This window comes from Pseudomonas sp. LB3P58 (assembly GCF_054897895.1).
In genome coordinates, this window is the sequence record NZ_JBUBVE010000001.1 from 3,065,483 (window position 1) to 3,179,076 (window position 113,594).

Consider the following 113,594-nt stretch of genomic DNA (forward strand, 5'->3'; position numbering starts at 1 on the left):
CGACAACAAAACCGCGTTCGCCATGCTCTCGGCCAAATACGGCGGCAACACCTTCTTTGTCGGCCTGCAAAAACTGACCGGCGACGATGTCTGGATGCGGGTCAACGGCACCAGCGGCGGCACCCTGGCCAACGACAGCTACAACTCCAGCTACGACAACGCCAAGGAAAGATCCTGGCAGCTGCGCCACGACTACAATTTTGTGGCGCTCGGCATTCCCGGCCTGACGATGATGAACCGCTACATCAGCGGCGATAACGTGCACACAGGCACCATCACCGACGGCAAGGAATGGGGCCGCGAATCAGAACTGGCTTACACCGTGCAGAGCGGCGCGCTGAAGAACCTCAACGTCAAATGGCGTAACGCGTCGATCCGCAAGGACTTCAGCACCAATGAATTCGACGAAAACCGCATTATCATCAACTACCCGATCTCGTTGCTGTAAGCCGGATCTTTGTAGCAGCTGGCGAAGCCTGCGTTCGGTTCGGGCCGCGTTCGGACGAAGCAGTCGTAAAATCAGCCGACGCGGTGCATCAGGAAAATTACGTGTGCAGGGTTTACGACTGCTTCGCCGCCGAACTCAGGCTTCGCCAGCTGCTACATCGATCGCGGGGCAACCAGACCCTTCGTCAATTTCAATTGATGTGTCGTTGACAACAACCAGACAGGCTAACGATACTTCGACCCAGTCGTACGACAACCTACAACAAATTCAATAACAATGACTGCTTGTTCAGGGACTTCCATGACCATCACAACTAACGCCCGCGCTCCTTTCAATCGTCTCCTCCTGACCGGTGCCGCCGGTGGCCTCGGCAAAGTCCTGCGCGAACGCTTACGGCCCTACGCCAATGTGATTCGCCTGTCGGACATCGCCGATATTGCCCCGGCCATCGATGACCGTGAAGAAGTGGTGCCCTGCGACCTGGCAGACAAGCAAGCAGTCCATCAGCTGGTTGAAGGCGTAGACGCGATCCTGCACTTTGGTGGCGTATCGACGGAGCACTCGTTCGAAGAGATCCTCGGCGCCAACATCTGCGGCGTGTTCCACATCTATGAAGCCGCTCGCCGCCATGGCGTGAAGCGGGTGATTTTCGCCAGTTCCAACCACGTGATCGGCTTCTATAAGCAGGATGAAGTCATCGACGCCCACTCCCCTCGCCGCCCGGACAGCTACTACGGCTTGTCCAAGTCCTACGGCGAAGACATCGCCAGTTTCTACTTCGATCGCTACGGCATCGAAACCGTCAGCGTGCGCATCGGCTCCTCGTTTGCGGAACCACTCAACCGTCGAATGATGAGCACCTGGTTGAGCTTCGGCGACCTGACTCAATTGCTCGAATGCGCGCTGTACGCCCCCAATGTCGGCCACACCGTGGTCTACGGCATGTCCGACAACAAGAACGTCTGGTGGGACAACCGTTTCGCCACCTGCCTGGGTTATGCACCTCAGGACAGCTCTGAAGTGTTCCGCGAAAAAGTCGAAGCCCAACCGATGCCGGCCGCTGATGACCCGGCACGGGTCTACCAGGGGGGTGCGTTTGTCGCGTCCGGCCCGTTCGGCGACTGAATCTCACTTGATCCCAACAACAAAAAACCGAGGGGCTGAGTTGTCATGCAAGCCGAATTGATTGTCGATGCCCGTAACGCGGTCGGTGAATGCCCGGTCTGGGTCCCCGAGGAAAACGCCCTGTATTGGGTAGATATTCCGGCCGGCGGACTTCAGCGCTGGAGCGCCGAAACCGGCCATGTCCACGCCTGGAAAGCGCCGGAGATGCTCGCTTGCATTGCACGTCACAGCGATGGCGGCTGGGTTGCCGGGATGGAAAGCGGGTTCTTTCATCTGCACCCGCATAACGATGGCAGCCTCGACAGCAACCTCCTGGCTCCGGTCGAACACGCCCGCACAGATATGCGCCTGAACGATGGTCGCTGCGATCGTCAGGGGCGCTTCTGGGCCGGCAGCATGGTGCTGAACATGGGCGCCAACGCTGCCGACGGCACGCTTTATCGCTACAGCGCCGGGCAACGCGGGCCACTCGAGGCGCAACTCAGCGGGTTTATCGTGCCCAACGGCCTGGGTTTCAGCCCGGACGGGCGAACGATGTACCTGTCTGACTCTCATCCTCTGGTCCAGCAAATCTGGGCCTTTGATTACGACATCGACAGCGGCACGCCGTCCAACCGGCGGCTGTTTGTCGACATGCATCAATTCCCTGGTCGTCCCGATGGCGCAGCGGTCGATGCCGAAGGCGGCTACTGGATTTGCGCCAATGACGCCGGGCTGATTCACCGTTTCACGCCCGACGGCCGGCTGGACCGTTCCCTCGCCGTGCCGGTGAAAAAACCGAGCATGTGCGCCTTCGGCGGCAGTCGCCTGGACACACTGTTCGTGACCTCGATCCGCCCCGGTGACGACCATGACGAACAGTCGCTGGCCGGCGGTGTGTTCGCCCTCAATCCCGGGGTGAAAGGTTTGCCGGAGCCGTTGTTCCAGGGATGAACCAGGTCCCCATGTAGCAGCTGCCGAAGGCTGCGTTCGGCTGCGCAGCAGTCGTCAATCCGGTGAATGCGGTTTCCTGATACACCGCGCAGTAAGGTTTTACGACTGCTTCGCAGCCGAACGCAGGCTTCGCCAGCTGCTACAAGGCTCAGCGGTGTTCTCACATCAGAGCTCAATTGAAATGACGCCAGCGTTGCTTAACCTCGAAGACGAATTCACCCATCTCACCCTCGCCCCGCAACTCGGTGGCAGCATCGTCAACTGGAGCGTGCGCGGCACGGGTCTGCCGCTGTTGCGCCACAGCGATGCTCACGCGCTGAACACCGGTCTGCCCGGCAAACTCGGCTATTTCCCCTTGGCGCCGTGGTCGAACCGAATTTCCGAAGGCGGCTTTGAATGCCCCGAGGGCTGGCTGGCACTGACACCCAACAGCCTCACCGATCCCATGCCGATTCACGGCAGCGCCTGGCAGCAACCGTGGCAGGTGGTTTCGCAGACGCGCGATGAAATCGTCCTGCAACTCGACAGCACCACGCCCTTCACCTATCGCGCCCGGCAACGATTCCATTTGAGCGACGGCAAGCTGAGCCTTGATCTCAAGGTCACCCATCTGGCCGAAAGCCCTGCCTGGCATGGGCTCGGTTTGCATCCTTACTTCCCGCGTACCACGGGCACCCAGTTGCAGGCGCAAGCCCGGCAGGTCTGGTTGTGTGACGAGACCAAACTGCCGACACACCTCAGCCCCTTGCCGGCCGAATGGGATTTCCAGTCGCTCAAGGCGCTGCCCGACACATTGGTCGACAACGGTTTCTGCGAATGGGACGGCCACTGCCTGATCCGCCAGCCAGCGTTGGGCTATGAGCTGGAATGCCGCGCCACGGGCAGCGATTACTTCCTGCTCTACTGCCCGGTGGGCCTGGATTTTTTCTGTATCGAACCGGTGAGCCACCCGGTCAACGCGCATCACCTGCCCGGTCGACCGGGGTTGCGATTGCTGGCGCAAGGCGAGTCAGCCGAGCTCGGTTTCAGCCTGCACTATCGCTACCCCAGCAACTGACTGAGCACCGCACGCAACTTGCCGGGTTTCACCGGTTTGTTCAGCAGCGGTGCGTCGAGTCTCTGCAATGAGCGCCGACATTGATCCGTGCGGTCTGCGGTGATGATGACCGCAGGAATCACCTGGTGGTAATGCTCACGCAAATGCCTGACCACATCACAGCCCACCACCCCGTGATCGAGGTGGTAGTCCGCCAGAATCAGTTCCGGCGGTCGCCCCTGCAAGGCTGCCAGTGCGGAGAATTCATCGGTGGCCGTGACCACCTCGCAACCCCATTGCCCGAGCAGCGCGCTCATGCTTTCGAGGATGCTCACTTCGTTGTCCAGCACCAGCAAACGCCGGCCTGGCAGTGGATTGCCGGTGCCGGGTTGTGGTGCCGCCAGGCTGATCGGCAGCGGAATCTCATGGGAAATCGGCACGTCGATGCTGAACATCGAACCGCGCCCCGGCAACGAATGAACCCCGACTTTATAGCCGAGGATCTTGGCGATGCGCTCAACGATGGCTAGCCCAAGGCCCACACCCTTGCGGTCGGCGGCGCGGCCGACGTCCAGTTGGTTGAACTCGAGGAAAATCGAATCCAGTCGGTCCGCCGCGATCCCGCGCCCAGTGTCCCAGACTTCCAGGCGCAGCATTTCACCCCGGCGTCTGGCCCCCAGCAGGATGCTGCCCTCGTCGGTGTAGCGGCAGGCGTTGCTGAGGAAGTTGCGCAGGATCCGCGTCATCAGGCGCAAGTCGGTGCTGATGGCGTAATCGCCCATGTGCACCCGCAGGTTCAACCCTTCAGCCTGGGCCACTGACTGGAACTCCGACACCAGCGGCGCGAGCAATTCATCGAGACGGTACAGCGCAATGTCCGGTTTGACCGCCGCCTGATCGAGCCGGGAAATATCCAGCAAATCGGTGAGCAAATCTTCCGCCCCTTCCAGCGCCTGGTGCGTACGCTCCACCAGCACTTGCTCGACGTCAGGCAGCTTGCGCTCGCGCAGGGTCGAGATCAGCAAACGCGCGGCGTTGAGCGGTTGCAACAGGTCATGACTGGCGGCGGCGAGGTATTTGTCCTTGCTGCGATTGGCGGCCTCAGCGGCGTCCCGGGCATCGCGCAAGGCTTGGGCGATCTGTTTACGCTGGGTGATCTGCTGTTGCAGGTTGCGGTTGGCTTCCAGCAACTCGTCGGTGCGCGCGGTGACGCGCTGTTCCAGTTCGTCGTTGAGTTGCTGCAGGCGCTGCTGGGCGAGTTTGCGTTCGGTGATGTCGGCGACAAACCCTTCCACCAGCCCTTCCTGATCGGGCTTGAGCAACAGGTTCATCAGCACATCAAGGCTGCTGCCATCCTTGCGCCGCAATTGGGTTTCGTAGCCATGCAGGCTGCCCTGGTGCCTGAGGATTTCGCCAATATTTTCCAGTTCCTGTGCACCACCGACAAACAGGTTGCTCGCCAGATCCGCCAGGGAAAACAGCACTTCCTGGGGATTGTCGTAGCCGAGCATCCGCGCCAGTCCCGGATTGGCGGCGCGCATGCCTTCCAGGAGGCTGGCCTGAAAGATGCCGTGGACCGCGTTCTCAAACAGCCATTTATAGCGATTGCGCTCGGTTTCCAGCTCGTCGAGGCGCGCGGCCAGTTCCGGGTAATGACTCTTGCGCGCCGAGTGGCTGCCTAATCCCAGTAACCCTGCCAGCGCCCGTTGCTGTTCGTCAGAGGGCTTCGCCATAGACGACCTCGACATCACGCTGACTGGACTCGCGCGGGTTGGTCAGGATGCACGGATCGTGCATGGCGTGTTGCGACAGGAACGGAATGTCCGCAGTGCTGACCCCGTGCAGTCCCAGGGTTTCGTGGAAGCCGATCGCATGTTTCAACGCGATCAAATGCTCGACCAGACGCCCGCAAATCTGCCGGTGATTGAGGCCCCGGCAATCGATGCCAAAGGTCTCGGCGATCACCTTGAAGCGCTCGGGTGCGGAGCTGTAGTTGAACGCCACCACGTGTTCCACCAGCACCGCGTTGCATAAACCGTGCGGCAGATCGAGAAAACCGCCCAGGCTGTGGGACATGGCATGCACCGCGCCGAGGATCGCGTTGGAGAACGCCAGCCCGGCCTGCATGCTGCCGAGCATGATTTTCTCGCGCAGGGCGATGTCGTTGGGGTTGGCGATCATCTGCACCAGGTTGCCGTTGATCAGGCGCATCGCCTCCAGTGCATGGGGATCGGTCAACGGCCCGTGACCGGTGGAAACAAACGCTTCGATGGCATGCACCAACGCATCGATGCCGGTACAGGCCGACAGGAACGGGTCCATGCTCAACGTGGTTTCCGGGTCGATCAACGACACGTCCGGCACCACCGCCTTACTGACGATGGAAAACTTCATGCGTTCTTGCTGGTTGGAGATGATCACGAATTGCGAGACATCGGCCGAGGTCCCGGCGGTGGTCGGAATCAGGATCAGCGGCGGGCTCGGGACACGGATGGTGTCCACGCCTTCGAATTCGAGGATGCTGCGACCATGGGCAACGACAATGCCGATGCCTTTGCCGCAATCCATCGGGCTGCCCCCACCGACGGCCACGATCACATCGCAATGATTTTCCCGGTACAGATCGGCACCGAGCATCACTTCTTCGACCCGCGGGTTGGGCGAGACCGCGCTGTACAGGACGTATTCGATGCCCTGGGCTTGCAGGCTGGCCTCGACGTCGGCCACCCAACCGGCGGCAATCACACCGGGATCACTGACCAGCAGGACCTTGCGGGCACCAAAGGTTTTGGCGCAATTGCCGACGTTGTGCCGACAGCCGGCACCAAAGATGATTTCAGGCGAAACGAATTTACGCAGTTGACTAAGACTCTGGCTCATTGGAAAGCCTGTTTTTATTGTTTTGGAAGGTAACGTCCACACTAAAGCATCCGGCTGTGAATGCAATCAGACCAATGGGTAGCAGTCAGACTCTGAATTCACCGGAATACCCCTGTGGGAGCGAGCCTGCTCGCGATGGCTATCTTCCAGTCACCATTGATGTTGCCTGACACTCCGTCATCGCGAGCAAGCTCGCTCCCACAGGGGATTTGCGTCGGACGCACATCTTGATTCATCCGCGGTAGATCAGTCGCGAAGCCTTCTCGTTACGCAACGTCAGGTGTTCCATGCCTAGCCCCGGTGCCTCGGCTTCCTCGCGGGCCTTGAGAATCACACCGTGGTGCGGTGACTTGCTGCACACCGGGTCCGCGTTGGCGGCGTCGCCGGTCAGCATGAATGCCTGGCAGCGGCAGCCACCCAGGTCCTTGTGCTTTTCATCGCAGGAGCGGCACGGCTCCTTCATCCAGTCATCGCCACGAAAGCGATTGAAACCGAAAGAATCAGTCCAGATGTGCTCGATACTGTGCTCGCGCACATTGGGAAACTGCACCGGCAACTGTCGGGCGCTATGGCAAGGTAACGCCGTGCCGTCGGGGGTGATGTCGAGAAACAGATTGGCCCAGCCGTTCATGCAGGTCTTGGGGCGTTCTTCGTAGTAATCCGGGGTGACGAAGATCAGCTTGCACGGGTGGCCTTGCGCTTCAAGACGCTCACGATATTCGTTGGTGATGCGCTCGGCACGCTGCAATTGCTCACGAGTGGGCAACAGGCCAACCCGGTTGAGTTCGGCCCAGCCGTAGAACTGACACGTCGCCAATTCGACGAAATCCGCTTCCAGTTCCAGGCACAAATCGATGATCTGCGCGATCTGGTCGATGTTGTGCCGATGGGTGACGAAGTTCAGCACCATCGGATAGCCCTGGGCCTTTACCGCCCGGGCCATCGCCAGTTTCTGCGCGAAGGCTTTGCGCGAGCCGGCGAGCATGTTGTTCACCGCTTCGTCCGCGGCCTGGAAGCTGATCTGGATATGGTCCAGCCCCGCGACCTTGAAATCGCGCACTTTCTGCTCGGTCAGGCCGATGCCCGAGGTGATCAGGTTGGTGTAGTAACCCATGTCCCGGGCGGCCTTGATCAATTCGGCCAGGTCTTGGCGAACTAACGGTTCACCGCCGGAAAAACCCAGTTGCGCGGCGCCCATCTCCCGGGCCTCGCGGAACACCCGGATCCATTCTTCGGTGCTCAACTCTTCGCCTGATTGGGCAAAGTCCAGCGGGTTGGAGCAATACGGGCATTGCAGCGGGCAACGGTAGGTCAGCTCCGCCAACAGCCACAGCGGCGGACCCGGACGCGAGTCACTCGATCCAGAATTGAGCATGGGCCACCTCCAGAAATGCCAGCACGTCTTCGTCGATCCCCGGTACGCCGGGGAAACTCTCAGACAGTCGATCAATGATCGCCGCAACACTGCGCTGGCCGTCCACCAGATCGAGGATCTGCCCGGCACTGGTGTTGAGTTTGATCATGCCTTCGGGGTACAGCAGCACGTGACAGTCCTGACGAGGTTCCCATTGCAGGCGAAAACCCTGGCGCAGCGACGGTGATTGCTCGCGGTTGATCAGGCTCACAGGGCAATCCCCCGATGCCAGACCTGCTCCGTGGTGACGCTGTGATACGGCGGGCGTTCCAGCTCGTAGGCCATGCTCATGGCGTCGAGCATGCTCCACAGCACGTCGAGCTTGAATTGGAGGATTTCCAGCATGCGTTGCTGGCCTTCGACCGTGACGTAGTGCGCCAGAGTGATGCGCAAACCATGCTCGACATCCCGTCGCGCCTGACTCAGGCGATTACGGAAATAGTCGTAACCGCCGACGTTGATCCACGGGTAATGGGTTGGCCAGGCATCGAGCCGGGATTGGTGGATCTGTGGCGCAAACAGTTCGGTCAGCGAACTGCTGGCGGCTTCCTGCCAACAGGCGCGACGGGCGAAATTAACGTAGGCGTCGACGGCGAAACGGACACCGGGCAGCACCAATTCCTGTGAAAGGATTTGCTCGCGATCCAGCCCCACCGCTTCGCCCAGCCGCAGCCAGGCTTCGATCCCGCCTTCGCTGCCGGGTGCACCGTCGTGATCGAGGATTCGTTGCAGCCATTCCCGGCGCACGTCGCGGTCCGGGCAGTTGGCGAGAATCGCTGCGTCCTTCAGGGGGATGTTCACCTGGTAGTAGAAGCGATTGGCGACCCAGCCTTGAATCTGCTCGCGGGTTGATCGGCCGGCGTACATGGCTTGGTGGAACGGATGGTGGATGTGGTAGTAGGCGCCTTTGGCGCGCAGGGCCGCTTCGAATTCGGCGGGGGACATTGGGGTGTCAGTCATTGCGGTTCTCCTGGAAGCTTTGCTGTGTCTGGTCTGGCCTCATCGCGAGCAAGCTCGCTCCCACAGGGGACTCAAGTTCGCAACAGATCCACTGTGGGAGCGAGCTTGCTCGCGATGAGGCCATCCGCTACAGCTCAATACTCATGCCGTCAAACGCCACTTCGATCCCGCGCCGCTCCAGCAACGCCCGCTCGGCCGAGTCTTCATCGAGGATCGGGTTGGTGTTGTTGATGTGGATCAGCACCTTGCGCTGGCGGAGGAAGCCTTCAAGGATGTCGATCATTCCGCCAGGGCCGCTTTGCGACAGGTGACCCATTTCACTGCCCAGGTTCTGGCCGACTTCGCAGACTCGCATCTCGTCGTCGCGCCACAAGGTGCCGTCCAGCAACAGGCAATCGGCGCGTTGCATCCAGCTCAGCACCTCGTCGTCGACTTGTCCCAGGCCCGGCGCGTAGAACAGCGAAGCACCGCTGCGCCGGTCTTCGATAAACAAGCCGATGGTGTCGCCCGGTTGCGGATTGCCGCGATTGGGCGAGTACGGCGGTGCGTTACTGACCAAGGGGATTGCGCGAAATCGCAGGTGCGCGCAAGCCGGAATGCTGAAGGGCTCGCGGTCCAGTCCGACCGGTTGCCACTGCAACCCGCCGTTCCAATGCTTGAGCATGGTGAACAAGGGGAAGCCGCTGCTCAGGTCTTCATGGACCCGTTCGGTGCACCAGACCGAATGCGGGCAGCCTTCGCGCAGACTCAACAGGCCGGTGCAGTGATCGATCTGGCTGTCCAGCAGGACGACGCCGGCAATCGCCGTGTCACGCACCCGGCGCGCCGGTTGCAGCGGCGCGAAACTCTCGAGTTGCGCGCGAATGTCCGGTGAAGCATTGCACAGCACCCAATCCACACCGTTGTCGCTCAGGGCAATCGAGGACTGGGTGCGCCGTTGGGCCCGCAGGCTGCCATTGCGCATCGCGGCGCACTGGCGGCAGTTGCAATTCCATTGCGGAAAACCACCGCCAGCGGCGGATCCGAGAACGCGAATGTGCATGGGCAATGCTCCAGAAGGCAGGCCCGGCCAACGCAACAGCTGGCCGGGTGAACAATCAGCGGTTGGCGAAATACATCGTCACTTCGAAGCCAATGCGCAGATCGGTAAACGCGGGTTTAGTCCACATGGGTCAATCCTCTTCTTATGCCGGACGATTCCGGTAAAGCCATTAATGCACGAGGGGCCAGGCACCCAAATGCTACTTTCGAACGAGGTGGCGGCGTGCATTGGTAGGGGGTGCGCGCGGTTTTCCGATACACACAAAACCAATGTGGGAGCGGGCTTGCTCGCGAAGGCGGCGTCACATCCAACACATTGGTTGACTGACAGACCGCTTTCGCGAGCAAGCCCGCTCCCACAGGGTTTGCGGTGTGCTTACGGAGTTAGAAGAACCCCATCGGATTGATGTCGTAGCTCACCAGCAGGTTTTTGGTCTGCTGATAGTGGTCGAGCATCATCTTGTGGTTTTCACGGCCGACACCGGATTTCTTGTAGCCACCAAACGCGGCGTGGGCCGGGTACAGGTGGTAGCAGTTGGTCCACACGCGCCCGGCCTTGATCGCCCGGCCCATGCGGTAGGCACGGTTGATGTCGCGGGTCCACAGACCGGCGCCGAGGCCGAACTCGCTGTCGTTGGCAATCGCCAGGGCTTCGGCTTCGTCCTTGAAGGTGGTGATACCCACCACCGGGCCGAAGATTTCTTCCTGGAACACGCGCATTTTGTTGTGGCCCTTGAGCAGGGTCGGTTGGATGTAATAACCCGTCGACAAGTCGCCCTCAAGACGCTCGGCCGCGCCGCCGGTGAGCAGCTCCGCGCCCTCTTCCTGGGCAATTTTCAGGTACGAGAGGATCTTGTCGTATTGCTGCTCGGACGCCTGGGCGCCGACCATGGTTTCGGTGTCCAGCGGGTTGCCGCGCTTGATCTTGACGATCTTCTGCATCACCACTTTCATGAAGTCGTCGTAGATCGACTCCTGCACCAGCGCTCGCGATGGACAGGTGCAGACTTCGCCCTGGTTGAAGAACGCCAGCACCAAACCTTCGGCGGCTTTCTCGATGAACTGCGGCTCGGCTTGCATGATGTCTTCGAAGAAGATGTTCGGCGACTTGCCGCCCAGTTCGACAGTGCTCGGAATGATGTTCTCGGCCGCGCATTTCATGATGTGCGCGCCAATCGGGGTGGAACCGGTGAAGGCGATCTTGGCGATGCGCTTGCTGGTGGCCAGCGCCTCACCGGCTTCGCGACCGAAGCCCTGAACGATGTTCAGCACGCCGGGTGGCAGCAAGTCGGCGATCAACTCAGCGAAGACCATGATCGACAGCGGCGTCTGCTCGGCGGGTTTGAGGACCACGCAGTTACCGGCTGCGAGGGCCGGGGCGAGTTTCCACGCGGCCATCAGCAGCGGGAAGTTCCACGGAATGATCTGTCCGACCACGCCCAGCGGCTCGTGGAAATGATAGGCGGTGGTCAGCTCATTGATCTCGGCGGCACCGCCCTCTTGAGCGCGGATGCACCCGGCGAAGTAACGGAAATGGTCGGCAGCCAGTGGCACGTCGGCGTTGAGGGTTTCGCGCACGGCTTTGCCGTTGTCCCAGGTTTCGGTGACGGCGAGGATTTCCAGATTTTGTTCGATGCGGTCGGCGATTTTCAGCAGCACCAGGGAGCGGTCCTGCGCCGATGTCTTGCCCCAGGCGTCCGCCGCGGCATGCGCTGCGTCGAGGGCTTTTTCGATGTCGGCGGCGCTGGAGCGAGGGAATTCGGCGATCACTTCACCGTTGACCGGCGAAGAGTTGGTGAAGTACTCACCATTGACCGGGGCGACGAACTCGCCGCCGATGAAATTGCCGTAGCGCGGTTTAAACGTAACGACGGCGCCAGGTGTACCAGGTTGTGCGTAGATCATGGTGGGCCTCTGTCTGGGTCGATGCCTGTCGGGCAAACAGGCGATGAACCGATAGTAGAGAGCCCTGCGCGTCAGACGAATGCGCCGTTGGCAGGAGGACTCTCGTTATTTGGTAGTAGATTTGCCCACATCCAATGTGGGAGCGGGCTTGCTCGCGAAGGCGTCCATTCAGTCAGAACAGCTGTGACTGACACACCGCTTTCGCGAGCAAGCCCGCTCCCACAGGGTTATGCGGCGTATTCAGGTTGATCAGTGCTTGGCGACCAGGTCTTTCGGCAGCTTGAAGGTCCAGAGCATGCCGCCCTGGTTGAAGTCCTTGATGCGCTTGGCCACTTCGCCGCCCCACAGCGGTACGGCGCCGCCCCAGCCGGAGAGAACCGAGACGTACTGTTCGCCGTCCATTTCCCAGGTCACAGGCGAGCCGAGTACGCCGGAGCCGGTCTGGAATTCCCAGACTTTCTCGCCGGTCTTGGCATTGAACGCTTGGAGGAAACCTTCCGGCGTACCGGTGAACACCAGATTGCCCTTGGTGGTCAGCACGCCACCCCACAGCGGCGCGTAGTTCTTGTGGCGCCAGACTTCCTTGCCGGTTTTCGGGTCGATGGCGCGCAGCACGCCGATGTAGTCTTCATTCAATGGCTTGATGGTGAAACCGGCACCGAGGAACGCCGCGCCTTTCTTGTAGGCGATGCCTTCGTTCCAGATGTCCATGCCCCATTCGTTGGACGGCACATAGAACAATCCGGTGTCCTTGTTGTAGGCCATCGGCATCCAGTTTTTCGCGCCGAGGAACGCCGGGGCTACGAATACCGAACTGCCTTTGGCTTCGGTGCCGGGCGCGCCTGGGCGGCTGGCTTCGTTGTAGATCGGCCGACCGTCTTTATCCAGGCCGGTAGCCCAAGTGATCTTGTCCACGAACGGGAAGCCGCGAATGAATTTGCCGTTGGTGCGGTCCAGCACGTAGAAGAAACCGTTACGGTCAGCGGTCGCGGCGGCTTTGATCTCTTTGCCGCCTTCGGTGTAGTTGAACGAGACCAGCTCGTTTACGCCGTCATAGTCCCAGCCGTCGTGAGGCGTGCTCTGGAAGTGCCACTTGATGGTGCCGTCATCCGGATTGAGCGCCAGACGCGACGACGAGTAGAGGTTGTCGCCAGGACGCAGGTGCGAGTTCCACGGCGCCGGGTTGCCGGTGCCGAACAGCAGCAGATTGGTTTCCGGGTCGTAGTAACCGCCTAGCCAAGGGGCGGCGCCGCCGGTTTTCCAGAGGTCACCGGGCCAGGTCTTGCCGGCTTCACCGCCGGAGATGCCGTTCTCTATCGCTTTGCCATCCTTGTAGGTGTAGCCCATGTGGCCTTCGACGGTTGGACGGGTCCACAACAGGTCGCCGTTTTTCGGGTCGTAAGCTTCGATCTTGCCAACCACCCCGAACTCGCCACCGGCGACGCCGGTAATCAGTTTGCCGTTGATCACCAATGGCGCGGCGCTGATCGAATAGCCTTCCTTGTGGTCGGCAACTTTCTTGCTCCAGACGACTTTGCCGGTGTCTTTGTTCAGGGCCACGAGCTTGGCGTCGAGGGTACCGAAAATCACCAGGTCGCCGTACAGCGCGACACCACGGTTGATCACGTCGCAGCAAGGGCGGATGTCATCGGGCAGGCGCGCATCGTATTGCCAGAGTTTCTTGCCGGTGCGCGCATCCACCGCAAACACCCGTGAGTAGGAACCGGTCATGTACATGACGCCGTCCTTGATCATCGGCTGTGCTTGCTGACCGCGTTGTTTTTCACCGCCGAAGGAGAACGCCCAGACCGGCCGCAAGTCCTTCACGTTGTTGACGTTGAGCGTATCCAGCGGACTGTAGCGTTGACCCTGGACGCCCAAACCGTTGGTGACGATCTGCCCCGGGTTCTTGGGGTCCTGGAGGATGTCTTGATCAGTGACGCCGGCCAATGCCGAGCCAGACAACAGCATGGCACTGAGCAGCACGCTCAAGACGAAGGGTTGGCGACGTGCGGGTTGGGTCATGACGGCTACCTCTGCAGTTTTTTGTTATACCCGGGAAATTTTCCCGGTCTGGTGCAGATTCTTGGGCGCCGCCGCCCTTGGAACAATTGCCCGCAGTGCTGAAATTGCTAGTTCCTTAGTACCGGGTCGGAGGAGATGACACATCAGATGTGTTGATCGGCATTGGACCCCTGTGGGAGCGAGCCTGCTCGCGATGAGGCCCTCACATTCAGCATTGATGTCGGCTGATACACCGCCATCGCGAGCAAGCTCGCTCCCACAGGGGTTTTGTGTTGGTCATTTGCTCGCGGCGGAATCGACACGGGGCATTTGTGCGCGCTCGTAACGCGGGTACAGATGGCTGACGCTACGGATCAACTCGTAACGGCTCAGAGTAATCCCCGCAAACCGTTCGGGAATGGGGCTGCGGATCATCTCGGCCATATCACTGCCATTGGCGGCGCCATCGCGCATCAACTGGTCGAGCCAGCTGAGGTAGTCGCGCATTTGCTCGAACGGCTGCTGATCGCTGGCCACCGGTCCATGGCCGGGGACGATCAGCGTCCACGGCAAGCCTTGCAAGGTGGCGATGTCCGCCAGCCACACCGCCAGCCCCGGACTGTTGGGCGTGGTCAGCGCCCGTTGGTAAAACACCAGGTCCCCGGCAAACAGCACGCCGGTTTTCTGGTCGAGAATAGCCAGATCCGCGCCCGTGTGCCCACCCAGGCCCAGCAGACGTAGATCGTGATTCCCAAAACTTTGCACGCCGGGCGTCAGCGTCCGGGTCGGCAACACCACTTCGGTGCCGCGCATCCAGTCGCCCACCAGGCGATACATGTTCTCGGCCATGGCGTCGCCCTGCTGCTGCAACAGCTCGGTGGTGCCGGCCAGCGCACCGATCGGCACGTCACTGAAAGCCTGGTTACCGAGCACATGATCAGGATGATGATGGGTCAGCAGCACCTCGATCACCGGTTTGTCGGTGGTTGCGGCAATCGCCTTGCGCATCGCTTCGCCGTAGCGTTTCGACGGTCCGGTGTCGATCACCACCACGCCGCGTTCGGTGACGATGAACGCGGTGTTGACGATGTTGCCTCCGTTGGCCTTGGCGAAATTATCGGTGCTGCCTTCCAGCAGCCAGGTGTCTTCTGCGATCTGCCGGGGCTTGAGTGTGTATTCAAGATCCGCCAAGGCCGGCAGGCTCAAACCGAGGAACAACAGCAGCATCCAGCGCATCACGCGCTCCTTTGGGTCAGGGTATGGCCGCATCGAATTGATTGCCGCTGTTGTCGCGCAGCATCAGGCGCGTCTGCCCTGCTCCTTCGATGTCGAAGGCCAGGTTGGGGTTTTCGCTGACGGCGGGAAACAACTCAAGACGGGCCAACAGCTGATCGTTCTGATCCCGCAGTTCGGCATGGTTGATGAAGAATTCCGGGATGCCGCTGACCATGCCGTTGTCCATCGGGTGCGCCACCTGCAAGCGCACGCGACTGAACTCGCCCCGGGGATAACGACCGCCCAGCACTTCGCCGATGTGCTCTTCCCAGCCCGGTTGAGTGCGCACCACACTCGGCGCCGTGCAACCACCGCCGGCTGCATCGATCAGCGTCGAGCCGACATGCCACAACCCATCACGGGTCAGCACTGCCGCACGCAACGGCGTGGCCTGTTCGATACGGATGCGAATCGACAGCCACGGCAGCACCCGGTCCAGCGGCTGAAAATCGACAATTTTCGGCAGAGGGTTGAGTTCAGCCCAGGCGAGGATTTTCACCACCTCGCCCTTGAACGCTCGCGCGTCGATTTCCAGCGGCACTTGCCGGGCGTCTTCGGCGAAGGGCGGCGCCAACAGCTTGACCCGATCGTCGAACACGAACGGCGCATCGCCGAGCATTTGCTTGTGATAGAAGGCCCACATCACCGACGGCACCGGGTCTTTTCCCGGGTCGATGTCCACGGCGTGCGCGGCGATGGGTAACCAACAGGCCAATAGACAACCCGCTCGCCAGTTCACTATTGATACATCTCGGGCACGTCATAGCGCAGGCCGTAATGCCCATAAATGGTTTTGACCGAGCCATCACGGATCAAGGCTTCCAGCGCCTCTTCCACGGCATAGGCCAGTTGACGGTTGCTTTCGTGCACCGCCATGCCGATCTCCCACAGCTGCTTGCCCATGTTCGGGTAGGCGTTTTCCGCCAGCGCCACTTGCGGGTCCGCCGCTTCATGCACTTGCCAGTCGATCTCGCCACGCATGGCCATGACCGCGTCGACTTCACCGGCCTTCATGGCAGCGAACGCTTGAGGCACACCGGGATAGTGATGGGTTTTGGCGGCGAGCATGCCGCTGAACACCGAGGTCAGGTAGAACGACGGCACGCTGTCGACTTCGACGCCGATCGGGTGGTGCTCGAACACGGCGACGCTGCCCACCGACTCCAGCCGGCGGCGGTCATAGGCAACCTGCCATTGTTCGTTCTGGTACGGCCCGAACATCACCACATGGCCGTTTTCCAGCTCACCCAGTTCATTGCGTTTCTGCGCGTAATCGCGGTCGTACGGCACGCGCATCATCAGGTCGGCCAGTTGCAGATCGTGCAACTGACTGGCACGCCAGATGTAATCGCGCAGGTCATCGTCGAGTTTCTCGCCGGCCGGCGCCCAAATCAAAGTGAGCCGCACGCCGAGGGCCTTGGCCAACGCTTCGGCGAGTTCGACATCAACGCCACGGGCCTGGCCGGCGTCTTCGAAACTGTAGGGGGCGAAGTCCTTGTAGACCGCCACTTTCAGTTCCCTGGCGGCGATCATTTCATCATAGGTACGGACCTGCGCCTGCACTGCCTGGCAGCACAGCAACACAGCACTGATCAACACAGCGAGCAGGCGCATGGGTTATTCCTCGACGTGAACGCTGTCCAGATAGGTGCGTACCGCCCACAAAGCTTCCTGGCTCAGGTAGTCGGCCATCTTCGGCATGTAGACCCGCCCGTCACGCACGGCGCCATGGCGCACGCGTTCGACGAACCACTCATCACCGGCATCAGCGACATCGAGCAGGCGCAAATCGGGGGCGATACCGCCGGATTTGGCTTCCAGGCCATGGCAGGCCGCACAGTTCTGGTTGTACGCCGAGGAGCCGATTTCCAGGGCCTTATCATGTTCCGGCGAAGTGCGGTAAGGGTTCACCGATGCCCAACCATCGGCATCGACCTTGACGCCTGCGTCCTTGATCGGGGTCAGGCCCGGGGTGGCGACAGCCTGGGGGACCACGTTGCCGTGGGCCCAGACCGAACCTGCACTGATAAAGCCGGCCAGCAGTCCGGCAACGAGTAAGGCGTTGCGTTTTGTTTTCATTGTTATGCCCTCTTGATTGCACGCAAAACCTCTGTGAAGAGGCTATGGCACCCATCTTAGGAAGGGCTTCGCACAAGCCCCATGCTGCTTTGGTGGTCGCCGTCTAGTTCCTTGGTAGTAGGGCTTGTGGCGCACACCTGAATCAGGTGCCTGCGGGAATTCTTCCCGGCCAAAAGAAGCAGACAGATCAAAAGATCGCAGCCTTCGGCAGCTCCTACAGTTGATCGGTGTACACCCACCACTCAACAGGCCGAGCGTTAGCTCGCCTGCAGCTTTTGATGTTGACGCACTGCCCCCTCGAGAGGCCGAGCGCAGGTTCTGCGCAGTGGGCAACCCGGCATGGATGCCGGGTTAGCCGCCCCCGGCCATGGATGGCCGATGGCGGCGAGCCCACGGAGCAGGACCGGAGCGAGGGCATGCCGAGCCACAGCGAGGCACCGAACGAAAGGGGCAAGAGCCCTTGGTTACTTGGGGCTCTTCCAAGTGACTCGCTGTAAGAGTGAAACCAATAGCGGCCGCAACCAAAAAAACGGATATACACACAAAACCCAGCAACACATCCCACCAAGTCAGCTGATTGACGACAGTCGTGCCACTGCAACAACCCAGAGCTTGATCCGCCACAGGGCCGACACGGCTAGCGCCCCGGTGTCATGGGCAAGACCAGCAACGGCGCGGGACGCGGGCCGTGGAGCTTGTCGACGCCGATCAAGGTCAGGATCAGTAGCAACGGCAGGAGCAGCGCTTTGAGAATACGCATGATCGATCTCCTCCCGTGTGATGGCCGTTATTGCCCATGCTAAAACCGCGCCATCGCGGACGAGTTACTACCTTGGTACTGGCTCACTGGTACTTTCTACATATTTCCTTCTGCCTCTCAGCGTTCCTATGCTGGCGCTACCTGTAATGGAGTGCCTTATGCGCCAGCTTGCCCCTTACGCCCTGATCTACCTGTTGGCGATTGCCTGCGCCGCCGGGCTGGCGACCCAGAGCCAGGCCGCCGACGCGCCGTTGCAGGTGCAGATCGGTTACCTGGGCTATCGCCCTGATCCGGGCCCGTTGCTGTCGAACGTCATTCCCGAACCGATCGATGCCGGGCTGCGTGGCGCCGAACTGGCGATTACTGACAGCAACAGCACCGGGCGTTTCCTCAACCAGAGTTACAGCCTGATCAGCGCCAACGTCGACACTCCCGATGCCCTGGTTGAAGCCGCCAAGGCTCAACATGAACAAGGTCTGCGCCTGTTTGTCGTCAACGCACCGGCCGCCAGCCTGCGCCGGCTCAGCGCCGTGCTGCCCGACAGCTTGTTGTTCAACGCCGGCAGCCCCGACGACAGCCTGCGCACCACCGACTGCCTGCCGAACGTGCTGCACAGCCTGCCGAGTCGGGCGATGCTCGCCGATGCGCTGGCGCAATTTCTGGTGGTGCGCAAATGGCAACGGGCGCTGCTGATCGTCGGCCCGACCCCCGACGATCAAGCCTATGCCGCCGCCCTGCGCCGCGCCGCCAAACGCTTCGGCCTGAAACTGGTCGCGGAAAAAGCCTGGAGTTTCGACAACGATCAGCGTCGCAGCGCCCAGGCCGACATGCCGCTGTTCACCCAAACCGCTGAATACGACGTGGTGCTGGTGGCGGATGAACGCGGTGATTTCGGCGAATACGTGCCCTACCAGACCTGGTACCCACGGCCGGTCGCCGGCACGCAGGGGCTGACCCCGGTGGGTTGGCACAAAACCGTGGAAACCTACGGCGCCGCCCAGTTGCAGAAACGCTTCGAAGCCCTGACCGGGCGCTGGATGAATGACCGCGATTTCGCCGCCTGGATCGCGGTGCGCAGCATCGCCAGTGCCGTGAGCAAACTGCGTCAGGTCGATGCGATGGCGATCCGTACGCTTGAAATCAGCGATCAATTACCGCTGGACGGTTTCAAGGGTCGCAAACTCAGCTATCGGCCGTGGAACGGCCAGTTGCGCCAACCCATTCCCATCGTGCAGCCCCGGGCGCTGGTCAGCACGTCGCCGCAAGACGGCTTCCTGCACCCCTTCAACGAGATGGACAGCCTCGGTTACGACAAGCCTGAGGTCAGCTGCAGCTTTCCCTGATCCTCCCTCCACAACAATTACAAAAAAGGAATCCGCCATGCACCGCACCCTGCTCTGCCGCTCCCTGCTTTTCTGGGCCCTGCTGCTCGCCGCCGGGCACGCCGCGGCCAGCACCGCCTGGGTCTCCAACGAAAAAGACAACAGCCTCAGCCTGATCGACCTGCAGACCCTGCAAGTCACCGACACCCTGCCCGTCGGCCAGCGCCCGCGCGGCCTGCTGCTGTCCCACGACAATAAGCTGCTGTACATCTGCGCCAGCGACTCGGACCGGGTCCAGGTGATGGACGTCGCCACCCGCAAGATCATCAAGGAATTGCCCTCAGGCAAGGATCCTGAACAATTTGCCCTGCACCCGAATAATCGCTGGCTGTACGTTTCCAACGAAGACGATGCGTTGGTGACAGTGATCGACACCGAAACCTCCAAGGTGCTGAGTCAGATCAACGTCGGCGTCGAACCCGAAGGCATGGCCGTCAGCCCCGACGGCAAGTGGGCGGTGAACACCAGCGAAACCACCAACATGCTGCACTGGATCGACACCAGCACCCAGACCCTGGCCGACAGCACCCTGGTGGATCAGCGGCCGCGCTTCGTCGAGTTCACGCCCGATGGCTCCAAGCTCTGGGCCTCCGCGGAAATTGGCGGCACGGTGACCATTCTCGACGTCGCCACCCGCAAGGTCCTCAAGACCCTGACCTTCCAGATCAAGGGCGTGCACCCGGACAAAGTCCAACCGGTGGGGATCAAGCTCAGCGCCGACGGCAAGTACGGTTTCGTCGCGCTAGGCCCGGCCAATCATGTGGCGGTGATCGACGCCAAAACGTTCGAGATTCTTGATTATCTGCTGGTCGGGCGGCGTGTCTGGCAGATGTCGTTTACCCCGGATCAAAAACAATTGCTGGCCACCAACGGCGTCAGCGGCGACGTGTCGGTGATCGATGTCGACAGCCTCAAAGTCACCCAGTCGATCAAGGTCGGGCGCTATCCGTGGGGCGTGGTGGTGACGCCATGAACGCACTCGAAGTCAGCGAGCTGAGTTTCGCTTATGGTGCGAAAGAGGCATTGCGTCAGGTGAGTTTCAGCCTGGCGCCCGGCCGTTTTGCTGCATTGCTCGGGCCAAACGGCGCAGGCAAATCGACGCTGATTGCCCTGCTCACTCGACTCTACGATGTGCAGCGCGGTGACATCCGCGTCGGTGGCTGTTCATTACGCAACGCGGCGCGTCCGGCGCTCAAGCAATTGGGTGTGGTGTTTCAGCAAAGCACGCTGGACCTGGACCTCAGCGTCGAGCAAAACCTGCGCTATCACGCTGCGCTGCATGGGATGTCCCGGCGTCAGACCGGTCTGCGGGTCGACGCCGAACTGGCCCGCCAAGCCTTGACCGAACGTCGTCACGAGCGGGTCCGCGAACTCAATGGCGGCCACCGTCGCCGGGTGGAAATCGCCCGCGCGTTGCTGCACGAGCCGCGCCTGCTGCTGCTCGATGAGGCCAGTGTCGGCCTCGATCCGGCCAGTCGGCTGGCGCTCAATCAACACATTCGCAGTTTGTGCCTCGAGCAGAACATCAGTGTGCTCTGGACCACCCATTTGCTGGATGAAGTGCAGCCCAGCGACGACTTGTTAATCCTGCATCAGGGTCGGCTGGTCGCCAGCGGACAGGCGGACGCCCTGAGCCTGGAACACGGCGGCGACCTCGGCTCGGCCTTCACTCGACTGACGACTTCAGGAGCCGCCCAATGAATGCCTACTGGCAATGTTTCAGCGGCATCGTGCTGCGCGAATGGCTGCGCTTTGTGTTGCAACGGACGCGGTTTCTCAGCGCTTTGGTTCGGCCATTGCTGTGGCTGCTGGTGTTCGCCGCCGGTTTTCGCGCGGCACTCGGGATCGCGATCATCGAGCCCTATGACACCTACATTCCGTATGAGGTGTACATCATCCCTGGCCTTGCCTGCATGATCTTGCTGTTCAACGGCATGCAAGGTTCGCTGTCGATGGTCTACGACCGGGAAATGGGCAGCATGCGTGTGCTGCTGACCAGCCCCCTGCCCCGGACTTTCCTGCTGTGCAGCAAACTGTTGGCCACCTCGTTGATCTCGTTGTTGCAGGTCTATGCCTTTCTGGCGATTGCCTGGGCGTACGGCGTGCAACCACCGGCCATGGGGCTGTTGATCGCGTTACCGGCGTTGCTGCTGGTGGCGTTGATGCTCAGCGCATTGGGCTTGTTGCTGTCGAACGCGATCCGTCAGCTGGAGAACTTTGCCGGGGTGATGAACTTTGTGATCTTCCCGCTGTTTTTCCTGTCGTCGGCGCTGTATCCGCTGTGGAAAATGCGCGAGTCCAGCGAGTGGCTGTACTGGTTGTGCGCATTGAACCCGTTCACCCATGCGGTGGAACTGGTGCGGTTTGCCTTGTATGAACGCTTCAATCCGTTGGCACTGGCGGTGTGCGTGGGGCTGACGCTGATATTCGCGCTGCTCGCCGTGTTCACCTTCAACCCGCAACACGCCGCCCTGCGCAAAACCAACTGACTCCCACAGGGGATCTCTGTTCAATTGGGTGAAAATTACTACTTTAGTACTGGTTTTCCTGTCTATCGTCGCATTCCAATCGCACCGAGACTGGCATGTAATAGGTTCATAACTATAAGGATTGAACCCCCATGCCGCGTGCCCGACGTCGTCTGCTACGCCCTTCTCTCGCCGCGCTATCGCTGAGCCTGTTGCTGGGCGTCGCGCAGGCCGAAACACCGCTGTTTTCCGCTGACGGCTATCGCATCGGTCTGTACCGCAGCCCGACTCCGAATCAAGTCCAGGGCGCCGGCATCATCGATACCGCCGCCCTGCAAACCCTGCTGACCCAGACACCGAGTCCGGTGCTGATCGACGTCTACCGCCGCCAGTGGTTGCAAGGACGCTTCATCGAGGATCAGCCCCACGAAAACCTTCCCGGCAGCCATTGGCTGGCCAATACCGGCGACGGTGACCTGACGCCCGACTGGCAGGACTATTTTGCGCGTAAGCTGAACACATTGACCGCAGGTGATCTCGCGCAACCGCTGGTCTTCTACTGCCGCTCCGATTGCTGGCTGAGCTGGAACGCCGTGAAGCGCGCCGCCGCCATGGGCTATAAGACTCTGTATTGGTATCGCGACGGCCTGGACGCCTGGCAGGCCGCCAACCTGCCCGTATCGCCGGCCCAGCCCGAGCCCTTCCCCTGACCTTTACGCGTGCGAGTTGTTGCCACACCCTAATCAAAATAATGAGGTGAAAGGCTATGTACAAAATTCTGATTGCCGACGATCACCCGCTGTTTCGCGAAGCCATTCATAACGTCATCAGCGATGGTTTTCCGGGTAGCGAGGTGATGGAAACCGCCGACCTGGACAGCGCTCTGGTGCTGACGCAGGAACACGACGACCTGGACCTGATCCTGCTCGACCTGAACATGCCCGGCATGCACGGCCTCAATGGCCTGATCAACCTGCGCAACGAGGCGCCGACCATTCCGGTGGTGATCGTCTCGGCCGAACAGGATAAACAGGTCGTGCTGCAAGCCATCACTTACGGCGCGGTGGGTTTCATCACCAAATCCTCGCCACGGGTGCAGATGACCGAGGCCATCCAGCAGATCCTCAACGGCAATGTCTACTTGCCGCCGGACATTATCCGCACGCAAAAATGCGGTACAAGGCGCATGAACGATGCCCCTAGCTTTCCACCTGAACTGCTCCAGGCCTTGACCCGCAAACAGTTGCTGGTGCTCGAACGCATGACCAAGGGCGAGTCGAACAAACAGATCGCTTACACCCTGGAAATCGCCGAGACCACGGTTAAGGCGCATGTCTCGGCAATCCTGCGCAAACTCAATGTGCACAACCGGGTGCAGGCGATTTTGAGTGCCGGCGACATAGATTTCGGATCGTATTTGCGGCGTTGAATTCGCAGGCAACCAGAAGACCGAGTCGCCCCTTTCGCGAGCAAGCCCGCTCCCACATTGGATCTGAGTGAACTCGGTCAATTGTGGGAGCGGGCTTGCTCGCGAAGAGGCCCTCACAAACACCACAAGCCTCAAGGCCTGCCGAGCAAGTGACTCATCGCGGTCTTGAGTTTCATCGGCCGCACCGGTTTGTGCATCAGGGTGTGGCCCAGTTCGCGGATCTGCTGTTTGAGTTCATTGCTGTAGTTGGCAGTAATCATCATCGCCGGAATCGCCGAGCCGCGACGGGCGTTGATCCGGGCCACGGCATCGACGCCGTTCTGATCGTCATTCAGGTGATAGTCGGCGATCAGCAAGTCTGCTTCTTCGTGATAGTTGTCCACTTGCCGCGCCAAATCCTCCTCGGACAGCGCCGTGACCACCAGACACCCCCACCCTTCGAGCAACGTGCGCATGCCGGCACAAATGGCCGCGTCGTTGTCCAGCACCCACACCCGCGCCCCACGCAGGCGTTCAAGCATCGGTTCACTCATCAGCAGACTCGGTAGCGCCTTGGGTGCCGTGGCGCTGAGCGGCACTTCGACCGAGAACATCGAACCCTTTCCCGGCCACGAACGCACGTGAATGCGGTGACCGAGAATCCCGGCGATCTTTTCCACGATCGCCAGCCCCAGGCCCAAACCGCGATCCTGATCCGGACGCTGCACATCACCGCGTTTGAATTCCTGAAAAATCTCTTCCAGACGGTTTTCGGCAATGCCCATGCCGCTGTCCCAGACCTCGATCGACAGGCGCTGGTGATGACGCCGGCAACCGAGCACCACACGACCGCTGTAGGTGTAGCGAATGGCGTTGCTCAACAGATTTCGAAGAATCCGCGCCAGCAACTGAATATCGCTGCGCACCAATGCGGAACAAGGAATGAAATGCAGTTCCAGGCCTTCACTGCGAGCCACCTGGGTGTACTCGGCCGCAAGGTTTTCCAGCAATTCGCTCAGGGCGAACGGCGCAATGTCGGCCTTGATCACCCCGGCATCCAGTTTGGAGATGTCGACCAGCGTACCCAGCAGGTTCTCCACATCCTCCAGCGAGTTGCTGACGTTGCGCACCAAAATCGCATTGGCCACCGGCTCCCGCCGTTCGAGCAACGCGCTGGTAAACAGCCGCGCGGCGTTGAGCGGTTGCAGCAGGTCGTGACTGACGGCGGCGAGAAACTTGGTCTTCGACAGGTTGGCCTGTTCGGCTTCGAGTTTGGCTTCACGCAGGCGAGATTCCGCCCGCCGACGCTCGTCGATCTCGCGCAGCAACTGGTCATTGAGCGTGGTCAGTTCCGCCGTGCGTTCGCGCACCCGCAACTCAAGATTCTGATAGGCCTGGTGCAGCGCTTCAGCGGTGCGGCGGCGTTCGGTGATGTCGCGGATCAACACGAAAATCCCCACCACTTCCCCGGTGGCCAGGCGATTGGGTACGTAGGAGCGCAGCATGTAGCGCTCCTGATTGTTGATGTTGGTTTCGGCGAACTCGAACGTCACACTCTCACCGGCCAGGGCCCGGGCCACGTAGGCTTCCAGGCGCTGATAATGCTGCTCGCTGTGGACTTCGCGCAGGCTCTGCCCAAGCATCACGCCCCGAGGCCAGCAATACCATTCTTCATACACCTTGTTGGTGAACTCGTAGACCAAGTCGGCGTTCAGGTAGGCAATCAGCGCCGGCACATGGTCGGTGATCAGGCGAATCCAGCGCTCGCTTTCGCTCAGCGCTTCGGCGTGTTGGTAGCGTTCGGTGATGTCGGTGAAGGTGTTGACGAAACCGCCGGTGGGCAACGGATGGGTGCGGATTTCCAGCACCCGGCCATCGTAGAGGCGCTGCTCGCATTCCTGCACGTGCCGCCCGTTTAGATCTCGACTGGCCGGGGTCAGCAGATTCAACTCGCTGTCGCCGATCACTTCGGCAAACGGACGATGGGCCGCCACCGGGGCCAGGCCGCTGAGTTCGAGGAAACGCCGGTTCCACAACTCCAGAATGCCCTCGGCGTTGACCATGGCGACGCCTTGGGACAGGTTGTCGACCGCCCGTTGCAACAAATGCGATTTCTGCGCCACCGCTTGCTCGCGGCGCACGGTTTCGCTGAGTTTGACGTCGGTAATGTCGGTGAACAGGATCACCCGCCCGCCTTCCTGGGTGGGTCGTTCGCTGACTTGCAACCAGCGACCGTCCTGCAAGCGATAGAGCAGGTTTTCGTCGGCATGCCCACGCGGTTCTTCAGTGAACAGCCCGGTGGCAGACATCAGCCGCTTGACCTCGGCCAGGCGCATGCCGGCGTTGATCCGCACCCGACTGTTGCCCCAGAACGCTTTGAAACGGCTATTGAACAAGACGATTCGCTGGTCCGCATCGAACAGCACAAACGCATCGGAAATGCTCTCGATGGCATCGATCAAATGCTGATGCGCGGTTTCCGCCCGCAGGCGTGCCTCGCTGAGCAAGTGATTGCCCGACTTGAGTTCGGCCATGGCCTGATTCAATGCGTCGGTGCGTTCACGCACCTGCTCGGCCAGCACCACCGAATGCTGGAACGCCGCGTAGGGGTCATTGCCGCGGGTAATGCCAGACTCGATCCGCTCGATCAGCGCGCCATTGATGCGCTGCAGTTTGTGGTTGTCGCGCTGCAGGCTGGCGATCTGCGCCTGGAGCTCAACGGTGTCCAGGGGACCGGCCTCGGGCAATGGCAACCCCGGTGAAGGTCTGGTTGATGTGCATGCCATTGAACTGTTCTCCGTAGGTGTTGAAACCCATCACCCGCTGGTCACGCAAAAACGTTCCGATCTGCTCCAGACTGCCGCCGTCTTCGAGTTCCAGACGCCTGAGAAAGCAGTCGCAGCCGATGGTCAGCAACAGGTCGCCGAGACGCTCCTGCAACCCTTCGAACAGGGTTTGCAGGTTCGGCAGCATCGGGCCTGGCGTCATGACCGTGAGAACGATGCCGTTTTCCACCGCACAGTAGAAACTCAGGCTCAGGTCCGGGTGAACCTGCTGGATCGCCCGCACGTAATACTGATCGTTGATCCGCACGGCCAAGGGGTGCGCGGCGAAGATCCGATGATCGAGCTCCGCCACTGGCACGCCAATGTGCCGGGCGTACTCCTCGGCGGCCGGCTCGGCATTCAGTTCAAAGACCCGGCGCGAGGCGCTGTCGGCCCCGGTGACCACCAGTTTTTCCGCCCTCGGCAAGATGTGGTGAGTGGTGAACACCTCGAAATCCAACCAGGTATTGACCAGCACCACCACCGCCGCGCCGCTGTGAAACTCGCCATTAAAATAGACGTGGGTGTGGGTCAGGTAATTGTCATCGCCGGCCGAACCGCCGAAATGTGGAATGTCGCCCAACGCCGCACTCAGGGCGGCGAGGACCATTTCTTCACGACTGGACAAGCCATCGAGCAAGGTCAACGCAAAGCTGTTGCCCTTGATCGGCGCGAGGGTGTTGCTGCGACAGCCACCGACCAGTCGCTCGACCATTTGCTGGGCGTCGATCAGGCTGAAGCGCTCCATCTCGGAGATCAGTTCGGCGTCGATGGAAAAATGGCGATGGTCGAAGCCCACCGCGGTCACGCAGTTGCGACCGTAGCCCAAGGGCGTGATTTCCCCGGCGCTGGTGCAACCCACCAGGCGAATGCCACCGAAGCTTTGTTGCAAGGCCTGGCCCAGCGCCTGCAAGTCGTACTCGGCGGAACAGAAAAACAGCACGAAGCCCAAGTGCGGGTGCAACAGTTGTCGTGCCAGCTCCTGGGCCACCTGTTGGGCATCGGTGGCCTGGGACATTGCACTGACCACACCTTCATCACTCTGGACCTGCTGCATCGTCGCCTCCCGCAGGTGCGCATGTATGAGGCTCGAGTGTACGAAGCCTGTGAGCTGCTACGTATGCTACTTGGGTAGCGGGTAGCCGCTTCGATGGGATGAGAACGGTGTCGACCCTCGCCGCGATGCGCGCAGCGAAGGTCGCCACCAAAGGCTTACCAGGTCAGCACCGCCCCCACCGCAAAGGTGTCGGTGTCTTCGTCTTGGGCATTGGTGTCGTGGCCGTTGATTGCGAACTGGTTGTACTCGGCCACCAGCTTGAGGTTGTCGTTGACGTCATGGAACAGCGCGATGCCGCGCGTTTCGTAGTCCGCGCCGCTGCCGACCACGCCATTGCCGTCGTCGTTGGTCTTGCCGTAAGACAAGGCCAACCGGTTCTTGCCCAGTTTGTAGGAGCCCTGCAACAGGTAACCGTCGCTGTCGACGTTACGCAGGGTCGGTTCGCCGGCGTTGTTGGTGAAGAACGGGTTGATACCCTTGGCCTGGAAGCCGGAACCGGTGAGGGACAAGCCGCCCATTTTTGCCTGCACGCCATAGCCGACGCCTTTGGAGGTGACGGACTGGACGGTGGAATCGGTGTTGTCCGACGTCTGGTAGCTGCCGTTGACCCAGCTGTAGATCTTCGCCCCAGCGAGGTCGAACTGATAGGTGATCTCGCTTTCGGTACGCGGGTTTTCTTGGTAAGCCTTGCCTGTCGGGCTACTGTCGTTGGTGTCCACCGGGTCCATGATCCCCACGGCCACCCGCAAACCCTCCATCACCGGCGTGCGGTAGGTAATCTGCGACGTCGGGAACGGGTACGGATAACCCGTGCCGATGTTGCCGAACGACACCCCGCCACCGTCTACCAGGCCCAGGGAATCGCTGACCTGGCCGTAACCGGCGAGCATTTCATCCAGCAGGATGTTGGAACGGGCAAACAGGCCGAAGTCCTTGCCGATCAGCACTTCGCCCCACTCCGGGTTGGCCACGGTGCCGTAGAACTGCCGCACATCGATAGCGGTGTCGGTGCCGTTGGTTTCGCTGTCGTTGATGGTCACCCAGAAGGAGGACCGGGCGCCAAGCTTGAGGTCGTCGATCTGCTTGCTCATGTTGAAGCCCAGATAGTTGGGCAGAAAACCCATCTTCACACGCGCCTGCCGCCGGTCGAACTGGTCGCCGGCACGGTCCACTTTGCTGTTCACATAGAAGGCGTTGATGTAGCCGTCGGTGGAAAACGTGGTCTGGTCCTTGTCGTACAGCACGATCTCGGCTTGGGCCATCGAGCTCAATCCGAGGGTCGACAGGCTGGCGATGAAGGCAGGCAAGAAACGATGCTTGATGTTCTTATTGTTGTGCATGACGCGCTCCGCAGCGGGGGACTGGATGTCGGAGGCGATTATCGAAAGCTGACCGGCGGCGTCATACGCTGCCTTGGAGGCGGTTATGAAGTGCTTTGGAGTGGCAGGTGATGCGCGGCAAGTTCGGTGTAAGACCGTCCGTCGACGAGGCCCGGAACTTAGGGTGTACGCCTGTGGAACGGACTGGCATCCACAGGAACCGGTACTTGCTAGACGCCCGCTCTAAACAGCATGTAAGCGGCGACCACGACACAGATGCTGGCGAAGCCGATCTGTAATCCCCGGGCCGGTATTCGCGCGCAAAGTCTTCGGCCAATGATCATGCCGACGATGCTCGCGACGATAAACGCCACGCCCAGACCGTCGATTCGCACCCCGGCCTGAAACGCGCCGATCACGCCGATGGCGGAAATCAGGCTGATCACCATCAAGGACGTGGCGACGATTCCGCGCATCTGCACATCGGTCAGCTGCTTGAACGCCGGAACAATCAGAAAGCCGCCGCCCACTCCGAGCAACCCGGAAACGACACCGGTCACCGCACCCAGTGCCGCGAGGGTCGCGGTGCACTTGGCGGTCCAGGAAAAGCGCCCGGTCTGCTGATCGAGCATGCAGTTCTTCTGGCCCCAGTTGGCGTGGCCGTGGTCGCTTGGACCTTCGTCCTGGCGCTCACGACGCAACATCCGCCAGGCCACCATGACCATCAGCAGGCTGAACAGGATCATCAGGATTTTTTCCGGCAACTGATGGGCGAAGTAGATGCCGACCGGCGAAAAAACCGCCCCCAACAGGGCGATCAGCAAGGCTGCGCGATAACGCACCAGACCATGGCGCAACCCGTCAATGGCGCCGACAGCCGCCGCACTGCCCACCGCAAAAAGTGCGACCGGTGCAGCCTGGGTCATGGTCAAACCCAGCCCCAGCACCAAGGCCGGCACCGCAAGAATGCCGCCACCGGCGCCGGTCAAACCCAGTACCAACCCCATCACCACGCCAAAGAAACTTGCCAGCAACATAAAACACTCGTGATCTGCAAAAAAAGCCGGGAGCGCCCGGTATCGATGACTGACAGGATAGAGCCCGCACAGTTTTTTTCATTAATTGAATTGATGCGGGCTGGTCAGCGCAGGGAAAATGAAACTACCCTCAAGGCTTAACCAGAAAGAAACGGCCACCATGTCCGCCTTGATTGAAGCTTTTTTAGACCCTGCCTCATCGACCTACAGCTACGTGATCTACGAGCACGATGGCGGGCACTGCGCCATCGTCGACCCGGTGCTCGACTACGACCCCGCCGCCGGGCGAACCGGCACCGCCCAGGCCGACAAGATCATCGCCTTCGTTCGCCAACATCAGCTGCAGGTGCAATGGCTGCTGGAAACCCACGCCCATGCCGATCACCTGTCCGCCGCACCGTATTTGCGTCGGGAACTGGGTGGCAAGATTGCTATCGGCGAATCCATCAGCAAGGTTCAGGGCGTGTTCAAGACCCTGTTCAATCTTGAACCGGAATTCTGTATCGATGGTTCGCAGTTCGATCATCTGTTCGCGCCGGATGAATCGTTCAGGATCGGCAACCTCAAGGCCACGGCCCTGCATGTTCCCGGCCACACGCCAGCGGACATGGCCTATCTGATCGACAGCGATGTGATTCTGGTGGGCGATACGCTGTTCATGCCGGACGTGGGCACCGCGCGCTGCGACTTTCCCGGCGGCAACGCCAACCAGATGTTTGCTTCGATTCGCAAACTGCTGGCTTTCCCTGCCGGCGTTCGACTTTATGTCTGTCACGATTACCCGCCTGCGGGCCGTGAACCTCAGTGCATGAGCACGGTGGGCGAGCAGCGCAAAAGCAATATTCATATCCATGACGGTATCGATGAAGCCGCGTTCGTCGCCATGCGTACCCGGCGCGATGCGGGGTTGGGTATGCCGACGCTGTTGCTGCCGGCGATTCAGGTGAATGTGCGGGCGGGGAATTTGCCGCCGGCCGAGGGCAATGGCGTGACCTATTTGAAGATCCCGATCAACCGCCTGTAAGACCGTTTCTACGTCATCCTCCCACTCGGCATTGTCCCAGTGGCTCTAAATCGCACCTTAGCCAAAACGCCATCACCGTGTAGTATCTGGAAATAGAATATTTCCAGTTCAGATCAGACGCCTTCAAGCGTCTTTTCTGGCCCGCCGCCACACGGTATTCGTCGAAGACAGACTTCGCCGTCAGGACTTTTAGCAAGGACACTATGAGTACAAAGCCTGCCCACCCTCAAACCAGTGATGGTTCCTCTCCTGCCCTGAATCACCATCTCTCCCTTCCCAAACGTACGCTCGCTTACCTGTTGTCCCGGTCACTCAAAGCATTGGGAGCGATTGATGTCGCTTCATTCTTAAAAGGAAAGGAAAAAGGCATCGAGCAGGGCACCGAAACCGGTATGACGGAAGGGAAACAGCTCGGATACGAGGACGGCTACGCGGCCGGCCACGCCATTCTTGAGTTCAACGATCAGCGAACAATCGCCCCGTTACCCGGGGAAGATCATTGCCTGTTCGATGATGAATTACTGCCCATCAGCGACCTGATCAAACAGACAATGCGTGCTCAAGTGCTGAAAAAGTTGCCGGCTCACGAACAACCCAGCCCGGAACAGTGGGCAATGATCTTCGCCGACACCACCAGCACGTCGGTCATTGCCGGCGCGGGCTCAGGAAAGTCCACCACTCTGGCTCTACGTGTGCTGCTCAAGCACGTCCACTTGGGCATTGAGCTCAGTCATCTCCAGGTCACCACGTTCACAACCGAATCCAAAAAGGATTTGATGAAAAAAATCATCAAAATCTTCAAGCTTTGGGATATCACGCTGAGCGAAGAAGAGATCAAGAACCTGGTTCGGACCTTCCACAGCAAAGTGTTCAGGTTCATGAAAGCCTTCACCGACGGGCCTATTGGTTATTTCGATTTTCTGGGACCGAATTCGAACGATGACGACGAAGAAGAAGTGGAAAACCCCTTTTCGTCCACCCTTAACACCGAACAACGTGTGGTGCTCTATAACGTTTTCAACACGCTTTATGAACAGAACGCAGACTTCAAAAAACATATTCTAGCGCTCTACAAGTCCGTGGCCTTCGCACCCGCAGAACCGATGACGGATACAATGCACAAGACGAGAAAAAACATCATCAAGGCTATCTCGGAAAAAGATGAGGCTGTTTGCGACGAAATCGAAAAGGCTTGGGCAGCCCTTGGTCTATGGCCCATTCCGGGCATCGGTGAACGACAGCTGATCACCATTGAAGGCCACCCATTCATCGCCAATGGGTATTTGAAAGAATTTGACGCGGCATTAATTCTGGGTTGGCCGGATGCCGGTGGCCGCAGTGTCGACGTGCCGACTCGCGAAGGCCAACGCTTCACCCTCAAACAGGAAAGCAGGAGCAGACAATCCGTCATTGGTGAGTGTTACTCCAAGAACTTTTTGCTACTCAACCATGTAACTGCCGCTCGAACCCTGCTGGACAACGCTGAGCACATGGTTGTACACGCCCCGAAGTTTGACTATCACCTGCCTGGCACGACCCTCAAAGAGACGGATTTAATCGAAGTTTTCTTCTCCGAAGGCAACTACATCGAGAACCTTGGGTTAGTGGTCGACACCGCGATAGGCGCCATGAAATTCGTTCCGGATGATCCACGAGAGCCGTTTTACCTGGCCCTGAAAAGTTTCTGGACAGGTTTTCATGCGTACCTGAAAACCATGTCGCCTAAGCCGTTGATTACGTTCAACCAGGCATTCGCGCTGTTTGGCGAGCAGAATCCTGAAAATATCAAACGTATCCCTACCGCCGAACTCGACGGCATGCGGCACCTGATGATCGATGAGTTCCAGGACGTCTCCGGTCTGAATATTTCCTGGATCCGCCAGTGCTGCAAGGAGATCCGTCGGCGCAACCAAGGTAAGCCCGGCATCGGCAACACCTTGATGGCAGTGGGTGACGATTGGCAAAGTATTTACGGCTGGCGCGGCAGTTCGCCGAAATACCTCATGGACTTTCACCAGCACTTTCTCGCTCACACCCACGACACGCTGTACATGCAGAACAACTATCGCTCCCATCAGGCGATTATTGATGCAGCGGAGCAAGTAGTGCGCCCGACCTCAACCGACAAGGCCAAGCACGGCGTTGCCGAGAACCCAAATGTGATTGACCGCATAGCACCGGTTTACCTGCACTACGTTGCACAAAACAGGAAGATCATTCAGCCCGACGAAACCATCCTCAACCTGGTCAGGCAGGCCTATGACGAAGAGCACACCATCCTCATGGTGTTTCGTGTCGGTGCCGTGGAGAAAGCGTATCGCAAGGAACTTCGTGGCCTCTTGAGCGATGCCAGGAAACATGAGCGGGACGTGAAATTGATGACGTTCCACAAATCCAAGGGCCTGCAAGCCCAGACGGTGTTCGTCATTGGTGATTGTTTCTATACCCCGACAAAGTCCAAACGTAACGAGTTGTACAACCTTGCCCAATTGGGTGATGGCAACCCCCTGCCATACGACAGGGCCCAATCCGATGAAGCGATGCGTCTGGCTTATGTTGGGATCACCCGCGCCGAACTCCGATGCCATTGGCTGGTGGATCGCGAAACCAGCGCGGCTGACAAAGACAGCGGCGCTACGGCATCGGGCTACGCGGACCTGAAATCCGGGTGCTACACAAAATGGAAGGTCAGTGAGTCCTCTGAAGTCTCGACACTGCCCTAGTGAAGCAACACCCCAAGGACTGGTTTTCACCCAACCGCCGTTGAAGGCTAAGCCCCAAGGGTCAATCCGTTAGCCGGCAACGGCAGCGCGGTTTTATAGCGCACCTGCTTGAGCGCAAAGCTCGAGCGGATGTTGGCGACTCCGGGGACTTTGGTGAGGAAATCCATCATAAAACGCTCCAGCGACTGAATGGTCGGCACCAGCACCCGGATCAAATAGTCCGGGTCGCCGGCCATCAAATAGCATTCCATCACTTCCGGGCGATCCGAGATCGCCTCCTCGAAATGCTGCAACGCCTCCTCCACCTGTTTTTCCAGGCTGACGTGAATGAACACGTTGACGTGTAGCCCCAGCAGCTCGGCATCCAGCAAGGTCACTTGCTCACGAATCAGGCCCAATTCTTCCATCGCCTTGACCCGGTTGAAGCACGGGGTTGGCGACAGGTTGACCGAGCGTGCAAGGTCGGCGTTGGTGATGCGCGCGTTCTCCTGAAGGCTGTTCAAAATGCCGATATCGGTACGGTCCAGTTTGCGCATGAGACAAAACCACCTGTTTTTTATGTTTATGCAGATTTTTTATCCTCAAATGATCGCCAACGCAACGAAACAGAGAGAAATATTCTTCTTGGCCCGGCCTATGATTGTTGTAGGACAAGATTTCTTTCATCGAAGAATGACGGTCAGCTCACTACAAGAAATTCACAAGATCGAGCGTAGAAGCCATGAACCAAGCGTACGAACCGCTGCAACTGCACGTTCCCGAACCATCGGGCCGTCCTGGCTGCAAAACCGACTTCTCCTACCTGCGTCTGACCGACGCCGGCACGGTGCGCAAACCCCCAATCGACGTTGAACCGGCCGACACCGCTGATCTGGCCAAGGGCCTGATTCGCGTGCTCGATGACGAGGGCAATGCCCTCGGTCCATGGGCTGAAGGCGTGCCGGCCGAGATCCTGCGTAAAGGCATGCGTGCCATGCTCAAGACGCGGATCTATGACAACCGCATGGTGGTCGCCCAGCGCCAGAAAAAAATGTCGTTCTACATGCAGAGCCTTGGCGAAGAAGCCATCGGCAGCGGCCAGGCCCTGGCGCTGAACGTCGATGACATGTGCTTCCCGACTTACCGCCAGCAAAGCATTCTGATGGCGCGAGACGTACCGCTGGTGGACCTGATCTGCCAACTGCTGTCCAACGAGCGTGATCCGCTCAAGGGACGTCAGCTGCCGATCATGTATTCGGTCAAAGACTTCGGTTTCTTCACTATTTCCGGCAACCTCGCCACTCAGTTCGTACAGGGTGTGGGCTGGGGCATGGCCTCGGCGATCAAGGGCGACACCAAAATCGCCTCGGCCTGGATCGGCGACGGCGCTACCGCTGAATCCGACTTCCACACCGCCCTCACCTTCGCCCACGTTTACCGTGCGCCAGTGATCCTCAACGTGGTCAACAACCAGTGGGCGATCTCCACCTTCCAGGCGATTGCCGGTGGTGAAGCCACTACGTTTGCCGGTCGTGGCGTCGGTTGCGGCATTGCCTCCCTGCGGGTCGATGGCAACGATTTCGTCGCGGTCTTCGCCGCCTCTGCCTGGGCTGCTGAACGCGCCCGCCGCAACCTCGGCCCGACCATGATCGAATGGGTCACCTACCGCGCCGGTCCGCACTCGACTTCCGATGATCCGTCCAAATACCGTCCTGCCGACGACTGGAGCTACTTCCCGCTGGGCGACCCGATTGCGCGCCTGAAGCAGCACCTGGTGAAAATCGGTCAGTGGTCCGAAGAGGAACACGTCGCCGTCAGCGCCGAACTCGAAGCCGAAGTGATCGCCGCGCAAAAAGAAGCCGAACAGTACGGCACCCTCGCCGGCGGCCAGATTCCAAGCGCCGCGACCATGTTCGAAGACGTTTATAAAGAGATGCCGGAGCACTTGAAGCGCCAGCGTCAAGAGTTGGGGATCTGACATGAACGATCACAACAACAAAATCGAGTTGGAAACCGCCATGACCACGACCACCATGACCATGATCCAGGCCCTGCGCTCGGCCATGGATGTGATGCTTGAGCGTGACGACAACGTCGTGGTGTTCGGCCAGGACGTCGGCTACTTCGGCGGCGTGTTCCGTTGCACCGAAGGCCTGCAGAACAAGTACGGCACCTCCCGCGTGTTCGACGCGCCGATCTCCGAAAGCGGCATCGTCGGCGTCGCCGTGGGCATGGGCGCTTATGGTCTGCGGCCGGTGGCCGAGATCCAGTTCGCCGATTACGTTTACCCGGCGTCGGACCAGATCATTTCCGAAGCCGCCCGCCTGCGTTATCGCTCGGCCGGCGAGTTCACCGCGCCGATGACCCTGCGCATGCCTTGCGGCGGCGGCATCTACGGCGGCCAGACGCACAGCCAAAGTATTGAGGCGATGTTCACCCAGGTCTGCGGTTTGCGCACGGTCATGCCGTCCAACCCTTACGACGCCAAAGGCTTGCTGATCGCCTCCATCGAAAACGATGACCCAGTGATCTTCCTCGAGCCAAAACGCCTGTACAACGGCCCGTTCGACGGTCACCACGAACGTCCGGTGACCCCGTGGTCGAAACACCCGGCCGCGCAAGTGCCGGACGGTTACTACACCGTGCCGCTGGACGTCGCCGCCATCACCCGTCCGGGCAAGGACGTGACCATCCTGACGTACGGCACCACCGTTTACGTGTCGCAAGTGGCGGCTGAAGAAACCGGCATCGACGCTGAAGTCATCGACCTGCGCAGCTTGTGGCCGCTGGACCTGGACACCATCGTCAAGTCGGTGAAGAAAACCGGCCGCTGCGTGATCGTTCACGAAGCGACCCGCACCTGCGGTTTCGGCGCCGAACTGGTCGCCCTGGTGCAAGAGCACTGCTTCCACTACCTGGAAGCGCCTATCGAGCGCGTCACCGGTTGGGACACTCCCTACCCGCACGCACAAGAGTGGGCGTATTTCCCTGGTCCGTCCCGAGTGGGCGCGGCTTTGCATCGGGTTATGGAGGTCTGAATGGGCACGCACGTTATTAAAATGCCGGACATTGGCGAAGGCATTGCAGAAGTTGAATTGTCGGTTTGGCACGTCAAAGTCGGCGACATGGTCGTCGAAGATCAGGTACTCGCCGATGTCATGACCGACAAGGCGATGGTCGACATCCCGTCGCCGGTGAACGGCAAAGTGATTGCGCTGGGCGGTGTGCCCGGCGAAGTCATGGCAGTTGGCAGCATCCTGATCAGCATCGAAGTCGAAGGCGCGGGCAACGTTAAAGAGTCGGCTCAGCCTGCACCTGTTAAAGAAGCGCCGGTTGCGGCACCAAAAGTTGCCGCCACTGTTGAAAGCAAACCGGTCGCTGCTGCAGCGCCGCGAGCTGCCGTATGCCAAGGCCCAATGGTTGCTCGCGAGGCTGATGAGCGTCCGCTGGCCTCCCCGGCTGTACGCAAACATGCGCTGGACCTCGGCATCCAGTTGCGTCTGGTGCGTGGCTCCGGCCCTGCCGGTCGGGTGCTGCACGAAGACCTCGACGCCTATCTGGCCCAGGGTCAACAGCCGCAATCGACCATTGCCGCCGCTTACGCACAGCGTAACGACGAAGAACAAATCCCGGTCATCGGCATGCGCCGCAAGATTGCCCAGCGTATGCAGGACGCCACTCAGCGCGCCGCTCACTTCAGTTACGTCGAAGAAATCGACGTCACCGCCGTGGAAGAACTGCGCGCTCATCTGAACGAAAAACACGGCGCGACCCGCGGCAAGCTGACCTTGCTGCCGTTCCTGGTCCGCGCTCTGGTTGTTGCCCTGCGCGACTTCCCGCAGATCAACGCCCGTTACGACGACGAAGCCCAGGTCATCACCCGCCTCGGCGCGGTGCATGTCGGCGTCGCCACGCAAGCCGATATCGGTTTGATGGTGCCGGTGGTCCGTCACGCCGAAACCCGCAGCCTGTGGGACAGTGCTCAGGAAATTTCTCGCCTCGCTACCGCTGCCCGTAATGGCAAAGCCAGCCGCGATGAACTGTCCGGCTCGACCATTACCCTGACCAGCCTCGGCGCCTTGGGCGGTATCGTCAGCACCCCGGTGCTGAACCTGCCGGAAGTGGCGATTGTCGGCGTCAACAAAATCGTCGAACGCCCGATGGTCGTCAAAGGCCAGATCGTGATCCGCAAGATGATGAACCTCTCCAGCTCCTTCGATCACCGCGTGGTCGACGGCATGGACGCGGCGCAATTCATCCAGGCCATTCGTGGCTTGCTCGAACAACCCGCTACCCTGTTTGTGGAGTAAGGCATGCAAACTTTAAACACCACGCTGCTGATCATCGGCGGCGGCCCTGGCGGCTATGTAACGGCGATTCGTGCCGGTCAGCTGGGCATCTCGACCATTCTGGTGGAAGGCGAATCCCTGGGCGGTACCTGCCTGAACATCGGCTGCATTCCGTCGAAGGCGTTGATCCACGTCGCCGAACAGTTTCACCAGACCCAACATCACAGCCAGCACTCGGCGCTGGGTATCAGCGTGTCGGCACCGACGCTCGATATCAGCAAAAGTGTCGAGTGGAAGGACGGCATCGTTGATCGTCTGACCACCGGCGTTTCGGCGCTGCTGAAAAAGAACAAAATCCAGGTTATTCAAGGTTTTGCGAAAGTTATCGATGGTAAAACCGTAGAAGTCGGCGACACGCGCATTCAGTGCGAGCACCTGGTGCTGGCCACCGGTTCGAAAAGCGTGAGCCTGCCGATGCTGCCGATTGGCGGGCCGATCATTTCCTCCACCGAAGCCCTGGCGCCGACGTCCGTGCCGAAACGGCTGATCGTGGTCGGTGGCGGTTACATCGGTCTGGAGTTGGGAATTGCCTATCGCAAGCTCGGCGCCGAGGTCAGCGTGGTCGAGGCCCAGGATCGTATCCTGCCGGCCTACGACGCCGAACTGACGCAGCCTGTGCATGACGAACTGAAAAAGCTCGGCATGAAGCTTTACTTGAAGCATAGCGTCCAAGGCTTTGATTCTGTTAGCAATACACTGCAAGTTCTTGACCCGGATGGCGATACCCTGAACCTGGAAACCGATCAGGTGCTGGTGGCCGTCGGCCGCAAACCGAACACTCAAGGCTGGAACCTCGAAGGTTTGAACCTCGACATGAACGGCTCGGCAATCAAGATCGACAACCGCTGCCAGACCAGCATGCGCAACGTGTATGCCATCGGCGACGTGAGCGGCGAACCGATGCTCGCGCACCGGGCCATGGCTCAGGGCGAGATGGTTGCCGAGCTGATCAGCGGTAAATCCCGTGAGTTCAACCCGACCGCCATTGCCGCCGTGTGCTTTACCGACCCGGAACTGGTGGTGGTCGGCAAGACCCCGGACGACGTCAAGGCGGCGGGTCTGGACTGCATCGTTTCCAGCTTCCCGTTTGCGGCCAATGGCCGGGCGATGACGTTGGAATCGAAAAGCGGCTTCGTGCGGGTCGTGGCACGGCGTGACAATCATGTGATTGTTGGCTGGCAGGCGGTCGGTGTGGGCGTGTCTGAATTGTCGACGGCGTTCGGTCAGAGCCTGGAAATGGGCGCCCGGCTGGAAGACATTGCCGGCACCATCCACGCGCATCCGACGTTGGGCGAGGCTGTGCAGGAAGCGGCGTTGCGTGCCCTTGGTCACGCGTTGCACCTGTAACCGCCTCACGCTGATCGTTCCCACGCTCCGCGTGGGAATGCAGCCCGGGACGCTCCGCGTCCCAAGTCGGACGCAGAGCGTCCATTGAGGCATTCCCACGCAGAGCGTGGGAACGATCAAAGGAACGCAATCTGGGCTGCGAATTGGGCCCGGAATGAAGTATTGTTGTCCCCATCCAGAAAAACGTCAGAAGCCTTGAACCGTTTCGGCGGTTGTTAAGTGATAGAGGGTGTCATGGGTAACGAAAGCATCAATTGGGACAAGTTGGGTTTTGACTACATCAAGACAGACAAGCGCTATCTGTCGCACTGGCGTAATGGCGAGTGGGACAAAGGCACCCTGACCGAAGACAATGTGCTGCACATCAGCGAAGGCTCTACTGCCCTTCACTATGGCCAGCAATGCTTCGAGGGCCTGAAGGCCTATCGTTGCAAGGACGGTTCGATCAACCTGTTCCGCCCGGACCAGAACGCCGCACGCATGCAACGCAGCTGCGCGCGCCTGCTGATGCCTCATGTGTCCACCGAGCAGTTCGTCGAAGCCTGCAAGGAAGTGGTCCGCGCCAACGAGCGTTTCATCCCGCCTTACGGCACCGGCGGCGCGCTGTACCTGCGTCCGTTCGTGATCGGCGTGGGTGACAACATCGGTGTGCGTACCGCCCCCGAGTTCATCTTCTCGATCTTCGCCATCCCGGTCGGTGCCTACTTCAAGGGCGGCCTGACCCCGCACAACTTCCTGATCTCCAGCTATGACCGCGCCGCCCCACAAGGCACCGGTGCAGCCAAGGTCGGTGGTAACTACGCGGCCAGCCTGATGCCAGGTTCCCAGGCCAAGAAAGCCCACTTCGCCGACTGCATCTACCTGGACCCGATGACCCACACGAAAATCGAAGAAGTCGGCTCGGCCAACTTCTTCGGGATCACCCACGACAACAAGTTCGTGACCCCGAACTCGCCGTCGGTCCTGCCGGGCATCACCCGTCTGTCGTTGATCGAGCTGGCAAAATCGCGTCTGGGTCTGGAAGTGGTCGAAGGCGACGTGTTCATCGACAAGCTGTCCGACTTCAAGGAAGCCGGCGCTTGCGGTACTGCTGCGGTGATCACCCCGATCGGCGGCATCAGCTACAACGACAAACTGCACGTGTTCCATAGCGAAACCGACGTCGGCCCGGTCACCCAGAAGCTCTACAAAGAGCTGACGGGCGTACAGACCGGCGACATCGAAGCGCCAGCGGGCTGGATCGTCAAGGTTTGATTTGACGCGGCCTGATCCCAAGCGGCACATAACCCACCCATCGCTTTGGCGATGGGTGGGTTTTTTATTGCACAAAGAATGGCTATTCGGGGTCCGTACCCATTCCATAGCTCACTTGTTAAACTAACCCATTTTTCAGAGCCGAAGGCTAGGGACTGCGCCGTGAATTTAGAAACTTTGACGATGCATTGGAAATCGGAAGTTTCAAACAAGAAGAAACCAGGAAGTCGCATCGGCCTGATCACCAATATTATTAAACGAACCAGAAAGAGCAACACGCTTAGGTACTTGTTTATATTTAGACTTGCGCAGTATTTAAATGCTCGAAAAGGTTTGTTCCGCGTTTATGCGAAACGACTGGAAAGAAAGAGCAATCTAAAGTACGGGGTTGACATAAATATTGATGCCCAAATAGGGCCCGGCTTTCGTATCGGCCATTTGCCTGGGATCGTCATCACTGGCCATGTTCAGATCGGCCGAAATTTCTTTATCCGTCAAAATACCACCATTGGCATAAAAACCATGGGGTTAGCTGAATATGACCTCAAGATCGGCGATAACGTAAGTATTGGGGCAAATAGTTGCATCATCGCGGACACTCTCTCAATTGGTGATGACGTTACTATCGGGGCCATGTCCTTCGTCAATAAAAACATTCCTGCAGGCGCTACTTTTTATAACGCCCGATAATCGTGAGGTCCCTGGAGGGTATCCCGGTCTATCACCACACTCCTCATCGAATCGGATCAAATCAGCGTCCTGTTCGATTCGTCACTAAACTTGCCGCGTGCAACAGCCTCAACAGGTGCCTCAAAACCATGAACAGACTCTGGCGAAAGTATCTGGCCTTGCTGGACACCGACTTCACCACGCAAGTGTTCGATAACATCAAAAACCTGCTGGTGTGTGCCCTGCTGTTCGCGGCGGGCACCAACGCGTTGCACAGCGATCAGTACTTGTTTATGGGGTTTCTCACCTCAAGCCTCGCCGGCTGGGGATTGATCCTGCTGTCAGCGGTGCTGATGCTGCTTAATGTCAGCGACGGCCTGCGTCGGCTGTCCAGGTTGCCGTATCACACGGCGTTTCAGATCATTCTGTTTCTGGTCTACCTGGTGCTGGCGGTGCGGGTGGTGGAGATTGTCTGGAATTTCAGGGCGTAGCAGTCACAGCACGAGGTGTTTGCCAATGCAGCTCATCCTCAGCAATGCGGGCAAACAGCCACTCCACAAACACCCGTGTCTGCACCGTCACGTCCGGCGCGACACCGTAGTAATAACGCGGCAATGGCATCCGCAACTCGGGCAACGGGCAAATCAGGCGACCGCTCGAAAGATGGGTGCCCAGCAAAGAGGTCGGGCACAAGGCAATGCCCTGTCCATCCACGGCGGCCTCAAGCACCAGGTGCATGTGGTCAAACTGCCGGGTGACCTGAGTGGCTGACTTGCCTTGACCAAAATGCAGGGCCCAGTTGTGCCAATCTTCGCGACGCGCCTTGGCGGTCAGTAACGTGTGTCGGCTCAGGGACGCGAGGTCTTCAAGGGCCTCGCGGTGGATCAGCGAGGGTGCCGCGACCAGCAACAGTTCGTCTTCGAAAAGTGCTCGCGCCTCAATCGCCGGGGCCCAATCGTCACGACCACGGCGAATGACGATGTCGAACCCGTCGCGCGCATGATCGGGAGCCTGGGTTTGGGTGATCACCTGCGGCTTGATGCCCGGGTGCTGCGCAATGAAATCCACCAGCCTGGGCGCTAGCCAAAGCATCGCAAAGGATGGACGGACATTGATCTTCACGGTCGGCAGCGAGGCGTGCTGCTTGAGTTCAGCCGCGGCGTTGGCGATCTGCGCCAGCCCGGCACTGACCTGCTCATAAAAGCGCTGACCGGCCGGTGTCAGCACCGATTGACGGATACGTCGCTCGAACAGCAGCACACCCAGGTGCTCCTCAAGCAATTTGATGTGCCGGCTGACGGCACTGTGACTGACATGCAGCTCTTCGGCCGCCAGGCTGAAACTCTGATGGCGAGCAGCAACGGCGAAGGCGCGAACAGCATTAAGCGGCGGTAGTGGATTTGTCATGCGTCTAATTTAGTCACATATGCGCCGCAATTAAAGCGTTTGTCACGCCCACGTCGCCACGCCAATCTGCCCGCACGCAGCCAGCGCCACCTGACGGAGCAAGACATGAACAGCTACGGACTTTTTCTACTGTTTGCCACCCTGACCATTTTGAGTCCAGGGCCTGGCGTGGTCCTGACCCTGTCCAACGCGGTGCGCCACGGCTGGACCGGGGCAGTGCCGGGCATTCTGGGGATCGCGTCGGGTGCGTTTATCGTCGCCGCCATCAGCGCCACCAGTGTCGGCCTGATCCTCAGCACCTCCGCGAACGCCTTTACCGCATTGAAATACGCAGGGGCCGCCTATTTGTTGTACCTGGGTTACAAAAGCTGGCGCTCGGCTGGTTTCAACACGCTGCTTGAAACGCGCCCATCAAGCCCGGGCTACCGTTTCCTTGAAGCGGCTTCGATCCAGTTTTTGAACCCCAAGGCAGTGTTTTTCTTTCTGGCGGTGTTCCCGCAATTCATCGACACCTCGGCGCACTTCTCCAGCCAGTTTTTCAAGCTGGTCGCCTCCTACGGCGTACTGGTGATCCTGGTGCATGGCAGCTATGCCTTGCTCGCCAATGCCGCCAAAGGCTGGTTATCCAGCCCGAAGGGTTCCTGGCTGGCGGCGAAAGTCTCGGGCGTGACCTTCGCCGGTTTCGGCGTGCTGATGGCCTCGGCCAGTCGCTAAGGCGCAGAACCGGCGATCGCTCGGCGTCTGGTCTCGGTGGAAGCGGGTTGTGTTGTCGATACCTGAACCGGCAGTTCAACGGCAAACCGGCTGCTGAGTTCCTTTCGCCCCGTCGCGGTCAACGCCAGCGCGCGGCTGTCCAGGTCCTGAGTTACCCATTTGCGCTTGATCGCCGTTTGCAACAACGCCGCCCCCAACGAGCCGCTCAGATGCGGCCGGCGCATGCTCCAGTCCAGGCATGGGCAGGCGAAGCGGCGACGCAGCGTGCTCAAGTCCTTGACCTCGATACCCAACCCTTCAAACAACGCCTCACCGCTGTCGCTCAGCTGATAGACCTGTTCATCGGTTTCCAGCAGCCACCCCGCGTCGATCATCCGGTCATGCAGCAGCACCGCCAACGTGCCGGCCATGTGGTCGTAGCAAGTGCGGGCAAATTGCAGGCGATCCGGAGTGCGCGAATTGAAGGTCGGCGCGGCGTTCTGGCCGATCACCATTAACGCTTCCAGCGCTTGGGCGACGCGCTTGTCCGTCAGGCTGTAATAGCGATGTCGGCCCTGCACGTGCAGCCGCACCAGCGCCAAATCCTTGAGTTTGGCCAGGTGCGCGCTGGCGGTGGAGGCGCTGACTTCGGCAATCGCCGCCAACTCAGTGCTGGTGCGGGCGTGGCCGTCCATCAGCGAACAGAGGATTTTCGTCCGGGCCGGTTCCGCGATCGCGGCGGCCACCTGAGAGACGCCGATGTCGTGCTGTTCTACGTTCATATTTCGCTCCCGGACGAATCAAGGCCCTTTCGGACTGGAGATAGTAGCAACACTTTTCCAACCACGAACAAGGCTGCGACCTATGGACCCGATCATCGCTGCGACTCATGCCGATCCTTATCCCTATTACGCACAACTGCGCGCGGAGGGCGGGCTGGTTTTTCACCAAGGACTGAACGTGTGGGTGGCGAGTAGCGCCCGAGCCGTTGCGGCCGTGCTGGCGCACCCTGACTGCCATGTCCGGCCATCCCACGAACCGGTGCCCAAGGCGATTGTTGGCGGGATGGCCGGCAAGGTCTTCGGTCAGTTGATGCGGATGAATGAGGGCGAACGCCAGCGTTGCCCGAGGTCGGCGATTCAACCGGGGTTGGCGTTGATTGATGTCGATGAAGTCAATGCGCTGGTCGGCGCTCGCCTGATCACTCCGGGCGCCGATGGGTTGTACAAGGCGATGTTCCGCGGGCCGGTATGCGTGGTGGCTGCATTGCTGGGGTTCTCTCCGGCTCAGGGCCGGGCTATCAGCGAACTGACGGGGGACTTCGTCGCGTGCCTGTCGCCCCTTGGCGATCAGGCGCAACGGGATGCAGCGCACGTTGCGGCGGAACACTTGAGCGGCTATTTCGTTGAGTTGCTGGATGACCCGAACAATCAGAGCGCCCTGCTCGCCGGGATCCGCCAGCGCTTCGCGGCAACCTCCAGCGACGCTGAAATGTTGATCGCCAACCTGATCGGCCTGTTCTCCCAGACCTATGAAGCCACCGCCGGGCTGATCGGCAATGCGCTGTTGGCGTTGATTCGAACCCCGTCGCTGCACAGCGAATCGACACCCGTTGACGACTTGATCGCTGAAGTTCAGCGCTTCGATCCGTCGGTGCAGAACACCCGCCGGTTTGTCGCTGCACCTTGTGAAATCGACGGGGTAAGCCTCAATTCAGGTGATGTGATTCTGGTGCTACTGGCGGCGGCCAATCGCGATCCACTGCTCAATGACCGTCCCGACGTCTTTCTTCTGGATCGTCCAGACCGGCGCAGCTTCACCTTTGGTGCGGGGCGGCATCAATGTCCGGGGCAGAGATTGGCGCTGGGGATAGCCAGTGCAACGCTGCATCAGATTTTGGCAATGAAACCCTCACTGGACCGATTGGCCTGGCACTACCGCCCTTCCCTCAACGGCCGCATCCCGCTATTCAGCGACTGCCCCTGAAGAGGCATCAAGCGTTGCGATACTCGACGGTCAGGTGAGACAACTCATGAACCGGCGCCAGACGTTCGCGAACGTTGTCGGCACTCACTCCCGCTGCCGCCACTACGCTGACAATCGCTGCCCGCGCCTCAGGCCCGACCTGCCAGACGTGAAGGTCGCTGATGTGCACGTCACCCGACGACTCCAGCAGTTCACGAATTTCAGCAGCCACGTGCTCATCGGTGGTGTCGAGCAGCACCGCAGCACTGGTGCGCATCAGACCATAGGCCCACTTGGCGATGACTATGGCGCCGACGATGCCCATCACCGGGTCCAGCCAGACCCAACCAAGGTAACGGCCGGCCAGCAAGGCGGCAATGGCCAGCACCGAAGTCAAGGCGTCGGCGAGCACATGGACATAAGCTGAGCGCAAGTTGTTGTCGTGATGGTGGTGATGACTGTGGCCGTGATCATGGCCGTGATGCCCATGATTACCTGCCAGCAAAAACGCACTGACAATGTTTACCGCGAGCCCCACCACCGCAATTATCGTCGCCTCCGTAAAAGCCACGGTGGTCGGCTGAAACAGTCGCAAGATGGATTCACCGGCGATACCGAGCGACACCAGCCCCAGCACCATGGCCGAGGCAAAACCGGCCAGATCACCGACCTTGCCGGTACCGAAGCTGTAACGGGCATTGTTGGCATTGCGTCGGGCAAAACCGTACGCCGCCGCCGCAATGCCCAAGGCACCGGCATGGGTCGCCATGTGAAAACCATCGGCCAGCAGTGCCATGGAGCCGGTGATGTAACCGGCAGTAATCTCGCCAATCATCATGACGAAGGTCAGCGCCACCACCCACAAAGTGCGGCGGGCGTTTTCATCATGGGAGGCGGCGAGAAACATGTGGTCGTGAGAAAAACTCGAAGCTTGCGGTGTTTGTGTCATGTGTCCGGATCTCTATTTCGAGTAACGACGGATGGCTTGCAACAACTCTTCCAGACCTTCGGCGCGCTCTTCGTCGCTGAGGCCAGGACGTGCGACGTGTTCACGGGCGTGGGCGTCAATGAACTGATCCATCAACCCGTTAACCGCACCGCGGACAGCCGCGACCAAATGCAAGGTCTTGGCGCAATCGGCGTCGGACTCAAGCGCCCGCTCTATGGCCTGGACCTGACCTGAAATGCGCCGAACCCGGTTGAGCAAGTCATCTTTGTGTTCGTGGATGTGCGCCATACCTATACCCCCTACCCCTATATGGCGCGCATAATCACCGATCCCGATAGAACTGGCAAGGCAACAATCAGCGAGGGCCTATCGAAACCCTGCTTAAAAATCCGAATCCGCAACGATCACGCCAGGCGCGCCGCAACAAAATCGACAAAGGCTTTCAACTTGGGCAGTGATTTGCGCGAGCGTGGATACACCATCTGTACCGGCTTGGGCGGCGGAGCATAGGCGTCGAGGATCCGCACGAGTTCGCCTTTAGCCAACGCGGCCGACACCAGGAAATCGGGCTGCATCAAAATCCCCTCTCCGGCCACGGCCGCCTGCAGCAACACTTGGCCGTCATTGCTTTTCAACACCGCCCCTTCAGGCCAGGGAACCTCGCTGGCGCCGCTTTTCAAAGGCCAGGCAAAACGGTTGTTCCAGGACGTGTGGGTGAGGATTCTGTGTCGGTGCAGGTCTTCGGGGGACTGAGGTTCCTGCCATTTTTCCAGATACCGGGGCGACGCGCAGATCACCATTCGATACGGTGGCAATGGCTTGGCCAGCAGATTCACGCCGATCAGTTCGGAAATCCTGAACGCCAGATCGAATGACGTCTCGTACAGGTCCACCACTTCGTTGCTCAGAATCAGCTCGACCTGGATCTGCGGATAACACTGCATGAACGCCGACACCAGAGGACCAACCAATGCCACGCCGAGGGTCATCGGCGCGGTGATTCGCAACAGGCCGCTGGGCTCCGGGCTCGACGCCTCCACCCGGCTGAATGCGTACTTCACCTGTTCCAGCGCCCGCTTGGCTTCTTCATAAAACAACCGCCCTTCCCCGGTGATGGATTGCCGTCGGGTGGTGCGTTGAATGAGCTGGGTGTTGAGAGTTTTCTCCAGGCTCTGGATATGCCGTCCAACCATGACCGCCGACATCCCGATGTCACTGGCCGCATCGGCAAAGCTGCCCGCCTCGACCACGGCGACGAAAACTTCCATTTGCCTGAGTTTGCTCATGACCATGCCTTGTGAAGGGAGGAAACGGAACGCTTGATTAAGTACATCAGGTTAAAGGAGTAATAACCGGCAATGCGTTTATCACGAAGGGCTTTCTCCATAGAGTCACGTTAATAAAGTGAACAACGAGGCTCCACCGATGCAAACCCTACTGGACACGTCACTGAGTTCTTTTGCGCGGGCAGACCTTCTGCAAGGCCCCACGCCCATTCAGCGCGCCGAACGTCTCGAACAACTGCTGGGCTTGAAGGCGCAGGGAATCGGCCTGTTTATCAAGCGCGACGATCATATGCTGATTGGCGGTGGCGGTAACAAACTGCGCAAACTCGAATTCCACATCGGCGCAGCGCTGGCGGCCGGAGTCGACAGGGTGATCACCGTGGGCGGCATTCAGTCCAACCATGCGCGCCTGACCGCCGCGGTCTGTGCGCGCCTGGGCCTTGCCTGCGAACTGATCCTGACCCGCGCGGTACCCAAAGCCGATGTGGATTACGAACTCAACGGCAACGTTCTGCTCGACCAATTGTTTGGCGCACAGCTACAGGTGCTTGCCAGGGGCAGCGACTCACTCGCCGAGGCCGAAACACGGGCCACGCAACTTCGGGATTCGGGACACAACGTACTGGTGATTCCCACCGGTGGCTCAACGCCGCTGGGCAGTCTCGGTTATGCGCGCTGCGCGGCGGAGATCGCGCAACAGGAGACGGAACTCGGCCTCACTTTCAATCAGGTCGTGGTGCCCAACGGCAGCGCCGGCACCCACGCAGGGCTCGCGGCGGGTTTCCAGTTGCTGGGCCGAGGCACCTCGATCGTAAAATCCTATTCGGTTTTGTCCGATCGAGACACGTCAGCGGCCAGAACCCGGCAATTGACCCAGGACGCACTGGCGCTGTTGGGCAGTAGCGCCATCGTTCAGGCTGAAGAAATTGCCATCGACGGCAGCCAGTTGGGCGACGGTTACGGTCTGCCAACGCCAGCCATGCAGGAAGCAGTGCGCCTGATGGCTCGCGCCGAAGGCTTGTTAATCGACCCGGTCTACTCCGGTAAAGCGTTCGCTGGGCTGTTGGCCGATCTCAGGCAAGGACGCTACCGTTCTGGGGACAATGTGCTGTTCGTGATGACCGGCGGAACGCCGGGTCTTTATGCCTACCGGGAAACGTTTCAGTCCTAGCTGCGTAATTGCATGGATCTGACCACCCATTTGCATTGCCACTGACCAGTCGTTTGCATTCGACTTGACCAGCACACGTAGTGGCGACCGCCAGAAAACGGCCGCAAGCGAAGCGGTGGGCAGAGCGAAACGTGGATCGCTGGCAAGCGGCGCTGGCCATGGAAGACATTTCTTCGTGGGCATTGTGTGACAGTGCCCCTCTCAAGCTCCACTACATTTGGAGCCTTTGGCAGATCGGCGAAGCGAGCGAACGCGACTGGCGAATAGAGTTGGACGCCACAAGAGAAACGATCGCACAAGGACGTATTGGCTTTGCAGACTGTTACATTGTTGGCCGCATAGATCCTCAGCTCGCGCGCGAACGAGCCAAAGCAGACACCACCACCCGCCGACGGAGTAAATTCGAGCTATATGTGCGCCTCCAACAGGCTCTGCTGACCTGGTACTCAGCTATGGATTAAGTGCTTCCCGGCAGAGTGCGATTCGAGTTTCCTTCAAAAATGCCCACCGTAGAAAAGCTTGATGGAAGATATTCGGTAACGGCCTTTGATCAAATGATCGCATCGCTCCCCAGAAAATAATCAGCCTTTTGCCGACAGGGATTTGAGAGGCTGATGCAGAGAAAAAGGAGACCTTCGAAGGAGTCTAGAAAATCAGGGGCAATTCAGTTGTCAGGTGAACGGCGAGAGGACGGGTGCGTCCTCTCCTCTGGGTTCGCGTGCTACATGAGTTTCGCTGTTTCAGTTGACCCTTTATTGACAGGACGGATCTTGAACCAGATGGAGTACATCGCTGGCAGGAACACCAGCGTCATGATGGTGCCGACGAAGGTGCCTCCGATAAGGGTGTAGGCCAGCGTCCCCCAGAAGACGGAGTGTGTCAGGGGAATGAACGCAAGGATGGCGGCGAGTGCTGTCAGCAATACCGGGCGGGCACGTTGTACCGTGGCTTCGACCACTGCGTGAAACGGGTCCAGCCCTTCTTGCGCGTTGTGATGGATTTGCCCAATCAGAATCAACGTATTGCGCATCAGAATGCCCGAAAGAGCGATTAGACCGACCAGAGCGTTGATACCAAACGGCTGCTGGAAAATAAGCAGTGTCGGCACCACACCAATCAACCCCAGTGGCGAGGTGAGGAACACCATGATCATCGCCGAGATAGAACGAACCTGCAGAATGATGACCAGCAGCGTCATGGCAATCATGATCGGGAACAGCGGCAACATCGCTTTGCCGGCCTTGCCCGACTCCTCGATTGCACCCGCCTGCTCAATCCGGTACCCGCCAGGCAGCTTGTCGATGACGGGCTGCAGCTCCTTCATGATCACGCTCGAGACGTCCGGTGGCTGCAGACCTTCGGCAATGTCACCGCGCACGGTGATGGTCGGTGTGCGGTCACGACGGCGGAGGATCGGATCCTCCATACGAACATCGACCTCTCCCACCTGAGACAGCGGAATTCGCTGACCCGCCGTACCGACCAGCGTAAATCCTTCAATCTTGGCGGGATCGAGCCGGATATCACCCGCTGCGCGACCCACCACCTGCACCGAACGAATGTCCTCACGAACCGCGGTGATCGGTACGCCCGCCAGCAGGAACTGCAGTTGTTGCGCGACTGAACTTGATGTCAACCCAACCGCCTCCAAGCGATCCTGATCCAGAGCGAAATGCAGCGTCGGCGTCAGTGGCCCCCAATCGGTGTTGACGGTTCTCATCATCGGGCTTGACTGCAACACGTCCTGTACCTGGCCCGCAATCTCGCGCAACGTTGACGGATCGGGGCCCATTACCCGATAGGCAACAGGGAATGGCGAATATGGACCAAACACAAGCTGAGTCACCCTGACTCGCGCTTCTGGTGCAAGTCCCTGCGCAGCCGCCTCGCGGATACGAAACTTGAGGGCCTCACGCGCCTCCTGGCTGTCTGTCAGTACCACAATCTTCGCGAACGACGGATCGGGGAGTTCCGGCGCCATGGCCAGATAGAAACGCGGCGCGCCTTGCCCGATGTAAGCAGTGACGATTTTTGCCTCAGCCTGCTTTTGCAGCCAGGCCTCTATCTTGGCAGTGGTGGCGCTGGTCTGCTCAATGGAGGTCCCATAAGGCATTTGTACTTCAATCAATACCTCTGGACGGTCCGAGGTAGGGAAAAACTGCTTCTTGACCAGGCTCATACCGAGGATCGCCACGACAAACGAGGCGATAACAGTGCCAACCACCAGCCATTTGCGCGCGATGACCCGCGTCAAAATCCGGCGGAAGCGGTTGTAGTTAGGGGTGTTGTAGATGGCCGCGTGACCACCCTCGACCTTCTTGATGTTCGGCAACATCTTCACCCCCAGGTATGGGGTAAAAGCTACCGCGACCACCCAGGAGGCAATCAGGGCAATGCCCACGATCCAGAACATGTTGCTGGTGTACTCGCCGGCGGTCGATTGCGCGAAGCCGTTGGGCATAAAGCCGATAGCGGTCACCAGCGTACCGGAAAGCATCGGCGCGGCGGTATGACTCCAGGCATACGCGGACGCTTTGATGCGGTCGTAGCCCTCTTCCATTTTCACCACCATCATTTCGATAGCAATGATGGCGTCGTCCACCAGCAGTCCCAGCGCCAGAATCAACGAGCCGAGGGTAATACGGTCAAAGTTCTTTCCAGTGGCCGCCATCACCACAAACACCACGGCCAACGTCAATGGCACAGCTGCAGCGACCACAACGCCTACCCGCCAGCCCATGCTGAGAAAGCAGACAAGCATCACCACAAGCAGCGCGACGAAGAATTTGACCATGAACTCGCCGACCGCCGAATCGATATTTACAGATTGATCGGTGACTTTGGAAAGCGCCATGCCCAGCGGCATGCCTTCATTTATTTTGACTGTCTCTGCGTCCAACGCCTTGCCGAGGTCAAGACCGTTCCAGCCCTCACGCATCACGATCCCCAGTAACAAGGCCTCTTCACCGTTATTGCGCACGAGAAAGGTTGCGGGATCTTCATAACCACGTTCGATCGTCGCCACGTCAGAGAGTTTGAGCGTGCGCCCCTGAATCGCAATGGGTGTGTCACGTATCTTCTGCACCTTATCGAAGGCGCCATCCAGCCGGAGGAAGACCTGCGGCCCATTGGTTTCGATCGAACCAGCGGGCGTGAGCACGTTTTGATTATTCAGCGCGGCAAAGATGTCCTGAGGAGAGATGCCCAAGGTGGCCAGCCGATCATGAGAAAAGGAAACAAAGATACGTTCGGGTTGCTCCCCAATGATGTTGACCTTCTTCACGCCCGGCACGTGCAGCAGACGCTGGCGTAACGACTCAGCATCGCGCACCAACAGTCGCTGCGGCTCGCCTTTGGCTTTCAGGGCGAAAAGCGCAAATGTCACGTCCGAAAATTCGTCGTTAACCATTGGCCCGATGACTCCCGCTGGCAGCTTCCGGGCCTCGTCGTCGAGCTTTTTACGCGCTTGATAGAACTCTTCCTGTACTTGCGAGGGCGGCGTGCTATCGAGCAGGGACACCATCGTGAAGGCGAGGCCAGGACGGGTGTAGGTTTCCGTGCGGTCGTACCATTTCAGTTCTTGCAGGCGTTTTTCAAGTGGCTCTGCTACCTGATCCTGCATCTCCTGCGCCGTCGCGCCTGGCCAGGCGGTGATAACCGTCAACTGCTTGACCGTAAATGGAGGATCTTCTGCGCGCCCAAGCTGGAAGAACGACAAGATGCCCGCAACGGCAATCAAGAAGATCAGAAATACCGTGATGGAACGCTCACGAACGGCGATCGCGGAAAGATTGAAGCGACCCTCGCTCATGGACGACCCCCGGCAACTTTGGCGTCATCCTGTTGAGGCGATCTCACTTCTTCACCCTCTCGCAGCAGATGTGCGCCTAGCGCTACGATCTGCTCGCCAACCTTGAGATCACCCGCGACTTGTGCAGAGTCGTCGCTCAAGCCCAAGACTTGAACAGGTCGCCAGGCCACCTTCGCAGGTGTACCGGCGATGACCCACAGGCCAGTGCCTTTGCCCGGGTCATAAACGGCTGCGATCGGTACTTGCATCGCTTGCCCTTGCGCGGCGCCCTCAGCGATCCGAAGCGTGACCGTCGAACCTATCGGTGCATTGGCCAGCGCGCCCTCAAGCACATACCGCGCCTCAAAGGTGCGGGTCATACGGTCGGCCGAGTCGGACAGCAGCCTCAGCTTCGCTGTAACAGCACCCGTGGTGTTGCCATAAAGAGTCGCTTGCGCGGTGGATCCTGCTGCGGGGCGCAACGTCTCGGGCAGGTGCACGATGGCTTCGCGCTGACCTGCCCGCGCCAGTCGAACTACGGGCTGCCCCGGGCTGACGACTTGCCCTGGCTCGGCGAGCGTCTCCACCACAACGCCGTCGGAATCCGCAAACAGCACCGCATAACCAGAAGCATTGCGGGCTACATCAGCCTGCGCTTCAGCAGCGCTAAGCTGCGCCTTTGCGGTATCCGCTGCGGCTTTGATCTGGTCGTAGGCCGATGCAGAAATAGCGCCTGCGGCGACCAGGTCGCGATATCGAGCCTCGTCATCCGTTGTCTGCTTGGCTCGGGCCCGAGCGGCTATGACCGACTCTTGCTGTGCTCGCGCCTGTAACCCCAGGTCGATTGGGTCGAGGCGCATAAGCGGCTGACCACGTTTAACGGTCTGACCGGTGTCAACCAGACGCTCAAGTACCTTGCCTGATACCCGAAAACCCAGGTCGCCCTGGACGCGGGCAGCCACTACACCTGTGAAGGAACGCGAGACGTCGGACGAAGCCTGAACCGCAGAGACCCTCACCAGTGGGGCAAGCGTACGCGGATCCTCAACGGAGGATGAGTCGCCACACGCCGTCAGGACGAGAGGCAACAAGCAAGCGGCAATGGGGAAAGGTCGAAGCCGGCGCATAGGTTCCCTTACTTAAAAATAGGACGAGCGTCATATCCTCAGCCTGGTGACCTAATGTGTCAATGGTCACACATCGTGATGCATATAGCTCCTCAAACTCAGAACAGAAACCACGGAAATCAATAATAAAATCTGGCTTGGCTCAAATAACGTCAATTGACAGGAGGTGACCAACACGTAATATGGTCACAAATATCCTCGATTGAAGGAATCTCAATGCCTCCCCTCCGTCCAATTGCTCTTTTGGTGAGCGCCGGCTTAATGGCAGGTTGCGCGGTCGGTCCGGACTACCATCGTCCGGACGCTCCGCTCTCGGATCGTTACTTGGGTCAGCCTTCTGTCGAACAGCGGCCTGGAGCGACGCCGACCAACCTTGTTGCTTGGTGGGAAAGCTTCGGTGATCCAGTGCTAGCCGACTTCGTCTCCAAGGCACTTGCGCAGAATCTGGACCTGGCGCAGGCGTCGGCGCGACTCACGCAGGCGCGGGCCGGACTAGGTGCTGCAAATGCCGCTTTGCTGCCCTCGGGGAACATCAGCGGCCAGGCCGCGCGCTCCTACCAGTCAATCGAGACGCCGCTCGGCCAGGTGTTGAACTCAACGCCTGGCTATGATCGGTACGGAAGTTCCTACGAGGCCAACCTCGATGCCAGCTGGGAGGCAGATGTCTTTGGCGGCCTGAGACGCGGACGCGAGGCCGCAATGGCCGAGTACCAGGCTTCCGAGGCGAGCGTCGCTGCCACAAGACTGGCCATCGCCGCGCAGACCGCCGATATCTACATCACTATCCGCGGACTGCAGACCCGGCTGGACATTGCGAATCGGCAAGTCAAAACGCAGCAGGCGCTACTAGAGAAAGTCCAATTGCTCTACAGCAAGGGGCTCGCCGCCAATTATCAGGTTCGTCAGACCGAGGGGGAGCTATCGCAGGTCCAAGCGACAGTGCCGGTCCTGCAGACCGGTCTGGATGCGGCCATGAATACGCTGGATGTGATGCTCGGCACGCCACCCGGCACTCACCGCACGCAACTGGCAGGTGCGGGGAGCATTCCTGTAGCGCCGCAGTTAAAGGCGATGGGAACGCCGGCCGATTTGCTGCGCCGCAGGCCAGATCTCATTGTGGCTGAGCGCCGCCTTGCGGCCTCAAACGCACGCATCGGGGAGGCGATTGCTGAGTACTATCCGAAATTCTCCCTTAGCGCATTGCTGGGCAGTGCCACGGCTGTATCCGCAGGCAACCTTTTTACCGGCGGCGCCAGCCAGTCGGCGGGCGTACTGGGACTGCGCTGGAGACTCTTCGACTTCGGTCGCATCAACGCCCAAATCGACCAAGCCAAGGGACAGGAAGCCGAAACCCTGGCCGCTTACCGTCAGTCTGTGCTGCGCGCCACCGAGGATGTCGAGAACTCGCTCTCCTCACTGGTGAATCGGGAAGCTCAAGCAAACACCCTCACCGGGGGGGAGGCGTCTCTGACACAGGCTCGCCAATCGTCGTTCATTGCCTATGAGAAAGGCACGGCCAGCCTGATCGATGTCCTGCACGCTGACGAGACGATGCTCCAGGCTTCCGATGCCCGGGCGCAAGCGCGAACGGAATCGGCACGGGCGGCGGTAGCGGTATTCAAGTCACTCGGTGGTGGCTGGCAACCTTGGGATGTCACGGTGACGAGTCGATGAAGCTTGGCCCATTTTTTCTCTATCAAAACTTCGATCTTCACCGTCTCGGCGATCGCGCAGTCTTGAGGCAATGAGCAGATTACTTACCGAGTCGGATAGAGATCTGGAGGACTGATGAAGACCTACGGTCCCGTCCGCATTTTTGTTCAGCAGCAAGAACAGACAGGTTCTTCAATAATCAAGCAGGGGTTAACAACATGACAGTGAGAGAAAATTCTTGGGTGCTCGTCACTGGCGCTTCCAGCGGATTCGGCAAAGAATTTGCTCGGCAGTACGCAGCAAAAGGAAGATCGCTGATTCTGGTGGCGCGCAGATTGAACGAACTTGAAGCGCTCGCGGATGAATTGCGTAACGGTTTCGCCGTTGATGTGATGGTGAAACAAGCAGATCTTTCGTCAATTGATGTGATTATCGACCTGCATCGGTACCTGCATGATCGCAATATTGTTGTCGATGTACTGATCAACAACGCGGGTTACGGCTTACAGGGTGCGTTCTTGGACGAACCTCTGGAAAGCTCTCTGGCCATGATCGACTTGGATGTTGCCAGCCTGACCGCCATGACTCGCCTTTTTGCAGAAGATATGCGAGCCAGGCGCAAAGGACATATTTTGATGGTCGCCAGCCTGCTGTCCTACCAAGGCGTCAAGAATTTTGCCGTTTACTCCGCCGCCAAAGCCTATGTTCTTCGCTTCTCTGATGCGCTTCATCGCGAACTGAAAAATGACGGTGTCGTCGTTACCGCACTTTGCCCCGGGATGTCGGATACCGGATTTGCAGAGAGCGCCAAGCAACGGATCACGCCAACCTTAAAAAGGGTGATGATGCAGCCTCAACCCGTCGTACGTGCAGGAATCCGTGCGCTGCAGGCAGGACGTATGAGTGTGGTGCCGGGTTTTGGCAACAAGGCCATCACTGTCTTGACGTGGGCCACGCCACGTCGGTTTCATCAGAGCCTGATGGCGCAGGTGATGGGCGTCTGAGGGGGCGACAAAGAGGCCTTTTCCCTGAAGGGAAAGGCCCCGGATGTTTTTTGACGGTCGGAAGGTAAAGCGTTCTCCCGACCGGACATCTATCGTGTAACAGCACTCAACTAGAAACGGTAACTCACAGAAGTACCGAGCCCGCTCGCACTGTTCTTATATTTGGCACTGTATGCACCTCTGGTCGGCGAGGTGTCGTTGACCTGCACGCTCTCCTCCCACAGGTAGGAGTAAGCAAAATCGATCGTGACATTGTCCGCCGGAGTCCAGCCAGCACCGAAGCTGATGACCTTCCTGTCGCCCGTAGGAATGCGCGGTCCACGATTGGTGTTATTGGTCGGTGACTGATCGACCGAAAAGCCTGCGCGAAGCACCCACTCGTCATTCAGTTTGTACGCCGTGCCGATAGCGTGAGCCCACGTATCGTGCCAATTCTGTTCTTCGGTAATGGTGCCCAGCGCGCCGCTCAACGCAGGGGGTAAACCTGTGTTCTCGATGGTTAACTCTTTGAAGCGACTCCAGCGAGTCCAGGTGCTCCCCAAGTAGAGGGTCCAGTCGTTACTGAGCTGATGAGTCACCGAGAAATCCACTGACTCCGGGGTATCCACATCCAGCGAAGCGTCATAGCTGCGGCCGCTGACCCCCAACACGCTGAAGATGCCGTCAGTGACCTTGGTCTTGGCATCCAATTGATAACTGACCATGGAATGGTAGGTCATACCCAAACGGGTTCGGTCTGTAGCCTGCACCAGGATACCGGCGTTGAAACCAAGGGCAGTGTCGTCACCCGTGCTTTTGAGTTTTCCGTCATTGCGACCAGGGCTAAGTGGATTGGGCACCATCCCCGACAGCTCACCGCTGATACGGTTGATGGTCGGACCGAACCCGATCGAAACTTTGTCGTTGAAGGCATAGCTGATGGTGGGCTGGAACGTAAGGGTCGTGACCTCGCTTTTATTGGCGTAGTAACGCCCGGCGAAACCGCTGCCATAGTCAGTCATCAGACCGAAAGGTACATAAAAACCTACACCGAACGCCCAATGCTCATCGATGGGCTTGACGTAGTAACCCATAGGCACGGTGGTGGTTGGTACCATGTCGCCGTCTTCCTGGCCGCCGAATGTACTGCGGGTGTGGCTGATGTCGGACTTGGCGAAAAGAGTCGCCGCCCCCACGCTCACCTGCTCTCTTTTCAAGCGCGACATGCCCGCGGGATTACCGAAGACCGTGCTCGCATCTTCAGCGGAGGAGGAGCGACCTGCAAACCCGGATCCCATCCCGCTGATGCTTTGTTCATTGAGAGCGAAGCCGCTTGCAAAAACGTTTGAGGATGCGAGCACGACAGCAAAGCCAAATGGGCTCTTGAGCAATATTGTTTTCATTGTTTGAACTCTATGGGTATCACTGAGATGAAACAGTCGAAGCGACGATCCTATATTTGTTCATGTGACCAATTCAGTTAATAGTCACTAAGCACATAAATAAAATGCCCTTCGACGGATAGAAGAAGGGCAAAGTGAAAAGCCGTTTGGTGATCTGTCGCTTGACCGGATATGCCGTAAACCTTCAGACGAAGGTCAAGGCATGAGGCTGCGCAAGATGAGATTGGAGGTGAGCGTGGGCGCTACCTCGACGAAATCGAGGTTGTACTGCAGCAGCAATGGGTTGACGAATGGCCGCAGCGCGAGATGTATCGCTTCTACTGTCTCGTCCAGCGGAGTCTTGCGTTCAAATTCGCCAATCTCTCGCCCCTCTCGCACGATTTGCAACACGAAGCGTTTGATCTGTGCGTCATAAGCCTGCGTACTGGGCCAACTTTCCGACGCCGCGAATGCTGCAATGTCATAGAGTTTTCGGTCGTTAAAGAACAGATTCACACCTGTGGCGATCACCGTTTTGACCAGACGTCGAAAGCGCTCCGTCGGCGACAGGTCCTCTACATTGATAGCCTGCTCCACAGCTACGACTATTTCTCCCAGACAATTTGCGCAGATGGCTTCACCGATCGCCTGCTTGGAATCAAAAAATTTGTAGATGTAGGCCTTGGAAAACCCGATGGCCTTGGCCAGGTCGGAAACCGTGGTTTTGCTGTAGCCGTATTGACTGAAGTGTTCGTTGGCCGCCGCGACAATCTGATCGCGAATGTCATGATCGATTGGGCCACGGGGGCTGGGGGAAGATATTGATGGCTGATTCATGGGAATAGCTTACTCACCCTATCGAGGACTTACAAATTGTGACCGACAGTGTATATAGTCACAAATCGAACATTCGGAAACCATAGCTGATCGGATTGGAAACGGGCTGACATTTGAGTAATCGAACAGTGCAGATTAGCGTTCCACAAGTCGATCGTCGCTATCGCTAAGTAGTTCCATACCTTTCGCTTCGTGCTGATGACGAAGCTCAGCCCAGTCGATTAGAGCTGTCATAGCCGGGCCGAGTGCATGACCCAGCGTTGTCAGCGCGTACTCCACTCGCGGAGGTACCTCTGGGTATACGGTGCGCTGAACGATGTCGTCTTGCTGGAGCCCTTTCAACTGCTGAATGAGCATCTTCTGCGTGACATCGGGAATAAGCTTTTCCAGTTCGGAGAACCGAAGCGGCCGGCCTTTAGCGGCCATCAGCTCATTGATGATCACAATTTTCCATTTGCCCTCCAAAACGCGAAGCGTAGCGTTTATAGCGGCTGACCAGGCCTGCCGTCGTAAAGGGTTCCCACATTCCCACTCGCGCTCCATCGATACTTACCTTTTGGTGGGTTACAGACTAAAACGTCGGTTCTTGCGGATATTGCAGTGCTGATACTAACGTATCCGGACTTTGAATCCTTGGAGGCATTATGAAAATCGCAATCGTTGGTATCGGATCTATCGGCGGAACCCTTGCCCGCCGATTAGTGACTGCTGGCCACGAGGTCAAAGTGGCCAACTCTCGGGGGAAAAATGCGGTGAGCACCGTTGCCAAGGAAGCAGGTGCCGTTCCTTGTGACTTGAAAGATGTCTTCGACAGCGCCGATGCTGTGATTATTTCGATCCCCCAACCGGCCATGGCGACGCTCCCAAAGAACCTGTTGGCCGCGCTCCCCTCCTCGGTTCCAGTGGTAGACACCAGTAACTACTACCCAGGTCTGAGAGACGAGCACATCGCCGCGTTGGAAAATGGTCAAACGGAGAGCGTGTGGGTTAGCGAGCAACTTGGCCGACCGGTGATCAAGGCATTCAACAACATTCTGGCTTATTCGCTGGAGAATCTCGATAAGCCAAAAGGCGCGCACGGCCGTCTGGCTGTCGCCGTTGCTGGTGACGATGCAAATCATAAGCGTCTCGTGATGCAGCTTGTCGATGAAGTTGGATTCGACCCGGTCGACAGTGGCAGCCTGCAGGAGTCATGGCGTCAACAACCCTGTACGCCAGCGTACTGCTGCGATTACACCGCTGAAGAGATGCGCCCGGCGCTGAATGCCGCAGTCAAGGGAGCCGCAGCGCAGAAGCGAGAGGCGTTCAATACGCAACTCCCAGCACTCTTCGCGAAAAAACCTTCGCATGATGACGTGGTTGAATTTAATCGGAGCTTCAACGAGGCCGGCTGAATTCCTCGTCACCTATCCATCCGACACCATGATTGTTGGGCGCGACACGCCATATAGCAGGCTTTCAAGCTCAAAATCTCAGTGGCTGCTTTGCAGGAGGCAGTTCCAAAAACTGTATGTCTGGAGCCTGTGTTGACCCGTCGTAACAAACGGTAAAGCGACTGACTGGTAATGGCCGATTCTGTTGAAAAAGTAGCTCCCCTGTCGGGCTTGCGGCAAAATTGCTTCAACGGCCTGCGGGGGATTACACAGCATGATGGGACAGTTATCGAGTGGGCAGGAGCGGCTGTTTTACTCGTTCAACCTTGAAGATCACATTCCCGCCAATCACCTCCTGCGCAGCATTGATCGGTGTCTCGATCTGAGCGACCTGCGCCATTACCTCGCCGATTTTTATAGCCCGATCGGGCGTCCGTCGATTGATCCTGAACTGATGATCCGCATGCTGATCGTGGGCTATTGCTACGGCATTCGCTCAGAGCGGCGGTTGTGCGAAGAGGCCCATTTGAACCTGGCGTATCGCTGGTTCTGCCGGTTGAGCCTTGAAGATGAAGTCCCCAACCACTCGACGTTTTCGAAAAATCGACATGGCCGTTTTCGGGACAGCGATCTGTTTCGCTGGTTGTTCAATGAAGTGTTGCGTCGCTGCATGGACGCCGGCCTGGTCAAGGGCGAAGGCTTTGCCGTGGACGCCAGCATCATCAAAGCGGATGCGAGTCGGCAGCGCGGCGTACCGAGTGATGAACCGGTCAACTGGAGCGATCCGGCCCTGAGCTCCCGCGCCGTGCGTGAGTACCTTGAAGGCCTCGATGAAGAGGCTTTGGCCGAAACGCTACCGAAGCGCCTGTCGCTGACGGATCCTCAAGCCCGCTGGACCGCTGCTCCAGGCGGCCCAGCTTTCTACGCTTACTCCACGAATTATCTGATCGATACCGAGCACGGCGTGATCATGGATGTGGAACCCACACCGGCTCATCGAACCGCAGAAGTCGAGAGCACCAAGACGATGATCGATCGGGTCGAAGCGCAGTTCGACATCAAGCCAGAGCGCCTCATTGGCGACACCGCTTACGGTACCGCGCCGATGCTGGCCTGGATGGTGGAGGAAAAAGACATCGAGCCGCATGTGCCGGTGTGGGACAAAACCGAGCGCAAGAACGACAGTTTTTCGAGCAACGATTTCCACTGGAATGAAGAGGCTGAGGAATACCGCTGCCCGGCCGGCAATCCATTGCGCAGCGAATGGCGAGCCTTCAAAAATGAGCGTTCACACGTCACCAAAGCCAACACCATCATCTTCCGATCCAGGCAGACCGACTGCGTTGCCTGTCCGATGAAAGCCAAGTGCTGCCCGAACACTGCGTTCCGCAAGATCGCCCGCAGCGTCCATGAAGCCGCGCGCGATGTGGCTCGGCGCATTGCAGCAACGCCGGCATATCAGCGCTCTCGCCACGAACGTAAAAAGGTCGAAATGTTGTTTGCCCACCTCAAGCGCATCCTGAAATTGGATCGCCTGCGGCTACGTGGCATGAGTGGCGCGACGGATGAATTCACGCTGGCCGCTGCGGTGCAGAACCTGCGACGGCTGGCCAAATTTTCATCTCAAGGGCCACCAGTCACGGGATAGGTGCGCCTGCACCAAGCAAAAAACCTCAAACTAACCCACTAACAGAGCAGCAAAGGTCAACGAAGGGCCGAGAAGCCACTCAATGTGGTGAGTAGGTTCTCCGGTGGTGGTCGCGCCTGAGTTCAGGCGATCTGAAAGTCCGACTTTTTCAACAGAATCGGCCGTTCTCTGCCGATCAGGGTTATAAAGCGTGGCTGGTCAAATCCGATGCAATCGGTGGTCAGAACAAATGCAATCGACTGGTCAGGTCGAATGCAAGCGGGTGGTCAAGTGGAGTGCAATTTCGCACCTAGCGGTTAATCATCGCGGGGCAGTACTTGCAGCAATTCACTTCTCTTGAAAGAAACGCATGCATTTGTAACAACAGGACGAGTTTCAGACCCGTCCTACAGCCAAAGGATGCAACCCTAAGTTAAAAGTCGATAACAAGGGCAACACTCCAGGAGTAAAAAAGTGAGCCTTCTCTACCAGGATCCATCCATGAGCCACGAGGAAGCGACGAGGCTCCTTGCTAGCGATGTAGAAATGAACGTTATTGCCGCATTGGTTTCCATCGGCCTGAATGAGCAGGACGGAACCTGGGCTCAGAACACCTGCCTCAAGTACCTCGCAAGTGAGGCCGAGTCGATTGGAGCATCCGCCATCACTGCTCTTGGTCATATAGCCCGCAGGCATGGCGATCTGGATACGAAAGTGGTGCTCCCGGCACTCGAAAGCGCGAAGTACAAGTTCCCCTCCTTGGAAGGAGTTGTGACGGATACCCTTGACGACATTGACGCATTCACCCGAATCATCAGATAGAAGGCGCTGGCGAAAAAATAGTGGCAAGGTGGCTTGATCAATGTTCCAAAAAAACCGCCCTTTCTGTGTGCAGATAGTGCGGTTCTTGTTATTTCAGCTCATACACCAATCAATCATCGCGAGTCAGCACTTCCAGCAATTCAATCTCGAAAATCAGGTTCGAGTTCGGCGTGATCGCCCCCATCGAACGCCCGCCATAGCCTAGATGCGCCGGCACCAACAGCTTGCGCTTGCCACCAACCTGCATCCCCATAATCCCCAGATCCCAACCCTTGATCACCCTCCCAGTGCCGATCACGCACTGAAAAGGCTTGCCACGGCTGTAGGAAGAATCGAATTCAGTGCCGTCTTCCAGCCAGCCACGGTACTGCGTGGTGATCAGCGCGCCTTTGACGGCGGCTTTGCCGTCGCCCACCTGAAGATCGATTACCTGAAGCTCGTCATTCATTGCATGCACTCGTGTGTTCGTTTACCCGAAAGGCGTTATGGGCGCCGTTTTCCCAGAAATGCGCCCAATTGGCAACCGATTCGACCTGTTTCTGGCATTAACCGTGAACTAAGATAAGCAACACCTAACCCCACGGATCAACACGCCATGATGGCAACCCCTGAATGAATTTCGTCTGGACCAGCGCAATCATCAGCTCAGTGATGCTTGCCCTGATCGTCGCGTTGATCTGTCGCGAGCGCTCGCTGCAAAAGCAGCTGGCCGAGTATCGCCTGCTGATCACCAACCTGACTGACGGACAAAACATCCGCCAGGACGGCGACGCCGAACGCTTCAAGCGTAGCCAGTATTTCGCCCGCATCGGCACGTGGGACTGGGATGTCGACACCGACAAGCTCTACTGGTCGGACGCGATCTACGGCATGTTTGGCTTCAAGATCGACGAAGTAACGCCCTCCTATGCCCTATTTTGCTCATGTGTTCACCCCGACGATCGGGCCAGGGTCCGGGCCGGGGAATTACGCTGCCTGGAAACCGGCGACAACCATGACGAGGAGTACCGGGTGGTCTGGCCCGACGGCACGATCCGCTGGCTTCGGGAAACCGGCAATGTGGTCAAGAACGACCACGATGCAACGATCAAGATGATGGGCGTGGTGCGCGATATCACCGAGGAAAAAGCCTCCGCCAGCTACCTGCAACACCTGGCTCACTTCGACCCGCTGACCGGTCTGCCCAATCGCCTGGTGCTCGAGGAGCGTCTGTCCGAGGCGCTGGAACAGGCGCGCATCAGCGCCACGAGGGTTGCGCTGGTGTTTGTCGACCTCAACGGTTTCAAGGCAATCAACGACCATTACGGCCATGCCGCCGGCGACCGGGTACTGATCACCACCGCCACCCGACTGAAAAAAATCCTGCGTTCAACCGATACCGTCGCCCGGATCGGTGGCGACGAATTTGTGGTCATCCTTCAAGGCCTGCCCCAGGGCAACAGCCTGCAAGACGAAGCCCGCAGCATCTGCCAGAAAATCTTCGTCGAACTGTCGCCACCGGTGACCATCGGTAATGATCAACGCCACATCGGCACCAGCCTGGGGGTCGCGGTGTTCCCGGACCATGCGCCGAGCATGGACCGGTTGATTCATATTGCGGATCTGGCGATGTATGAGGCGAAGCGCAGTGGGAATAATCAGTATCGGTTGGGTGAACAAATTTTGAGCCCTAGCCGGGTCGAATGACCCGTTCAGTGCTTGCGCTGACCAAAAGGAACACCATTGAAGGTGAATGTTGCTTGCGGCCTAACGCTCCACCGGTGTGATTTCGATAATCGTCCCGTTAGTAATCATCACCATCATGTACTTGTCGTTGATCTGCACCCATTGCGCCTGCCCCTTCGGGGCTTTCAGGCCTTTCTGCTTCCAGTTGCTCAAGGCTTTTTCGCTGCGCTGGTAAACGTCCGGGGCGCGGTCGCCGACCACTAACTCCCGGGTGTTGTTGACCCCAGGCTGAACGGTTTTTTGCGCTGGGTCATCCGCCTGAACGATCGGGCTGATACCGGCAACGCCTGCAGCCAAGGCAAGGGCGGCGATGAGGGTTTTGCTGTTCATGGGGTGATCCTCCAGTGATGTCGTGGTACCCGAACTCCGACTGCGCTCGCGATAAATCATTCATTACTGTTGCGATGATTCTGTGCCGAACTGTACGGGGGACTTGGCGCAGCGTCAGCGTAGGCTGCGAAAAAAACCATCGGAATTCGCCATGCACATCGCCATTCTGACCTTTGACGGTTTCAACGAACTGGATTCCCTGATCGCCTTCGGCATGCTCAGCCGGGTTTCCCTGCTCGGCGACAAGGACTGGCGCGTGAGCATTGCTTCGCCAACGCCGCGGGTCACGTCCATGAATGGTTTGACCATCGATGCCCACGTCGACCTGGTCGAGGCCTGTCAGGCGGATGCAGTGCTGGTAGGCAGTGGCCGGAAGACCCGCGAAGTGGCCAGCGATCCGGCGATCATGACGCAGTTACGCCTTGATCCAGCGCGGCAACTGCTGGCGGCCCAATGTTCCGGCACCTTCCTGTTGGCCAAACTCGGCTTGCTCGGTCAGGCACCCGCCTGCACCGACACCACCAGCAAACCGTGGGTGCAGGCAGCGGGGGTCAACATCGTTAATCAGGCGTTCTACGCCAATGGCAACATCGCCACCGCCGGCGGCTGTTTGTCGGCGCAGTACCTTTCGGCGTGGTTGCTGGCCCGCTTCAAAGGCACCGAGACGGCGCGGGAAGTGCTGCATTATTTCGCCCCGGTCGGCGAGAAAGAAGACTATGTGGCGCGGGCGTTTGCTCATATCCAGGCCAGTCTGTAACGACGCAGCCTGCGAATGCATTGATCCGTTTCACGCATTAATGCATGCCAACAATGCAATTAACATATCGATCACCCTGCTCCACTATCCGCCCCAATAAGAACCGTGCGCCGCGTCCAGGCGGTGCACGTCATAAAAGCGGTGGAGTACACGTCAATGACAGCATCAATCCATTCTGGTCGCTCCCGGGCCAGTGCGATTTTCCGGGTCACCTCGGGCAACTTCCTCGAACAATTCGACTTCTTCCTTTTCGGCTTTTACGCCACGCAGATCGCTGCCGTGTTCTTCCCGGCCAGCAGCGAGTTCGCCTCGCTGATGATGACCTTCGCGGTGTTCGGCGCCGGCTTTCTGATGCGACCGTTGGGCGCCGTGGTGCTGGGTGCTTACATCGATGATGTGGGTCGGCGCAAAGGGTTGATCGTCACCCTGTCGATCATGGCCAGCGGCACGATTTTGATTGTGCTGGTGCCCGGTTACGAAACCATCGGGCTGTTCGCCCCGGCCATCGTGTTGATCGGCCGTTTGCTGCAAGGCTTCTCGGCCGGCGCAGAAATGGGTGGCGTCTCGGTGTATCTCTCGGAGATCGCCACGCCCGGCAACAAAGGCTTCTTCACCAGTTGGCAGTCGGCCAGCCAGCAAGTGGCGATCATTGTCGCGGCGGCGTTGGGCTATGGCCTGAACCAATGGATGGCGCCGGCGATGATTGCCGACTGGGGCTGGCGGATTCCGTTTTTCGTCGGTTGCATGATCGTGCCGTTCATTTTTTTCCTGCGCCGCAACCTTGAGGAAACCGAAGCGTTCGCCGCCCGTAAACACCGCCCGAGCATGGGCGATGTGTTCCGCACGTTGGCGCAGAACGGGGTGATCGTGTTCGCCGGAATGATGATGGTCGCCCTGACCACCACTGCGTTTTACCTGATCACCGTGTACGCACCGACCTTCGGCAAAACCGTGCTGCACCTGAGTACATCTGATGCGCTGCTGGTGACCTTGCTGGTGGGCGTTTCGAACTTCTTCTGGCTGCCGATTGGCGGTGCACTGTCGGACCGCATCGGCCGTCGCCCGGTGCTGATCGCCATGGCCCTGCTGACATTGGCCACGGCATATCCGGCGCTGACGTATCTGGTGCAGGCGCCGAGTTTCATCAACATGCTGTTGGTGCTGCTGTGGTTGTCGTTCATTTACGGGTTGTACAACGGCGCGATGATTGCCGCGCTGACGGAAATCATGCCGGTGGAAGTTCGGGTTGCCGGTTTCTCCCTGGCTTATAGCCTGGCCACGGCGGTGTTCGGTGGTTTCACACCGGCGATGTCGACCTTCCTGATCCAGTACACCGGCAACAAGGCTGCGCCCGGTTATTGGATGAGTTTTGCCGCGCTCTGTGCCCTGTGCGCGACGCTGTATCTCTATCGCCGTTCGACCGGTCGCCTGCAACCGGCGATGTCCTGAACCCTTTGAGCGCACATGACCATGAAGAAACTATTCAATTTTGCTGCCCTGACTTTGCTGGCCAGTCTGGCTCTGAGCACCGTCGCCCAGGCCGAAGAGATTCGCGTGATGACCTCCGGCGGTTTCACCGCCGCCTACAAAATCCTCGGCCCGAAATTCGCCGCCTCCACGGGCAACACACTGGACACCGCCCTCGGCCCTTCGATGGGCAAGGCGCCGGAAGCGATCCCCAATCGCCTGGCTCGCGGTGAAAAGGCCGATGTGGTGATCATGGTCGGCTACGCCCTCGATGACCTGATCAAGCAAGGCAAAGTCGATCCCGCCTCACGGGTCGAGCTGGCTGACTCGCGGATCGGTCTGGTGGTGCGCGAAGGCGCGCCGAAGCCGGACATCAGCTCTGTCGACGGCCTGAAAAAGACCTTGCTCGACGCGAAGTCCGTGGCCTATTCCGACAGCGCCAGTGGCGTGTACATCGAGGAACAACTGTTCAAACGACTGGGCATCGAAGACCAGCTCAAACCCAAGTCGACGATGGTTGCGAAAATCCCGGTGGGCTCAGTGGTTGCCACCGGTGACTATCAACTGGGCTTCCAGCAGGTCAGCGAGTTGCTGCCAGTGCCGGGCGTGAGTTTTGTGGCGAAGATTCCAGAGTCAGTGCAGTCGGTGACGCGTTTCGCCGCCGGCATTCCGGTGGGGGCGCAACACCCGGCGCAAGCCAAGGCATTGCTGGATTACCTGGCCTCCTCCGCCGTTCAGCCGGAGGTGAACGCCACCGGGCTGGACTCGGTCAGTCGCTGACCTGGACTTTCATTTCCACCACCAGCCGTTCCAGTTCCAGTGCCGCCGGGGTCAAGGTACGACCCCGGCGCTTGATCAAACCGACACTGCGCATCACCTGCGGATCGGTCAGCGGCACCCGTGTCAGGATCGGGTGATCCGCCGCCGGCATCGCCATCAACGGCACCGCTGCCACGCCCAACCCCGCTTCGACCAAACCAATCATCGTCGTCACATGCCGGGTTTCGCAGATGCTCGATCGCTGCGGCACGATGCCCGTGAGCGCCTGATCCAGCAGAAAGCGATTGCCGGACGTCTTGTCCAGCGAGATATAGTCCTGCTGATAAAACTCATCCCACGTCACGCTGCTGCGCCCGGCCAACGGATGATCGCGCCGGCACGCCACCACATAACCTTCCTGTACCAGCGGCTCGAACTCTACTTCCGCCTCCAGGGTGCCCATGAAACTCAGGCCGAAATCCGCCTCGCCGTTGACTACCGCACTGAGCACCTCATGGGCGCTGGAATCGAGGACCTTGACCTTGATCCGTGGAAACTGCCGATGGTAGTGGGCGATCACTCGCGGCATGAAGTAGTAAGCCGCTGAAGGCACGCAGGCGACAGTGACGTGGCCGAGGCGGGTCGAGGCGACTTCGCTGATGCCCAATAACGCCACGTCCAGGTCGTCCAGCAGACGCTCGACGCTCGGCATAAAACCGCGTCCGGCCTGGGTCAGGCTGACCTTGCGTGTGGTGCGCTCGAACAACCTCACACCGAGGGCGTCTTCGAGCTTTTCGATGCGCCGGCTCAGCGCTGGCTGGGAGATCCGCACCGCGTCGGCCGCCTTGCGAAAGCTGCCCTGCTCCACCACGGCACGAAAGGCTTGCAGGTCGTTCAGGTCGAAGTTGATGGCCATGGTGCGTACTCGGGAACGGGACAGATTGATCAGCTTATCGCATAAATGTAACTAATTATTGCAACATATAACTACATTTTCGTCGCCCTTCAGGCCGCCATCGCGAGCAGGCTCACTCCCACAATGGATCTTCGGTGGACACGGTATCTCTGCACGCCACGAACAAATGTGGGAGCGAGCCTGCTCGCGATGGCGGTGTGTCAGTCAACAGGACTGTATGTTCATGGCTGACGCATCAAGCATCACCCTTTATCCTTGTCCCCCCGCCGTACCGAGTTAATGGAGTTTTTGTCATGCCCCATGAAGGCAACCTGTTGCAAGCCGCTGTCGTGTTTCTGTTCGCGGCGGTGCTCACCGTTCCCTTGGCCAAGCGCCTGCAACTGGGGGCGGTGCTGGGTTATCTGTTTGCCGGCGTGATCATCGGGCCATCGGTGCTGGGCTTGATTGGCAATCCGCAAAGCGTCAGCCACATTTCCGAACTCGGGGTGGTGTTGCTGCTGTTCATCATTGGTCTTGAACTGTCGCCGCGACGTTTGTGGGTGATGCGCAAATCGGTGTTCGGCGTCGGCCTGGCGCAGGTGCTGCTGACGGGCTCGGTGATTGGTGTGCTGGCGTTGTTCGTGTTCGGCCAACCGTTGAACAGCGCGATCGTGCTGGGCTTGGGCCTGGCGCTGTCGTCCACGGCGTTCGGCTTGCAAAGCCTGGCCGAGCGCAAGGAACTGACCAGCCCCCACGGGCGTTTGGCATTCGCGATTCTGCTGTTCCAGGACATCGCCGCTATCCCGTTGATCGCCATGGTGCCGTTGCTGGCGGGCGGCGATCACAGCAGCAGCGCTGGCGAAGGCCTCAATCACGGCTTGCGCGTGCTGGGCAGCATCGCGGTGGTGGTGATCGGTGGGCGGTATCTGCTGCGCCCAGTGTTCCGGGTGGTGGCCAAGACCGGTTTGCCGGAAGTCTCGACCGCCACTGCGTTGCTGGTGGTGATCGGCACGGCGTGGTTGATGGACCTGGTCGGCGTGTCCATGGCGCTGGGGGCGTTCCTCGCCGGGTTGCTGCTGGCGGACTCCGAATACCGTCACGAACTGGAATCGCAAATCGAGCCGTTCAAGGGATTGCTGCTGGGGCTGTTTTTCATCAGCGTCGGCATGGGCGCCAATCTGAGTCTGCTACTGAGCGCGCCGATCACGGTGCTGGGGCTGACCCTGTTGCTGATCGCAATCAAATTGCCGCTGCTGTTTGTCGTCGGGCGGTTGGCCGGTGGCTTGGGCAAGGTCAGTGCGATTCGCCTCGGCATCGTGCTGGCGGCCGGTGGTGAATTTGCGTTTGTGGTGTTCAAGATCGGCCGCGACCAGGGACTGTTCGAGCCGCGCCTGTATGACTTGCTGGTGCTGACCATCACGTTGTCCATGGCGGTGACGCCGCTGCTGTTGCTGTTGTGCGCGCGACTGGTCAGCCCCAGGGTTCAACCGGTGGTGGTGCCGGAGAAATTCCGCGAGATCGATACCGACACGCCACGCGTGGTGATCGCTGGCATGGGCCGTATGGGGCAGATCGTTGCGCGGATTTTGCGCGCGCAAAACATCAAGTTCGTCGCCCTCGACACCTCGGTGGAAACCATCGAACTGTCGCGCAGCTTCGGCGGTGTGCCAGTGTTCTACGGCGACCCGATGCGCCCGGAGATCCTCAGTGCGGCCAAGGTCGAGCAGGCGGAATACTTTGTCATTGCCACCGACGACCCGGACACCAACATCAAGACCGCCGAGTTGGTGCACAAACTCTACCCGCACATCAAAATCATCGCCCGGGCGCGTAACCGTCAGCATGTGCACCGGTTGGTGGACCTTGGCGCCGAGGCCATTCGGGAAACCTATTATTCGAGCCTGGAAATGAGCCGGCGCACCCTGGTTGGCCTGGGTTTGACCCAAGCCCAGGCCGATGCGCGAATCAAGCGTTTCAAGCATCACGACGAGCAGGTGCTGGAGGCCCAGCATGCGATTTATGACGATGCGGCGAAGGTATTGCAGACGGCGCAGGAAGCCCGGGTGGAACTGGCGAGGTTGTTTGAGTCGGATCAGTTGGGGGAGCAGGAGTTGGGTAAGGCTTGAGATCCAGCCCCTCACCCTAACCCTCTCCCCAAGGGGGCGAGGGGACTGATCTGGGAGTTCTTTAGAAATACTGCGACCTGAATTATCGAGTCGAACTCAGGATTTGAAAGCAATGGAGATCGGCTCCCTTTCCCCCTCTCCCCTGTGGGGAGAGGGGATGGATCTAACTGACACACAACCATTCGAGCAAACCAATCCCATGACCAACACCAACCAACCCGCCCCCGCCCTGAAAGAAATCTTCAACGCCGAACGCCTCAAGCACATCGCCACCGAGATGACCGCCGTCTACCCAGCGTTCAACGCCAGAGCCTTCCTGAAACTGGCCAACGACGGGCTAGCCGAGTTGTCGATCATGCAGCGCATGGCCCGGGTCAGCGAATGCCTGCACGCGGTGCTGCCGTTGAGTTACGAAGAGACGCTCGAGCTACTGCGCGCCCTCGCTCCGCGGCTGAACAGCGGCTTCGTCAGCATCTCACTGCCGCATTACGTCGCGACCTACGGCGGACATGCCTTCGAGCAGTCCATGGACGCGCTGAAATACTTCACCACCTTCGGCTCCTCGGAATTCGCAATCCGCTATTTCTTGCGCAGCGACATCGGACGCTCACTGGCGGTCATGCACGATTGGTCCCTGGACGAAAACGAACACGTCCGCCGCCTGGCCAGCGAAGGCAGCCGACCGCGCCTGCCATGGTCGTTTCGACTGGAACAGATCCAGGCTGACCCAACATTGGCGGCGGTGATCCTCGACAACCTCAAGGCCGACAACAGTCTTTACGTGCGCAAATCCGTGGCCAACCACCTCAACGACATCACCAAGGATCATCCCGAATGGGTGCTGGACCTGATTGAAGGCTGGTCGCGGGACAACAAACACACCGCATGGATCGCCAAACACGCCCTGCGCAGCCTGATCAAACAGGGCAACCAACGCGCGCTGGCGATCATTGGCGCGGGCGGCAAGCCTGAGGTCGAGATCATCGATGTGAAGGTGCAACCGGCGGTGATTCGTCTGGGTGAAAAAATCACCCTGTCCTTCGCCGTGAAATCCACGGTCCAGGACAGTCAGCGACTGGTGATCGACTACGCGATCGATTACGTCAAAGCCAACGGCAGCACATCGGCGAAGGTGTTCAAGCTCAAGGCGCTGACGCTTCCCGGCAAGGCGGCCGAGGCCATTGCCCGTAGCCAGCAGATCAAGGAACTCACCACTCGCAAACACTACGTGGGCAAACACGCCGTGCACGTGCTGGTGAATGGAGAGCGCCTGGCCAGCACCTCATTCGAAATCCTCGCCTGAAACACGCCCCCCTGTAGGAGCACTTACAGGTGCCTCACGTTTTAGCGCTCGCTAAATAATGCGCAACCAACGCATTCGCATGCCCATGCCCCATACCGTGTTCAGTCTTCAGCCACGCCACCATTTCCATATGCTTCTTTGCGCTCACTGTTCCCAGCAGATCCAGCCAGTGACTGATTGGCTGCCCGTACTTTTTCTCGATTGACGGGAAGTACGACGCCGGGCCTTTCACTTTTGTATCTTCGGTCATGCTGCAAGCTCCCTTTATCGCGACGGAGTGTCGGATAACGCTCCTTGTCGTCATCCAATAGACTGGACGACAAACCTTATCCCAGCAACAACGCCTGCTCGGCCTCACACAACCCCACCACGTAATCCCACAACACCCGCAACCGCACGGATTTGTGCAGCTCACGCCGCGTGCTGATCCAGTAGCTGCGCTGAATACTCTCATCCGGCAGCAACGGCACCAGGCCGGGATCGGCGCTGGCCATGTAGCACGGCAGCACGGCGATCCCCAGGCCTGAGCGCGCAGCCTGTTGCTGGGCGATGACGCTGGTGCTGTGAAAGACCACCTGCGGATTGCGGCAGAAGCTGTTGAGGAACATCAGTTCCTGGCTGAACAGCAAGTCATCGACGTAGCCGATCCAGGCGTGGCGACCGAGGTCTTCGCGGCTGCGCAGCGGTGGCGAACGGTCGAGATACTCCTGGCTGGCGTACAGCGCCAATCGATAGTCAGTCAGTTTGCGGGTGACCAGCATGTCGGCCGCCGGGCGTTCGAGGTGGATGCTGATCTCGGCCTCGCGATTGAGAATGCTGACAAAGCGCGGCACCGCCACCAGCTCCACTTCCAATCCCGGATAGCGTTCAAACAGGCCGTTCATGCGGCTGGCGAGGAACATGATGCCCAACCCCTCGGTCACGCCGACGCGGATCTTGCCTAACGGTGTACTCGACTGAGTGATTTCTTCCTGAGCCAGCAACGCGACGTTTTCCATCGCTTCGGCGTGCTTGAGCAACGCTTCACCGGCCGGGGTCAGCTCATAACCCTGGGCGTGCTGAACAAACAGCGCAGTACCGAGGCTCTTTTCGATGGCCTCGATGTGCCGGGCCACGGTGGCGTGGGTGGTGTTCAAACGGCGGGCAGCGGTGAGCAAACGCCCGCTGCGCTGCAACTCGAGAAAAAACCGCAGGTCATTCCAGTCAAACATGAACCGTCCTTGAGGTGGGGCTGTTTAAAAACGCACAGCGGCTGCGCAAAAACTAACATTCTTTTGACGAAAGCTAACAACTAGGATGACCGACAACAAGAACAACAAGTTGAGGTCACGGATGCAGACTTCCCTGGATGAATACGACTACATCGTGGTCGGTGCCGGCCCGGCCGGTTGTTTGCTGGCCAATCGGTTGTCGGCCGACCCGCAGAATCGGGTGTTGCTGCTCGAAGCCGGCGGCCGCGATAACTATGCGTGGATTCACATCCCCGTGGGTTACCTGTTCTGCATCGGCAACCCGCGCACCGACTGGTGCTTCAAGACCGAAGCGCAACCCGGCCTGCAAGGTCGCGCCCTGAGTTATCCGCGTGGCAAGGTGCTCGGCGGCTGCTCCTCGATCAATGGCATGATCTACATGCGCGGCCAGGCCGGCGACTATGACGGCTGGGCGGCCGATGGCAATCCCGGCTGGAGTTGGCAAGACGTCCTGCCATTGTTCAAAAAAAGCGAAAACCATTTTGCCGGCGACTCGGAATTCCACGGTGCCGCCGGGGAATGGCGGATCGAACGTCAGCGGCTGTCATGGCCGATTCTCGATGCCTTCCGCAGCGCCGCCGAGCAAAGCGGCATCGCCAGCATCGATGACTTCAACCAGGGTGACAACGAAGGCTGCGGCTACTTCCAGGTCAATCAGAAGGCCGGGATTCGCTGGAACGCCTCCAAGGCATTTCTCAAACCGATCCGCAACCGCCCCAATCTCACCGTGCTGACCGATGTCGAAGTCGACCGCGTGCTGCTGGATAACGGCCGTGCATCAGCGGTCAGTGCGCGTTGGCAGGGTCAGGCGAAAACCTTCAAGGCGCGCAAGGAAATCGTGCTGTGCGCCGGTTCCGTCGGCTCACCGAGCATCCTGCAACGTTCCGGGATCGGCCCTCGCCCGCTGCTGCAACGCTTGGGAATCGGCGTTGCCCATGAACTGCCCGGCGTGGGTGGCAATCTGCAGGATCACCTGCAACTGCGCCTGATCTACAAACTGGAAAACGCCCGCACCCTTAACCAAATCGCCGGCAGCCTGTGGGGCAAAATGGGCATGGGCCTGCGTTACCTGTATGACCGCAGCGGTCCGCTGTCCATGGCGCCGAGCCAACTCGGAGCCTTCGCCCGCTCGGGACCGGAGCAGACATCAGCGAATCTCGAGTACCACGTTCAGCCGCTGTCACTGGAACGTTTCGGTGAGCCATTGCATGCCTTCCCCGCCTTCACGGCGTCGGTGTGCGATCTGCGCCCGCAAAGCCGTGGTCGCGTCGAGATTCGCTCCACCGATCCGCAGGAAGCGCCGCTGATTCAGCCCAATTACTTGAGCCATCCAGAGGATTTGCGGGTGGCAGCGGATGCCATTCGCCTGACCCGGCGCATCGTCGCCGCACCGGCCCTGCAAGCATTCAATCCGGTCGAGTACTTGCCCGGCGACAGCTTGCAGAGTGAAGAGCAATTGCACGAAGCCGCCGCCCGCATCGGCACCACCATCTTCCATCCGGTCGGCACTTGCCGCATGGGCAATGACGCGGACGCCGTGGTCGATGCGCAACTCAAAGTCCACGGCATCCCGGGCCTGCGCATCGCCGACGCCTCGATCATGCCGCGCATCACCTCGGGCAACACCTGTTCGCCTACGCTGATGATTGCCGAAAAAGCGGCACAACTGATCCTGGAAACACCCACAAGGAGTTTTGCACCCGACGAAAAAGCACTGACCGCAGTCTCTTGAACAAAGGAATAGCGGCGCCAGCCCATAAGGCCGGCGCCGACAGTGGAACAAAAAAAACAATCACTGTGAGGGATACCGATATGTCAGAACATGTTCAGCCCCTGGAAGCCGTGCGCAGCGCGGGCACCAGCAAGGAAACCCAGAAAGTCATCTTCGCCTCGTCGCTCGGGACGGTCTTCGAGTGGTATGACTTTTTCCTCTATGGCGCCCTCGCGGCGGTGATCAGCAAACAGTTTTTCGCCGGGGTCAATGACACCACGGCGTTCATCTTTGCGCTGATGGCCTTCGCTGCCGGCTTCATCGTGCGGCCGTTCGGCGCCTTGGTGTTCGGCCGGTTGGGGGACATGATCGGGCGTAAATACACGTTCCTTGCGACCATCATCCTCATGGGCCTGGCGACCTTCTGCGTCGGGCTGCTACCGACCTACTCGAGTATCGGCATTGCTGCGCCGATCATCCTTGTGGTGCTGCGCATGCTTCAGGGCCTGGCCCTGGGCGGTGAATACGGCGGCGCTGCGACCTATGTCGCGGAACACGCACCGATGGGAAAACGCGGCTTCCACACCAGCTGGATTCAGTCCACCGCGACCCTCGGCTTGCTGCTGTCGCTGCTGGTGGTGCTCGGTTGCCGCTACTTCACCGGTGACCAGTTCGAAGTCTGGGGCTGGCGGATTCCGTTCCTGTTCTCGATCATTCTGCTGGGCATCTCGACCTGGATTCGCATGAGCCTGCACGAGTCGCCGGCGTTCGTGAAAATGAAAGAAGAAGGCAAGCTCTGCAAGTCGCCGCTGCGCGATTCCTTCGGTAAATGGGAAAACCTGAAAGTCGTCCTGATCGCCCTGTTCAGCATCAACGCCGGGCAAGCCGTGACCTTCTACGCGGCGCAGTTCTACGTGCTGTTCTTCCTCACCCAGTTCCTGAAAATGGACCCGGCGCTGGCCAACAGTCTGTTGATCGTCAGCGTGATCATCGGCGCACCGTTCTTTATTTTCTTCGGCTGGCTGTCGGATAAAGTCGGGCGCAAACCGGTGCTGATGATCGGCCTGTTGCTGGCGACTGCACTCTACTTCCCGATCTTCAAGTCCATCGCCCACTACGCCAACCCGGCCATCGACCAGGCCAGCCGTCAGGCACCGATCACCGTGCTGGCGGACCCGGCCACCTGCACCTTCCAGTTCGACCCGGTGGGCAAGGCGAAATTTGACAGCCCGTGCGACAAGGTCAAAACCTTCCTGGTGAAACAGGGCCTTCCTTACAACAGCGAAGCCGCACCGGCCGGCAGCGCCGTGCAGGTCAGCGTCGGTGAAGTGAAACTCGAAGGTTACGATGAAGCGGCCCTGCGTGGCGCCGTGACCCTGGCAGGGTATCCGTCAAAAGCCGACACCCAGCTGGTCAACAAACCGATGATCGTGGCGCTGATCGTCGCGCTGATCATCATCTCCGCCATGTGCTACGGCCCGCTGGCAGCGCTGATGGTCGAACTGTTCCCGACCCGCATTCGCTACACCTCGATGTCCCTGCCGTACCACATCGGTAATGGCTGGTTCGGCGGTTTCCTGCCAACGGTGTCGTTTGCCTTGGTGGTGTACACCGGGGACATCTTCTACGGGCTGTGGTACCCGGTGCTGATTACCGGGGTGAGTCTGGTGGTGGGCATGATCTGTTTGCGTGAGACCAAGAACGTAGAGCTGGATACCAACTGACAGCACAGGCAAAAAAACGCCCCGCAATGCGGGGCGTTTTCGTTAATCTGACTCTACGCTCGACGCAACCATCGCCCCGCCACTCACCAGACCGAGGCACCATGATCATTTCATCGGCATCCGACTATCGCGAGGCAGCACGTCGCAAACTCCCACGTTTTTTGTTTGATTACATTGATGGTGGGGCTTATGCAGAGCACACGCTGAGGGCCAACAGTGCTGATCTGACCGGCATCAGCCTGCGTCAGCGCATTCTGAAAAACGTCGAAACCCTGAGCCTTGAAACCACCCTCTTCGATCAACCACTTTCAATGCCGATCATATTGGCGCCGGTAGGACTGACGGGCATGTTCGCCCGCCGTGGTGAAGTGCAGGCGGTTAAAGCGGCGGAGAACAAAGGCATCCCGCTTTGCCTATCAACGGTTTCGGTGTGTTCGATCGAGGAAGTCTCGGCACAAAGCCAACAGTCCATCTGGTTTCAGCTGTATGTGTTGAAGGACAGAGGCTTCATGAAAAATGCACTGGAGCGGGCGAAGGCCGCCGGTGTGAAAAACCTGGTGTTTACCGTGGACATGCCCACGCCCGGTGCCCGATACCGGGACGCGCACTCTGGCATGTCAGGCCCTTTTGCATCATCGCGGCGAATGCTTCAGGCCATGACCAAACCCGACTGGGCATTCAACGTCGGCGTCATGGGACGTCCACACGACCTGGGCAATATCTCGAAGTACCTTGGCAAAGCCGTCACGCTCGAAGACTACATGGGCTGGTTGGCCAACAACTTCGACCCTTCGATCAGCTGGAGTGATCTGGAGTGGATTCGCGAGTTCTGGAAAGGCCCGATGATCATCAAAGGCATTCTCGATCCTCAGGATGCCAGAGACGCAGTCAGCTTTGGCGCGGACGGCATTGTCGTGTCGAACCACGGTGGGCGACAGCTGGACGGCGTGCTCTCCACCACCAAGGCCTTGCCGCCGATCATGCAAGCCATCGGCAATGATCTGACGGTGCTGGTCGACTCGGGCATCCGCTCGGGACTTGATGTCGTGCGGATGTTGGCGCTGGGTGCAAAAGGCGTATTGCTGGGGCGTTCCATGGCCTATGCACTGGCCGCCGATGGTCAACGCGGGGTGGAGAATATGCTGGATATCTTCGCCAAGGAAATGCGCGTCGCCATGACCTTGACCGGGGTGACCTCGATTGGCCAGATTGATGAATCTACGCTGGTGGATGCTGTTCGATGAGCTGAACACCTGACCATAAAACGCCGCGCCCATGCGCGGCGTTTTCGTTGATGCCTGGAAAGCGCCCCTCACTCGACGTCTTTGAGCACCTCAAACGTGACTTGATCGGGGTAGAACGCCATGTAGCCGCGAATCTGATCGACTGACACTTTGGGGTCTTCATAGCTCCACACCGCGTTAGCGCCCTCATGTCCCGGGACTTGCAGACTGAAATAGCTGGCATCGCCCTTGTAGGGGCAATAACTCGTGTGGTCGGTGCGGGCAAAGTATTTTTCATCGATGTCCTCCCGCGGCACGTAATACACCGGAGGATAGTTGGCCTCGAGCAACACCAGCGCCCGTGCGGAAGCGGCCACCTGAATACCGTGAAACTTTACAAGCAGGCAGCCTGGCTGCTCTGCAATGGTGATGACAGGACTAGGACCGGTGCTTTTCATGAAATACGTTCCTCATGACGGTGATGAACCTGTGAGAACGAGGCTTGCCCGCGGTGGGCGGCACAGCAGCCCCAAAACCTGAGACCACGACTTTCAGGTATAACCCAGATTTTGCGCTCACGACGGCTTCGCAGCCGAACGGGACGATGCGGCGCTCCGACGAGGCCAAAAACGAAATGCCGATATAAGCGGGCAAACGCTCAGAGCCGGTGAAACATCGTCTACGATCAATAGAACCGTTGACGTCCCTGCTGCCCAGACAGGCAGTCGTGGCATGGCGTGGGGATTTGAGTCTCAGAAACCTGAGGGTCTCACCATGCCCGCCACACAGTTTTCCCTCGACCAGAAAATCATCACCCTCGATGCCCGTCCGGATCGCCTCGACCTGCGCGATCGTATTTTTACCCCACGGGTCCAGTCACTGCCGCCCTCCTGGCCCGCCGACAAAGACATTGCCACCGAACTCTCCGCATACCTGGGTAAAGGCCTGGTGCTCTACCAAGGCAACGAAGGTGCGTGCACAGGGTTCGGGCTGGCGGCGGTGGTCAACTATCTGTTGTGGCTGCGGGACCGGGCGTCCATCAAGACGAGCCCGCGTCAGCTTTATCATCTGGCCAAACTCTATGACGAATGGCCAGGCGAGGACTACACCGGTTCCAGTTGTCGCGGCGCGTTGAAGGGATGGCATAAGCACGGCGTCTGCGCGGAGGAACTGTGGCCCTATACCGTCAAGCCCGACGGATCGGTTCCGGCGTTTGAAGCGCCCGCCGAAAACTGGGCAACAGACGCCGTGACCCGGCCACTGGGGGTTTACTACCGCGTCGAGAAAGACGACATCACCGCCATGATGGCGGCGCTGTACGAAGCGGGTGCGCTTTACGTTTCCGCCAATGTGCATCAGGGCTGGGCACTGATGCAGCCCAAAGGCAAAAAACGTCCGCCGGCGGTGTTCCAGAGCATGTCTCAGCTGCCCGTCATCAAATGGCCGACAACCAGCCAGGGCGGTCACGCCTTTGCCTTGATCGGCTACACCCGTCAGGGTTTCATCGTGCAGAATTCCTGGTCAACCGACTGGGGATTCTCGGGCTTCGCCATCCTGACGTTCGAGGACTGGCTGGCCAATGGCACCGACGCCTGGACCGTGGCCCTCGGTGTGCCGATTGAACACGGCGCGTTATCGCACAACGCGCGGCCTTCACGTTCCCGGACCGATGTTCAATCAGCGTTTCGCAGCGCGCTGTCGAGCTCCAGCGCCAAGCGCGAAGGTTTCTCGCTGTTCACCGCCGGTGCCCTCGATACCGCTCGCAAAGGACCTCCCCTGTTGACCATGGATCAGGCGTATGGCCTGACCATCGTGATGGAAAACAACGGCAGTATCGGCCCCCGCCTCACCGACGTCGAAAACGTCCGCGCGGGCGTCAAGCGAATCGTCTACGAGTCACCGCGCGCCTGGTACGACAAGCTCCCGGCGGCCAACAAACCCGCCGTGCTGCGCATCGCCGTCATCGCCCACGGCGGGCTCAATTCCGAGCAGGACTCCATCAATCGAATCTGCGCGATGGCGCCCTACTTTCTTGAAAACGGCATCTATCCATTGTTTGTCACCTGGCGAACCGGGGCGCTGGAGACGTTTGCCGACATCGTCAAGGATGCCCTCCCGGGGCTGTTTCCCGAGGCTGGCGGCATCAGCGATGTGTTGAAGACCCTCAAGGACAAAGCCCTGGAAGGCTTTGATCGAACGGTGGAACTGGCCACCAAAAAACTCGGTGGCGATCAGTGGAGCCAGATGAAGCAGAACGCCGAAGCGGCCTCAGTCGCAGGTTTTACCCCGCGCGGGCTGGTGGAAATGGCGGAGAACCTGAAAAACCTGGTCGCCGACATGGGCAAGAAGAACGTCGAGCTGCATTTGATCGGCCATTCCGCGGGGTCCCTGATCAATGGCCACTTGATTCAACTGCTCTCAGCCAGAGGTTTGGCCATCGAAACGTCGACGCTGATGGCCCCGGCCTGCACCCTCGATTTCGCCAACCAGACCTACCGCAAAGTCATCGAAGGTGGAGGACTCAAGCGCAAGGACTTCCACATCTACATGATGTCCGACAACCGCGAACAGGATGACAACGTCATCGGCGTGTACCACAAGTCACTGCTGTACCTCGTTTCCCGTGCCTACGAAGAACTGCAACGCATGCCGCTGCTGGGCATGGCCAAGAGCCTGGACAAGAACTTCCAGGACTTCAGCAATCCCGATGTGACGGAGTGGAACATTGCCGCCAAGAGCATGACCGAACAGTGGAACCAGTTTTACTGGGGAAAAACCATTCCGACCGGATTTGCCGCAACGGGTCGTGGGCTTCCCGAAGCGTTCGCGAAAACCCTGCACATCTTCAACGATTCACAAATGAACTACGGCGCGGGCACCAAAGCGGACACCTCCCACGGCGGGTTCGACAATGATGTGAACGTCATTACCGCCGCCTTGCTGACCATTCTCAGGCGAGAGCCGGACGGGAAGCTGGACCGGCCGGTGGTTAACCTGAACTACTGACCCGCCCACCGCCGTCGGAGACTGCACATGCCCGATTCACTTATTGCGCCGTTGGGGGCTTGGAAGTTGCTCTATCGCGGCGCCGTAACAATCAAGGTGCCATCACCTTGGAGGTATGGACCACCTGATACAGGTCAGGCGCTGATCTGATCTTTGCTCGTTCCATCCAACAAAAAAGGCTGCCGTCATGAACTATGAAAGTGAAGACGCATTATCGAAAATCAATCTGGCGATCTGGCAACACGAGCAGGAAGGCCAACCCATGCCCCCAGGAGCTGCCGGCGCATTTTTCTTTGGTTCAAATGGCGTGAACGTGGTCGCCCAAGGCGATTCCTGGTTCGACTACCTGCCGGGGGTCGACATCATCAAATGGCTGAAATTGACGTCCGGCTACAAGATTAAAAACTTCGCTACCGGTGGCGACACTCTGGAAAACATGGTCTACGGGACTGAGTTCAAGGAAGGTGCCTGGACCCGCAAGACTCCGGAATTTGCCGAGGTGCTTGCCGAAATAAAAAGCACCAAACCGACTTTCTTCCTGTTCTCCGCCGCGGGTAACGATATTGCCGGTGATGAGTTCGCGGCGTTCCTCAATCACGCCGACTCATCACCACCCGACCTTATGCGCACCGGCTATGTCGATTACGTCATAAACACGGTGTTCAAAGGTGCTTACGAGAACATGATCAAACGTGTGAAGACCGCACACCCGAAGGTCAAAATCATTTTCCATGGATATGGCCGGGCCATTCCCACGGGTAAAGGTGTGGTCAATATTGGCAACTACCGTTTCATCGGCCCCTGGATCCGGCCATCCCTGACTCGTAAAAACATCCTTGACCCGGTCGTTCAACGCAAAATCGTTGCCGACTTTATCGATAAGCTCAATGTGATGCTGAAGTCCGTTGCCGACAGCCATACAGACGTTTACTACCTGGATCTACGGGAGCTCATCAGCGACGATGACTGGATCAATGAACTGCATTTGAACGCTCCCGCTTACCGGCGAATGGCCGCCGAGTTTGAAACCCTGATGGACTCCCTGCTGTCGAAAAAGGACGCCACCATTCAACTGGCCGCGAAGGCCTCCGCCACCGAATCATTCCAACGACTTGAGCAGTCGCTGGTAACAGCACAACCGGTGGGGCAGGCGCCTTTCCAGGCGCAGCGAATGATTCCTCCACCCGCGCCAGTCGGCGCACGATCCACCCGGTCCAGGGGAGCCAAAGCAACTAAAGCCAAAGCCAAGACCAAACCCAAGTCCAAGTCCAAGTAGAAACGCGGGCCGTCGGTCGCTGTCCGGCCGACGAGCCGCTTCACTCCCGACTGGGATCAATCACCCTCGGCAATCATTCGCAACGCACAGACTGTACATCCATACAGATAAAGATTGCCCCATCGCTCATCAGCCGCCATTCTGTCCGCCTCTCGACAGTTGATGAGCGATGGTGGTTATGCGGCTGTACCTCTGTGAAAAACCTTCCCAGGCCAAAGACATTGCGGCCGTGCTCGGCGCCAGGCGTCGTGGCGACGGCTGCTGGCTGGGAACGGACGTCACGGTGACCTGGTGCATCGGCCATCTGCTGGAAACCGCACCGCCGGACGCCTATGACGCGCGTTACAAGCGCTGGGTGCTGGCGGATCTGCCGATCATTCCAGAGAAGTGGAAAATGACCGTCAAACCGCGCACGGCCAGCCAATACAAAGCGGTCAAGCGACTGCTCGGCGAGGCCGATGAATTGGTGATTGCCACCGACGCCGACCGTGAAGGCGAGATGATCGCTCGGGAACTGGTGGAGCATTGCCGTTATCGCGGGCCGATCCAGCGGCTATGGCTGTCGGCGCTGGACGATGCGTCGATCCGCAAAGCGCTGGCAGCCCTGAAGCCGGGGGCCGAGACCTTTAGCCTTTACCATTCGGCACTCGGGCGCTCCCGGGCCGACTGGTTGATCGGGATGAACATGAGTCGGCTGTTCACACTGCTGGGGCGTCAGTCCGGTTATCAGGGCGTTTTGCCGGTCGGTCGGGTGCAAACGCCGACCCTGCGCCTGGTGGTGGATCGCGACCGCAGCATCGCCGATTTCGTGCCGGTCGCCTATTGGGCCATCGATGTGCAACTGCTGCACGACGGCACCACGTTCACCGCCCAGTGGCGTGCAGCCTCCGAAGTTTGCGACGATCAGGATCGCTGCCTGAATCAGGCGTTGGCGCAGCAAGCAGCGGCGGCGATTGGCAGTGCGGCGAGTGCCCGGGTGATCAAACTGCGCACCGAGCGGATGCGCGAAGTCGCCCCCCTGCCCTTCGATCTGGGCACCTTGCAGGAAGTCTGCTCGAGGAAGCTCGGGCTCGGCGCCCAGGAAACCCTCGACATTGCCCAGGCGTTGTACGAAACCCACAAGGTCATCACCTATCCCCGCAGCGACTGCGGTTATCTGCCCGTGAGTCAGCACAGCGAAGCACCGGGCATTCTGGCCGCGCTGAGGCAGGCTGATCCGGCACTGAACGCCTTGAACGATTTCCTGGAGCCTCAGCGCCGCTCACGGGCCTGGAACGATGCCAAGGTCAGCGCGCACCACGGCATCATCCCCACCGCTGCAGCGAAAAACCTCGAGCGACTGGCAGGCAAGCAGCGGGCGGTCTATACCCTGATCCGCGCGCGTTATCTGGCGCAGTTTCTGCCCAACCATGAATACGACCGGACTCAGGCCGACTTCGACTGCGCCGGTGAAGCCTTGCGGGCCGTCGGCAAGCAGATCGTCGAGCCCGGCTGGAAACGCGCCCTGCCCGAGGCCCTCGCCCCAGCCAAGGGCCGCGAAGCACCGGCGCCGCAAACGCTGCCGGCATTGGCCGAAGGACGTGACTGCGCAGTGGCCGACGTGAAGCTCAAGGACCTCTGGACGCAACCGCCCAAACCGTTCACCGAAGGCGATCTGATCAAGGCGATGAAGAACGTCGCCAAACTGGTGGAAGATCCCCTGCTCAAGCAGAAACTCAAGGACACCACCGGCATCGGCACTGAAGCGACCCGCGCCTCGATCATCCAGGGCCTGCTCGACCGTGGTTATCTGATCAAGAACGGCAAGGCCCTGGCCGCCACCCCGGCCGCGTTCAGCCTGATCGACGCGGTGCCGCGTGCCATCGCCGACCCTGGGACCACGGCGATCTGGGAGCAGGCGCTGGACATGGTGCAAAGTGGTGAAATGAGCCTGGAAGAATTCGTCACCAAGCAAGCCGCGTGGATGAGCAAACAGGTCGCCCGTTGCGCCGGCCTGAGCCTGACCATCAGCGGACCGGCAAGCCCCGCCGGGCGCGGTGCCACACCGTGGAAAAACAAACGCAAGCCCGCCAAACGCAAGCCCTCGACGGGCACCAAACGCGCGGCAAAACCGGCGAGCAAGGCTTGAGGGCACTTCAAGCGAGCCAAAAGGGTCTAGTGTTCTTCAAGCCCGGCGGCAGCCCCATTTTCTGAGAAGGCATCAACCATGATTATCGTGCATCACCTGAACAACTCCCGTTCCCAGCGGATTCTCTGGTTGCTGGAAGAACTGGCCATCCCTTACGAGCTGAAATGCTATCAGCGTGACCCGAAGACCAACCTGGCACCGCCCGAATTGAAAGCGATCAATGCCCTGGGTAAATCACCGGTCATCGAAGACGGCGCGCAGAAGCTGATCGAGTCCTCGGCGATCATCGACTACCTGATTCGCCGTCATGGCGACGGTCGCCTGCAACCCGATCCATCCACCCCCGCCTATGACGAATACGTGCAGTGGCTGCATTTCGCCGAAGGCTCGGCGATGTTGCCGCTGATGTTGAACCTGTACGTAGGGCGTCTCGGTGAAGCCGGCGCGCCGTTGCATCCGCGGATCAACTCGGAGGTGGCCAACTACCTGGGCTACCTCGACACGGCTATGAGCCAGTCCGATTACCTGCTGGGCGATGAGTTCAGCGCCGCCGACATCCAGATGAGTTTTATCGGCGAGATCGCCAGAGCCCAGGGCAAGCTCGGCAACTATCCTCATATAGCGACCTGGATTGAACGCTTTCAGGCTCGTCCGGCCTATCAAGCTGCTCTGCAAACAGGTGGGAAATACGATTTCGCCCCCCACTGAGTGAACACGTCCGGGCCACGGATGGCCTGCACCTCAGGAGCTATCAACATGCCCTTGATCGAACTGCACGCCGTCCAGCGCGACGAACTGGAAACGATTGAAAACCTGATGCAGTTCTACATGTATGACTTCAGCGAGTGGCTGCCGCTGAAGCTCGGTGAGCATGGCTTCTTCAACGCCCAGCCCAAACCAGGTTACTGGCGAAAACCCGCAACCAAGCCGTTTCTGATCAAGGTCGACGGAGAATTGGCCGGCTTCGTGACGGTGGATGATGAAACCCATACTCACGGCGCCGAGTACAACATCGGCTACTTCTTTGTCAGTCGACGCTTTCGTGGCCAAGGCGTCGCGAAGTTTGTCGTTTCCACCCTCTTGAGCCGGTTCCCCGGTCAATGGCAAATTTTCCACCTCGACGCGAATCAGCCTGCGCGGCGGTTCTGGGCCCGGGTCTTGACCGATCTCACCCATGGCGAGTTCACCCTGCATCAGCTGCCAGTAGACGGTTATCCCTGCACCGTTTACCGATTCCAGACATCGTTGCCAGCGTCCTGACTGGCGCTTTCCCCTTCCGCTTTTTAATTCCAAACGACTTTGTCCGACAATATGTAGTGACCAAAAATAATCACTACAAAACCGTTGACGCCTCCGATTTGCCCTTGCATGATGCAGACATCTCCCCGATCGGGAGAACAGGCAACACGTTTGAGCAAGCTCGTCTGACCGCCGAGCTGTTTTTCCCGGATACACGCTGCCCACAAGGCAGATTGAAGAAGCTGACCTGGCCTGAACGTCCAGTACAAGGACGAGAAGCGCTGGCGATCAATCCTCATGAAGCTTGTGGTCGACCCTGAAAACGTCGGCAGTGGCCAGAAGGTTTTCGCCGCTTCTCCTCGTTGTGACGCTATTGCGTAGCAGTTATTCAACACGACTACATGCAACAGACGCGGGACCCCGTCAATTTGGCGGCCGACCGCTGACGTCCTGGTTTCGGTGCCAGGGATCAACTAACCGATGGGCTACCTGTATTAGCGAATCAACTTTGAAAGATCACCAAATGGTCAAGGGGCTTACTATGAATCTGAACAATCAACCCACTATCGATGAACTGGCTCATCTGTTCGCTGTACAAAAAGACAGCCATGACAGCCATATTCTGTGGATCAGCAAGTCGGGCCAGGTGCATATCGACTGCCTGTCGATGCACGCTGATGAAGCGGAGTTCGACAAGAACAACCAGAACCTGCTCGCCCGACTGAAGATGTACCGTCGCGGCCAAGGCTATGTCGGCAAGAAAGCCGCGGCTGACAAGGACTTCATCGGTAATGTTCTGCAGACGCTGAAACAGGCCTGGGCCTCGATGCAGAACCAGAACGAAGTTCGGGTGATTGACCGGTTCTACTGATACCTCCACACCCCATCCATAAAAAGGCCCCGCTCGTCACATTGAGCGGGGCCTTTTTGTTTGTCTCGTGCGCACCAAACAACGCTATCGTTAACCGTGCTCACTGGATCATTGGAGGTTTGTGATGAACATACAACTGACAGGCTTGCTGTTACTCGTAATCGCCAGTGCTGCCCATGCAAACAGCATCACCGGCATTCCGTTGTTCGATGCGGACTGCCCCGGCAAAATCATCGTCCACGCGGATCAGGACGGACCGGTGTTGATCAACAGCAAGGAAGCCGAGACCAAAGCCATTGACGATCGCCGATTCGAAGCCAAGGGTTCGGGCGTCGTCATCTCGATCCTCCTCTCCGATGACGACTCGGTCACGGTGTCCTCCACGGGCAAGGCGCCCAATGGTGTGTGCCAATTAATAGAAGACTGACGTCGTCGACTCACCTGCAGCCGCACCCAACACCAGCTCCATAAAAGCCACCGACGCTGCACTGTGATAGTTGTTTTTGCGTCGAAGCAGCGCGGCCCCTCGCCTGGGCGACTCCCCCAACAACGGGATTTTGCGCAACGCCCGGTCCTTGGTGGCAATGGGTTCCGGAAGGATGGTGGCGATGGCCGTGTGCCGAATGACTTCCAGCAAGGTGCTCACCGAGTTGACCTCGATCACCACTTTCGGCGTGATTTGCTCCTGAGCAAAGTACTCATCAATGCGTGTGCGGGTAACGAAGTCCGGGGCCAGCAGCGCAAATTCCAGTTGCGCGACCTCTTGCGCGGACAACGCGACCTGGCTTTCGTATAACGGGTGATCGCGCCCCACCATGACGCCCAACGTCTCGGTAAACGCCGGGATCGACTCGATGTCGGCATTTCTGACCTGGGTAAACGCGATGGCGATGTCCAGTGAGTCATCCACCAGACCGGCCTCGATGTCATCCATCGACAGCTCGAAAATCTGCAAATGGATGTTCGGATACCGCGCCACGTAATCACGCACCAGCGGCCCCACCAGGTACGCCATGAACGTTGGGGTCATGGCCAGCCGCAAGGTGCCGCGGGACAAGTCCTTTACGTCATGCAGCGCACGTTTTCCCGCCTCCAGTTCTACCAGCACCCTACGAGCACATTCGATGTAGGCCTCGCCCGCATCGGTGGGTTTCACCGTGCGCGAGGTGCGGTCGAACAGGCTGACACCCAGGGTTTCTTCCAGTTGCCGGATCTGTTGGGACAGGGTCGGCTGCGAAACGTGAAGCGCCTCGGCGGCGCGGGTGAAACCGCCGTGGTCGGCGACCGCCAGCAAATAGCGCAAATGTCGGAGCAGCATGGGGAACCACCATCTATAGGCCGTGCTTATGCGCTGCATTGTATATCGGTCTTGGACGCTATGGATCAATCGGCAGAAGATTGCTCCACACCCAAGCAACATCACTCCCGACAGGAGAAACACCATGCAACAGTCCCACGCTTACAACGACCCAAGCCTGGCCCTGACCACGTCGCTCCTCGATGCAAAAGCGCGCAAAAACCTGTCCTGGCAGGACCTGACCGACGGCACCGGCCTCGGTCTGGCCTACGTCACCGCCGCCCTGCTCGGTCAGCACCCGCTGCCGGAAAGCGCCGCCAAAGTGATTGGCGAAAAACTCGACCTGGACGCCGACACCGTGGCCCGCCTGCAGATCATCCCGTTGCGCGGCAGCCTCTCGGGTGTCCCGACCGACCCGACCATCTACCGCTTCTACGAAATGATCCAGATTTACGGCACCACCTTGAAAGCCCTGGTTCATGAGCAATTCGGCGACGGCATCATCAGTGCGATCAACTTCAAGCTCGACATGAAGAAAGTCGAAGACCCGGAAGGCGGCTCCCGCGCAGTGATTACCCTCGATGGCAAGTTCCTGCCACTGCGTCCTTTCTAAGTGAATACCGGCCCGCACTGCTGTGCGGGCTAAACCCGACTCACCCATGAGGACATCGCAATGAAAGCGCTCATCGAAGGTTTTTTGAAGTTCCAGAAAGACGCCTTTCCGCAACGGACCGACCTGTTCAAACACCTGGCCACCACCCAGCATCCGGGCACGCTGTTCATCACCTGTTCCGACAGCCGTGTTGTGCCGGAACTGCTGACCCAACAAGAACCCGGTGAACTGTTTGTGATCCGCAATGCCGGCAATATCGTGCCCTCTTACAGCCCTCACCCCGGCGGTGTGTCGGCCACGGTCGAATACGCGGTCGCAGTGCTCGGCGTCACCGACATTGTGATCTGCGGGCACTCGGACTGCGGCGCCATGACCGCCGTTGCCAAATGCAAATGCATGGACCACCTGCCCGCCGTCAGCGGCTGGTTGCAACACGCCGAGTCAGCGAAAGTCATCAACGAATCCCGCCCTCATGCCAATGAAGCGGCGAAGGTGAGTTCAATGGTTCGGGAGAATGTCATCGCGCAACTGGCCAATATCCAGACGCATCCGAGCGTGCGCCTGGCTCAGGAGAAAGGCCTGTTGAATTTGCATGGTTGGGTTTACGACATCGAGACCGGTTCGATTGACGCCCTGGATGCCAACAGCCACCGTTTTGTGGCGCTCGCCGAGTATCCGGACACCTGCGCCCTTCAAGCCCGATCCGTAGAAGCAGCAGCCTGAAGTGTGTATCCATTGGCAGATAGACGATCGACGCAGCGCTCCCGGCTCACGGGAGCACTGCACTGAAACGATCGACCGGGTTATTTATCGTCCATCTTTGTTGACGATTGAGGCCGAATTTCAGGGGCCTCTTCAGCGTTGGGGGGTTCTGGAATGCTGCCTGGTGTGAACACGTGAGTCAGCAAGTCTCTGGCATCGACGTCGACGACGCCCTGAACCGAACGGGCCAGAGCTACAGCCTGCTCACACTGTTTATGGGTGTTGACGCGGCCGCTCAATGCCACCGTGCCTCCGTGGGTTTTGACATGGATTTGCAGGCCAAGGCTGGGTTCATCCATTGCCAAGGCTGACTTCACCCTGGCGGTAATCCACGTGTCGTGAACGCCCCTTTCCAGATCATGAGAGTATTGTTGAAAGGAATGAAGTTTCATGGTGTAACCCTCTCTCCGTCATCAGATGCACTGCCCGTCCATTGGCTGTGCAGCCTTGACGCTCAGGCGAGCGTTATGGACATCTGATTCGTTTTGGAGTGCTCGCCACGCCCATACGGACGCACATTAAGTATAGTGCGGCCGTTGACTGGGGTCGTGGCGCTGGATCAGCGTTTGACCGACAGATCCGTCTGGGTCATGCGACTGCGGATCGTGAACACCCCATCTCCCGAGAGAATCGCGCTGCGAGCAAACAGGCGACCGCTCTCCCAGTTCGAAAGCCCCAGTTCCGGCTTGTTCAGCGCGTACTGTCCGTCGACCCAGCGGGTAATCCCGTTGCCGACAAAAGGTGCGTTGACCGCGCTGTAGAAGCGTTCCTGAGCCGAGGCATCTTCACTGATCAATGACACGGTGAACTGCGGGCTATAGCGATTGAACAACGCGATGGCGCTGTCCAGGTCATCGACGATCTTCAGGCTGACTTCCGGGGTTTCTTCCCATTCCCACTCGCGACCCAACTGATCCTCGGGCAGCGGTTCGGCCAACGCTTCGGTTTGATAGCCTTCGGCGCGGTACACCTCAACGCTGGCGGTCTGCCAATCGGCCGGCAAGTACGGCTCGCTGCCTTCTACGATGTGCAATTTGCAGCCCTGACCGCGTGCGGTGCCTGCCTGTTGCAGCGCGTCGAGGAACAGCGGCAGCAGTTCTGCGACACGGTCACGGTGAATCAGGCAGACATTCATCGTGTTGCAGACTTTGCGATCCAGCGAGTTGCGCACCACCGCGGCAAAGCGCTGGGCATCGGCGTCCTTGTCAGCGATCAGCCAGGCGCCACCGGTGCCGTGCAGGCTGACGGCAGTGCCGGCCTGTTGGGCGATGCTGCCCAATTGACTGACGGCACGACCCGAACCACGGGCCACCGCCAGCGACAGGCGCCGGTCGGCGAACATCGCCCAACCGGCCGCGTGATTGACGCTTTCCACCAGCGATACCGCACCGGTCGGCAGCCCGGCGTCGCTCAGCGCCGGATTCAGCGCGTGGGTGACGATGGCTTGCGCCGTGCCCAACGCATCGCTGCCAATGCGCAACACCGCGGTGTTACCCGTGCGCAACACACCGGCGGCGTCGGCGAAGACGTTCGGCCGGCCTTCGAAGACGAACGCGACGATGCCCAGGGGCGAGACCACTTGCTCGACTTTCCAGCCGTCATGCTCGACGCAACTGACCACTTTGCCGCGCGTGGCCGACGCATCGCGCCAGGCCCTGAGGCCGGCGATCATGTCGCGACGCATGCGTTCATCCGCCAGAAGCCGCGTGGTGGAGCGTCCACGGGCCTTGGCCCGCTCGATGTCGGCCAGGTTGGCGGCTTCGATCAGGGCCCAGCAGTCAGGGTTTTCCAAGCGTTGGGCGAAACGATCAAAGAACTCGCTGATGGCTTGATCGGAAATCGCGGACATTGCGCTGAACGCCGCTTCGGCCCGCTCGATTGCGATGGCCGCCGCTTGCTGGTCAGCCACCGGAATCAGCAACAATTCGCCGCTGACCTGCTCCACCAGCAAATGGTCCCCGGGCTGAAAGCGCGCGGCCAATTCGGGGCTGACCACAGAGACACGATTCCCGGCGAAAGGGATAGGCGTGCCAGCGACTAGACGTTCGAGCGCAAGAGACATGAAGCGGTTTCACCATGCAGTGGGCGGCCGGAAAATGTATAGCAAAATCCCTGGAGCGTCATTAACCGCACGCCTGACCGGTGATCGAAAACCCGACGGCCCTGCACCCGGCCCTCCTACGCTAAAAGAGGTACATCAGCGTTTCCTGTTTTCCAAGGAGGCCGTCATGAGCGATGAATTCACAAGCCATGGAGCGGCCCTTGACGATGAAGGTCTGGCGGCTGCGCTGGACCTTGCCAAAGTCAGTGCCGCGCAACTCTGGGCTGTTTTGGCAGTAGAAACCTCCGGCAACGGGTTCTATCCCGATCGCCGTCCGAAAATCCTTTACGAACGCCACGTATTCAGTCGGCTGACCCAGCAGAAGTTTGACGCGCAACACCCGGATATCAGCAGCAAAACCCCCGGCAACTATGGTGCAACGGGGCCGCATCAATATGACCGTCTGAACCTGGCCGTCGGCCTGAACAGGAACGCAGCCTTGCAAAGTACATCGTGGGGCCTGGGGCAGATCATGGGATTCAATTTTGCGCAGACAAATTCGGCGGATGTCGAGACGATGATCAAGCGGATGGTCGTGTCCGAAAACCAACAACTGCTGTGCACCGTTGGCACGCTGATCGAAGGCGGGTCAGTCGCGGCATTACGGGCCAAGGACTGGGCCAACTTTGCACGCCGCTACAACGGCCCCAACTACGCGATCAACAACTACGACGCGCGGCTCAGCGCGGCGTATCAGAAGTTCTCCTATGGCGGGACGCCGGACCTGAGAATTCGTATGGCGCAAACCTACTTGACGTACCTGGGCTGGCATCCCGGCTCCGTCGACGGCATTGTCGGCAAACAGACCCGGGATGCGATGAATCTCTTCCAGGCAAAAGAGCACCTGGACATCACCACGGTGCTGGACGATGAAACGCTGGCGTGTTTGCGCAGCCGGGTCGAAGCGTTGCCGCTCTGACTAGAACACCGACCAGCCAATCCGCTGACTCAGCAACTCCAGCGCGGCCATGCCCGCGAGGGAGTTGCCGGCGGCGTTCAACTCCGGTGACCAGACGCACACCGTGAATTGCCCCGGCACCACCGCGACAATCCCTCCGCCCACACCGCTCTTGCCGGGTAAACCGACGCGATAGGCAAAGTTGCCGGCTTCATCGTAGAGGCCGCTGGTGGCCATGATCGAATTGACTTGCTGGGTCTGGCGGGCGGTGAGGATCTGTTCGCCGCTGTGTTTGCAGAAACCGTCATTGGCCAGAAAACAGAACGCCCGCGCCAGATCCACGCAGCTCATGCGCAGCGCGCAATGGCTGAAGTAACTGCGCAGTACTGCTTCGACATCGTTGTGGAAATTGCCGAAAGACTGCATCAGATAAGCCATCGCCGCGTTACGCGCGCGATGCTGGTATTCGGACTCGGCGACCTTGCCGTCCACCATGACTTGCGGGTTGCCGGACAGCCGACGGACAAAATCGCGCATGGACAGTGCCGGCGCGGCAAAGCGTGACTGGTTGATGTCGCAGATCACCAGCGCACCGGCATTGATGAAGGGATTGCGCGGGCGCCCGCGCTCGAATTCCAGTTGCACCAGCGAATTGAACGGTTGGCCGGAAGGCTCGTGACCCAGGCGTTCCCAAATGGCTTCGCCGGAGTGTCCGATGGCCTGCACCAGGCTGAACACCTTGGAAATGCTCTGCACCGAGAACAGCGTATGGGCATCGCCGGCGCAATACAGTTCGCCGTCATTGCCATACACCGCGATCCCCAGTTGATCGGCTGGCACCGTACCGAGAGCGGGAATGTAGTCAGCCACCTTGCCCTGGCCGATCAGGGGACGTACTGCGTCAAGGATCTCGTTCAACAGCGCTTGCATGCCGGGTTCCGAAGTCACGCCCCATGGGATTGCGGGGACACAGACGCTAGACGCCAGCGGTCGAGGCCGGATCACAGTTTTGTACCGGCAAAATCCGAATTGGTCCCCCTGTAGGAGCTGCCGAAGGCTGCGATCTTTTGATCTTGTTCTTAAAATCAAAGTCAAAAGATCGCAGCCTTCGGCAGCTCCTACAGGGGGTTCGTCAATACGGTTTTTGTATCCTGTATCACAGTGTGTACAGCGCCCCTTCCGACACACCCCGCCTCTAAAACCCCACGCCAAAGACACATCGCAGATACACCTGCTTGATGAACTGTGCCTGTCGATTGGCCACGCCGATCAAAGCGCTCAACTCACTCAATGCTACGGAGTATCACCATGTTCAAGCTCTCGACTTCTTCTTTGACCCTCGGCCTGATCATCGCTGGCGGCCTGGCCCTGTCCAACGTGGCTTCGGCCTCCGAGTCCGAAGCATTCACCATGAAACAACTGGCCCACGGCTACAGCCAGGTCCAGGCCGACACGGCAGAAAAACCGGCGGAAGGTAAATGCGGCGAAGGCAAGTGCGGCGCCAGCGAGTAACCCTTTGCATGGGGCACCGCGTTGCCCCACTTCCCTGACTGAACGGAGATCAAGCCCATGACCACCTCACTCTCATCGGCCGTGAAAGGCCTGCACCTGAACCTCGACCGTGCCGGTAGCTGGATTGCGCCGCTGACCCTGCGGGTGTTCCTCGCCTGGGAGTTCTTCGAATCAGGCCTGGAAAAATTCAATGGCGAAAACTGGTTCGCCGATATTCAGGCCAGCTTCCCGTTCCCCTTCAACCACGTGCCGGCCACGCTGAACTGGGAACTGTCGATGTGGGCCGAACTGATCTGCGCCCTGGCCATACTGGTCGGCCTGGGAACGCGGATCTCGGCGATCATTTTGATCGTGGTCACGGTTGTCGCGACCGCCGCCGTTCACTGGCCGGCCGATTGGTCTACATTGAGTGAGCTTGCCCAGGGTTACGCCATCAGCAATAAAGGTCATGGCAACTTCAAACTGCCGCTGATCTACCTCGCGGCCTTTATGCCGCTGTTGCTCTCGGGTGCCGGCAAGCTTAGCCTTGATGCGCTGCTGGCTCGAGTCTTCTGGCGTCGCGATAACCGCTGAAGCGCCAGGGGCTCGATAACGTCAAGAACCCAGCATCGACGACTGACAGCCCCAACCAGCTTCACCCAACTCACATGCGAAGACAGGAGCCACCATGAGCGTGACCACCCAATGGATCGAGATCGACAGCGCCGACGGTAAATTCGGCGCTTACCTGGCCATTCCGCACACCCGCAAAGGCCCGGGGATCGTGTTGATCCAGGAAATCTTTGGCGTGAACGAACACATTCGCTCGGTCGCCGAACAATACGCCGCCGACGGCTACCTGGTCATCGCACCGGACCTGTTCTGGCGCAGCGGCGCGCGGATCGAACTGGGTTACGACGAGACCGGCTGGAAACGCGCCGTCGAGTTGATGAACGCCACCGACGTCGGCAAGGCGCAGAAAGATATCGAACTGGCCATCGACGCCTTGAAAGCCCAGCCGGGTCTGGACGGCGGGATCGCCTCGATTGGTTACTGCTTCGGTGGTTTGCTCTCGTACCACACCGCCGCCAATGGGCTGGTGGACGTGGCCATCGCCTATTACGGCGGCGGAATCCAGAATCAGCTGGACCGGGCCGATGAAATCGAAGTGCCGCTGCTGATGCACTTCGGTGAACAGGACAGCCACATCCCACTGGAAGCCGTGGAGAAAATCGCCGAGCGTTTCGATACCAACGATAACGTGGAAATTGTCGTGTATCCGGAAGCCGAACATGGCTTCAACTGCTCGCACCGCGACAGCTACAACCAGCGCGCAGCGGTTGAGGCACATGGCAACACGCTGATCTTTTTGGGTATGGAACTGTAAGACCAGGCGAGCAAAAGGGGACTTCCAGAGTCCCCTTTTTTGTATCTGCCGTTTAACGACTGAGTTCTTCCACGGTATCGGTCACCGCCAATTTCGGATGTGCACTGCGTTCATGCACATGGCTCGTTGGTGTACGGTCGATCAGCAGGCTCAGCAGTTCCGGGCGGCTGTAGTGACCGCGCGAATCCATCATGCGTTTGCGTTTGTCGATCAAGCTCATGTCGAGGTCGACGATCACCTCGCCTTCGCCTTCGCCTTCGGTCAGTGAGCCCTGCACCACACCATCCGGGCTGATGATCGCGGTAAAGCAACCACCGGAAATCGGGCCGATGGGGCAACCGGTGTCGGCCATGATTTGCGCCTGTTGCTCAGGGTTCAGCCAAGCCGTGGAGTTGACCACGAAGCAGGCCGCCTCCAATGCATGCTGGCGGATGCTGACTTCCATTTGTGAAGCAAACAACGGCCCCGCAAACGATCCTGGATACATCGCCGCATGGATCTGTTCGCCATCGGCCATCAAGGCGTAACGGGCCAGCGGGTTGTAATGTTCCCAGCAGGCCAGTTGGCCGATGCGCCCAACCGCGCTGTCGGTGGCGCGCAGGCCTGAGCCGTCGCCCATGCCCCAGATCATGCGTTCGTGATAGGTCGGGGAAATCTTGCGGCGATGCTGAATCAGGGTGCCGTCGGCATCGAACAACAACTGCGTGTTGTACAGCGTGCCGCCGTCACGTTCGTTGACACCGATTGAAACCACCATGCCGACCTGTCTGGCGGCGGCGCCGATGGCCTCGGTGGCCGCCGAAGGGACAGTGACGGCCTGATCCAGCAGTTTGAGGTGTTCAGCCGCCATTTCGAAAGGCGACTGAACGAACGAGAAATACGGGTAGTAAGGCACGATGGTTTCCGGGAACACGGCGAACTGCACGCCCTGCTCACCGAGTTCGAAAATCTTCTGCACCACTTTGTCGACGGTGCCTTCACGGCTATAGAGCACTGGGCTGATTTGTACGGCGGCGGCTTTTACGAGGGTCATGACGGTGATCTCATTGAGGGAGTGGATTTCAACAAGATCAAAATTACGCCAATAATATTTAGGCCGAAATGTCGAATACACCACCTTTTAGGACATCCTGAGCATCACCCGCGATTGGCTCGCTGAATGACCTGCGGTGGCTGGCCAAATGCACGAATAAACGCTCGACGCATCCGCTCCCGATCGCCAAAACCGGTATCGGTCGCCACCACGTCGATGGGGTGCCGACCGGTTTCCATCATCAGACGCGCCGCCTCCACCCGCAGGTTTTCGATAGCCTTGGCCGGTGATTGACCGGTTTCGGCATGGAACACACGGCTGAATTGCCGAGGGCTGAGGTTGGCGGCGCTGGCCAGTTCCTCGACCGACAGCGCGGACTTCAGGTTCTGCTTGGCATAGGCCAACGCGGCCTGGATGCGATCGGTCTTGGGCTCCAGTTCGAGCATCACCGAAAACTGCGACTGCCCTCCCGCACGCCGGTGGTACATCACCAATTGCCGGGCCACCCGCCGCGCCACCTCCGCGCCCAGGTCGCTTTCAACCAGGGCCAGTGCCAGATCGACGCAAGCGCTCATGCCCGCAGCCGTCCAGATATTGCCATCGTTGATGAAGATCCGGTCTTCCTCGACCTTCACCTTCGGGTACGCCTTCTGCAACGCCGGTGCATGGCACCAGTGCGTGGTCGCCCGCCGACCGTCCAGCAAACCGGCCTCGGCCAGCGCAATGGCGCCGGTGCAGATCGAGCCCAGACGCCGGGTGGTCCGACTGGCGTTGCGCAAGAACGCCACCATGCCCGGTGATACCGGACGGATCAGGTTGTCGCCCAGCACCAGTAGCGTGTCGAACGAGCGCTGGTCGAACGCCGAGGTTTCCACGCCAAACCCGGCGGAGGTCTGCACCGTACCGCCGCGCTCGGACAGCAAGGCAATGTTGTACGCCGGTTCGTCAGTGGCCATGTTGGCCAACTCGAACGTGGCGCACATGGCCAGGCCCAACACCTGAAACCCGGGGTAAACGATGAGTCCGATGGTGTGCATGGTGGCGGCTTCTTTTGACCTTAAAGGTGGCATGACGGATTTTACCGCCACTGACTTTGCACTGAACCCTCTTATTGGGTCTATACATAACTGTAATCAGTTGGCCGAGAACAAGAGGCACAGGCCATGGACAACAAGGGTTCTGGCACTAACCTGGCCTTCTGGCTGCCAGGCAGTGCGGTCATCCTGAGTCTGGTGGTATCGATGTTCGCCCTCAACCGCGAACCGTTCCTTGAACCGCGGCCGATCGGTGCACAGTTCCAGGCGCAACTGCCCATCGAAGCCCGGTTATGGCAAGACCCTTTCGATGCGGTCGAGCGTTATCGCAAGAAGCTCACGGACAGCAAGAACCCGGATGCCGAAAATGTCTGCAGCCCGGATATTTCTCCCCTGTCCGGAGACAAACCGGCTCCCGACATCATGGTGGCGCTGGCCGAAGGCGGCCCTTACGCCGACGAAGTAGAACGGCGCCGACGCATTCGTTATGCGCTGCTGGCAGGGTTCAAGAATTCCCACCGGGTGCCGGATCAGGAACAGTACATCCATTGCTTGAGACTCGCCGCCAACCTGTCGCTGGATCCCCCGCAGAAAAGCGGTTTCGTCGACGCCCCCTATGAAGTGTTCGTCTCCAACCCCTTCGATCCACCGACAGCCCTTGAAGGCGCGCCACCGCCGCCTGACCGAACGATCGTGTTCTGGTTCAAACAGGACGCGCTCGGCTCAACGCCGCTGCAGTTGCTCGAAACGTTACGCGATACCCTGAAAAATAAAATTGCTTTGGCGTGCGCTCCGAAACCGTGTTCCGAGCCACCCGACACGGCTGTCCTGAAGGTCATCGGCCCTTCTACCTCAACCGTCCTGCGCGACATGTTCCAGGACCAGGACATCGGCCAGGCCACACCGAAGGTCGAAATCTACTCACCGCTGGCCACGGCCGATAACGAGACGCTGGATCGCGGGTACCAGAAGCTGTCGCCGCCGCTTGCGATCAGGCAACCCATGAAGTTGCTGCGCACCGTCAGCGACGACGGCACCATGACGCAACTGATGCTGGAAGAGCTGAAGCTGCGCCGCGTGGACCCGGCCACGGGCGTGCGTTGCAGCGAAGGCAAACTGCAACGGATCGGCTCACCGTGTACCCGCGATCTTCGTCGCAGCGGCAACCGCATCGCTTTGATTTCCGAGTGGGACAGTTTCTACAGCCGCGCGCTGATCGAAAGCTTCAAGACACAGGTGGCCAAGGATGCCCGCCTGGGCAGCGACGAAAAAAACCATAGGGATGTGGTCGACCAGTGGATTTTGCGCTTCAGCTATCTACGCGGCCTGGACGGACGCCTCCCGGAAGAATCCGCGAGCAACGACAAGAGCGTCAGTGCCGATCCCGGTAAAAACAAAGACCCCACCCAACTCGATCTCAGTCCGCTGGAGAAATCCGACGGCAACTCCCAGCTCGACTACCTGCGGCGCCTCGCCGACCATATCGCCAATGAGGACGCGGCCTATCGACGCAACGGCGAAAGCGGCATCGGCGCGATTGGCGTTCTGGGCGTCGATGCCTACGACAAGCTCCTGGTGCTGCAAGCGCTAAAGAGCCGGATGCCGTACAAACTGTACTTTTCCACCGACCTCGATGCCCGCATGTTGCAACGGGGTCAGGCGCAAACCACACGCAACCTGATACTCGCCGCCCCCTACGGACTCACCCTGACCCGCGCCCTGCAACAGGACGTGCCGCCGTTTCGCGACAGCCTGCAAAGTGCGGTGTTCATCTCGGTGCTGGCGGCACTGGCGCCGCAATCCTTCGACGCCAAGCGCGCGAAGTTCGACTACTCCAAATCGGAGCTGCTCTCGCCGGGCATCTACGAAGTGGGGATCAGCGGCTTCATTCCCCTGGCGAGCCGGCTGACCGCTTCACGCCCGGCAAGTTGCGAGGCACCGACCCAATCGCAGTCCGATCGAGGCGTACGTCCGCACGACCTGATGGCGCTGCGTTGCCTCCAAGACCCCTCGCCACCGCCCTACCCTGAACCCTCCAAATCCATCCGCGACCGTTTCAAGCAAGCCCAATCCTTCTACTGGGCCGGGCCACTGACGATCACCCTGCTGATACTCGCCGGGTTCATCGTCTGGTGGCGCATCGAGGGCCCGAAAGATGACCATGACGCACGGCTGGCCTGGGTTCGCGGCGTGCCGATGACGTTGTTTATGGTGGCGGCGGCCTGCGCATTCATCGCCACTCGGTTCTGGCATGCGGAGTTTCTCTGGTTCACGTTCGTGCTGATATTGCTCGGTATCATCTCGTCGAACCTGACCCGACGCTCCGCGAGGCAACTGGCGATGGCCAAGGACTCGACAGCCAGCATGAGCACGGGTTTATACGACTCCCGGGCGTGGTACATCGTGGTCCCTCTTGTCATGTTCATCCTCGCGCTGATGCTGGCGTACCAGATGCGCAGCACGTTGACGGACAACGGACTGGGTGAGCCGATGTTCCTGTTTGAAGGCATCAGTGCCTGGCCCACCGTGGCACTGCGATTGCTGGCCGTGCTGATATCGCTCTCGGCGTTGGCATGGGGCTGGCGCAACCTGCGCATCAACCGGACCGAGATCGAAGCCGCGTACCATTTGCGCCTGCACATGCGCAAATACGAGATGACCTTGTGGGGACAGGTTCGACGCTTGATTCGCCGGGGCAAAGGCTGGCCATTGCGTCGTTGGTGCAACGAACTGGGGCACTGCCTGCTGAAGATTTTCTTCCCGCTACTGACCGCCAGCGACGAATGGTCAAAGTCCTGCGCACCGGCACAGGCCGCTTGCACGGACGGGCGCAAGATGATCGTCATTGCTCGCTTCTGGGGTGAGCACTGCGTCTGCGGCTCCTTCGGCGCCCGAATGCTGCGGGCCATGCTCGCCACGTGGGTTTACGTCGTGGTCACCAGCGTGCTGTTTGTGATCTGGCCCATGGAGGGCATGCCCGTTCGCGGCGCATCGATGTGGTGGATGATCAGTTGGCTGATCCCCTCCCTGACGTTCCAGGTGCTGGTGTTCTGGGTCGTGGATGCCAACCTGCTGCTGACGCGGTTCATACGCCATCTCAGCGAACATCACGCGATCTGGCCGGGCAGCTTGCAGATGGAGCACAAGAAAACCTTTGGCATGCTCCGGCACCCGTGCATCGATGAATGGGTGGATTTGCAACTGATCGCCAAGCGCACCTCGGCCGTTAACCGTCTGATCTATGCGCCGACCGTGGTCTTGTTGATCCTGTTGGCGTCGCGCAGCAGTCTGTTCGATAACTGGCCGACACCGCCCAGCCTGATCATTTCCTACCTGCTGACGGCGCTGGTACTGCTCATCTCCGCGCTATCACTGCGACGCGCAGCGGAAAAGGCCCGCACCGTTGCCTTGCAACGGCTCGACGCCTATCTGCTGCAAACACCCGAAACAACGCCTTGTTACACCAAGTTCAAGATGATCCGCGAGCGGGTCGCGACGTTCAATACCGGGTCGTTCTCACGCTACTCGGAAGACCCGCTGATCAGGGCGCTGCTGCTGTCGCTGACCGGTATCGGCGGCTCGGCCATTGTCGATGCGTTGAACTATGCGAAGTTCTAGAGGAGGCGTTCAAAATGCAACTCATCACGTTGAAAATCGACAAACCGGAAGCGACGAACTTCATTTTCGGTCAGACCCACTTCATCAAGTCCGTCGAGGACATCCACGAAGCGTTGGTCAATGCCGTACCAGGTATCCGCTTTGGCGTGGCCTTTTGCGAAGCCTCCGGTAAATGCCTGGTGCGCTGGTCTGGCACCGACACCGCCATGATCGAATTGGCCCGGAATAATGCCCAAGCCATCGGCGCAGGCCATAGCTTCATCATTTTCCTCGACGATGGCTTCTATCCCGTAAACGTGTTGAACGCCGTCAAAATGGTGCCGGAGGTGTGCCGCATTTTTTGTGCAACGGCCAACCCGACTGAAGTGATTCTTGCCGAGACGGACCAAGGACGAGCGATTCTGGGCGTGGTGGATGGCTACTGTGCCCGTGGCATTGAAGGCGAGGAAGACATCCTGTGGCGCAAGAACCTGTTGCGGCAGATCGGCTACAAACTTTGAACACGCTCAGTTAACCAGGCGCTGAATGAGCAGAAATAACCTCTGCCTGAGCCGTCGCGGGCTTCTCCCCTTCGACCTCACCATTCAACGCCTTGTGCATTTTCACGGTGTCCAGCGCCCCGACCCATTTGGCAATGGCCATTGTCCCGACGCCATTGCCGATGGTGTTGGTGATCGCGCGCGCCTCCGACATGAACCGGTCGACGCCCAACAGCAGCACCATGCCCGCCACCGGAATGGTGCCAAGGGACGATAACGTCGCTGCCAGAATGATGAATCCCGAGCCGGTGACACCGGCAGAGCCCTTGGAGGTAAACATCAGCACGGCCAGGACAATCAACTGATCCGTCAGGGTCAGCGGTGTGTTCGTGGCCTGAGCGATGAAGATGGCGGCGATGGTGTAATAGATCGCCTGCCCGTCCGGGTTGAAGGTCAGGCCCGAGGGAATGATGAGGCCCGCGACCGGTTTGGAAACGCCGGCCTTTTCCATCTTGGAAATCATCTGCGGCAGCACCGATTCCGAAGAACTGGTGCCGAGGACAGTGAACAGTTCTTCCTTGATGAATTTCAGAAACTTCCACAGGCTGAATCCGCTGTAGCGGCAGATCGGGCCCAGCACAAAAATCACGAACACAGCACAGGTCAGGTAGACACAGGCCATCAGCTTGCCGAGTGAGAACAGCGAGCCAAAGCCATATTTGCCGATGGTGAAGGCAATCGCCCCGAAGGCGCCGATGGGTGCCAGACGCATGACCATGTTGACGATGCGAAACATGCCCTGCATCAGGCTGTCCAGCGTGTCGACGAACACCTTGGCACGAGGCCCGACATGCGCGAGGGCAATGCCCAGCAGAATGGAGAACAGCAATATTTGCAGCACGTTGCCCTTGGCGAAGGCATCCACGATGGTGTCGGGGATGATGTTCATCACAAAGTCCATGAACGACGCATGCTTCACGGCGCTGGTGTAGGTGGCCAGGCTGGACGTATCCAGTGTGGCGACATCGATGTTCATGCCGGCGCCGGGTTTGAACACGTCGACCACCACCAGGCCGACGACCAGCGCCAGGGTGGACACCACTTCGAAATAGATCAGCGCACGAAAGCCGACGCGCCCCAACTCCTTCATGTTCTCCATGCGTGCAATGCCCGTGACCACCGTCAGGAAGATCACCGGGGCGAGGAGCATTTTGATCAGTTTGATGAACGCGTCGCCCAAGGGTTTGAGCGCTGTTCCGGTTTCGGGCACGAACACCCCGACGATGGCGCCGAGGATCACAGCGATGAGCACTTGTACGTAAAGTTTGCCGAATATTCTTTTCATGACAGGGCCCTGATTTTTTATTGTTGTCAGGAAATACCAAGGGGTCTGACCGGTGATCAGCCCCTTGGCGTTGTGCCGCAGCTTGAATCAGCGTTTGATCAACTTGATGACCGCATCCGTGATCTGGCGGGTGGTGGCCGTGCCGCCCAGATCCGGGGTATGCAGACCGCTCTCGGTCACCGCCTCGATGGCCGACATCAGGTGCTTCGCCGCCGCCGCTTCGCCCAGGTGTTCGAGCATAATCGCCGCCGTCCAGAACGTCGCAATCGGGTTGGCGACACCTTTGCCGGTGATGTCGAAGGCCGAGCCGTGGATCGGCTCGAACATCGAGGGGAATTTGCGTGAGGGGTTCAGGTTGGCGGTCGGCGCGATGCCCAGGCTGCCGGACAACGCCGCAGCCAGATCGGACAGGATGTCGGCGTGCAGGTTGGTGGCGACGATCACGTCCAGCGTCGACGGTTTGAGCACCATGCGCGTGGTCACGGCGTCGACCAGTTCCTTGTCGATCCTGACGTCCGGAAAGTCCTTGGCGACTTCGTAGAAGATCTCGTCCCACAGCACCATGCCATGACGCTGGGCGTTGGATTTGGTGACCATGGTCAGGTGCTTGCGCGGACGGCTTTGCGCCAGTTCGAAGGCGAAACGATGAATGCGCTCGACCCCGGCACGGGTGAACACCGACACTTCGGTGGCGACTTCTTCGGGCAGCCCCCGGTGGACACGACCGCCGTTGCCGGAGTACTCGCCCTCGGAGTTTTCACGCACCACGACCCAGTCGATCTGATCGCCATTGAGCAACGGGCTTTTCACCCCTGGCAGCACGCGAGCCGGGCGCACGTTGGCGTATTGGTCGAAGCCCTGGCAGATCGGCAGACGCAGGCCCCACAGCGAAATGTGATCCGGTACGTTGAGCGCACCGACAGCACCGAAGAAAATGGCGTCGAAGGTTTTCAGCTCTTCCAGGCCACCTTCCGGGATGTAGTAGCCGTTTTTAAGGTAGTTGTCCGAGTTCCAGTCGAAGTGTTTGAAATCCAGTTCGAAGCCGGACTTTGTCGACAAGGCTTGCAGCACCTCGACGCCTGCGGCGATCACTTCTACACCGATACCATCACCTGGAACCGCAGCAATTTTGTATGCGCTCATCATCAACTCCACTCTCGTCACGTTCTTGTTGTGCCTGTCGAACGGGGGTGTTCAATCAGGGTGTGAGCGGAGTATATGTAGTGAACAAATGAGCGTGAGTTACTCCAAATCACTACATAGATGAATTTGAGTTACCAATGAGCCAAACCCTGGATTTGTCTTTTTTCTACCTGCTGGCCAACAAAGGCAGCCTCGCGGCGACGGCTCGCGAGCTCGGCGTCACACCGCCGGCGGTGAGCAAACGCCTGACCGCGCTGGAAGCACGGCTAGGCATCCGCCTGGTCAATCGCACCACGCGCTCGATGAGCCTGACCTCGGAAGGTGAACTGTATTTTTCCCATGCCGCGCGCATCCTGACGCAGATCGATGAGGTCGAGCAGTTGATCAGCAGCAGTCGGGCGACGCCTAAAGGCCTGATTCGCGTCAACGCTTCGCTGGGATTCGGTCGGCGCTACATCGGCCCGGCCCTGGGCGCGTTCTTCGCGCAGTACCCAGAGGTGGAAATACAGCTGGAAATCAGCGACCACCCGCTCGACCTGACGACGCATGGGTTTGACCTGGGTATTCGTTTCGGCACGCTGCCGGACGCCGCCTTCCATGCCCGAAAAATCGCCTCCAATCGCCGTCTGTTATGCGCCTCGCCGCTGTACCTGGAACGACATGGCGTGCCCCAACGCCTGGCGGATTTACAGCAACACAACTGCATCTTCCTGCGGCAAAACGAAACGCCCTACGGCGTATGGAGTTTCACCAACGGCGGGCGCACGCAAAACATCAAAGTGCGCGGCGCGTTGGGCTGCAACGACGGTGAAGTGGCCCTGAACTGGGCGCTGGAAGGTTACGGCATTCTGCTGCGGGCCGAATGGGACATCGCCCGTTACGTGCGCAGTGGCCGCTTGCGCCTGGTGCTGGAGGATCAGACCCCCACCCGCGCCGATGTCTACGCCGTGTACCCGCAACAGTTGCACCTGTCGGCGCGGGTACGCAGCCTGATCGATTTTTTGGTTGAGCGCTTCAAGCACATCGATCACCTGGAGGAACCGGAATCTACGCGGGACTGAACAGGACTCGGACATCACCTGACGGGCAGCTTGCTACGAACGTTTCATACCGCAGCGTGAGCGCCGTCGACCGTCGCCAACGGCGGTGCTTTCGCCGTCGGCTCCTTGAGCAGTACGAAATACGCCAGGGCCGAGCACGCCGCCACTACCGCGCTGATCACGAACGCCGCGCTGAACGAACCGCTCTGCTGCACGCTGAACCCGGTGAGAATCGGCGCAATGGAGCCCGCCAGGTACCCGCCAAAATTCTGGATCGAGCCGAAAGACGCCACCCGCTCCGACGGCACGATGGTGTTGACGATCATCCACGCCGTGGCGCTGGAAATATTGATGAAAAACATCGTCAGGCACAGCAGCACCACGCAGGCAACCACGTTGGTGGTGAATGCCACGATCAGGGTAAACAGCGCCCCGCCAAGCAAACCCATTATCACCATCAGCTTGCGGCTGGCGAGTACCTTCAACCCGCGCGCTACCAGCCGGTCGCAGGCCTTGCCGGCGACGATGGTGCCCACCGCGCCGAACAAATAGGCCAGCGACACCACCCAGGCGGTACGGTACAGGTCCAGGCCGTGCTCACGTTCGAAATAGCCGGGCAACCAGGTGAGGTTGAGCCAGATCATGTAGATCACGCCCATGAAACCGAGAAAGGCGCCCCACGTATTGCGCTCCTTGAACAGCGCCGCCCAGCGCACCCGCGGCGCCGCGCTTCGCTGGGCCGGCGTTGGCAGCGGTTCGGCGCGGCCCGTCTCGGCCATGTACTGCGCCTTGCTCTTGTAGAAGGTGAACCAGCACGCGGCCAGCACCAGGCCAATGATACCGGTGAGTACGAACATGCCACGCCAACCCAGGTTCACCATGAACACCGTCAGCAATGGCGGTGCCAGGCATGGGCCGATGCAGGTCGACGACCAGACCCAGCCGGTTGCCGTGCCGCGCTCCTGAGTGTCGAACCACTCCGACAGCGCCTTGGCTGCCGAGGGAAAGACCGGTGCCTCACCAATGCCCAGCAGCACCCGCAAGCCAACCAGCTGGCCGTAGCTGCTGAACAGACCGAAGGCCGCTTGTGCCACCGACCAGACAATAAGCGAGCCGCCTAGCGCCAGCTTGCTGCCCAGTCGGTCGATCAAGGCGCCAAGCGGTAACTGCGAGAAGGCGTAGGCGATGGAAAAGGCCGAAAGCATGATGCCCATTTGCATCGGGCTGATGGCCAGGTCTTTCTGGATGGAGGTGTTGGCGATGGACAGCGCACTGCGGTCCAGGTAGTTGACCACGCCGATCAGGAACAGAAAAAGGATGGTCAGCGTCTTGTAGCTTTTTATTGTTCTCATGCGCGCCTCTGCTGAGCGGTTGCCGCCCTTACGGTAGGGCGTCGTGCACTCTAGTAGGCCGATCGCCAGCTGCCCAATGACATGATTCGATCAAACGATAACCACGGGTTATCACAGCGACTCCGGGGGCTGGAAGTTTAACTAAAGGCGACGCCGGCCATTTGATAACTTCCGGTTATTGGTGGTTGAGAATATCTCATTGGCGCTTATCGGCGAGCAGCACTAGGGTTTTGGCCATTGCGCCAAACAATAACAATGGAAAACCACCATGAACCTCGCCAACAAACGCGTTCTGATCACCGCCGCGGCTCAAGGCATAGGTCGCGCATCGGTGCTGGCCTTCCAGGAAGCCGGCGCCCAGGTCATCGCCACCGACCTGAACATCGAAGCGCTGAAGGACATCCCCGGCATCCGGGCCTTGCAACTGGACGTGACCCAGCCTTCGGCCATCGATGCGATCTGCCAACAGGTGGGCACACTGGACGTGCTGTTCAACTGTGCCGGCTACGTGCACAGCGGAGCATTGCTCGACTGCGACGAACAGGCCTGGCAGCGCTCCTTCGACCTCAATGTCAGCGCCATGTACCACATGATCCGCGCGTTCCTGCCGGGCATGCTGGCGGCGGGCGGTGGCAGTATTGTCAACATGGCCTCGGTGGCCTCCAGTGTGAAAGGCGTGCCCAACCGCTTTGCCTACACGGCCAGCAAGGCCGCCGTCATCGGCCTGACCAAATCAGTGGCCACCGACTACGTCCGCCAAGGCATTCGGTGTAACGCCATTTGCCCCGGCACTGTCGATTCGCCTTCCCTGCGCCAACGCATTGCCGAACAGGCGCGTGAACAGGGCCGTTCGGAGTCGGAGGTGTATCAGGCCTTTGTCGACCGCCAGCCCATGGGCCGCATCGGCACGCCCGAAGAAATCGCCCGCCTGGCGTTGTACCTGGCCAGCGACGCCAGTGCCTATACCACCGGTGGCGTACACATCATCGATGGCGGGATGAGCGTCTGACCCTTTTTTCTCCCATTCAGGATTCCTCGTATGAAACTACTGCGCTATGGCGACAAGGGCCAGGAAAAACCCGGCCTGCTGGACGCTCAAGGAAATATTCGCGATTTGTCTGCCCATATTTCCGATGTGGCCGGCAAGGCCCTGGACCTCTCTAGCCTGACTGCCCTGGGCAAACTCGACCCCAACAGCCTGCCACTGATCAGCGGCTCGCCGCGCATCGGCGCCTGCGTCGGCCAAGTGGGCAAGTTCATCTGCATCGGCCTCAATTACGCGGACCATGCGGCAGAATCGAACATGCCGGTACCCACCGAACCCGTGGTGTTTAACAAATGGACCAGCGCCATCTGCGGTCCCTTTGATGACGTCGAGATCCCGCGCGGTTCGACCAAGACCGACTGGGAAGTCGAGCTGGGTGTGGTGATTGGCAAGGGCGGTCGCTACATCGACGAAAGCAACGCCATGGAGCACGTTGCCGGCTACTGCGTGATCAACGACGTATCCGAGCGCGAATGGCAGCTGGAGCGTGGCGGCACCTGGGACAAGGGCAAAGGCTTCGACACCTTCGGCCCCATCGGCCCTTGGCTGGTGACCCGCGACGAAATCGCCGATCCCCATCAGCTCGATCTCTGGCTGGAAGTCGACGGGCATCGCTACCAGAACGGCAACACGCGCACGCTGGTGTTCCAGATCCCCGCGTTGATCGCCTACCTGAGCCGCTGCATGTCGCTGCAGCCGGGAGACATCATCTCCACGGGCACGCCACCAGGCGTAGGTCTGGGTGTCAAACCGTCCCCGGTATTTCTGCGCGCCGGCCAGGAAATGCGCTTGGGCATCGCGGGCCTTGGCGAGCAACTCCAGCGCACGGTTCAAGCGGACTGACTCCAGGCAAGCCTTGCGAACAATCATAAGAAACAGGAGCAAGACATGCGGATTCTCATCACCGGCGGCACCGGCTTTATCGGTAAGCAACTGGCCCGGCGCCTGCTGGATCTGAACAGCCTGACCCTCGAAGGCCAGGCGCCCCGCCCCATTGAGCGCATTGTGCTGTTCGACGCCTTTGCCGGCGAAGACCTGCCCAGCGACCCACGCATCGAACTCGTCACCGGCGATATTGCCGACCCCGAGGTAATGGCGCGGGTCACCGATGGCGTTGACCTTGTGTGGCACCTGGCGGCGGTGGTCAGTTCGGCCGCCGAGGCGGATTTCGACCTGGGCATGCAGGTCAATCTGCACGGTCTGATGACGCTGCTGGAAACCCTGCGCAAGCAAGGCAATACGCCGCGCTTCGTCTACGCCAGTGGCTTCGCGGTGTTTGGCGGCAAGTTGCCCGAGGTTGTCGACGACGACACCGTGCTCACCCCGCAATCGTCCTATGGCATGCAAAAAGCGGTCGGCGAACTGCTGGTGGCCGACTATGCACGCAAGGGCTTTGTCGACGGGCGTGTATTGCGCCTGCCCACGGTGGCCGTACGTCCCGGCAAGCCAAACAAGGCAGCCTCGACCTTCTTCAGTTCGATCATCCGCGAACCGCTGGTGGGTCAGCCTGCGGTCTGCCCGGTGCGCCCGGACACGCAGGTGTACCTCACCTCGCCACGCCGCGTTGTCGAATCGATGTTGCTCGGCATGACCCTGTCACCACAGACCCTGGGCAATCAGCGGATCATTCCCCTGCCCGGCGTGACCACCACCGTCGCCGACATGGTCAGCGCCCTGCAACGGGTGGCAGGCGCTGAGGTGGTCAAGCTGATTCGCTGGGAGCCGGACACCACCATACAGCGCATCGTCGAAAGCTGGCCGAGCCAGGTCGAGGCGCCACGTGCACGCGCCCTGGGCTTTACTGCCGACGCCGACTTCGACGCCATCGTGCGCGCCCATGTTGAGGACTCCACCGCAGGCTAGCGGCAGGCAAGGCCCGATTCACGCTTGCAACCATGAAAACAACAACAAAAATAATGCGAGGCGGTGCGACATGATGACTCCACACCCCGATGTCTCGGAGATTGAAAAACAGACTATCAAGCGCGTGACCCAGCGCCTGATTCCCTTTCTCATCACGCTGTTCGTGGTGGCCTTCCTGGACCGCAACAATGTCGGCTTCGCGGCGTTGCGGATGAACGACGATATCGGCATCAGCCAGACCATCTATGGCCTGGGAGCGGGGATTTTCTTTCTCGGCTACTTCATGTTCGAAGTGCCGAGCAATATCCTGCTGCACCGCTTCGGCGCCAGGGTCTGGCTGGCGCGGATCATGGTGACCTGGGGCATCATCGCTGGCGCCATGGGGTTTCTGCAGACGGCCGGGCACTTCATCACCCTGCGCGTGCTGCTGGGCATTGCCGAAGCCGGGTTCTTCCCCGGCGTAATTTATCTGCTGTCGCTGTGGTTCCCCAGCCGTTATCGCGCCCGCATGATCGCCACCTTCTACCTCGGCGTGCCCATCGCCCAGGTGCTGGGCGCGCCGCTGTCGGTGGGGCTGATGCAACTGGGCGACGCCTGGGGCTTCGTCGGCTGGCGCTTGATGTACATCGTCGAAGCCGTCCCTGCAATCATCCTGGGAGTGGTCTGCTACTTCTATCTCACCGACCGCCCGGCCGATGCCCATTGGCTGACCCCCGAACAGCGGCAATGGTTGATCAACACCCTCGAGCAGGAAGAGCGCAGCAAACCGCTGGTGGTGGGCGTGCAACCGACCAAGGGCCAGATGATCCGCAAGGCCCTGTGCAGCCGTCAGGTGTGGATGCTGGCGCTGGTGTACTTCGGCATCACCTCGGGTTCCAACGCCATGAACTTCTTCATGCCCACCGTGCTGGCGTCGTTCCGTGCCTCGTTTGGGTTGGAGATCGGCCTGATGCAAAACGGGCTGATCACTGCCATCCCCTACGCCGTCGCCGCAGTCGCGATGATCTGGTGGAGCCGCCGCTCGGACCGTCTGCAGGAGCGTCACTGGCATGCGGGCGGCGCGGCGATGCTGGCTGCCGTCTCCATCGCTGTGGCGCTGCTGCTCAACCAGCCGTGGATCATCGTCATCGGTTTCGTGTTGCTGGCCATGGGCGTGTACAGCGCAATCAACGTGTTCTGGGCCGTGCCGGGACAGGTGCTGACCGGAGTCGGGGCCGCGGCAGGGATTGGCCTGATAAATTCCATCGGCAACCTCAGCGGCTTCGTCGGTCCTTACCTGACAGGGCTCCTGTTCAACATGACCGGCAGCTACACGCCGGGCTTCCTGGTCATTGCCGCACTGGTCGGCGCCGGCGGGCTGGGCATGGTGTTGATGCCACGCAATAAGGTGTCGCAGGTCGGCGCGTCTATCACTCCGGCTCAAGCACTGGGAGGCAAGGCATGACCCTTCAAACCGTAGCGTTTATCGGTACAGGCATCATGGGCAAGCCCATGGTCCGCAACCTGCTGCAGGCCGGTTACCCGGTGCGGGCCTGGAACCGGTCGGCGGCCAAGACGACGGAACTGTCCGCACACGGCGCCGAGATTGTCGAGACGGCTGCCCAGGCAGCAGACGGCGCACAGGTGCTGATCTGCATGCTCAGCGATGGCCCGACCTGTGATCAGCTGTTGTTCGGCGAAGGCGGCGCCGCGCTGGCATTGGCGGCGGGGGCACTGGTGATCGTGATGAGTTCGATTCCCGTCGAAACCGCGGTCGAGCAGGCGCACCTGTGTGCAGCGCGAGGGCTGCGCTACCTCGACGCCCCGGTTTCCGGCGGCGAACGGGGCGCTCGCGAAGGCAGCCTGGCGATCATGGTCGGCGGCGAAGCGGCGGCCTTCGAACAGGGCCGCGACGTGCTGGCCGCCATGGGCCGCCCCGTGCACGTCGGCCCGGCCGGCACCGGCGAGCTGTCCAAGCTGGTCAACCAGTTGATCGTCGCCAGCACCATCGCCACCGTCGCCGAGGGCCTGCTGCTGGCCGAGCGCGGCGGCGCTGACCCAGCCAAAGTCCACGAGGCGCTGCTGGGCGGTTTCGTCGACTCGCCGATCTGGCGTCAGCATGGTCAGCGCATGCTCGACAACGATTTCGCCCCCGGCGGCCCCGCCATTTGGCAACTCAAGGACACCCGCACTGCCGTCGCGCAAGCGCGGACACTGGGCCTGACGTTGCCCGTGGCCAGCCTGGTCGACGGACTGTTCCAGGCCATGGTCGACGCCGGCGACGGCGAACTCGACCACGCCGGACTGATCCGCCAGTTGCGCCGCCAAAACCATTTGCCTGAATAACCTGATGGAGCCTGTCATGACCGATTCAACCCCACGCCGTCTGCGCAGTCAGCTGTGGTTCGACGACCCCAGCCACGCCGACCTCACCGCGCTGTACGTGGAACGCTACATGAACCAGGGCCTGACCCGCGCTGAACTGCAATCGGGTCGGCCGATCATTGGTATCGCCCAGACAGGCAGTGACCTGACCCCCTGCAACCGGCATCACATCGAACTGGCCAAGCGGGTCAAGGACGGCATCCGCGACGCGGGTGGCATCCCGATGGAATTCCCCGTGCACCCGATCGCCGAGCAATCGCGCCGGCCAACGGCGGCGCTGGACCGCAACCTCGCCTACCTGGGCCTGGTGGAAGTGCTGCACGGCTACCCGCTCGATGGCGTTGTACTCACCACCGGCTGCGACAAAACCACCCCGGCCTGCCTGATGGCGGCGGCCACCACCGATTTGCCGTCAATCGTCCTGTCCGGCGGGCCCATGCTCGACGGCTGGCACAAGGGCCAGCGGATCGGCTCTGGCACCGTGCTGTGGCATGCACGCAATCTGCTCAGCGCCGGCGAGATCGATTACGAGGGGTTCATGACCCTGACCACCGCCTCATCACCGTCGGTGGGCCACTGCAACACCATGGGCACTGCCCTGTCGATGAACGCCTTGGCCGAAGCACTGGGCATGTCGCTGCCCGGCTGCGCGAGCATCCCGGCGCCTTACCGCGAGCGCGGGCAGATGGCCTATGCCACCGGCCTGCGGATTGTCGACCTGGTGCGCGAAGACGTGCGTCCTTCACACATCATGACCCTCGCCGCGTTTGAAAACGCCATCGCCGTCGCCTCCGCGCTGGGCGCCTCCACCAACTGCCCGCCGCACCTGATTGCGATTGCCCGCCATAGCGGTATCGACCTGTCGCTGGAGGACTGGCAGCGCGTCGGCGAAGACGTGCCGCTGCTGGTCAATTGCATGCCGGCAGGTGAATACCTGGGAGAAAGCTTTCACCGTGCCGGCGGCGTGCCGGCAGTGATGCATGAGCTGGACAAGGTTGGCCGTCTGCACCGCGACTGCCGTTCGGTCAGTGGGCGCAGCATGGGCGAGATCGTCGAAAGCGCAGTGACCGGCGACCGCGACGTGATCCGCTCGTGCGAAGACCCGCTCAAGCATCGCGCCGGGTTCATCGTGCTCAGCGGCAATTTCTTCGACAGTGCAATCATGAAGATGTCGGTGGTGGGCGAAGCCTTTCGCAGCACCTACCTCAGCGACCCGCTACAACCCAACTGTTTCGAGGCGCGCGCCATCGTTTTCGAGGGCCCCGAAGACTATCAGGCACGGATCAACGACCCGGCCCTGGACATCGATGAACGCTGTATCCTGGTGATTCGCGGCTGTGGCACCGTCGGCTACCCCGGCAGTGCCGAGGTCGTGAATATGGCGCCGCCATCAGCGCTGATCAAAGCCGGCATCGACGCGCTGCCGTGCCTGGGTGACGGCCGCCAAAGCGGCACCTCAGCCAGCCCGTCGATTCTCAACATGTCGCCGGAATCCGCCGTGGGCGGCGGCCTCTCGTTGCTGTGTACCGGCGACCGCCTGCGTGTCGACCTCAATGCGCGCAGCGTCAACCTGCTGGTGGACGAAGCCGAACTGGACGCACGTCGCCAGGAACCGCTACCCGCCCTCGCCCCCTCGCAAACGCCGTGGCAGGAACTCTACCGGCAACTGGTCGGCCAGCTGTCCACGGGCGGTTGCCTGGAACCGGCGACCCTGTACTGGCGCGTCATCCCGGAAAACGGGCCTCCTCGCCATTCCCATTGAGCCCAAGGAGTGCTCGGCTAGCCAAGACCCGTAGCAGCCTTCGGCAGTCATGGGTGAGGGACTCAATGGCTGCAATGGGTCCAGGCTGTGTAAAAACGTTTTAGAGCGGGTTTGAAGGTCCGAATCAGAACGAAAACCGAGCTCCTACGCAAATTTCAGCACCTCTGATCTGCCAATCACTGTGAGATTTCACGTAGAGATGCGGACTTCAAAACAGGACCTGCGTTTTTACACAGCCTGGGTCAGAAGCGGTCGTTGCAACTGACCATCGCAGGATTGACATACTTGCCTAAGTCAACCATATAATTGCCAAAAGCAACTATATGGGGATTTCCATGTCCGCAACCATTACTGAGCGCGCCGAAACGGTACGCCGCTTTAACCGGTTCTACACCCACCAGATCGGCGCGCTGCAAGAGCACCTGCTTAAGGCCGAATTTTCGTTGACCGAGGCTCGCATTCTTTATGAATTAGGCGCCAGTGCTGGCCTGAAGAGTTCGGACCTCTGTCAGATGCTCGGCCTGGACGCCGGCTACGTCAGCCGAGTCATCGGTGGATTCGAGAAAAAAGGCTTGATTGGCAGGACTCGCTCGGCAAGCGATGCCCGAGCATCTCAAATCCAGCTCACCGATCCTGGTCGCACCGTGCTGGCCTCGCTGGAGCAAGCCGCTCGCGAGGAAGTCGTGTTGATGCTGCAAGGCTTGCCTGAGCCACAGCAAGAGCAATTGACCCAAGCCATGAAACGGATACAGGCGCTATTAGGCGACAGAGATCCCTCCTACCTCCTGCGCGATCCTGAAGCGGGTGATATGGGGATTGTCGTTCAGCAGCAAGCTCAACTATATGCCCGCGAATACGGATGGAATTCAGAATTCGAAGCGCTGGTGGCAGAAATAGTCGCCAAATACCTTCGTGAATTCGATCAGTCCTGCGAGCGATGCTGGATCGCGGAAAAAGATGGCAAGGTCATCGGTTCGGTCTTTGTCGTCAGACATGACGAGACGACCGCCAAACTGCGAATGCTCTACGTGGATGCAAGTGCCCGAGGCATTGGAATCGGCAATCGGTTGCTTGAAGAAAGTCTGCGATTTGCACGGGGCGCTGGTTACAGGAGCATGATGCTCTGGACAACCAGCGTGCTTTCCGATGCCCGAAAGCTCTATCAAAAGGCAGGTTTTCAATTGGTCGAAGAGGAACAGGTACGCAGTTTCGGAAAAGACCTCGTCAGCCAGACCTGGGCTCGGGATCTGTAGTGGCGTTGACGGCACTAAGTGCGGGGTTGCCCACCCTCTGCATGGGTCAATATCTGACCTATCGACTTTGCTATGCAGCTATCGGCCAGGAGCTGCCGGTGGTCGTAGCATTTCGCTTGTCACCGGCGTTTGACTAAGCTGAACAAATCAGCGGCCAT

The 113,594-nt window shown here is 59.5% G+C and carries 103 protein-coding genes and 1 pseudogene (1 of these 104 cut by a window edge); 60 read left to right on the plus strand and 44 right to left on the minus strand.

The features are described from left to right. The 4 genes from ACYZTZ_RS14145 to ACYZTZ_RS14160 form a co-directional block, all read left to right on the plus strand. Nucleotides 1-448, plus strand: the 3' end of a protein-coding gene (locus ACYZTZ_RS14145) for an OprD family porin (protein ID WP_461998646.1). It extends 851 nt beyond the left edge of the window; only the last 448 of its 1,299 coding nucleotides appear in the window; its start codon lies off the left edge, out of view; the stop codon is at nt 446-448. A 300-nt stretch (nt 449-748) separates the two neighbouring features. Further along, nucleotides 749-1,573, plus strand: coding sequence for an NAD-dependent epimerase/dehydratase family protein (locus tag ACYZTZ_RS14150; RefSeq protein WP_461998647.1), 825 nt, complete (start codon nt 749-751; stop codon nt 1,571-1,573). 45 nt (nt 1,574-1,618) lie between these two features. Next, nucleotides 1,619-2,506: an SMP-30/gluconolactonase/LRE family protein gene (locus ACYZTZ_RS14155; protein ID WP_461998648.1), complete on the plus strand. Its 888-nt coding sequence runs from the start codon at nt 1,619-1,621 to the stop codon at nt 2,504-2,506. A gap of 181 nt (nt 2,507-2,687) precedes the next feature. Beyond that, nucleotides 2,688-3,563, plus strand: a complete 876-nt coding sequence (locus tag ACYZTZ_RS14160; RefSeq protein ID WP_461998649.1) for an aldose 1-epimerase — start codon at nt 2,688-2,690, stop codon at nt 3,561-3,563. Here the strand turns inward: ACYZTZ_RS14160 and ACYZTZ_RS14165 are convergent. From ACYZTZ_RS14165 to ACYZTZ_RS14230, 14 genes are all read right to left on the minus strand, one after another. Next, nucleotides 3,548-5,275: a hybrid sensor histidine kinase/response regulator gene (locus ACYZTZ_RS14165; protein ID WP_461998650.1), complete on the minus strand. Its 1,728-nt coding sequence runs from the start codon at nt 5,273-5,275 to the stop codon at nt 3,548-3,550. The genes ACYZTZ_RS14160 and ACYZTZ_RS14165 overlap by 16 nt on opposite strands. Further along, on the minus strand, nt 5,259-6,422 hold the full coding sequence (gene ercA, locus ACYZTZ_RS14170) for an alcohol dehydrogenase-like regulatory protein ErcA (protein ID WP_008149766.1): 1,164 nt from the start codon (nt 6,420-6,422) through the stop codon (nt 5,259-5,261). Before ercA ends, ACYZTZ_RS14165 begins: the two co-directional genes overlap by 17 nt. A 232-nt stretch (nt 6,423-6,654) precedes the next feature. Then, nucleotides 6,655-7,797 carry a pyrroloquinoline quinone biosynthesis protein PqqE gene (gene pqqE / locus ACYZTZ_RS14175; protein WP_102616694.1) on the minus strand — a complete coding sequence of 381 codons (1,143 nt, stop codon included), beginning with the start codon at nt 7,795-7,797 and terminating at the stop codon, nt 6,655-6,657. Then, on the minus strand, nt 7,775-8,047 hold the full coding sequence (pqqD, locus tag ACYZTZ_RS14180) for a pyrroloquinoline quinone biosynthesis peptide chaperone PqqD (RefSeq protein ID WP_046048900.1): 273 nt from the start codon (nt 8,045-8,047) through the stop codon (nt 7,775-7,777). Before pqqD ends, pqqE begins: the two co-directional genes overlap by 23 nt. After that, complete coding sequence (gene pqqC / locus ACYZTZ_RS14185) at nt 8,044-8,796, minus strand: pyrroloquinoline-quinone synthase PqqC (RefSeq protein WP_461998651.1); 753 nt, start codon at nt 8,794-8,796, stop codon at nt 8,044-8,046. The genes pqqD and pqqC overlap by 4 nt, the downstream gene beginning before the upstream one ends. 127 nt (nt 8,797-8,923) lie before the next feature. After that, nucleotides 8,924-9,838 carry a pyrroloquinoline quinone biosynthesis protein PqqB gene (gene pqqB / locus ACYZTZ_RS14190; protein ID WP_461998652.1) on the minus strand — a complete coding sequence of 305 codons (915 nt, stop codon included), beginning with the start codon at nt 9,836-9,838 and terminating at the stop codon, nt 8,924-8,926. 55 nt (nt 9,839-9,893) lie between these two features. Further along, the gene (gene pqqA, locus ACYZTZ_RS14195) at nt 9,894-9,965 is read right to left on the minus strand and encodes a pyrroloquinoline quinone precursor peptide PqqA (protein ID WP_003253598.1); all 72 of its coding nucleotides are present in this window, start codon (nt 9,963-9,965) and stop codon (nt 9,894-9,896) included. Nucleotides 9,966-10,221: 256 nt separating this feature from the next. Continuing rightward, nucleotides 10,222-11,742, minus strand: a complete 1,521-nt coding sequence (gene exaC, locus ACYZTZ_RS14200; RefSeq protein WP_056741730.1) for an acetaldehyde dehydrogenase ExaC — start codon at nt 11,740-11,742, stop codon at nt 10,222-10,224. Between the two features lie 249 nt (nt 11,743-11,991). Further along, nucleotides 11,992-13,767 (minus strand): PQQ-dependent methanol/ethanol family dehydrogenase, encoded by a 1,776-nt coding sequence (locus tag ACYZTZ_RS14205; RefSeq protein ID WP_461998653.1) that lies wholly within the window; start codon nt 13,765-13,767, stop codon nt 11,992-11,994. Nucleotides 13,768-14,043: 276 nt separating this feature from the next. Further along, on the minus strand, nt 14,044-14,982 hold the full coding sequence (locus ACYZTZ_RS14210) for a quinoprotein relay system zinc metallohydrolase 1 (RefSeq protein ID WP_461998654.1): 939 nt from the start codon (nt 14,980-14,982) through the stop codon (nt 14,044-14,046). Nucleotides 14,983-14,998: 16 nt separating this feature from the next. After that, nucleotides 14,999-15,760, minus strand: a complete 762-nt coding sequence (locus tag ACYZTZ_RS14215; protein WP_056741727.1) for a quinoprotein dehydrogenase-associated SoxYZ-like carrier — start codon at nt 15,758-15,760, stop codon at nt 14,999-15,001. After that, the gene (locus ACYZTZ_RS14220) at nt 15,760-16,635 is read right to left on the minus strand and encodes a substrate-binding periplasmic protein (RefSeq protein ID WP_461998655.1); all 876 of its coding nucleotides are present in this window, start codon (nt 16,633-16,635) and stop codon (nt 15,760-15,762) included. The genes ACYZTZ_RS14215 and ACYZTZ_RS14220 overlap by 1 nt, the downstream gene beginning before the upstream one ends. Nucleotides 16,636-16,638: 3 nt before the next feature. Beyond that, complete coding sequence (pedF, locus tag ACYZTZ_RS14225; protein WP_046048908.1) at nt 16,639-17,100, minus strand: cytochrome c-550 PedF; 462 nt, start codon at nt 17,098-17,100, stop codon at nt 16,639-16,641. Nucleotides 17,101-17,737: 637 nt separating this feature from the next. After that, entirely contained in the window at nt 17,738-17,860 is a 123-nt protein-coding gene (locus ACYZTZ_RS14230; RefSeq protein ID WP_008149743.1) for a hypothetical protein, read from the minus strand. Between the two features lie 158 nt (nt 17,861-18,018). On the opposite strand from ACYZTZ_RS14230, the gene ACYZTZ_RS14235 reads away from it, so the two are divergent. The 6 genes from ACYZTZ_RS14235 (at nt 18,019) to ACYZTZ_RS14260 (ending at nt 23,139) form a co-directional block, all read left to right on the plus strand. Beyond that, a complete protein-coding gene (locus ACYZTZ_RS14235; RefSeq protein WP_461998656.1) occupies nt 18,019-19,203 on the plus strand; it encodes an ABC transporter substrate-binding protein in 1,185 nt (394 codons plus the stop codon). A gap of 37 nt (nt 19,204-19,240) precedes the next feature. Then, nucleotides 19,241-20,215, plus strand: coding sequence for a YVTN family beta-propeller repeat protein (locus ACYZTZ_RS14240; protein WP_461998657.1), 975 nt, complete (start codon nt 19,241-19,243; stop codon nt 20,213-20,215). Continuing rightward, nucleotides 20,212-20,943 carry an ABC transporter ATP-binding protein gene (locus tag ACYZTZ_RS14245; protein WP_461998658.1) on the plus strand — a complete coding sequence of 244 codons (732 nt, stop codon included), beginning with the start codon at nt 20,212-20,214 and terminating at the stop codon, nt 20,941-20,943. Before ACYZTZ_RS14240 ends, ACYZTZ_RS14245 begins: the two co-directional genes overlap by 4 nt. After that, the gene (locus tag ACYZTZ_RS14250) at nt 20,940-21,731 is read left to right on the plus strand and encodes an ABC transporter permease (protein ID WP_461998659.1); all 792 of its coding nucleotides are present in this window, start codon (nt 20,940-20,942) and stop codon (nt 21,729-21,731) included. Before ACYZTZ_RS14245 ends, ACYZTZ_RS14250 begins: the two co-directional genes overlap by 4 nt. Nucleotides 21,732-21,862: 131 nt before the next feature. Beyond that, nucleotides 21,863-22,420 (plus strand): PQQ-dependent catabolism-associated CXXCW motif protein, encoded by a 558-nt coding sequence (locus ACYZTZ_RS14255; RefSeq protein WP_461998661.1) that lies wholly within the window; start codon nt 21,863-21,865, stop codon nt 22,418-22,420. Nucleotides 22,421-22,476: 56 nt separating this feature from the next. Further along, entirely contained in the window at nt 22,477-23,139 is a 663-nt protein-coding gene (locus ACYZTZ_RS14260; protein ID WP_008149733.1) for a response regulator transcription factor, read from the plus strand. Between the two features lie 131 nt (nt 23,140-23,270). Here the strand turns inward: ACYZTZ_RS14260 and nahK are convergent, their stop codons facing one another. From nahK to ACYZTZ_RS14280, 4 genes are all read right to left on the minus strand, one after another. Then, on the minus strand, nt 23,271-25,865 hold the full coding sequence (gene nahK, locus ACYZTZ_RS14265) for a hybrid sensor histidine kinase/response regulator NahK/ErcS' (protein ID WP_462000675.1): 2,595 nt from the start codon (nt 25,863-25,865) through the stop codon (nt 23,271-23,273). Continuing rightward, entirely contained in the window at nt 25,834-27,000 is a 1,167-nt protein-coding gene (gene nosP, locus ACYZTZ_RS14270) for a nitric oxide-sensing protein NosP (protein ID WP_461998662.1), read from the minus strand. Before nosP ends, nahK begins: the two co-directional genes overlap by 32 nt. Nucleotides 27,001-27,155: 155 nt before the next feature. Next, nucleotides 27,156-28,340, minus strand: a complete 1,185-nt coding sequence (locus tag ACYZTZ_RS14275) for a porin (RefSeq protein WP_056741718.1) — start codon at nt 28,338-28,340, stop codon at nt 27,156-27,158. 209 nt (nt 28,341-28,549) lie between these two features. Next, nucleotides 28,550-29,356: a sulfite exporter TauE/SafE family protein gene (locus tag ACYZTZ_RS14280; protein WP_461998663.1), complete on the minus strand. Its 807-nt coding sequence runs from the start codon at nt 29,354-29,356 to the stop codon at nt 28,550-28,552. A gap of 160 nt (nt 29,357-29,516) precedes the next feature. Between ACYZTZ_RS14280 and ACYZTZ_RS14285 the strand changes: the two genes are divergently transcribed. Continuing rightward, complete coding sequence (locus ACYZTZ_RS14285; protein ID WP_461998664.1) at nt 29,517-30,380, plus strand: MBL fold metallo-hydrolase; 864 nt, start codon at nt 29,517-29,519, stop codon at nt 30,378-30,380. A 203-nt stretch (nt 30,381-30,583) separates the two neighbouring features. Further along, nucleotides 30,584-33,103 carry a UvrD-helicase domain-containing protein gene (locus ACYZTZ_RS14290; protein WP_461998665.1) on the plus strand — a complete coding sequence of 840 codons (2,520 nt, stop codon included), beginning with the start codon at nt 30,584-30,586 and terminating at the stop codon, nt 33,101-33,103. 47 nt (nt 33,104-33,150) lie between these two features. Here ACYZTZ_RS14290 and bkdR read toward each other — a convergent pair whose 3' ends face one another. After that, a complete protein-coding gene (gene bkdR / locus ACYZTZ_RS14295; RefSeq protein WP_461998666.1) occupies nt 33,151-33,639 on the minus strand; it encodes a Bkd operon transcriptional regulator BkdR in 489 nt (162 codons plus the stop codon). A 185-nt stretch (nt 33,640-33,824) separates the two neighbouring features. Here bkdR and ACYZTZ_RS14300 point away from each other — a divergent pair, with 185 nt between their 5' ends. From ACYZTZ_RS14300 to ACYZTZ_RS14330, 7 genes are all read left to right on the plus strand, one after another. Then, on the plus strand, nt 33,825-35,060 hold the full coding sequence (locus ACYZTZ_RS14300) for a thiamine pyrophosphate-dependent enzyme (protein WP_461998667.1): 1,236 nt from the start codon (nt 33,825-33,827) through the stop codon (nt 35,058-35,060). 1 nt (nt 35,061) lies between these two features. Then, the gene (locus tag ACYZTZ_RS14305; RefSeq protein WP_033054499.1) at nt 35,062-36,120 is read left to right on the plus strand and encodes an alpha-ketoacid dehydrogenase subunit beta; all 1,059 of its coding nucleotides are present in this window, start codon (nt 35,062-35,064) and stop codon (nt 36,118-36,120) included. Then, nucleotides 36,121-37,392 (plus strand): dihydrolipoamide acetyltransferase family protein, encoded by a 1,272-nt coding sequence (locus ACYZTZ_RS14310; RefSeq protein WP_461998668.1) that lies wholly within the window; start codon nt 36,121-36,123, stop codon nt 37,390-37,392. It abuts the gene before it with no gap. Between the two features lie 3 nt (nt 37,393-37,395). Further along, nucleotides 37,396-38,778: a dihydrolipoyl dehydrogenase gene (gene lpdA, locus ACYZTZ_RS14315; RefSeq protein ID WP_461998669.1), complete on the plus strand. Its 1,383-nt coding sequence runs from the start codon at nt 37,396-37,398 to the stop codon at nt 38,776-38,778. Between the two features lie 234 nt (nt 38,779-39,012). Next, the gene (locus ACYZTZ_RS14320) at nt 39,013-40,032 is read left to right on the plus strand and encodes a branched-chain amino acid aminotransferase (protein WP_046048924.1); all 1,020 of its coding nucleotides are present in this window, start codon (nt 39,013-39,015) and stop codon (nt 40,030-40,032) included. Between the two features lie 162 nt (nt 40,033-40,194). Further along, nucleotides 40,195-40,722: a serine acetyltransferase gene (locus ACYZTZ_RS14325; protein WP_461998670.1), complete on the plus strand. Its 528-nt coding sequence runs from the start codon at nt 40,195-40,197 to the stop codon at nt 40,720-40,722. A gap of 128 nt (nt 40,723-40,850) precedes the next feature. Beyond that, nucleotides 40,851-41,192, plus strand: coding sequence for a hypothetical protein (locus ACYZTZ_RS14330; protein ID WP_052963486.1), 342 nt, complete (start codon nt 40,851-40,853; stop codon nt 41,190-41,192). Here ACYZTZ_RS14330 and ACYZTZ_RS14335 read toward each other — a convergent pair. Further along, entirely contained in the window at nt 41,182-42,108 is a 927-nt protein-coding gene (locus ACYZTZ_RS14335; protein ID WP_461998671.1) for a LysR substrate-binding domain-containing protein, read from the minus strand. The genes ACYZTZ_RS14330 and ACYZTZ_RS14335 overlap by 11 nt on opposite strands. A 105-nt stretch (nt 42,109-42,213) precedes the next feature. Here ACYZTZ_RS14335 and ACYZTZ_RS14340 point away from each other — a divergent pair, with 105 nt between their 5' ends. Next, the gene (locus tag ACYZTZ_RS14340) at nt 42,214-42,822 is read left to right on the plus strand and encodes a LysE family translocator (RefSeq protein WP_461998672.1); all 609 of its coding nucleotides are present in this window, start codon (nt 42,214-42,216) and stop codon (nt 42,820-42,822) included. Here the strand turns inward: ACYZTZ_RS14340 and ACYZTZ_RS14345 are convergent. Beyond that, the gene (locus tag ACYZTZ_RS14345; RefSeq protein ID WP_461998673.1) at nt 42,819-43,583 is read right to left on the minus strand and encodes an ArsR/SmtB family transcription factor; all 765 of its coding nucleotides are present in this window, start codon (nt 43,581-43,583) and stop codon (nt 42,819-42,821) included. The two genes, ACYZTZ_RS14340 and ACYZTZ_RS14345, sit on opposite strands and share 4 nt — an antisense overlap. A gap of 82 nt (nt 43,584-43,665) precedes the next feature. Between ACYZTZ_RS14345 and ACYZTZ_RS14350 the strand changes: the two genes are divergently transcribed. Then, nucleotides 43,666-44,787: a cytochrome P450 gene (locus tag ACYZTZ_RS14350; protein ID WP_461998674.1), complete on the plus strand. Its 1,122-nt coding sequence runs from the start codon at nt 43,666-43,668 to the stop codon at nt 44,785-44,787. A gap of 7 nt (nt 44,788-44,794) precedes the next feature. On the opposite strand, the gene dmeF is transcribed toward ACYZTZ_RS14350, so the two are convergent. The 3 genes from dmeF to ACYZTZ_RS14365 all read right to left on the minus strand — a co-directional run bounded on the left by dmeF (nt 44,795) and on the right by ACYZTZ_RS14365 (nt 47,001). After that, complete coding sequence (gene dmeF, locus ACYZTZ_RS14355) at nt 44,795-45,715, minus strand: CDF family Co(II)/Ni(II) efflux transporter DmeF (protein WP_461998675.1); 921 nt, start codon at nt 45,713-45,715, stop codon at nt 44,795-44,797. A 12-nt stretch (nt 45,716-45,727) separates the two neighbouring features. Beyond that, the gene (locus ACYZTZ_RS14360; protein WP_033054491.1) at nt 45,728-46,003 is read right to left on the minus strand and encodes a metal/formaldehyde-sensitive transcriptional repressor; all 276 of its coding nucleotides are present in this window, start codon (nt 46,001-46,003) and stop codon (nt 45,728-45,730) included. Nucleotides 46,004-46,119: 116 nt separating this feature from the next. Continuing rightward, on the minus strand, nt 46,120-47,001 hold the full coding sequence (locus ACYZTZ_RS14365) for a LysR substrate-binding domain-containing protein (RefSeq protein ID WP_461998676.1): 882 nt from the start codon (nt 46,999-47,001) through the stop codon (nt 46,120-46,122). A 139-nt stretch (nt 47,002-47,140) separates the two neighbouring features. Here ACYZTZ_RS14365 and ACYZTZ_RS14370 point away from each other — a divergent pair, with 139 nt between their 5' ends. Both ACYZTZ_RS14370 and ACYZTZ_RS14375 read left to right on the plus strand, forming a co-directional pair. Further along, nucleotides 47,141-48,172: a D-cysteine desulfhydrase family protein gene (locus ACYZTZ_RS14370; protein WP_461998677.1), complete on the plus strand. Its 1,032-nt coding sequence runs from the start codon at nt 47,141-47,143 to the stop codon at nt 48,170-48,172. Between the two features lie 116 nt (nt 48,173-48,288). Next, a pseudogene (locus ACYZTZ_RS14375) lies at nt 48,289-48,753 on the plus strand (hypothetical protein); the annotation flags it as partial. Nucleotides 48,754-48,893: 140 nt separating this feature from the next. Here ACYZTZ_RS14375 and ACYZTZ_RS14380 read toward each other — a convergent pair. Then, entirely contained in the window at nt 48,894-51,983 is a 3,090-nt protein-coding gene (locus ACYZTZ_RS14380; protein WP_461998678.1) for an efflux RND transporter permease subunit, read from the minus strand. Beyond that, nucleotides 51,980-53,089 (minus strand): efflux RND transporter periplasmic adaptor subunit, encoded by a 1,110-nt coding sequence (locus tag ACYZTZ_RS14385; protein WP_461998679.1) that lies wholly within the window; start codon nt 53,087-53,089, stop codon nt 51,980-51,982. The genes ACYZTZ_RS14380 and ACYZTZ_RS14385 overlap by 4 nt, the downstream gene beginning before the upstream one ends. Before the next feature lie 216 nt (nt 53,090-53,305). Between ACYZTZ_RS14385 and ACYZTZ_RS14390 the strand changes: the two genes are divergently transcribed. Then, complete coding sequence (locus tag ACYZTZ_RS14390) at nt 53,306-54,763, plus strand: efflux transporter outer membrane subunit (protein ID WP_461998680.1); 1,458 nt, start codon at nt 53,306-53,308, stop codon at nt 54,761-54,763. A 197-nt stretch (nt 54,764-54,960) separates the two neighbouring features. After that, nucleotides 54,961-55,746, plus strand: a complete 786-nt coding sequence (locus ACYZTZ_RS14395) for an SDR family NAD(P)-dependent oxidoreductase (protein ID WP_461998681.1) — start codon at nt 54,961-54,963, stop codon at nt 55,744-55,746. Nucleotides 55,747-55,856: 110 nt separating this feature from the next. Here the strand turns inward: ACYZTZ_RS14395 and ACYZTZ_RS14400 are convergent, their stop codons facing one another. The 3 genes from ACYZTZ_RS14400 to ACYZTZ_RS14410 form a co-directional block, all read right to left on the minus strand. After that, nucleotides 55,857-57,128 (minus strand): OmpP1/FadL family transporter, encoded by a 1,272-nt coding sequence (locus ACYZTZ_RS14400; protein ID WP_461998682.1) that lies wholly within the window; start codon nt 57,126-57,128, stop codon nt 55,857-55,859. 195 nt (nt 57,129-57,323) lie between these two features. Continuing rightward, a complete protein-coding gene (locus ACYZTZ_RS14405; RefSeq protein ID WP_461998683.1) occupies nt 57,324-57,944 on the minus strand; it encodes a TetR/AcrR family transcriptional regulator in 621 nt (206 codons plus the stop codon). Between the two features lie 135 nt (nt 57,945-58,079). Further along, nucleotides 58,080-58,487 (minus strand): winged helix-turn-helix transcriptional regulator, encoded by a 408-nt coding sequence (locus tag ACYZTZ_RS14410; RefSeq protein WP_461998684.1) that lies wholly within the window; start codon nt 58,485-58,487, stop codon nt 58,080-58,082. Between the two features lie 101 nt (nt 58,488-58,588). Between ACYZTZ_RS14410 and ACYZTZ_RS14415 the strand changes: the two genes are divergently transcribed. The 3 genes from ACYZTZ_RS14415 (at nt 58,589) to ACYZTZ_RS14425 (ending at nt 61,766) form a co-directional block, all read left to right on the plus strand. Further along, nucleotides 58,589-59,338, plus strand: a complete 750-nt coding sequence (locus ACYZTZ_RS14415; protein WP_461998685.1) for an NADPH-dependent F420 reductase — start codon at nt 58,589-58,591, stop codon at nt 59,336-59,338. Nucleotides 59,339-59,591: 253 nt separating this feature from the next. Next, entirely contained in the window at nt 59,592-60,965 is a 1,374-nt protein-coding gene (locus ACYZTZ_RS14420; RefSeq protein ID WP_461998686.1) for an IS1182 family transposase, read from the plus strand. Between the two features lie 453 nt (nt 60,966-61,418). Next, nucleotides 61,419-61,766, plus strand: a complete 348-nt coding sequence (locus ACYZTZ_RS14425; protein ID WP_461998687.1) for a hypothetical protein — start codon at nt 61,419-61,421, stop codon at nt 61,764-61,766. Nucleotides 61,767-61,875: 109 nt separating this feature from the next. Here the strand turns inward: ACYZTZ_RS14425 and ACYZTZ_RS14430 are convergent, their stop codons facing one another. Beyond that, complete coding sequence (locus tag ACYZTZ_RS14430; RefSeq protein ID WP_461998688.1) at nt 61,876-62,214, minus strand: FKBP-type peptidyl-prolyl cis-trans isomerase; 339 nt, start codon at nt 62,212-62,214, stop codon at nt 61,876-61,878. A 164-nt stretch (nt 62,215-62,378) separates the two neighbouring features. Here ACYZTZ_RS14430 and ACYZTZ_RS14435 point away from each other — a divergent pair, with 164 nt between their 5' ends. Beyond that, the gene (locus ACYZTZ_RS14435; protein ID WP_461998689.1) at nt 62,379-63,452 is read left to right on the plus strand and encodes a diguanylate cyclase domain-containing protein; all 1,074 of its coding nucleotides are present in this window, start codon (nt 62,379-62,381) and stop codon (nt 63,450-63,452) included. Nucleotides 63,453-63,512: 60 nt separating this feature from the next. Here the strand turns inward: ACYZTZ_RS14435 and ACYZTZ_RS14440 are convergent, their stop codons facing one another. Then, complete coding sequence (locus ACYZTZ_RS14440) at nt 63,513-63,821, minus strand: RcnB family protein (RefSeq protein ID WP_461998690.1); 309 nt, start codon at nt 63,819-63,821, stop codon at nt 63,513-63,515. Between the two features lie 151 nt (nt 63,822-63,972). On the opposite strand from ACYZTZ_RS14440, the gene ACYZTZ_RS14445 reads away from it, so the two are divergent. The 3 genes from ACYZTZ_RS14445 to ACYZTZ_RS14455 all read left to right on the plus strand — a co-directional run bounded on the left by ACYZTZ_RS14445 (nt 63,973) and on the right by ACYZTZ_RS14455 (nt 66,825). Further along, nucleotides 63,973-64,578, plus strand: a complete 606-nt coding sequence (locus tag ACYZTZ_RS14445; protein ID WP_461998691.1) for a DJ-1/PfpI family protein — start codon at nt 63,973-63,975, stop codon at nt 64,576-64,578. Nucleotides 64,579-64,734: 156 nt separating this feature from the next. Then, nucleotides 64,735-66,027 carry a tricarballylate/proton symporter TcuC gene (tcuC, locus tag ACYZTZ_RS14450; protein WP_461998692.1) on the plus strand — a complete coding sequence of 431 codons (1,293 nt, stop codon included), beginning with the start codon at nt 64,735-64,737 and terminating at the stop codon, nt 66,025-66,027. A gap of 21 nt (nt 66,028-66,048) precedes the next feature. Continuing rightward, nucleotides 66,049-66,825: a substrate-binding domain-containing protein gene (locus tag ACYZTZ_RS14455; RefSeq protein WP_461998693.1), complete on the plus strand. Its 777-nt coding sequence runs from the start codon at nt 66,049-66,051 to the stop codon at nt 66,823-66,825. Here ACYZTZ_RS14455 and ACYZTZ_RS14460 read toward each other — a convergent pair. Then, nucleotides 66,815-67,720: a LysR family transcriptional regulator gene (locus ACYZTZ_RS14460; protein WP_056741699.1), complete on the minus strand. Its 906-nt coding sequence runs from the start codon at nt 67,718-67,720 to the stop codon at nt 66,815-66,817. The two genes, ACYZTZ_RS14455 and ACYZTZ_RS14460, sit on opposite strands and share 11 nt — an antisense overlap. 293 nt (nt 67,721-68,013) lie before the next feature. On the opposite strand from ACYZTZ_RS14460, the gene ACYZTZ_RS14465 reads away from it, so the two are divergent. Together ACYZTZ_RS14465 and ACYZTZ_RS14470 are read left to right on the plus strand one after the other, a co-directional pair. Continuing rightward, complete coding sequence (locus tag ACYZTZ_RS14465; RefSeq protein WP_461998694.1) at nt 68,014-69,825, plus strand: monovalent cation:proton antiporter-2 (CPA2) family protein; 1,812 nt, start codon at nt 68,014-68,016, stop codon at nt 69,823-69,825. 199 nt (nt 69,826-70,024) lie between these two features. Continuing rightward, a complete protein-coding gene (locus tag ACYZTZ_RS14470; RefSeq protein ID WP_462000676.1) occupies nt 70,025-71,128 on the plus strand; it encodes a DNA alkylation repair protein in 1,104 nt (367 codons plus the stop codon). A gap of 34 nt (nt 71,129-71,162) precedes the next feature. On the opposite strand, the gene ACYZTZ_RS14475 is transcribed toward ACYZTZ_RS14470, so the two are convergent. After that, entirely contained in the window at nt 71,163-71,378 is a 216-nt protein-coding gene (locus tag ACYZTZ_RS14475; protein ID WP_056741696.1) for a DUF4287 domain-containing protein, read from the minus strand. A gap of 76 nt (nt 71,379-71,454) precedes the next feature. After that, nucleotides 71,455-72,339 (minus strand): LysR family transcriptional regulator, encoded by an 885-nt coding sequence (locus tag ACYZTZ_RS14480; protein ID WP_461998695.1) that lies wholly within the window; start codon nt 72,337-72,339, stop codon nt 71,455-71,457. A 121-nt stretch (nt 72,340-72,460) separates the two neighbouring features. Between ACYZTZ_RS14480 and ACYZTZ_RS14485 the strand changes: the two genes are divergently transcribed. From ACYZTZ_RS14485 to lldD, 3 genes are all read left to right on the plus strand, one after another. After that, a complete protein-coding gene (locus tag ACYZTZ_RS14485; RefSeq protein WP_461998696.1) occupies nt 72,461-74,110 on the plus strand; it encodes a GMC family oxidoreductase in 1,650 nt (549 codons plus the stop codon). Between the two features lie 80 nt (nt 74,111-74,190). Continuing rightward, nucleotides 74,191-75,813: an MFS transporter gene (locus ACYZTZ_RS14490; RefSeq protein ID WP_461998697.1), complete on the plus strand. Its 1,623-nt coding sequence runs from the start codon at nt 74,191-74,193 to the stop codon at nt 75,811-75,813. A gap of 101 nt (nt 75,814-75,914) precedes the next feature. Continuing rightward, nucleotides 75,915-77,057 (plus strand): FMN-dependent L-lactate dehydrogenase LldD, encoded by a 1,143-nt coding sequence (gene lldD, locus ACYZTZ_RS14495; protein ID WP_461960160.1) that lies wholly within the window; start codon nt 75,915-75,917, stop codon nt 77,055-77,057. A 68-nt stretch (nt 77,058-77,125) separates the two neighbouring features. Here the strand turns inward: lldD and ACYZTZ_RS14500 are convergent, their stop codons facing one another. Then, complete coding sequence (locus ACYZTZ_RS14500; protein WP_046048949.1) at nt 77,126-77,494, minus strand: DUF427 domain-containing protein; 369 nt, start codon at nt 77,492-77,494, stop codon at nt 77,126-77,128. Nucleotides 77,495-77,810: 316 nt separating this feature from the next. Here ACYZTZ_RS14500 and ACYZTZ_RS14505 point away from each other — a divergent pair, with 316 nt between their 5' ends. The 7 genes from ACYZTZ_RS14505 to ACYZTZ_RS14535 all read left to right on the plus strand — a co-directional run bounded on the left by ACYZTZ_RS14505 (nt 77,811) and on the right by ACYZTZ_RS14535 (nt 85,983). Further along, the gene (locus ACYZTZ_RS14505; protein ID WP_461998698.1) at nt 77,811-80,042 is read left to right on the plus strand and encodes a C1 family peptidase; all 2,232 of its coding nucleotides are present in this window, start codon (nt 77,811-77,813) and stop codon (nt 80,040-80,042) included. 187 nt (nt 80,043-80,229) lie between these two features. Beyond that, nucleotides 80,230-81,318 carry an SGNH/GDSL hydrolase family protein gene (locus tag ACYZTZ_RS14510; RefSeq protein ID WP_461998699.1) on the plus strand — a complete coding sequence of 363 codons (1,089 nt, stop codon included), beginning with the start codon at nt 80,230-80,232 and terminating at the stop codon, nt 81,316-81,318. 178 nt (nt 81,319-81,496) lie between these two features. After that, a complete protein-coding gene (locus tag ACYZTZ_RS14515; RefSeq protein ID WP_461998700.1) occupies nt 81,497-83,446 on the plus strand; it encodes a DNA topoisomerase III in 1,950 nt (649 codons plus the stop codon). Between the two features lie 78 nt (nt 83,447-83,524). Next, complete coding sequence (locus ACYZTZ_RS14520) at nt 83,525-84,154, plus strand: glutathione S-transferase family protein (RefSeq protein WP_461998701.1); 630 nt, start codon at nt 83,525-83,527, stop codon at nt 84,152-84,154. Between the two features lie 48 nt (nt 84,155-84,202). Then, nucleotides 84,203-84,706 carry a GNAT family N-acetyltransferase gene (locus ACYZTZ_RS14525; protein ID WP_461998702.1) on the plus strand — a complete coding sequence of 168 codons (504 nt, stop codon included), beginning with the start codon at nt 84,203-84,205 and terminating at the stop codon, nt 84,704-84,706. Between the two features lie 520 nt (nt 84,707-85,226). Beyond that, nucleotides 85,227-85,556 carry a hypothetical protein gene (locus tag ACYZTZ_RS14530; RefSeq protein ID WP_461998703.1) on the plus strand — a complete coding sequence of 110 codons (330 nt, stop codon included), beginning with the start codon at nt 85,227-85,229 and terminating at the stop codon, nt 85,554-85,556. A gap of 124 nt (nt 85,557-85,680) precedes the next feature. Further along, nucleotides 85,681-85,983 (plus strand): hypothetical protein, encoded by a 303-nt coding sequence (locus tag ACYZTZ_RS14535; RefSeq protein WP_461998704.1) that lies wholly within the window; start codon nt 85,681-85,683, stop codon nt 85,981-85,983. Here ACYZTZ_RS14535 and cynR read toward each other — a convergent pair. Beyond that, nucleotides 85,969-86,874: a transcriptional regulator CynR gene (gene cynR / locus ACYZTZ_RS14540; protein ID WP_461998705.1), complete on the minus strand. Its 906-nt coding sequence runs from the start codon at nt 86,872-86,874 to the stop codon at nt 85,969-85,971. The genes ACYZTZ_RS14535 and cynR overlap by 15 nt on opposite strands. A 124-nt stretch (nt 86,875-86,998) precedes the next feature. Here cynR and cynS point away from each other — a divergent pair, with 124 nt between their 5' ends. After that, on the plus strand, nt 86,999-87,466 hold the full coding sequence (gene cynS, locus ACYZTZ_RS14545; RefSeq protein ID WP_046048957.1) for a cyanase: 468 nt from the start codon (nt 86,999-87,001) through the stop codon (nt 87,464-87,466). Between the two features lie 60 nt (nt 87,467-87,526). Further along, complete coding sequence (locus tag ACYZTZ_RS14550) at nt 87,527-88,189, plus strand: carbonic anhydrase (RefSeq protein ID WP_461998706.1); 663 nt, start codon at nt 87,527-87,529, stop codon at nt 88,187-88,189. A gap of 80 nt (nt 88,190-88,269) precedes the next feature. On the opposite strand, the gene ACYZTZ_RS14555 is transcribed toward ACYZTZ_RS14550, so the two are convergent. Beyond that, on the minus strand, nt 88,270-88,620 hold the full coding sequence (locus tag ACYZTZ_RS14555; protein ID WP_461998707.1) for a BON domain-containing protein: 351 nt from the start codon (nt 88,618-88,620) through the stop codon (nt 88,270-88,272). 167 nt (nt 88,621-88,787) lie between these two features. Continuing rightward, the gene (locus ACYZTZ_RS14560; RefSeq protein WP_461998708.1) at nt 88,788-90,290 is read right to left on the minus strand and encodes an aldehyde dehydrogenase family protein; all 1,503 of its coding nucleotides are present in this window, start codon (nt 90,288-90,290) and stop codon (nt 88,788-88,790) included. Nucleotides 90,291-90,456: 166 nt separating this feature from the next. On the opposite strand from ACYZTZ_RS14560, the gene ACYZTZ_RS14565 reads away from it, so the two are divergent. Continuing rightward, entirely contained in the window at nt 90,457-91,248 is a 792-nt protein-coding gene (locus tag ACYZTZ_RS14565) for an N-acetylmuramidase domain-containing protein (protein ID WP_461998709.1), read from the plus strand. Here the strand turns inward: ACYZTZ_RS14565 and glsB are convergent, their stop codons facing one another. After that, entirely contained in the window at nt 91,249-92,157 is a 909-nt protein-coding gene (glsB, locus tag ACYZTZ_RS14570) for a glutaminase B (RefSeq protein ID WP_046048962.1), read from the minus strand. A gap of 378 nt (nt 92,158-92,535) precedes the next feature. Here glsB and ACYZTZ_RS14575 point away from each other — a divergent pair, with 378 nt between their 5' ends. The 3 genes from ACYZTZ_RS14575 to ACYZTZ_RS14585 all read left to right on the plus strand — a co-directional run bounded on the left by ACYZTZ_RS14575 (nt 92,536) and on the right by ACYZTZ_RS14585 (nt 94,105). Further along, complete coding sequence (locus ACYZTZ_RS14575) at nt 92,536-92,739, plus strand: HvfA family oxazolone/thioamide-modified RiPP metallophore (RefSeq protein WP_461998710.1); 204 nt, start codon at nt 92,536-92,538, stop codon at nt 92,737-92,739. A gap of 57 nt (nt 92,740-92,796) precedes the next feature. Further along, nucleotides 92,797-93,312 carry an HvfX family Cu-binding RiPP maturation protein gene (locus tag ACYZTZ_RS14580; RefSeq protein WP_461998711.1) on the plus strand — a complete coding sequence of 172 codons (516 nt, stop codon included), beginning with the start codon at nt 92,797-92,799 and terminating at the stop codon, nt 93,310-93,312. 94 nt (nt 93,313-93,406) lie between these two features. After that, complete coding sequence (locus tag ACYZTZ_RS14585) at nt 93,407-94,105, plus strand: dienelactone hydrolase family protein (RefSeq protein ID WP_046048965.1); 699 nt, start codon at nt 93,407-93,409, stop codon at nt 94,103-94,105. Nucleotides 94,106-94,157: 52 nt separating this feature from the next. On the opposite strand, the gene ACYZTZ_RS14590 is transcribed toward ACYZTZ_RS14585, so the two are convergent. Then, a complete protein-coding gene (locus tag ACYZTZ_RS14590) occupies nt 94,158-95,138 on the minus strand; it encodes a nitrilase-related carbon-nitrogen hydrolase (RefSeq protein WP_461998712.1) in 981 nt (326 codons plus the stop codon). Nucleotides 95,139-95,242: 104 nt separating this feature from the next. Then, nucleotides 95,243-96,175, minus strand: a complete 933-nt coding sequence (locus ACYZTZ_RS14595; protein WP_461998713.1) for a GlxA family transcriptional regulator — start codon at nt 96,173-96,175, stop codon at nt 95,243-95,245. 126 nt (nt 96,176-96,301) lie between these two features. Here ACYZTZ_RS14595 and ACYZTZ_RS14600 point away from each other — a divergent pair, with 126 nt between their 5' ends. Together ACYZTZ_RS14600 and ACYZTZ_RS14605 are read left to right on the plus strand one after the other, a co-directional pair. Then, a complete protein-coding gene (locus ACYZTZ_RS14600) occupies nt 96,302-99,790 on the plus strand; it encodes a hypothetical protein (RefSeq protein ID WP_461998714.1) in 3,489 nt (1,162 codons plus the stop codon). Nucleotides 99,791-99,804: 14 nt separating this feature from the next. Further along, on the plus strand, nt 99,805-100,290 hold the full coding sequence (locus ACYZTZ_RS14605) for an adenosine-specific kinase (RefSeq protein WP_461998715.1): 486 nt from the start codon (nt 99,805-99,807) through the stop codon (nt 100,288-100,290). Nucleotides 100,291-100,300: 10 nt separating this feature from the next. On the opposite strand, the gene ACYZTZ_RS14610 is transcribed toward ACYZTZ_RS14605, so the two are convergent. Next, nucleotides 100,301-101,614, minus strand: a complete 1,314-nt coding sequence (locus ACYZTZ_RS14610; protein WP_461998716.1) for a dicarboxylate/amino acid:cation symporter — start codon at nt 101,612-101,614, stop codon at nt 100,301-100,303. Nucleotides 101,615-101,701: 87 nt separating this feature from the next. Next, complete coding sequence (locus ACYZTZ_RS14615; RefSeq protein ID WP_461998717.1) at nt 101,702-102,757, minus strand: tartrate dehydrogenase; 1,056 nt, start codon at nt 102,755-102,757, stop codon at nt 101,702-101,704. 137 nt (nt 102,758-102,894) lie between these two features. On the opposite strand from ACYZTZ_RS14615, the gene ACYZTZ_RS14620 reads away from it, so the two are divergent. Beyond that, nucleotides 102,895-103,818 carry a LysR family transcriptional regulator gene (locus tag ACYZTZ_RS14620; RefSeq protein ID WP_461998718.1) on the plus strand — a complete coding sequence of 308 codons (924 nt, stop codon included), beginning with the start codon at nt 102,895-102,897 and terminating at the stop codon, nt 103,816-103,818. Between the two features lie 44 nt (nt 103,819-103,862). On the opposite strand, the gene ACYZTZ_RS14625 is transcribed toward ACYZTZ_RS14620, so the two are convergent. Beyond that, nucleotides 103,863-105,149, minus strand: a complete 1,287-nt coding sequence (locus ACYZTZ_RS14625; protein ID WP_461998719.1) for an MFS transporter — start codon at nt 105,147-105,149, stop codon at nt 103,863-103,865. 268 nt (nt 105,150-105,417) lie between these two features. Here ACYZTZ_RS14625 and ACYZTZ_RS14630 point away from each other — a divergent pair, with 268 nt between their 5' ends. From ACYZTZ_RS14630 to ACYZTZ_RS14660, 7 genes are all read left to right on the plus strand, one after another. After that, nucleotides 105,418-106,158: an SDR family oxidoreductase gene (locus tag ACYZTZ_RS14630; RefSeq protein WP_461998720.1), complete on the plus strand. Its 741-nt coding sequence runs from the start codon at nt 105,418-105,420 to the stop codon at nt 106,156-106,158. A gap of 30 nt (nt 106,159-106,188) precedes the next feature. Beyond that, nucleotides 106,189-107,037 carry an ureidoglycolate lyase gene (locus tag ACYZTZ_RS14635; RefSeq protein WP_461998721.1) on the plus strand — a complete coding sequence of 283 codons (849 nt, stop codon included), beginning with the start codon at nt 106,189-106,191 and terminating at the stop codon, nt 107,035-107,037. A gap of 45 nt (nt 107,038-107,082) precedes the next feature. Continuing rightward, nucleotides 107,083-108,057 carry a D-erythronate dehydrogenase gene (gene denD / locus ACYZTZ_RS14640; RefSeq protein ID WP_461998722.1) on the plus strand — a complete coding sequence of 325 codons (975 nt, stop codon included), beginning with the start codon at nt 107,083-107,085 and terminating at the stop codon, nt 108,055-108,057. A 70-nt stretch (nt 108,058-108,127) separates the two neighbouring features. Then, nucleotides 108,128-109,501 (plus strand): MFS transporter, encoded by a 1,374-nt coding sequence (locus ACYZTZ_RS14645; protein WP_461998723.1) that lies wholly within the window; start codon nt 108,128-108,130, stop codon nt 109,499-109,501. Then, entirely contained in the window at nt 109,498-110,382 is an 885-nt protein-coding gene (locus tag ACYZTZ_RS14650) for an NAD(P)-dependent oxidoreductase (protein ID WP_461998724.1), read from the plus strand. Before ACYZTZ_RS14645 ends, ACYZTZ_RS14650 begins: the two co-directional genes overlap by 4 nt. Before the next feature lie 16 nt (nt 110,383-110,398). After that, complete coding sequence (locus ACYZTZ_RS14655; RefSeq protein WP_461998725.1) at nt 110,399-112,183, plus strand: IlvD/Edd family dehydratase; 1,785 nt, start codon at nt 110,399-110,401, stop codon at nt 112,181-112,183. A 335-nt stretch (nt 112,184-112,518) separates the two neighbouring features. Beyond that, nucleotides 112,519-113,436, plus strand: coding sequence for a bifunctional helix-turn-helix transcriptional regulator/GNAT family N-acetyltransferase (locus ACYZTZ_RS14660; RefSeq protein WP_461998726.1), 918 nt, complete (start codon nt 112,519-112,521; stop codon nt 113,434-113,436). Nucleotides 113,437-113,594 lie beyond the last annotated feature (158 nt).

Coding starts and splice junctions, on each gene's coding strand:
- ACYZTZ_RS14150 (WP_461998647.1), top strand. CDS start 749: ATGACCATCACAACTAACGCCCGCGCTCCTTTCAATCGTCTCCTCCTG.
- ACYZTZ_RS14155 (WP_461998648.1), top strand. CDS start 1,619: ATGCAAGCCGAATTGATTGTCGATGCCCGTAACGCGGTCGGTGAATGC.
- ACYZTZ_RS14160 (WP_461998649.1), top strand. CDS start 2,688: ATGACGCCAGCGTTGCTTAACCTCGAAGACGAATTCACCCATCTCACC.
- ACYZTZ_RS14165 (WP_461998650.1), bottom strand. CDS start 5,275: ATGGCGAAGCCCTCTGACGAACAGCAACGGGCGCTGGCAGGGTTACTG.
- ercA (WP_008149766.1), bottom strand. CDS start 6,422: ATGAGCCAGAGTCTTAGTCAACTGCGTAAATTCGTTTCGCCTGAAATC.
- pqqE (WP_102616694.1), bottom strand. CDS start 7,797: ATGCTCAATTCTGGATCGAGTGACTCGCGTCCGGGTCCGCCGCTGTGG.
- pqqC (WP_461998651.1), bottom strand. CDS start 8,796: ATGACTGACACCCCAATGTCCCCCGCCGAATTCGAAGCGGCCCTGCGC.
- pqqB (WP_461998652.1), bottom strand. CDS start 9,838: ATGCACATTCGCGTTCTCGGATCCGCCGCTGGCGGTGGTTTTCCGCAA.
- exaC (WP_056741730.1), bottom strand. CDS start 11,742: ATGATCTACGCACAACCTGGTACACCTGGCGCCGTCGTTACGTTTAAA.
- ACYZTZ_RS14205 (WP_461998653.1), bottom strand. CDS start 13,767: ATGACCCAACCCGCACGTCGCCAACCCTTCGTCTTGAGCGTGCTGCTC.
- ACYZTZ_RS14210 (WP_461998654.1), bottom strand. CDS start 14,982: ATGCGCTGGATGCTGCTGTTGTTCCTCGGTTTGAGCCTGCCGGCCTTG.
- ACYZTZ_RS14220 (WP_461998655.1), bottom strand. CDS start 16,635: ATGCGCCTGCTCGCTGTGTTGATCAGTGCTGTGTTGCTGTGCTGCCAG.
- pedF (WP_046048908.1), bottom strand. CDS start 17,100: ATGAAAACAAAACGCAACGCCTTACTCGTTGCCGGACTGCTGGCCGGC.
- ACYZTZ_RS14230 (WP_008149743.1), bottom strand. CDS start 17,860: ATGCGTATTCTCAAAGCGCTGCTCCTGCCGTTGCTACTGATCCTGACC.
- ACYZTZ_RS14235 (WP_461998656.1), top strand. CDS start 18,019: ATGCGCCAGCTTGCCCCTTACGCCCTGATCTACCTGTTGGCGATTGCC.
- ACYZTZ_RS14240 (WP_461998657.1), top strand. CDS start 19,241: ATGCACCGCACCCTGCTCTGCCGCTCCCTGCTTTTCTGGGCCCTGCTG.
- ACYZTZ_RS14245 (WP_461998658.1), top strand. CDS start 20,212: ATGAACGCACTCGAAGTCAGCGAGCTGAGTTTCGCTTATGGTGCGAAA.
- ACYZTZ_RS14250 (WP_461998659.1), top strand. CDS start 20,940: ATGAATGCCTACTGGCAATGTTTCAGCGGCATCGTGCTGCGCGAATGG.
- ACYZTZ_RS14255 (WP_461998661.1), top strand. CDS start 21,863: ATGCCGCGTGCCCGACGTCGTCTGCTACGCCCTTCTCTCGCCGCGCTA.
- ACYZTZ_RS14260 (WP_008149733.1), top strand. CDS start 22,477: ATGTACAAAATTCTGATTGCCGACGATCACCCGCTGTTTCGCGAAGCC.
- nosP (WP_461998662.1), bottom strand. CDS start 27,000: ATGCAGCAGGTCCAGAGTGATGAAGGTGTGGTCAGTGCAATGTCCCAG.
- ACYZTZ_RS14275 (WP_056741718.1), bottom strand. CDS start 28,340: ATGCACAACAATAAGAACATCAAGCATCGTTTCTTGCCTGCCTTCATC.
- ACYZTZ_RS14280 (WP_461998663.1), bottom strand. CDS start 29,356: ATGTTGCTGGCAAGTTTCTTTGGCGTGGTGATGGGGTTGGTACTGGGT.
- ACYZTZ_RS14285 (WP_461998664.1), top strand. CDS start 29,517: ATGTCCGCCTTGATTGAAGCTTTTTTAGACCCTGCCTCATCGACCTAC.
- ACYZTZ_RS14290 (WP_461998665.1), top strand. CDS start 30,584: ATGAGTACAAAGCCTGCCCACCCTCAAACCAGTGATGGTTCCTCTCCT.
- bkdR (WP_461998666.1), bottom strand. CDS start 33,639: ATGCGCAAACTGGACCGTACCGATATCGGCATTTTGAACAGCCTTCAG.
- ACYZTZ_RS14300 (WP_461998667.1), top strand. CDS start 33,825: ATGAACCAAGCGTACGAACCGCTGCAACTGCACGTTCCCGAACCATCG.
- ACYZTZ_RS14305 (WP_033054499.1), top strand. CDS start 35,062: ATGAACGATCACAACAACAAAATCGAGTTGGAAACCGCCATGACCACG.
- ACYZTZ_RS14310 (WP_461998668.1), top strand. CDS start 36,121: ATGGGCACGCACGTTATTAAAATGCCGGACATTGGCGAAGGCATTGCA.
- lpdA (WP_461998669.1), top strand. CDS start 37,396: ATGCAAACTTTAAACACCACGCTGCTGATCATCGGCGGCGGCCCTGGC.
- ACYZTZ_RS14320 (WP_046048924.1), top strand. CDS start 39,013: ATGGGTAACGAAAGCATCAATTGGGACAAGTTGGGTTTTGACTACATC.
- ACYZTZ_RS14330 (WP_052963486.1), top strand. CDS start 40,851: ATGAACAGACTCTGGCGAAAGTATCTGGCCTTGCTGGACACCGACTTC.
- ACYZTZ_RS14335 (WP_461998671.1), bottom strand. CDS start 42,108: ATGACAAATCCACTACCGCCGCTTAATGCTGTTCGCGCCTTCGCCGTT.
- ACYZTZ_RS14340 (WP_461998672.1), top strand. CDS start 42,214: ATGAACAGCTACGGACTTTTTCTACTGTTTGCCACCCTGACCATTTTG.
- ACYZTZ_RS14345 (WP_461998673.1), bottom strand. CDS start 43,583: ATGAACGTAGAACAGCACGACATCGGCGTCTCTCAGGTGGCCGCCGCG.
- ACYZTZ_RS14350 (WP_461998674.1), top strand. CDS start 43,666: ATGGACCCGATCATCGCTGCGACTCATGCCGATCCTTATCCCTATTAC.
- dmeF (WP_461998675.1), bottom strand. CDS start 45,715: ATGACACAAACACCGCAAGCTTCGAGTTTTTCTCACGACCACATGTTT.
- ACYZTZ_RS14360 (WP_033054491.1), bottom strand. CDS start 46,003: ATGGCGCACATCCACGAACACAAAGATGACTTGCTCAACCGGGTTCGG.
- ACYZTZ_RS14365 (WP_461998676.1), bottom strand. CDS start 47,001: ATGAGCAAACTCAGGCAAATGGAAGTTTTCGTCGCCGTGGTCGAGGCG.
- ACYZTZ_RS14370 (WP_461998677.1), top strand. CDS start 47,141: ATGCAAACCCTACTGGACACGTCACTGAGTTCTTTTGCGCGGGCAGAC.
- ACYZTZ_RS14380 (WP_461998678.1), bottom strand. CDS start 51,983: ATGAGCGAGGGTCGCTTCAATCTTTCCGCGATCGCCGTTCGTGAGCGT.
- ACYZTZ_RS14385 (WP_461998679.1), bottom strand. CDS start 53,089: ATGCGCCGGCTTCGACCTTTCCCCATTGCCGCTTGCTTGTTGCCTCTC.
- ACYZTZ_RS14390 (WP_461998680.1), top strand. CDS start 53,306: ATGCCTCCCCTCCGTCCAATTGCTCTTTTGGTGAGCGCCGGCTTAATG.
- ACYZTZ_RS14395 (WP_461998681.1), top strand. CDS start 54,961: ATGACAGTGAGAGAAAATTCTTGGGTGCTCGTCACTGGCGCTTCCAGC.
- ACYZTZ_RS14400 (WP_461998682.1), bottom strand. CDS start 57,128: ATGAAAACAATATTGCTCAAGAGCCCATTTGGCTTTGCTGTCGTGCTC.
- ACYZTZ_RS14405 (WP_461998683.1), bottom strand. CDS start 57,944: ATGAATCAGCCATCAATATCTTCCCCCAGCCCCCGTGGCCCAATCGAT.
- ACYZTZ_RS14410 (WP_461998684.1), bottom strand. CDS start 58,487: ATGGAGCGCGAGTGGGAATGTGGGAACCCTTTACGACGGCAGGCCTGG.
- ACYZTZ_RS14415 (WP_461998685.1), top strand. CDS start 58,589: ATGAAAATCGCAATCGTTGGTATCGGATCTATCGGCGGAACCCTTGCC.
- ACYZTZ_RS14420 (WP_461998686.1), top strand. CDS start 59,592: ATGATGGGACAGTTATCGAGTGGGCAGGAGCGGCTGTTTTACTCGTTC.
- ACYZTZ_RS14430 (WP_461998688.1), bottom strand. CDS start 62,214: ATGAATGACGAGCTTCAGGTAATCGATCTTCAGGTGGGCGACGGCAAA.
- ACYZTZ_RS14435 (WP_461998689.1), top strand. CDS start 62,379: ATGAATTTCGTCTGGACCAGCGCAATCATCAGCTCAGTGATGCTTGCC.
- ACYZTZ_RS14440 (WP_461998690.1), bottom strand. CDS start 63,821: ATGAACAGCAAAACCCTCATCGCCGCCCTTGCCTTGGCTGCAGGCGTT.
- ACYZTZ_RS14445 (WP_461998691.1), top strand. CDS start 63,973: ATGCACATCGCCATTCTGACCTTTGACGGTTTCAACGAACTGGATTCC.
- tcuC (WP_461998692.1), top strand. CDS start 64,735: ATGACAGCATCAATCCATTCTGGTCGCTCCCGGGCCAGTGCGATTTTC.
- ACYZTZ_RS14455 (WP_461998693.1), top strand. CDS start 66,049: ATGAAGAAACTATTCAATTTTGCTGCCCTGACTTTGCTGGCCAGTCTG.
- ACYZTZ_RS14460 (WP_056741699.1), bottom strand. CDS start 67,720: ATGGCCATCAACTTCGACCTGAACGACCTGCAAGCCTTTCGTGCCGTG.
- ACYZTZ_RS14465 (WP_461998694.1), top strand. CDS start 68,014: ATGCCCCATGAAGGCAACCTGTTGCAAGCCGCTGTCGTGTTTCTGTTC.
- ACYZTZ_RS14470 (WP_462000676.1), top strand. CDS start 70,025: ATGACCAACACCAACCAACCCGCCCCCGCCCTGAAAGAAATCTTCAAC.
- ACYZTZ_RS14475 (WP_056741696.1), bottom strand. CDS start 71,378: ATGACCGAAGATACAAAAGTGAAAGGCCCGGCGTCGTACTTCCCGTCA.
- ACYZTZ_RS14480 (WP_461998695.1), bottom strand. CDS start 72,339: ATGTTTGACTGGAATGACCTGCGGTTTTTTCTCGAGTTGCAGCGCAGC.
- ACYZTZ_RS14485 (WP_461998696.1), top strand. CDS start 72,461: ATGCAGACTTCCCTGGATGAATACGACTACATCGTGGTCGGTGCCGGC.
- ACYZTZ_RS14490 (WP_461998697.1), top strand. CDS start 74,191: ATGTCAGAACATGTTCAGCCCCTGGAAGCCGTGCGCAGCGCGGGCACC.
- lldD (WP_461960160.1), top strand. CDS start 75,915: ATGATCATTTCATCGGCATCCGACTATCGCGAGGCAGCACGTCGCAAA.
- ACYZTZ_RS14500 (WP_046048949.1), bottom strand. CDS start 77,494: ATGAAAAGCACCGGTCCTAGTCCTGTCATCACCATTGCAGAGCAGCCA.
- ACYZTZ_RS14505 (WP_461998698.1), top strand. CDS start 77,811: ATGCCCGCCACACAGTTTTCCCTCGACCAGAAAATCATCACCCTCGAT.
- ACYZTZ_RS14510 (WP_461998699.1), top strand. CDS start 80,230: ATGAACTATGAAAGTGAAGACGCATTATCGAAAATCAATCTGGCGATC.
- ACYZTZ_RS14515 (WP_461998700.1), top strand. CDS start 81,497: ATGCGGCTGTACCTCTGTGAAAAACCTTCCCAGGCCAAAGACATTGCG.
- ACYZTZ_RS14520 (WP_461998701.1), top strand. CDS start 83,525: ATGATTATCGTGCATCACCTGAACAACTCCCGTTCCCAGCGGATTCTC.
- ACYZTZ_RS14525 (WP_461998702.1), top strand. CDS start 84,203: ATGCCCTTGATCGAACTGCACGCCGTCCAGCGCGACGAACTGGAAACG.
- ACYZTZ_RS14530 (WP_461998703.1), top strand. CDS start 85,227: ATGAATCTGAACAATCAACCCACTATCGATGAACTGGCTCATCTGTTC.
- ACYZTZ_RS14535 (WP_461998704.1), top strand. CDS start 85,681: ATGAACATACAACTGACAGGCTTGCTGTTACTCGTAATCGCCAGTGCT.
- cynR (WP_461998705.1), bottom strand. CDS start 86,874: ATGCTGCTCCGACATTTGCGCTATTTGCTGGCGGTCGCCGACCACGGC.
- cynS (WP_046048957.1), top strand. CDS start 86,999: ATGCAACAGTCCCACGCTTACAACGACCCAAGCCTGGCCCTGACCACG.
- ACYZTZ_RS14550 (WP_461998706.1), top strand. CDS start 87,527: ATGAAAGCGCTCATCGAAGGTTTTTTGAAGTTCCAGAAAGACGCCTTT.
- ACYZTZ_RS14555 (WP_461998707.1), bottom strand. CDS start 88,620: ATGAAACTTCATTCCTTTCAACAATACTCTCATGATCTGGAAAGGGGC.
- ACYZTZ_RS14560 (WP_461998708.1), bottom strand. CDS start 90,290: ATGTCTCTTGCGCTCGAACGTCTAGTCGCTGGCACGCCTATCCCTTTC.
- ACYZTZ_RS14565 (WP_461998709.1), top strand. CDS start 90,457: ATGAGCGATGAATTCACAAGCCATGGAGCGGCCCTTGACGATGAAGGT.
- glsB (WP_046048962.1), bottom strand. CDS start 92,157: ATGCAAGCGCTGTTGAACGAGATCCTTGACGCAGTACGTCCCCTGATC.
- ACYZTZ_RS14575 (WP_461998710.1), top strand. CDS start 92,536: ATGTTCAAGCTCTCGACTTCTTCTTTGACCCTCGGCCTGATCATCGCT.
- ACYZTZ_RS14580 (WP_461998711.1), top strand. CDS start 92,797: ATGACCACCTCACTCTCATCGGCCGTGAAAGGCCTGCACCTGAACCTC.
- ACYZTZ_RS14585 (WP_046048965.1), top strand. CDS start 93,407: ATGAGCGTGACCACCCAATGGATCGAGATCGACAGCGCCGACGGTAAA.
- ACYZTZ_RS14590 (WP_461998712.1), bottom strand. CDS start 95,138: ATGACCCTCGTAAAAGCCGCCGCCGTACAAATCAGCCCAGTGCTCTAT.
- ACYZTZ_RS14595 (WP_461998713.1), bottom strand. CDS start 96,175: ATGCACACCATCGGACTCATCGTTTACCCCGGGTTTCAGGTGTTGGGC.
- ACYZTZ_RS14600 (WP_461998714.1), top strand. CDS start 96,302: ATGGACAACAAGGGTTCTGGCACTAACCTGGCCTTCTGGCTGCCAGGC.
- ACYZTZ_RS14605 (WP_461998715.1), top strand. CDS start 99,805: ATGCAACTCATCACGTTGAAAATCGACAAACCGGAAGCGACGAACTTC.
- ACYZTZ_RS14610 (WP_461998716.1), bottom strand. CDS start 101,614: ATGAAAAGAATATTCGGCAAACTTTACGTACAAGTGCTCATCGCTGTG.
- ACYZTZ_RS14615 (WP_461998717.1), bottom strand. CDS start 102,757: ATGAGCGCATACAAAATTGCTGCGGTTCCAGGTGATGGTATCGGTGTA.
- ACYZTZ_RS14620 (WP_461998718.1), top strand. CDS start 102,895: ATGAGCCAAACCCTGGATTTGTCTTTTTTCTACCTGCTGGCCAACAAA.
- ACYZTZ_RS14625 (WP_461998719.1), bottom strand. CDS start 105,149: ATGAGAACAATAAAAAGCTACAAGACGCTGACCATCCTTTTTCTGTTC.
- ACYZTZ_RS14630 (WP_461998720.1), top strand. CDS start 105,418: ATGAACCTCGCCAACAAACGCGTTCTGATCACCGCCGCGGCTCAAGGC.
- ACYZTZ_RS14635 (WP_461998721.1), top strand. CDS start 106,189: ATGAAACTACTGCGCTATGGCGACAAGGGCCAGGAAAAACCCGGCCTG.
- denD (WP_461998722.1), top strand. CDS start 107,083: ATGCGGATTCTCATCACCGGCGGCACCGGCTTTATCGGTAAGCAACTG.
- ACYZTZ_RS14645 (WP_461998723.1), top strand. CDS start 108,128: ATGATGACTCCACACCCCGATGTCTCGGAGATTGAAAAACAGACTATC.
- ACYZTZ_RS14650 (WP_461998724.1), top strand. CDS start 109,498: ATGACCCTTCAAACCGTAGCGTTTATCGGTACAGGCATCATGGGCAAG.
- ACYZTZ_RS14655 (WP_461998725.1), top strand. CDS start 110,399: ATGACCGATTCAACCCCACGCCGTCTGCGCAGTCAGCTGTGGTTCGAC.
- ACYZTZ_RS14660 (WP_461998726.1), top strand. CDS start 112,519: ATGTCCGCAACCATTACTGAGCGCGCCGAAACGGTACGCCGCTTTAAC.